The following is an 89946-nucleotide window of genomic DNA, read 5'->3' as shown; positions in this document are numbered from 1 at the left end:
CCTATCCCCACCACGCGAGGAATCGGCCGTTTTCTTCAACAATATTGGGAGGGTACATAGCGGTTCCGAGGCTCCAAGGGAACCCGCCCCAGCATGAATCGCACGTTGTTCACGAATCTGCGCCGACACCTCCAGACCCGGCAAAAGCGGAAATTTCGTGGCAAGCGCGCGACATTTTTGTCAACTAAAAAATTTTATCGAAGTGTAGCAAAAATACAAAAAAGCGGATGACAAAGCACATCCTTTGAGCTAGGTTCAGCTCACAAAAGAGGCAAGGAGTTCAAATTCTTGTCATTTCGCGGTCAAGTCTTGGGAGGATCAGATCTTAGGCGCGCTTGTCGCAGCCCCGGTAACGGTTAAGGATCACGCGAAACTTGAAAACAAGGCTTAACCGCCTTGTTTTTTTTTGCTTTCTCGTCACCCGGAACGAATAAAGCGCGAATGCCTTCGTCGCCGCTTCCTATGCCTGCAAATCATGACAGGGAAATGACGGGCTCCCGACGATCCGCCTTATTTTGCCGCCTACTCGTCCACCTATTCGAAGGTCGGGACGATCACCGGAATGTCGCTGATGCCGACGCCGAAATAAGCGGATGCGACGTAGTAGCCCACATAGAGCAGTGTCGAGATCACCGTCGTCAGCAGCACGACGCGGCCGCCGCGAAACCGGGCGGGAGCGCTTTCCACAGTCCCTATGGTCACCTCACCGTCTTCCTGCTGGGTGCGATAACCAAGCGGAAGGACGATGAAGAGCACGGTCCACCAGATGATGAAATAGATGGCCGCGACCGTCAAAAGAGGCATGATTTCGACTCGATTCCGGTTCGAAGAATTGGCGCCCTTATAGGCTGAAAGGCAGGCAAGCTCAAACCGAGAGACCCCGGCGTGATGTCACAGCTGTGGGAATCATACCTGTTCGAGCTCGATCAAGGTGCCGTTGAAGTCCTTCGGATGCAGGAAAAGCACAGGTTTTCCATGGGCTCCGGTCTTCGGATTGCCGTCTCCGAGCACCCGCGCGCCGGCCGCCTTCAACGTGTCACGCGCAGCGACGATGTCGTCCACCTCGTAGCAGATATGGTGCATGCCGCCGGAGGGATTTTTCTCCAGGAAAGCCGCAATCGGCGAATCGGGCCCGAGCGGTTCGAGCAGTTCCACCTTGGTGTTGGGGAACTCGACGAAGACCACGGTGACGCCATGCTCCGGCAAGGCCTGGGCCTGGGAGACGCGGGCGCCGAGCGTATCGCGATACATCGTGGTCGCGATGCCAAGATCCGGCACGGCGATGGCGATGTGATTGACGCGTCCGAGCATGTCTTGTCCTCCCGAGTGTGGGCGATATGTCCGCATTGGCTGGGCGATCGCTGGTAAGAATGCCCCTCATCCGGCTGCCGCCACCTTCTCCCCGTTCTGACGGGGAGAAGGGATATGCGGCGACCTCTCCGTCCCCTCAGAGACGCGTAACGAACACCGTCACGATCGGTTTCTTGCCCCAGGCCTCGTTGGCGGTGGAGCGGACGGCGCGGCGGATGGCCTCGCGGACCATGTCGAGATCCTTGCGGCGGGCGCGCGGAATGCTTTCGACGGCGCCGAGCACGGCGTCATAAAGCGTATCCTCCATGTCCTCACCCTCGTCGTCGAATTCCGGCAGGCCGAAGGCGATGAGATCGGGATCGGTCACGAAGTCATAACGGGTGTCGAGCAGGACGTTGACGGAGACATGGCCGACGAAGGAGAGCTTGCGGCGGTCGCCGATGCCCATTTCTTCGAAATCGCCGATCAGCTTGCCGTCCTTGAAGATGCGGCCATGCGGTGCATCGCCGATGACCTCGGCCGGGCCGGGCGCAAGGCGCAGGATATTGCCGTTGCGGACCCGCGGAATGGTCTTGATGCCGGCGGATGCGCCGAGCTCGGCCTGGGCCGTCAGATGCGCGGCCTCGCCGTGAACGGGCACGAGGATCTGCGGACGGGTCCATTGGTACATCTGCACCAGTTCGCTGCGGCGCGGGTGGCCGGAGACGTGGACGAGCGCGTCGCTGTCGGTGACGATCTTGATCCCCTGCTCGATCAGGCCGTTCTTGATTTCGATGATCGCCTTCTCGTTGCCGGGAATGGTGCGCGAGGAAAAGACCACCGTATCGCCTGACGTCAGCGCCACATGGCGCATCTCGTCGCGGGCGATCTTGGCAAGGGCCGCGCGCGGTTCGCCCTGGCTGCCGGTCAGGATCACCACGATCTTGTCACGCGGGATATAACCGTATTCGTCCTCGGCGATGAAGGGCTTCAGGCCTTCCATGATGCCGATATCGCGGGCGACGCCGACGACGCGTTTCAGCGAGGAGCCGAGCAAAAGGACTTCGCGGCCGGCTGCGTCTGCGGCCTGGGCGATCGAGCGGATGCGGCCGACATTCGACGAGAAGGTGGTGATCGCTACCCTGCCCTCGGCCGCCTCGATGATCTGGCGCAGGCCTTCGGAGACTTCCTCTTCCGATGGCGAAACGCCCTCACGCATGGAGTTGGTACTGTCGCACATCAGCGCCAGCACGCCTTCGTCACCGATCTTGCGGAAGCGCGCCTCGTCGGTGAACGGTCCGAGCGACGGCGCGTGATCGATCTTCCAGTCGCCGGTATGAACGACATTGCCGAGCGGGGTGCGGATCACCAGCGACATCGGCTCGGGGATCGAATGGTTGACGCCAATGGCCTCGATCTCGAACGGGCCGATATTGATGCGGTCGCCGGCCTTGAAGATCGTCACGGGGATTTCAGCGCGCGAACCTTCGTAGTTGCGTTTCGCCTCCAGCATGCCGGCGGTAAACGGCGAGGCATAGACGGGCACGTTGAGGCCCGGCCACAGATCGTTCATGGCGCCGTAGTGGTCCTCATGCGCATGAGTGATGATCATCGCCTTGAGATGGCTGCGCTGGCTGGCGAGGAAGCGGATATCCGGCAGCACGAGATCGACGCCCGGCAGATCCGGTCCCGGAAATGTCACGCCGCAATCGACCATGATCCACTGGCGCTTCTCCGGCGTTCCATAGCCGTAGAGGGCGAGGTTCATGCCGATCTCGCCGACGCCGCCTAGCGGCAGAAACACCAGTTCTTCTTGGTTTGCCATTTTCTTTGTCTATTCCATTCCTTGAAAAAATACATCACCGGCGGCGATCGACGTCAGCGCGCCCAATCCGGTATCGAGCAGCAAAAAACCTTTGTCATCGATACCTGCGAATGTGCCAACAAGCGAGCGATCCGGCAGGTTCACGGTGATTTTTTCGCCGATGCCGCAGGCGACCTCGCGCCAGCGCCGGCTGATTTCGGGCGTGCCCCGGCCCTCATCCCAAACACCCAGAACCTGCGCCATCTCCCTGAAGAGATGGGCGAAAAGCTCTTCAGGCGAAATGTTGGCGCCGTGATCGGCAAGCCGTGTCACCGCGTAGGCCGCACTGTCGGGCATATGGCGGATGTTGATACCGATGCCGATGACGAGCGCGCGGCGGCCATCCGGCAACCCCTCGCCTTCCAGCAGAATACCACAGGTCTTCTTGCGGTCGATCAGGATATCGTTCGGCCATTTGACATCGAGCGGCTCGCCACCCGGCGGCAGAACCGATCTGACCGCAGCATGGACCGCGACTGCAACCGCGAGCGGCAAAGAGCCGATCCTCTCCGGCGGCGCGGGATCGATCAGTAGCAGCGAGGCATAGAGATTGCCGGGTTCCGACGTCCAGGCCCGGCCACGGCGACCACGGCCGGCGAGCTGGCGCGTCGCCGTCAGCCACAACAAACCGGAATCGCCCGCGCGAGCGCGGGCGAGACATTCGCTATTGGTGGATCCGACTTCGTCGAGCGCCTCGTGGCGGAACGCATCGAGCGAGAAACGGTCCCTTGCTCCCGGCATTCTCAGAAGAAGGACTTCGCGGCGGCACTCGCCGCCGTGCCGATCGGTCCGCCGATCAGCACATAAGCCACGACGAAGAGGCCGGAGAGACCGAAGACCAGGCGCAGCTCGCCGGAGATGCGGGCGAATTCGCCCTTGGCTTCATCGAACCACATCAGCTTGACGATGCGCAGGTAATAATAGGCGCCTACGACCGAGGAGAGCACGCCGATGACCGCCAGGGCATAAAGCTTGGCTTCGATCGCCGCGACGAACACGAAATACTTGGCGAAGAAGCCTGCGAGCGGCGGAATGCCGGCCATCGAGAACATCAGCGCGGTTAGCACCACCGCCATGAACGGCTTGGTGGCCGATAGGCCGGCGAGATCGTCGACATTCTCGACATTGCCGCCTTCCTTGCGGCGCATCGCCATGATGCAGGCGAAGGTGCCCAAGGTCATGACCATGTAGATGGTCATGTAGAGGACGACGCCGGAAACACCCGTCTCGGAGCCGGCGGCAAGGCCGACAAGCGCGTAGCCCATGTGGCCGATCGAGGAATAGGCCATCAGTCGCTTGATGTTGCGCTGGCCGATCGCCGCGAACGAGCCGAGCAGCATCGAAGCGATCGATACGAAAACGATGATCTGGCGCCAGTCGGCGATGATCGGCAGGAAGGCATCCGAAGCGATGCGGACGAGGATCGCCATGGCGGCGACCTTCGGACCGGCGGCGAAGAAGGCAGTGACCGGGGTCGGTGCGCCTTCATAGACATCCGGCGTCCACATGTGGAACGGCACGGCGGAAATCTTGAAGCAGGCGCCGGCGAGCACGAAGACCATGCCGAAGATCAAGCCCAGGCCGCGGGTCTCGGCGGAGAGAACCTTGGCGATGCCTTCGAAGCCGGTATTGCCGGTGAAACCGTAGACCAGCGACATGCCGTAAAGCATCATGCCGGAGGAGAGCGCACCGAGGACGAAATATTTCAGGCCGGCTTCGGTCGAGCGCAGGCTGTCCCGGTTGAAGGCGGCGATGACGTAGAGCGCCAGCGACATCAGTTCGAGGGCGAGATAGAAGGCGATCAGGTCGTTCGCCGAGATCAGCAGCAGCATACCGAGCGTCGACAGAACCAGAAGCACCGGGAACTCGAAGCGGTTGAGCTGATCCGACTTCGCATGGCCGACGGACATGACCATGGCGGTGATCGAGCCGATGAGCGCCAGGACCTTCATGAAGCGGCCGAAGGCATCCAGCTTGAAGGCGCCGCCGTAGGCAACGCCCTCGCCTGGCATGAAGATCAGCCACAGGCCGGCAACCGCCAGCAGCGCCACCGCCAGCCCCGTCACCGTCGGCGCGGACTTGTCGCCGGAGAAGACGCCGATCATCAGAAGAGCGAGCGCGCCCACGGCCAGGATGATCTCCGGCATCGAGAGCTGCAAGCTTAGGGAGAGAATTTCAGCGGTCATGTCCAGTCTTGTCCCGTCTCAGTGCACGTTGAGTGCAAGGTCTTTCGCCGCTGCCAGGGCTGCGGAATAATTGTTCACCAGCATGTCCACCGATGCTGCCGTCGCATCGAAGATCGGCGCCGGATAGAAGCCGTAGAAGATGGTGACGGCGATCAGCGGATAGAGGATGAGCTTTTCGCGGCCAGAAAGGTCGAGCAATGCCTTGAGGCTTTCCTTCTCGAGCGCCCCGAAGATGACCCGGCGATAGAGCCAGAGCGCGTAGGAGGCCGAGAGAATGACGCCGGTCGCCGCGAACAGCGCCACCCAGGTGTTGACCCGGAAGACACCGATGATCGTCAGGAATTCGCCGATGAAGCCGGACGTGCCCGGCAGGCCGACGTTTGCCATCGTGAAAATCATGAAGGCGACGGCATATTTCGGCATGTTGTTGACGAGGCCGCCATAGGCGGAGATCTCGCGGGTGTGGAGCCGGTCATAGACAACGCCGACGCAGAGGAAGAGCGCCCCCGAGACGACGCCGTGCGACAGCATCTGGAAGAGCGCGCCTTGCACGCCCTGAACGTTCGCCGCAAAGATGCCCATGGTTACGTAACCCATGTGGGCGACCGAGGAATAGGCGATCAGCTTCTTGATGTCGTCCTGCATCATCGCCACCAGCGAGGTGTAGATGATGGCGATCACCGACAGCGAGAAGACCAGCGGCGCGAAATGTTCCGACGCGATCGGCAGCATGGCGAGCGAAAAACGGATCATCCCGTAGCCGCCGAGCTTCAGCATGACGCCGGCAAGGATCACCGAGCCCGCAGTCGGAGCCTGGACGTGCGCGTCCGGAAGCCAGGTATGCACCGGCCACATCGGCATCTTGACCGAGAAGGCTGCAAAACAGGCGAGCCAGAGCCAGGTCTGCATGCCGGCCGGGAAACCGTATTTCAAGAGTTCGGTAATGTCGGTGGTGCCGGCCTGCCAGTACATCGCCATGATGGCGAGCATCATCAGGACAGAGCCGAGCAGCGTATAGAGGAAGAACTTGTAGGACGCGTAGACGCGATCCTTGCCACCCCAGACGCCGATGATGACGAACATCGGAATGAGGGTCGCTTCGAAGAAGACATAGAAGAGCACGACGTCGAGCGAAACGAAGACGCCGGTCATGACCACTTCCAGAAGCAGGAAGGCGATCATGTATTCCTTGAGGCGCTTCTCGATCGTATTCCAGCTGGCGAGCACGCAGAACGGCATCAGGAAGGTCGTCAGGATGACAAACAGCATGGAGATGCCGTCGACGCCGAGATGATAGGAGATGCCGGTGCCGAGCCAGTTGTGCTTCTCGACCATCTGAAAGCCGGAATTCGAATTGTCGAAACCGATCCAGACGAACAGCGAGACGATGAAGGTGAAGACCGTCGTGAACAGCGAGACGTTGAGGATATTACGGCGCCCGAAGGGGCCGTCTTCCCGTGTCAGAAGCAGCAACAGTACGCCGACCAGCGGCAGGAAGGTGACCGTCGAGAGAATTGGCCAGTCGGTCATTAGATCGAGCTCCCGAGCATCATCCAGGTGACGAGGGCGGCGATGCCGATCAGCATCGCGAACGCATAATGATAGAGGTAACCGGACTGCAACTTGACCACCCGGTTGGTGACGTCGACCACGCGGGCGGCAACGCCGTTCGGGCCGTAGGTATCGATGACGCCGATGTCACCCTTCTTCCACAGGAACCGGCCGAGCGCCTTGGCGGAACGGACGAAGAGGAAGTCGTAGAGTTCGTCGAAATACCACTTGTTGAGCAGGAACTCGTAGAGAACCTTCTGCGAAGCGGCGAGACGACGGGGGGTCGACGGCGACTTGATGTAGAAATACCAGGCCGTGACGAAGCCGACCGCCATGGCGATGAACGGGCTCCAGGCGACCAGGACCGGCACGTGATGGAACTCTTCGAGGATCTTATTTTCCGGAAGCGTGAACAGCGCGCCCTTCCAGAATTCCAGATATTCGTGGCCGAAGAAATAACCTTCGAACAGCACGCCGGCGACAACCGCACCAGCAGCAAGGATATAGAGCGGCGCCAGCATGACCATCGGCGATTCATGCACATGATGCATGACGTCGGCCGACGCGCGCGGCTTGCCGAAGAAGGTCATGAACGCGAGGCGCCAGGAATAGAAGCTGGTGAACAGCGCGGCGATGACCAGAAGCGTGAAGGCGAAGCCCGCCACCGGCGAATGCGACGAATAGGCGCTTTCGATGATCACGTCCTTGGAGAAGAAGCCGGCGAAACCGAGCATCGTTCCGGGGATACCGACGCCGGTCAGCGCCAACGTGCCGATCGTCATCATCCAGAAGGTGACCGGAATGTGCTTACGAAGGCCGCCCATGTAGCGCATGTCCTGTTCGCCATCGACGGCATGAATGACCGAGCCGGCGCCAAGGAACAGCAGCGCCTTGAAGAAGGCATGCGTGAACAGGTGGAAGATCGCCGCGCCATAAGCGCCGAGGCCGAGCGCCACGAACATGTAGCCGAGCTGCGAGCAGGTCGAATAGGCGATGACGCGCTTGATGTCGTTCTGGACGAGGCCGACGGTCGCCGCGAAGAAAGCGGTGATCGCGCCGATGACGGTGACGACCAGCAGAGCATTGGGTGACAATTCGAAGATCGGCGACATGCGGGCGACGAGGAAGACGCCGGCAGTGACCATGGTCGCAGCATGGATGAGCGCCGAGACCGGGGTCGGGCCTTCCATGGCGTCCGGCAGCCAGGTGTGCAGCAGGAACTGCGCCGACTTGCCCATCGCGCCCATGAACAGCAGCAGGCAGACGATGGTGATCGCACCGCTCTTGGTCACCTCCATGCCGAAGATGTTGGCGATGACCTGAGACGCCTCCGGAGCGCCTGCGGCCGGCAGATAGGTGGCAGCAGCCGCAAAGATCGTCTCGAAGCTGATCGAGCCGAACAACACGAAGACACCGGCAATGCCGAGCACAAAACCGAAGTCGCCGACGCGGTTGACGATGAAGGCCTTCATGGCGGCGACGGATGCCGACGGCTTCTTGAACCAGAAGCCGATGAGCAGGTAGGACGCCAGACCGACACCTTCCCAGCCGAAGAACATCTGGGCGAGGTTGTCGGCCGTAACCAGCATCAGCATCGCGAAGGTGAACAGCGACAGATAGGCGAAGAAGCGCGGGCGATGCGGATCGTGGTGCATGTAGCCGATCGAATAGACATGCACGAGCGTCGAGACGGTGTTGACGACGACGAACATCACCGCCGTCAGCGTATCCACGCGGAAGGCCCATTCGACGTCGATGCCGCCGGACTGGATCCAGCGCATGACCGGAACCTTGATCACTTCGCCTGCTTCGCCATGGGCGAGCGCGACGTTGAAAAAGACGATCCAGGAGAGCACGCCAGCTATGATCATCAGGCCGCTGGTGACGTATTCGGACGCCTTTGCGCCGATCGAGCGGCCGAACAGGCCGGCGATCAGGAAGCCGATCAGGGGAAGAAAGACGATTGCCTTGTAGATCATGACCCGATCAGCCCTTCATCATATTGACGTCTTCGACGGCGATCGAACCGCGATTGCGGTAGAAGACGACGAGAATTGCAAGACCGATGGCCGCTTCGGCGGCCGCCACGGTCAGAATGAACAATGCGAAGACCTGGCCGACGATGTCGTTCAGGAAGGAGGAGAAGGCCACCATGTTCAGGTTGACCGAGAGCAGGATGAGCTCCACCGACATCAGGATGATGATGACGTTCTTGCGGTTCAGGAAGATGCCGAAGACGCCGAGCGTGAAGAGGATGGCGCTGACCGTGAGGTAATGGGAAAGTCCGATTTCCATTTTTCTTGTTCCTTGTTCCCGCCTCAGACGCCCTGGCCCGGCTTGACCTTGACCACTTCGACAGCGGTCGCGGGCGTGCGGGCCACCTGCTGTGATATGTCCTGACGCTTGATGTTGGTGCGGTGTCGCAGGGTCAACACGATCGCGCCGATCATCGCCACCAGAAGCACCAGGCCGGCGATCTGGAAGAAGTAGACGTAATTCGTATAGAGCACGTCGCCGAGCGCCGCCGTGTTGGTGCGGGTCGCCGGGTTCGGGATCGGCATGGTGATCGATTTCGCCGCTTCCGGGGTGAGCACGCTGCCACCGACAACGACCACCAGTTCCGCAGCCACGATAAGGCCGATCAATATGCCGATCGGCGCATATTGCAGCACGCCGGAGCGCAGTTCCGCAAAGTCGATGTCGAGCATCATGACGACGAAGAGGAAGAGGACCGCGACTGCGCCGATATAGACGACCAGCAGGATCATCGCCAGGAATTCGGCGCCCGTCAGCAGGAAGAGACCGGCGGCGTTGAAGAAGACCAGGATGAGGAACAGCACCGAGTGCACCGGGTTCTTGGCCGAAATGACCATGAACGCCGACGCCACCGCGATGAACGCGAAGAGATAGAAGAAGATTGCCTGCAGACCCATCGTGGTGCCTTTTCGTCCCTCACCGGGATCGGGACGAATGCCCCTACCCGTCGAAACCCGGCCTTGTGATATGCGCCGGGTATTTCATCCAGATGTCACCGGCACCGCCCGCTGATTGGGGGCGCCGGACAAATCACCCCGCCTTAACGGTAGGGCGCATCGATTGCCATGTTGCGAGCGATTTCGCGCTCCCAGCGATCGCCGTTTTCCAGGAGACGCGCCTTGTCGAAATAGAGTTCTTCGCGCGTCTCGGTCGAGAATTCGAAGTTCGGACCCTCGACGATCGCATCAACCGGGCAGGCCTCCTGGCAGAAACCGCAATAGATGCACTTCACCATGTCGATATCGTAACGCACCGTGCGGCGGGTGCCGTCGTTGCGGCGCGGGCCGGCCTCGATGGTGATCGCCTGGGCAGGACAGATCGCCTCGCAGAGCTTACAGGCGATGCAGCGTTCCTCGCCGTTCGGATAACGGCGCAGCGCATGTTCGCCGCGGAAGCGCGGGGAGACCGGGCCCTTTTCGAAGGGGTAGTTGATCGTCGCCTTCTGCTTGAAGAAGTAGCGCATCGACAGGAAGAACGCGCCGACGAACTCCTTCAGGAACAGCGAATTCACGGCTTGGCCGAGACTTGCCATCTTTATTCTCCAATGATGCTAAAAGCTTGGGCGGACATGTTCACGATCATGATCATGCCCATCCCGCCAGCTTCAGCACAAATGCGGTAATGACGACCATGGCGAGCGACAGCGGCAGGAAGATCTTCCAGCCAAGGCGCATGAGCTGGTCGTAGCGGTAGCGCGGAACGAAGGCCTTCACCATGGCGAACATGAAGAAGACGAGCATCGACTTCAACATGAACCAGACGATGCCCGGTACCCAGTTGAGGAGCCAGATATCGACCGGCGGCAGCCAGCCCCCGAGGAACAGGATGGTCGTCAGCGCGCACATCAGGCAGACCGCTGCGTATTCGCCGAGCATGAACATCATGTATGGCGAGGAGCCGTACTCGACCATGAAGCCGGCGACCAGCTCCGATTCCGCTTCGGGAAGATCGAAGGGCGGGCGGTTGGTTTCGGCGAGCGCCGAGATGAAGAACACCACGAACATCGGGAACAGCGCCAGCCAGTGCCAATCCAGGAAGGAGGCAGGCAGGCCCATCCTCGTGCCGAGGCCGTCATGCTGGGCATTGACGATATCGGTGAGGTTCAGCGAGCCGACGCAGAGCAGAACGGTGACGATGACGAAGCCGATCGAGACTTCGTAGGAGACCATCTGCGCCGCCGAGCGGAGCGCGCCGAGGAACGGATATTTCGAGTTCGAAGCCCAGCCACCCATGATGATGCCGTAGACTTCGAGCGAGGAGATCGCAAAGATATAGAGGATGCCGACATTGATGTTGGCAATCACCCATCCGTCCGCGAGCGGCACCACCGCCCAGGTCGACAGGGCCAGAAGCACGGCGACCAGCGGTGCGAGCAGGAAGACGGCCTTGTTGGCGCCAGCCGGAATGACCGGCTCCTTGAAGACGAACTTCAAAAGGTCGGCGAAGGACTGGAACAGGCCGAAGGGGCCGACGACGTTCGGGCCGCGGCGCAGCTGGACGGCCGCCCAGATCTTGCGGTCGGCAAGCAGAACATAGGCGATGAAGACGAGCAGGCAGACCAGCAGCAGCAGCGACTGCGCGACCATGACGATGCCCGGCCAGACGTAGATGGAAAAGAACGAGTCCATGTTCAAAATTACTCCGCCGCAGCCTGGAAATTGTTGCGGGCCAATGCCGAGCATTCAGCCATGACGGCCGAAGCGCGAGCGATCGGGTTCGTCAAATAGAAGTCTTTGATCGGCGACGCAAACCCGGACTTGGTCATACCACCGGCTTTTTGGCCAAGTGCGGCAATTTCGTTCACCGAGCCCGCTGCAATCTCGTCGACGGCGGCGAAATGCGGGTAGTCGGCATAGAGTTTTGCACGCAGGGCGCTCAGCGAATCAAACGGCAGTTTGTTTCCGAGCACATCGGAGAGCGCGCGGATGATCGCCCAGTCTTCGCGAGCCTCGCCCGGCGCAAAGCCGGCGCGGTTGCCCATCTGGACGCGGCCTTCGGTATTGACCCAGGTGCCGGACTTTTCCGTATAGGCCGCCCCCGGCAGGATGACGTCGGCATTGTGCGCGCCGGCATCGCCATGGCTACCGATATAGACAGTGAACTTGGCGCCCTTCTTCGAGAAGTCGAGCTCGTCGGCGCCGAGCAGGAAGAGGACGTCCATGCCAGCCAGCTGGGCGCCGGTATTGGCGCCGTTTCCGCCCGGCACGAAGCCGAGGTCGAGGCCACCGACGCGGGCAGCGGCAGTGTGGAGGACGGCAAAGCCGTTCCACTCGTCGGTCAGCGCGCCGACCGAGCCGGCAAGCTGGGCGGCCGAGCTAAGGATCGCCGCGCCGTCGGCACGGGAAAGAGCCCCCTGCCCTATGATGATCATCGGGTTCTTTGCAGCCCGCAGCTTGTCGGCGAAGCTGTTTGCGCCGGACGCGAGGTCGGTGAGCGTTTCAGCGCCTGCACCGAGATAGTCGTAGACGTAACGCAGTTCGCTGACTTCGCCGATCACGCCGATCGGGAAGTTGCCGCGGCGGAAGCGCTTGCGGATGCGGGCGTTGAGGACGGCTGCCTCGAGGCGCGGATTGGCGCCGATCAGGAGCAGTGAGCCCGCCTGTTCGATGCCTTCGATGGTCGGGTTGAAGATATAGCTTGCGCGGCCGAGCGACGGATCAAGCGCCGTCCCGTCCTGGCGACAGTCGAGATTTTCCGATCCGAGCGACCGGATCAGCTCCTTCAGGGCATACATTTCTTCGACCGAAGCCAGATCGCCGGCGATCGCGCCGATCTTTGCAGCGGACGTTGCGGAAACCGCAGCCTTGATGGCGCCGAAGGCTTCGCCCCACGAGGCAGCCTGAAGGCGGCCGTCCTTGCGGACGTAGGGGCGGTCAAGGCGCTGGGTCTTCAGTCCGTCCCAGATGAAGCGGGTCTTGTCGGAGATCCACTCCTCGTTCACCTGCTCGTTGACGCGCGGCATGATGCGCATCACTTCGCGGCCGCGGGTATCGACGCGGATCGCCGAGCCGACGGCGTCCATCACGTCGATCGATTCGGTCTTGTTGAGCTCCCACGGACGGGCGGTGAAGGCGAAGGGACGCGAGGTCAGAGCACCGACCGGGCAAAGGTCGATGACATTGCCCTGCAGTTCCGACGTCATGGCGCTTTCGAGATAGGTGGTGATCTCGGCATCCTCGCCGCGGCCGATCAGGCCGAGCTCGGAAATGCCGCCGACTTCGGTGGTGAAGCGGACGCAGCGCGTGCAGTGGATGCAGCGGTTCATCACGGTCTTCACCAGCGGGCCGATATACTTGTCTTCGACCGCACGCTTGTTTTCCGTGTAGCGCGAGCTGTCGATGCCGAAGGCCATCGCCTGGTCCTGCAGGTCGCACTCGCCGCCCTGGTCGCAGATCGGGCAATCCAGCGGATGGTTGATCAGCAGGAATTCCATCACGCCTTCGCGGGCCTTCTTGACCATCGGCGTATTGGTGAAGATTTCCGGCAGCTCGCCGTTCGGGCCGCCGCGGACATCGCGCACGCCCATGGCGCAGGAGGCTGCCGGCTTCGGCGGTCCGCCCTTCACTTCGATCAAGCACATGCGGCAATTGCCGGCGACCGAAAGACGTTCGTGGAAACAAAAGCGCGGGACCTCGGCGCCGGCTTCCTCGCATGCCTGAAGCAGCGTGAAATGATCCGGAACTTCGACCTCTTTGCCGTCAACCTTCAGCTTAACCATCGTCTCACTTACGTCCTTAGTTCCATCCTTTGGGTCTCCTGGGGGTCAGGCGACTCGGGGACATGTTCTTTTATTTCAACAGAGCTTTCGCCTGGCCGACCCAGTCGTCGCGGCTGATGCGTCCCTCGAAACCCAATTCCTTGTCGAAGCGGGCGATATCGGTCTCGTTCCAGGCAGCAACCTGTGCAAGGCTCGTTACGCCCAGGCCGTTCAACACTTCCGCCAGCTTCGGACCGATGCCCGAAATCTGCTTCAAGTCGCCGCCCGCAGGTGCCTTGGCCATCTTCGCCTTCGCCGGCTTTACCGGGGCCGGCTGCCTGGTCGAAACCTTCGGAGCAGCCTTGGGCGCAGCTTTTGCCGGTGCAGCCTTGGCGGCCGGCTTCTTGACCGGTTCGGCAACGGGTGCCGCCTTGAGAACCGGAGCAGCTGCCTTGCGCGGCGCCTTCGGCTTTTCGGCGAGCGGCACGGGCTTTGCGGCAACGGCAGCAACAACCGGCTCCACGACCAATGGTGTTTCCACAGGCGCCGGAGCTTTGGCGGGTGTCGCGGCGGTCGGTTTTTCCTCGGTCGCCTTCTGGCGGCTACCTGCTTCCATCGCGCCCTGCAACGCGCCGAAGAACACCCCGGCCATCTGCGTGGCAATGCCGAAACCGATCGCGGTTGCGGCAGCCATGTTCGCCATTAGCGGATTGAGCTTCATCGCCTCGGAAAAATCGGGCATGCGTGCTGGATCGAGCGCCGGACGATCCGCCGCCTCCCGTTCATGCTCTTTGCCCGACTTCGTCACGTGACTACTCCGCAGCTTCCAGGACGGCGCCATGCGCCGTCGCGTTTCGGGTATACTGGTCGATACGTGCTTCGATCTCCGGACGGAAATGCCGGATCAAGCCCTGGACAGGCCAGGCCGCCGCATCGCCGAGCGCGCAGATGGTGTGACCTTCGATCTGCTTGGTCACCTGGAACAGCATGTCGATTTCGCGCTTCTGGGCATTGCCCCTGACCATGCGCTCCAGCACCCGCCACATCCAGCCGGTGCCTTCGCGGCACGGCGTGCACTGGCCGCAGCTCTCGTGCTTGAAGAAGGCCGAGATGCGGGCGATCGCCTTGATGACGTCGGTGGACTTGTCCATGACGATGGCGCCAGCGGTGCCGAAGGAGGAGCCGACGGCACGCAGGCCGTCGAAATCCATCTGGCAATCCATGATGTCCTTGGCCGGCACGATCGGGCAGGACGCGCCGCCCGGAATGACCGCCAGCAGATTGTCCCAGCCGCCGCGGATGCCGCCGGCATGCTTGTCGACCAGCTCGCGGAAGGTGATGCCCATTACTTCTTCGACGGTGCACGGCTTGTTGACGTGGCCGGAGAGCATGAACAGCTTGGTGCCGACATTGTTAGGACGGCCCATGGACGAGAACCAGCCGGCGCCGCGGCGCAGGATGGTCGGGGCAACCGCGATCGATTCGACGTTGTTGACCGTCGTCGGGCAGCCGTAGAGGCCCATGTTGGCCGGGAACGGAGGTTTAAGGCGCGGCTGGCCCTTCTTGCCTTCGAGGCTTTCGAGCAGCGCGGTCTCTTCGCCGCAGATATAGGCGCCGGCGCCGTGGTGGACGTAGATGTCGAAATCCCAGCCGAGCTTGTTGTTGCCGCCGAGCAGGCCGAAATCATAACACTCGTCGATCGCCGCCTGCAGCGCTTCGCGCTCGCGCATGTATTCGCCGCGCACGTAGATGTAGGCCGTGTTGGCGCCCATGGCGAAACCGGCGATGACGCAGCCTTCGATCAGCGTATGCGGATCGTGGCGCATGATTTCGCGGTCCTTGCAGGTGCCGGGCTCGGATTCGTCGGCATTGACCACGAGGTAATGCGGACGGCCATCCGATTCCTTCGGCATGAACGACCACTTGAGGCCGGTCGGGAAGCCTGCGCCGCCGCGGCCGCGAAGGCCCGAAGCCTTCATCTCGTTGATGATCCAGTCCCGGCCCTTCTCGATGATCTCCTTGGTGCCATCCCAATGGCCGCGGCTCATCGCGCCCTTCAGGGACTTGTCCTTGAGGCCGTAGATATTGGTAAAGATGCGATCCTGATCTTTCAACATGATCTATTCCACAAGTCCGTCGCGATTAAGCCGGTTGTCAGTCGATATATTGCAGCCTTTTTCAAAGGCCGCACACAAATTCTCAAATGTCACGACTCACCTTCAGTCGTGGTCTTGCGCCGTGTGCGCTTCGGCTTCAAGTCGCCGGAGACTGCACCCGGTTCCGGCGGCGCGCCTTCCGCGGCACTGCCGGGCGTCTTCGGAGCCGGTTTGCTCTTCGCAGTCGCCGAGGGCGGCTGCTTCTCCGCGGCCTTGGCATTCGCTGCGGCAGCCGCCGGGGCGGTGGCAGGGGTCTTCAACTTCGGGTCCGTCTCCGGCGCAGTGTCCTTCGGACGACCGGCATCGGCCGGAGGAACGCTTGCAGCCGCCGCGGCCTCTTCGGCGCTCGGATGCGGGTCGAGATTGGTGCGGACCGGCTTGATCTCGTCGTTCAACGTCTGCGGGCCGCCCTCGGGCGCCGAAAAGATGCGGTCGATCTGCGGGCCTGGCTTGATCTCATCGCCCTTGCCGGCTTCGAAAGCGTCGATGATCTCCTCGAGACGCTGCGGCGTCAGGTCCTCATAGGCATCCTTGAAGATGATGACCATCGGTGCGTTGACGCAGGCGCCCTGACACTCGACCTCTTCCCACGACAGCGTGCCGTCGGCGTTCAGTGCGAACGGATCGTGATGGATCTTGTGCTGACAGACTTTCATCAGGTCTTCCGCGCCGCGCAGCATGCAGGGCGTGGTGCCGCAGACCTGGATATGGGCGCGGGTGCCGACCGGCTTCAGCTGGAACTGGGTGTAGAAAGTCGCGACTTCGAGGACGCGGATATAGGGCATATCGAGCTTGTTGGCGACGAATTCGATCGCCGCGCGGGTCACCCAGCCATCCTGTTCCTGCGCACGCATCAGGAGCGGGATGACAGCCGATTGCTGCCGGCCTGCCGGATATTTCCTGATCGTTGCCTCGGCCCAGACGGCATTTTCGTCATTGAAGGCGAATATTGCCGGCTGCACCTGGTCTTCGGCTAATCGACGAACGGACATTCTTTTCCACGCCTTATCAGTTTATGGATCCACACCGCGATTTCGTGAGCGACACGAACTCGCAGGCATAGGCAGACTTGTCTTTCTGCATGAACACTATGAACTTTGTTCCACTGGGAACGGAGGTCTTGATCTCATATCCTTCGGACAGGAGATCGCGCATCGATTTCGATCCGCCGGCTTGCGTCGAAATCGCGCCATCCGTCTGCGCCTGCTGCGCGAACGCAACCGGGGCGGCAGAGATAACGGCAGCGAAAACGACGGCGCGCAGCATCAGCGGTCCACCTCGCCGAAGACGATGTCGATCGAGCCGAGCACCGCCGAGACGTCGGCCAGCTGGTGACCCCGACAGATGAAATCCATCGCCTGGAGATGGGCATAACCCGGCGCGCGGATCTTGCAGCGATAGGGCTTGTTGGTGCCGTCGGCGACCAGGAAGACGCCGAACTCGCCCTTCGGGGCCTCGACCGCCGCATAAACCTCGCCGGCCGGCACGTGATAACCTTCGGTATAGAGCTTGAAGTGATGGATCAGCGCTTCCATTGACCGCTTCATCTCGCCGCGCTTCGGCGGCACCACCTTGCCGTCCGCAGACGAGAACGGGCCAGTCCTGGCGTCGCCGAGCAGACGGTTGACGCACTGCTTCATGATCTTCACCGACTCGCGCATCTCGATCATGCGGATCAGGTAACGATCGTAGCAGTCGCCGTTCTTGCCGATCGGGATGTCGAATTCGAGGTCGGAATAGCACTCGTAAGGCTGCGAGCGGCGCAAGTCCCAGGCAGCTCCCGAACCGCGGACCATGACGCCGGAAAAGCCCCAGGCCCAGGCGTCTTCGAGCTTGACGACGCCGATATCGACATTGCGCTGCTTGAAGATGCGGTTGCCGGTGAGCAATTCGTCGATGTCGTCCAGCTTTGCCGGGAATTCATCGCACCACTTGCCGATATCCTCGACCAGTTCCGGCGGCAGGTCCTGATGGACGCCGCCCGGACGGAAATAGGCCGCATGCATGCGCGAGCCCGAGGCGCGCTCATAGAACACCATCAGCTTCTCGCGCTCTTCGAAACCCCAGAGCGGCGGCGTCAGCGCGCCGACGTCCATCGCCTGCGTGGTGACGTTGAGAAGATGCGAAAGGATGCGGCCGATTTCCGAATAGAGAACGCGGATCAGCTGGCCGCGGATCGGGATCTGGATATCCAGGAGCTTTTCGACGGCGAGCGCGAAAGCATGTTCCTGGTTCATCGGCGCGACGTAGTCGAGGCGGTCGAAATAAGGGATCGCCTGCAGATAGGTCTTGGTCTCGATCAGCTTTTCGGTGCCGCGGTGAAGCAGGCCGATATGCGGATCGACGCGCTCCACGATTTCGCCGTCGAGCTCCAGCACAAGGCGCAACACGCCATGCGCCGCCGGATGCTGCGGTCCGAAATTGATATTGAAATTGCGGACGTTGTGTTCGGTCATTCTGCTTGCTCCATGCCGGGCGAACAATCGCACCGAGCGGGAAAGAAGTGCGGACGGGCGGCGCGGCTGCGCCGATCCCTAAGCTTTCGCCTTTTCGTCGCCGGGGAGCACGTAGTCGGTGCCTTCCCAGGGGCTCAAGAAATCGAAATTGCGGAACTCCTGGCGCAGTTCGACGGGTTCGTAGACGACGCGCTTGGCGTTGTCGTCATAACGGACCTCGACGAAACCGGTGGTCGGGAAATCCTTGCGCAGCGGGTGGCCTTCGAAACCGTAGTCCGTCAGGATGCGGCGCAGGTCCGGATGGCCGGTGAACAGGATGCCGTACATGTCCCAGGCTTCGCGCTCGAACCAGTCGGCGCCCGGATAGACCGGGCAGGCAGACGGAACCGGCTCGTCCTCGGCGGTCGCGACCTTGACGCGGATACGCTGGTTCTGGCGCGGCGACAGAAGGTGGTAGACGACGTCGAAACGCTTTTCGCGTGCCGGATAGTCCACTCCGCAGATGTCGATGAAGCTGATGAACCCGCATTGCACGTCGTCGCGCAGGAAGGTCAGCAGCGGCAGCAGGTTTTCCGCGGTCGCCGTCAGCGTCAGTTCGCCATAGGCGATCTGCGCGTCCGCCACGAGGGACGCACGCGCTTCGCGAATATAGGTCGAAAGCTCGTTCAGGGCTTCACTCATGATCTTGTCCAATTACCCTTAGCCTTTGGCCCTCAGCGCTCGATCGTGCCGGTCCGCCGGATCTTCTTCTGCAGCAGAAGCACGCCGTAGAGCAGTGCCTCCGCCGTGGGGGGACAGCCCGGAACATAGATGTCGATCGGCACGACGCGATCGCAGCCACGCACCACCGAGTAGGAATAGTGGTAATAGCCGCCGCCATTGGCGCAGGAGCCCATCGAAATGACGTAACGCGGCTCCGGCATCTGGTCGTAGACCTTGCGGAGCGCGGGCGCCATCTTGTTGGTCAGCGTGCCGGCGACGATCATCACGTCCGACTGGCGCGGCGAGGCGCGCGGCGCAAAACCGAAGCGCTCGACGTCATAACGCGGCATCGAAAGCTGCATCATCTCGACTGCGCAGCAGGCGAGGCCGAAGGTCATCCACATCAGCGAGCCCGTGCGGGCCCAGGTGATCAGCTCGTCCGTGGAGGTGACGAGAAAACCCTTGTCGGCGAGCTCATTGTTGATCTCGCCGAAGAACGCGTCGTCACTGCCGATGGGCTTGCCGGTATTCGGATCGATAATGCCCTTGGGTTGCGGCGCGACGAGAGTGCTGCCGTTGTCGACTACTCCCATTCCAGCGCTCCTTTCTTCCATTCATATATAAAGCCGATCGTCAGAACGGCGAGGAATACCATCATCGACCAGAAGCCGAACCAGCCGACCGCGCCGAAAGACACGGCCCAGGGAAACAGGAAGGCCACTTCGAGATCGAAGATGATGAAGAGGATCGAGACCAGGTAGAAACGAATGTCGAACTTCATGCGCGCATCGTCGAAGGCATTGAAGCCGCATTCGTAAGCCGAAAGCTTTTCCGAATCGGGCGCCTTGTAGGCGACGGCGAACGGCGCAACCAGAAGCGCGATGCCGATCACCAGGGAAATGCCGATGAAAATCGCGATCGGGATATAGGAAGTGAGGAGTTCACTCATTGTATTCGATCCCAGCTTGCCTGAAGCGTCGGGAGACGACGCCTGAATATCAATGCACAGGCAAAGCGAACGTGCATTGCAACAAGCCGTGGTTAGCGCAGCCGAAGCCCCGGCGCAAGCTTTTTGAATGTCGCATCCTGCGCCAAAATGGAGCAGTTCAAACGATTATCAGCGGCTGTATCATAGCAACAACCTCAGACCGTGACCATGAGGGACCGGTGGCGGCCGGATCGTATCGGGAAGCATGTTCTTCTGGGTGGCGAATGGCGCGAGTGACGGGGCTCGAACCCGCGACCTCCGGCGTGACAGGCCGGCACTCTAACCGACTGAGCTACACCCGCGCATAATGCCGACCAGCGGCAGCCGCCTTATGCGCAAGACGCGCAATCGGCGGAGAGTTCGAATAAGAGAATGGCGCGAGTGACGGGGCTCGAACCCGCGACCTCCGGCGTGACAGGCCGGCACTCTAACCAACTGAGCTACACCCGCGCATTTCTCTTGAGGCCGAAACCTCGGAGCCGGGCGACCTCAATCGCTCGGTTGAGCGGCTAACTAAGAGGTTCGCGATCGGGTGTCAAGCGCGTTTCAAGACAAAAGGATGACGTCCCGTCGCTTTGCCCTCTCCTGCCCCATATGCGCCCCTGTCCAGTCGGCTCTTCCCCAAAAATTTCAAAAAAACATCATGAAAGCCCTTGCGGTTTTTCCGCGATCCGCATAGATCACGGCCACCGACGCGGCGGGCCTTGTTGCTCCGCAATCGCGAACGGGCGATTAGCTCAGTTGGTAGAGCGCCTCGTTTACACCGAGGATGTCGGCGGTTCGAGTCCGTCATCGCCCACCATTCACTTGAAAACCGAGCCTTCTAGTCTTGAATTTGGTCAGTGAGCCATTCAGGTGAGACATTGGCTTGCGCAATCCCACCTATATTCTGAAGTCACGCAACGGCGTTTTCTATCTGCGCCGGCCCCTCCCCCGTGAAATTCATCCACAGAAACTACCATCCGACATCACGGTATCGCTACCGGCCGCACCCCCATGGGGGAAAACGCTGAGCCAAGGGGGTTTTAAATACCCCTAGTAAGAATTTCTCGTTTTGTTACGAGAACTTTACCCTCAACGGACTACCCATACGAGCACCAGACAACAGCAGTCGACCCATTCGATCAGTACAATCATAGAGCAAGCGCAGTGTCAGAGAACTTTGGTAAGTCCGTCCGCATACACCTCGTTGAAGGCAATCCGCAGGGAATTCTTACGGCGGAGATCATAAACTGGACGGGGCACGTCATCACGGCACCCCGATCCAAGCTTGCATCATTGCTTGCAAGAGACGAGATCGGCAAGGCGGGCGTCTACTTCTTGCTGGGCATTGACCCAGACAATGACGGACAAAACCTAGTATACATCGGGCAAAGCGAAAATATTAGCAGAAGGCTAGCTCAGCACAACAAGGATGAGAAGAAATCATTCTGGGAAAAGACATGCGTCGTAACCAGCAAAGATCACAACCTTACTAGCGGCCACATAAAATACCTAGAAAGCCGACTTATCTCCGTGGCAAAGGCGTCTGGCTTGGTAAGTTTGACAAATGACACTGCACCGGATCCGTCAAATTTACCCGAGGCGGATCGAGCGGATATGGAATATTTTGTGGCTCAGCTTCGCTTGATACTACCACTCCTTGACTTTGCATTTCTACGAGAAGCCGCCACCATCAAACAAAACCCATCAAAGCCGAGTGCAAGTGCGGCGGCACCATCATTGTCCCCCATCTTTGAGCTAACAAGTAAAATGCACAGCTTGACCGCACATGCCCAAGAAATCGATGGGGAATTCACCGTTCAAGAGGGATCACTATGCCGTTCTTCATGGGAGGGAACAGCAACCCATACTTATAGAAGCCTATGGGAGACCCTAGCACACCAAGGAAAGATTGGGCCCGACGACACGGGACGTTGGCTCTTCAAAGAAAATGTGGCGTTTTCCAGTCCCAGCGCAGCAGCAGCCATAATATATGGAAGAGCTGCCAATGGCCGCTCCGCGTGGAGGGTACAGGGCACGACTGAGAGTTACGACCAATGGCAGAACCAGACACTACCTCAAGTTCCCGATGCAGCCGAATAGGGATAAGCGAGTATCAACCGCGCATGGAGCAGTAGAGCATTGCGCGCACCTACGCCATCATTTAGCTTAGCGCACAGGAGGGAGACATCGTGTCTCCCTCGCCGCTGGCTGGGTTCAAGTAATTCAAGGCTTTAAGCGGATGGTGGACGCTCTCTTGCCCGCCATTCCCGCGCTCTTTCCTGCCTCTACTCCGAATTTTCCCGCTTCCGGAAGATCGTTTCGCTACTTCTAGCGCTTCGGTTTTCGGTCGAGCGCTCGCAATCCCACTCGATTCTTTTGGCTGTCGCGGGGAAGAACATCCGCCGTGAGCGCGACAGCTCGCTCCATTCCGGCCGCCCCTATAGTCTCCGATCCGCGAGGCATATCAGGCATTTCACCGTCGAACGCTTCCGGGTGCCAGCAATCATTCAGCGAATCTTTTCCGCCACTTCGTCCCCGCTCCTCAACCCGTTCCTAAAATCGGTTCCGAACTGCCCGTCTGCGGATAGACGCTCGGGCGCACGAGGAGACAGGAATGGGAAAACATCATCTCAGACACGGCATCGACATGGGAGGCGCCGGCGGATGCGCTCGGTGCCGGACGGCGAGCGTTCGCGGCGGGAGGAGATGATGCTGGATCTTGGACTTTCCCTGACCGGTCCCGGCACTTTTTCCATCGGCGGCGGTGAGCCGCCCGAAGGCGACGGGTTCACCCTGATGGATGCCGAAGGCAATGCGCTTGCCGACGCAGAAAACAATCAGCTCACCATCAGCCAACTCACGATCAGCCAATTCATCGGCCTGGAGGACTGACACGATGCCATCTCGTCAAATTCCGAAACTCTACATTCCCTCCGATTCCACCGAAGCGGCGATCCGGGCCGTACATGCGGCAGCGGTCGCAGCGGGCGGCGGAGGCACCATCCTGCTGCCGGATGCGGTGATCACGCTCACGGAGCCGCTCCCGGTCGCTTCCGGCGTCGGTTACCAGGGGGTGCAGCCGGTGCTGAACTATCTGAACGACACACTCCCGGACAGCGGATGGGATTTCGCGGGTGGCACCGTGCTTGCCGGCGACGGGTCGTTTCCCGCTTTTGCCGCCAATGACGCAGACCTTGGCTCACCGTCCGCGACGATCACCGCCGACTGCATTACCGGCTGGCGATGCGAGCATATCGGCTTTACCGGCTTCACGCGCGCCATCAGCATCGGCGCTGTGAACAATATCGGCCTGCAGTTTTCGACCATCCACGATCTCTTCATCCGCGACTGCAGCGACTGGGGCATATTCCTTGCCAATTTCATGCACACGGACGTTTCCCGGGTCTGGACGCATCTTTGCGAAAACGGCCAGTATTATGCGTCATTGCTGTCGGGCTCGACGTTGATGCCTGGAAACAGCCGCTTCGATTCGCTCTTCAACATCATTCCAGCCGATGGACGGGACAATCGGCTCTGCCGGGGTATCGTATTCGAAGCCGGCGGAGACGGCGCTCGTCTGAACGAAATGTATGTCGACCGCATCCAGAACAACGCCTTCAACCGAGCCGAACTTGTGGCCAGCGCGACCTTCTCGAACGGCTCGGCGAATATCGCCGTTGCCGACGGCGGCAAATTCCGGGCGCGCATGCCGGTCGCGTTCACGAGCAGCAATTACGGGGTCACCGCCGGGCGGGTCCATGTCGTCAAATCGGTGAGCGGCAACACGATCCAGATCGGCAACGCCTTTACCTCCCCGGCCATAATCGCGTCCGGCAGCGGCTCGCTCATGCTCTCGTCCTGGGGCATGCCCTGTTTCGAATTAAGCGCCCGCAACGAAGGAGCGTTCGTCTCCAACTCACGTTTCTTCGGCGTGGATGCGGAAGGCGCCTCCGGCGCGGGGATTTATGTAGAGAACGCACAGGGCTGCGACCTCAACATCTCCGAGGTCGCTGGTGACAGAAATGCCGATATTGTCGGGCGGCGCGCGGGCTTCAGCCGCTTCTATAGCAGCAACACCGCGGTGACAGATTTCGACACGGTCTCGGCCACCAGCCAGTTTCACGGCGCGCGTGGAGTTGGTCGTCAAGCAATGTTGTCGGGCCTATGGACAGACCAAACCCGCGGCGGATTGGCGGTCTTCAACATTCGTGGCGATGCCTGGGAGAACCAGGGCGATCTGGAAGTCCGGGGTGGTAACAGCTTCATCTATCCCTGCTTCGGAATGGGAATGAAGTCGACGCTCAAGACCGCGAACACAGTGCTCCATCCACTGGATGCCGGGCTCGTCTCCTTCGACGCCGCCTCAGCGCTCGTCTGCACGCTGCCCGCGATCACCAATTCGTCGGATGCGACCTCGCTGGTGGGGCTGCCTTTTCATATCGTCAACGCCGGATCGGCGGATCTGGCGGTCAATACCAACGGCACACAGCTCTTCAACAAGATCTCGGGCAAGACCAGCTATATCCTGAATGCCGGCGGAAGCTTGCTGGTGGTCGCCGCCGAAGGGGCAGGCTCGACGCTCTTCTGGGCCGCCTTCCCGAGCGTGGGCGTTGCCTGAACCGCTGCGCTTCACGGGGCTGTCGTTTCAGAGCGGCAGCCCCGTCAGTCGCGCCAGCGTCGCGCGCTTTTCCTCAAGCGTTGCCAGCGAACGGATCGACCGGTCGAATTCCATGACTTTTGCACCGACGAGGAAACGGTACCAGTAACCCTGCAGGGCATGGTAGATCAGCCCTTCGCGGCCATCGAGGAAGCCAAGCTGACCGATATAGCGGAACAGGAAATAACCGAGCGCTGCAACAGGGAACGGGAGCCGGTTATAGATCTGCTCTTTGATGCGCCGCTTGATGGTGGCCTGTCGCGAGGACGCTTCTCTCGATAGTCCCAGGTCCTCCGGAAACAGGCCGTAACGCCGGCCCAGCACATCGACAGCTTCAAGGGTTGCGTATCGATTATGCTTGCCCGTGAAGAAGCTGAGATCGTTGAGATTGTGATCGGAGAACGGCGCGTCGAAAAGGATTGTGCGGCCGCCCTTCACGACGATGTGCTCATCCATCCAGCGGTCCTCGACATGTCCCTTCCCCCGCCGCCAGATGCGGGTGAGGATGAGCGGATACCGTCCGCCGTGGCGGATCCAGCGTCCGAGGAAGATGTGCCTTCTCTTGAGGTTCACGCCTGCGACATCGGCAGCGAGAGCGGGAAGCTTGTCGGCGATCTCGACCGCCAGTTCAGGTTCGATCACCTCATCCGCATCGAGCCGCATGATCCAGTCGGCGGTGATCGGGGCATTGTCGAGCCCCCACTGGAATTGCCTCGAATAATTGATCCAGGGGTTACTGAGGACGGTTGCGCCGAGCGACCGGGCAATCTCGACCGTGCCGTCGGTCGAGAAACAATCGATGACGAAGACCTCAGACGCGAAGGGCGCGACGCTTTTCAAGGCGCGGGCGATGTGGCGCTCTTCGTTATAGGTGAGGATGAGGACGGCGAGGCTGGCCATTCGACGACGTGTCCCGATCAGAAGTTCAACCGAACGGGAAAGATGCTCGGCCTGTCCTGTTCGAAGCGCCGCCGCAATTTTAGGGCCGGATTGCCGGCATAGATCGTCCAGGGATCGAGGTTGCGGAAGGCGACGGCGCGGGCGCCGAGCACCGCCCCCTCCCCGACAGTGACACCCGGCCCGACGAACGCTTCCGCCGCGATCCAGGCATTCGCATCGACGACGATGGGTCTCGTCACCAATTGGAAATCGGCATCGTCGACATCATGCGTGCCGGTGCACAGATGGGTGCCCTGGGAGACGATTACGTGGGCGCCGAGCTCGATGCGATCCATGCAGTAACAGTTCACGCCGCTTCCGAGACAGGAATACGCGGCCATGGCGAGGTTCGGCGGATACCAGACCTCGACGCCGGGATAGACCCGCGCCGTCCGGTCAATCCGGGCGCCGAAGCGGCGCAGCAGGAACCGGCGCCATGCAAACAGCGGCACCGGCGTCCAGCGACCGAAAAGGCTCCAGACGAGGTTCCAAGCGAGCCGGAACAACCGATGCTTCAGCGGGAAACTCGGGGCTCCCAGCCGCGGATAGGAGGTCTTCGCGTCAAGCGGCTTCATGAAGGCCTCGTGGAGAGATGGAGTGCAGAACGGTAATGAGATCGCGGGCCGCCGCCTCGATGCGGAAATGCCGTTCGAAGCCCGCGCGGGCATGGGCGCGCATGGCGCTTTTGCCGTCGTCGGAGAGCGAGAGCCATGACCGGAGCAGGCTTTCGATGCCCTCCGATGTGTCAGGCCCGACGAGGCCGCCGCCGCTCATTTGCACTTCACGCCAGATATTGACCTTGTCGGTCAGTAGGACTGGGGTTGCGCAGGCCATGGCTTCCGCGACGACGATGCCGAAATTTTCCTGGTGCGACGGCAGGACAAAGGCCTCGGCAGCGCGGAAGGCGCCCCACTTGGCATCGCCGGCCAGCATGCCCGGCCAATGGACGCGATCGGCGATGTCCGCCTTGGCGGCCTGGGCAATCAGTTTGGATTTCAACCCGGACTGATCCGGCCCCGCCATCACCAGGTCGAGATCGGGATCGGACGCGGCGATCTTCGAAAAGGCTTCGACGAGGAGGTCGCAGCCCTTCTTTGCGTGGAAACGGCCGAGGAACAGCAGGAACCGCCTATTCTTCAATTCCGGCAGAAGCCGGTAGAATGCGGCAAGCTGGCTCTCCACCCCTGCCGGCGGATCGGCCGTGCCGAAGGCGACGATACGCTCCGCGTAACTATAGCCCCGGAAGACGCCGCGCGCCCGGCGGCGCTCTTCTTCGCAGGTGAAGAGGACCGCCGCTGCATCCCGGAGAACCCTGCCCTGCCAGGCAAGCCAGAACGCCTGTTTGGCGACGTGCTTGAGCGGATGGGTTTTACGGAACCACGGATCCATCATGCCGTGGGCGAAGACGACATAAGGCAGGCCTGCCCGCCTCAGGGCCGACCAGCCGCCGACAGAGGCATGATTCCAGAGGCCATGGATGATCGTCGCATCGAAACGATCGGCGTTCGCGGCGATCCAGCGTGCCAGTTCCGGTGTATATCCGTATCTCCGGGTCCATCGCCCGCAGGCATGAACGGGCAAGGGAAACTCTCCCACATAGGGCGCCGATGGCTTGTCCAGCGTCACGACTTCCACCGCATGACCCAGACGCACCATCTGCAGTCCAGTCAGCCGCAGCGCCTCGATCGGGCCTCCGGTTTCGGGATCGGCGCTGGCGATGATGTTGAGGATTCTCATGGCAGCTCCGCGATAATTTTTTCGAGATTTCCCTTGACGTGCTCCATGAGATAGCGCGAGCGGACCTTGCCGGCCCCAGCCTCTCCCATCGCCGCTGCCATGTCCGGATGGTCGAGAAGCATCGCGATTTTCGCGGCCAGCGTTTCAGTATCCGATGGGTTCACGGCAAACCCGTCGACACCATCGGCAATGATCTCCGCCGCTGCATCCTCAGTGCCGCAGATCACCGGCAGGCCATGCAGCCAGGCTTCCAGGAAAACGATGCCGAACCCCTCCTTGGAGGAGGGCATCGCGAAAAGGCAGGCCTGGGCATAGGCCTCGGCCAGTCTCGCATCGGATACGCGGCCCATGAATTCGACCCTGTCCTCGACTGCAAGCTCTCGGGCCAACGACGCCAGTTCCGGTTTGAGCGGTCCCTCGCCGACGACCTGGAGGACGCATTCCACGTTCCGGCGCTTGAGCAAGGCCATCGCCTTGATCAATGCGTCGATATTCTTGCCGCGGTCATGCCGATCCAGCCGGGCGACCGTCAGGATGTTCCGGCTGCTCTTTTTTGGCTGCCGGTCGATGTCGTCGACGGCGTTCGGAAACAGCCTAAACGTCTCGGCGGGAAGGTTGAACGCCTTCTGCATCCGGCTTGCAGTGAAGGTGCTGACGGAGGCGATCCGGCTGAGGGCTCTCGCCATAAGCGGTTCGTAAAACCGCATGCGGCGATAGGCCGGATCGTTCCAGACCTCGTCGCCATGGACGAAGAGCACGAGCTTGATTCTTGGAGACAGCAGCTTGCACAACAGTCCCACCGGCAGAAGGTTGATATGCCCGAGGAACAGGATTTTGCAGTTGAGGGCAGTGACAGCCGAGTGAACGATGAAATCCAGCCGCCGAGGGCCGAAGGCTCGGATTGCGGCCGATGTGGCTTCGGGAATGTCGGCCTTTCCGTCGCGCATGACGTGGACGGCCGGCGGCTTCCAGCCGTTGTCACCAGAGATCTCGGCCAGGGCAGCGATAACCCGTTGGTTGAAGCGCTGGATACCGCCGAACCGGCCGTAGGTGTCCAGGGCCAGAAACAGAATGCCGAGATCGTGCGCCTCCGTCTTTCTCATCGGACGCCGCCTCGCGTTATCTCAGCGACTTGGTCGACGATCCGCCGGGCCAGGACCTCGTTATAGGTCCCGTTCGCGAACGTGCGCCGGTGGCCGGCATCGGCGATCGTTTGGCGTCTCCTGTCATCCGCCAGCAGGCGTTTGCAAGTCTGCGCGCAGTCATCCGCTCCGTCGAAAAAGACCGCTTCCTCACCCTCCTTGTAGAGTTGTTGGTGATGCGGAGTGCGGGGCGCACACATGGCGGTGCCGATGGCGGGAATTTCGGCGGAGCGCGTCGTATGCAGGTCGGCATTCTGGCCGTTCAGCAGAACCAGAGCGATTTTCGCGCCGGCGATCACTTGTGTGTAGTCCGCGCCTTCAAGGTGATCGGAGCGGATGAACGGGCGGAGCAGCCGGTATTCCGGCGCTCTTTTCCATCGGGACCCGTGGATCGCGAGCGGCACGCCCCTTTCGATCAGCCGCGCCATGAAGGCGCCGCGGCCGGGCATCCATGTGCCGACGAAAGCGACCTCGGACGACCATCGGCTTTTTTCCTCCAGCGTCGGCGACAAAAGGCGATGCACGACCTCGTCCGCACACTGCCAGGTCGTCTCGATCCGTCTTGCACCTCTCCTCGCCATCATCTCCTCGATGCCGTTACGGCGCACCGCGACGACCAGATCGTAGTGCGGGAGGGTGCGGTGAAAAATGCTCCAGCGGAGGCGTTCCGGAGACGGGTCCAGATAGGGATTGTCGGCGTTGTAGTTGACGACGATCGACGCTGCCGCGCGGATGACGTTCAGGGCGGCTGGTCCGACCACGTCGCCGCAATCCACCAGGGCAAGATCGAAGCGCTGCTCGCCGATCCGCCGGCCGAGCCCGTTTGCCACGAGGCGATCGATGCCGGGGCCGCCGGCCCTGTTCAGCCACGGCGCCCAATGAGGCGGCAGGAGGGTGTAGGGAGACAGGTGCAGAACATCGAAACCGATACGCCCGAATGCCGCCGCCCGCTGCAGGCTGGTCCCCGAATCTGCGCCGATATGGAGGAGCCTCATCTCAGCTTCACGCCCCTCGTCAGCCAGAACATCAGCGCATAGAGCAGCACCGTCTGCGGCAGCGCCCGGACAAAGTTGCCGGCCTGGACCGCGACGGATTCGTCCATGAGGCCGTTCATGAAGAAGCGGACGATGCAGATGCAGGCCAGAGCCGAAAGCAGCACATGTCCGTTCTGCGTCTGGATCGTCAGCGCATCGCCGATCATGAAATTCGCCAGGGCGAAGGTGGCGAACACCACCACGTAAAATGCGCCGAGAACGACAAAGCCGTCGGCGATCGACGAGCCGGTGCGATACCCTCCCAGCTCATCGCCTGTAACGAGAAAGTTGTAATAATCGCCGGACGAAAAGGCGCTGCTGGATTTATCGAGTTCGGGTGCGAAAAGATTCAGAACCGGCGTCGGAAGCAGCAATAGCAGCTGGTTGACGGTGTTTTCGCGTGCCAGACCTTCACCGGTCGCCGACAGCGAAAGGCCAAGGGCGATGTTATGGTCGATGTATTTGGTGGCGACGAAGCGCGCCAGCAGCGGGTTGTCGACATAGATCTCGTTATAGCTGCCTTCGGCCAATATCCGGTCGGCCTCCTGCCGGGACTGCAGCGCCTCTCCATCGAAATACGTGCCGATGGTCGAGAAGACGAGGTCCTGCGACGAGATGTCGGAGCGGTCGTCGCGGGCAATGACCATGGCGGTCGCCAGATCCGAGAGGATGCCCGCCGGAACGGGGCTGAGCAGGATGGCGACCGCGAGCCAGATCACCCGTCGCCTCGTCAGGATGAAACGTCCTATCACAACTGCGATGGCGAAGCAGATCAGCACGGTCAGGACGTTGACCGCGAACACGCCGCGGCTGTTGCGCGCCAGCGCGATATAGAGCGTCAGGGCGCAGTAGGCGGTCAGCGCGAGCCAGTTGACCGAGCGCTTTTGGTCCGGCGGATCGATGAGGTAGCTGGCGATCGGAATCAGGAAGGGGGCGACGGACAATTGCGACAGGCCGGCGAGCAGTTTGAAGGCGATATCGCCGAAATTGTCCTCGCCCCAGCGGTCGGCATTCGTGTACCAGGAGGCGAACGACCCCAGCAGCCCCATCCACCACAATTGCCCCTTTGTCGGCGAGTGATAGAGGCCGAGCGGCGCAAACATCCTTTGGCGGATCGCCGTCGTCGCGATCCGCATCACCCGCGACTGCGCGTAGAACCAGTGCAGCGCCACCGCCCATATCTGCAGAAGTGCCAAAAAGAAAAAAGTGGCTACCGGCGCCTCGAGGTTGAAGGTGATCGGTTTCCAGGCAAATGTCTGGACGATCAGAGCGGCCAGGCTCGAATGGACCTGAAAGCCGAGCACCATCAGCGTCGAGATCGTAAACCGTTCGGTCCGTCTCGGGTCGGTGCAGTAGGTGAATGCCCAGGTGCCGATCAATCCGGCCGTCCCTGCACAGAACATGTTGGTCATATCCGGCGATATGGCGAGCTGGAGCATCGTGCAAAGCAGGATCAGAAAGGCGGTGCCCCAGCGGGCTTTGGCGACGAAGCGGGAATTGCCGCGGCGCTGCTGTGGCATCGTACGCATGCCCAATATCGTATTGCCGTCCGCCAAACTCCCGCTCCCCGTCATGGCCGATCACCTGTCAGAACCACCCGCTTGCGGGAGAGGTTTGGAAAATGCCTTTGAAGGATCGCCCGCATATTGGCTGGCAGGGACCGATAGGCCATCCACGCCGCCAGCAGCGAGCCTATTGCGGCGAGAACGGATGACAAGCCGACCGACTGCGGCCAGATCGCCATGGCGAATAGTCCGGCGATGGCCGAGATGCAGCCGCAAGCGGATATGGCAAAGGCATGGATTGGGAAGGTCAACCGCAGCTTTCGGAGCACGGCGCAGGCGGCTCCGGCATAGATCAGGAAACTGGCGCTCTCGGCCGCCAGGAGCGAAAAGCCGGCGCCCGGCAGACCCCACGAAGATAGCGTCAGATAACAACCGATCGCCGTGATCAGCAGAGACACGCCGTTTGCGACGATCTGCGGCAGCAGAATATTGTTTCCCCGGACGATCGAAACCATCGGCTGGGCGAAACCGTAGACGATGATGCAGGCGCAGAGCGAACCGAATAGCAGTGGGTCGAGGTGAAAATTGCCACGGGTCCACCACAGGAAAAGGCCGGGCGATATCCACTGGAGCAGAATGCACCCCGGACCGATGACGCCCAGCACGAAAATCCAGCTGAGGGTGACCGCAGCTTCCGCCGGCTCGCTCTTCCCTTCCCTCAGATAGCGCAGGAGCTCCGGCTCGACCGGACCCGCCAATGCATTGATGCCCTGCGTCGCGATGTTGGATAGCGTCCGGGTCGCGGTGAACGCGCCCAGGAAGCTGACGCCGGTAAGCGGCGCGATCAGCAGCCGGATGCCCTGCTGGTTTCCGATGGCGAGCAGCTCGCGGATCGATAGGAACAGGCTCCTCGTGAGGTTGGACCAGCTCCTGCGCAGATCCGGCACGGTGCAGCCAATTTCTTCGCGCCGCCAGAGACGAAAACAATCGAGATGAATGGCGATATTGACGACCACATTGGCAGCCGACGAGGCGATGACGGTGTCGAGGACGTTACCGCCGGAAAGGACTGCCGCGAGGACCGTTAGGTTGATGCCGACCAGCAGCGCAAACCGCCACCACGCCATTCTCGCATAATAGCCGAAAGGGACGAGCGCCCGCCCGAGGATGCCGCCGACGGAGCTGGTGACGAGCCAGGTGAGCGCGTAGACGATCATCGAGCCTGAAAGGTCGTCCATCAGCCCCGCAGGAACGAAATCTCCGAACAGCGCGTCCGCCCACCCGAAGGCCGGGACAGCCGTCCAGAAGCACAGGAGTATCGTTCCCAGCAGAATGGCGGCCGGGATGGACGAGGCGAAGTCCCGTCTTACAGCATCCCTGGTGCCGAGCCGTTGGAACTCGTAACCGAGGTAGTTCTGATGGCCGAGGTCGAAGACGACGGAGAGGGAATAAAGCGTCTGCAGCAGGACCCAGAGCCCGAATTGCTGCGCCGACCACCAGCCGAGCATGATCGGCACGCTGATCGTCTGGATCAGGATATTGGCGGCAAGCAACGCCCCATTGGCGATCGAGCCCGAGATTAGCCGTACTGACACACTCATCGAAAACGCGACCTACGGCTACACGGTTGACCTTCTCAATAATTTTCGCGCGACGATGCGAACGTCCGTCGCATGGTCGGCAAGCATGTTTTCCAGGAAATCGATGAAACCAAGCCGCGCGGTTTCCTGGTCCGGGTTCATGAAATGGGAGGCGAAGGCGGGTTGCCTGCCGGGAAAGCGGATCGCCTTTGGCCAGAACAGCGGCGTGACCGGATGGAGGTATGAATGGGCGGGTGTCCATCCGAGCCATTTCAGGCGGAACCATTTTTGCGCGTTCACCTGATGCGCATGTCCCCAGCTGGTGATCTTTTCCCACATCTCGGCATCGCTCATGACGTAGCCGTAGTGGTAGCAGGGCGCATCGATGACGATGGTGGCAGCAGGGGTGGTCTTTCGCGCCGTATCGAAGCGAACGCCGCTTCTGCAGCGGATCGCGAACCCCGCGTTGACATCCCTGATCGAGCCATCGCCGCTGGTCAGCACCAGCTCGGGCGTTTTCCAGAAATTGTGCCATGGCGTCAGGATGCGGTCATGCCCGTAGTCCGCCGCCATGAATTTGAGCAGCGTTTCCCAGCCGCTATCCAGATAGAACTCGTCGGCGTCCTGGATGACCAGCCAGTCGTAACCTTCGCGGATCGCTCGGTCGAGGCAGTCGTTGCGGGTGTCTTCCTCGGTCTCGAAGTCGCTACAGATCACCTCGATCTCGCAGCTCACGCCTTTTGCGCGGGCGGCGGCGATTGCCTCGTCCACCTTTTCCCTGGTCGTGGGGTTTGTCCTCGTGGCGCGGGAGCCGGGCAGATAGGCCCAGGGACGTTCGGGCCGGACGATGAAGACCTTGTCGACGAAACGGCCGCAGTTCTCGACAACGTGCGGCAGAAAACGATCGACGTTGTAGGCGAGGACGTGGCCGGCGATCTTCATGGACTGCCGCCGTCGATCAACTGCTTGATGGCGAGGATGGCCGGCCGTTTCGAGAGGTTTTGGACCAGAACCGTCTGGACCTGCGGCTGCCATGCTTCCCGTTCCGACATCGCGCGAAAAATACAGGCGGCAAGGTTTTCCGCGTCGTTCGGCGGCGTCAGATAGACGGCGCTCCCGACGAATTGCGCCAGTTCCGTGCCCTCGTCGGCGGTGACGAGGACAGGCTTTCCCGAGGCAAGCATGCCGCCGAGTTTCGACGGCAGCGTCAGGTCGGCGGCGCTTCTGTCCTGCGGCAGCACGTGCAGATCCGGCATGTTGAGGAACGCGTTCAGCCGGGAATAGGGCTGGAAGGCCAGGAAACGGAGATTCTCAAGATGGCCGTAACGGGCTTCGAGTTCCGCCTTCTGCGGTCCCTCGCCGGAGATCACGAAATGAATGCGCCGCTCGTCCTTCAGACGCTCGGCCGCATCGAGCAGTACGTTCAGGCCCTGTTTGGCGCCGATACTGCCTGAATAGAGAACGACGAAATCCTCGTGGCCGAAACCGAGTTCAGCCCGGTAGGGGCTGACATCTTCCATCGGGTGGAATTGCGAAAGATCCACCCAGTTGCGGACGACGGACAGTTTTGCGGCCGAGACGCCTTTCAGGGAAAGGCCTTCGGCCATGCGGTTGGAAATGGTGATCAGCCGGTCGAACCTGCCAAGCACGCCGCGCTCGAAGGCATGGCCGAGCCTCTTCAACCAGGTCCGGGAACTCAGATGTCCGACGGCGAATGCGGCATCCACTTCCATGTCGTGGACGTGCAGCACGGTGCGAGCACCGACGAGCCTGGCGGCAAGCTGGGCGACGGGCGCGGCAAACAGCGTCGGCTCGACGCAGAAAACGGTTATCGGGCGATGCCGCAGGATCTGCCAGAAGACCACCGGTGCCGATGTCAGCGCGAAGGAAAGCGGCGCCAGCAGCCGCCAGATGCCCCTCATTTTCCGCCGCAGCAGCAAGGGCGACCGCAATACCGAGATGCGGCCTTCAATCCTTGAAGAATAGTGGTTCCGATATCCGGGCTGGACCGCCCAGCCAGGATAATGCGGCGGGGTCGTCACCACCGTGACGTCCATGCCCTCGGCCGCCAGGTATTCGGCGATTTCGCCGGTATATTTGCCAACGCCCGCGGTTTCGGGCGCGTAATTCATCGCATAGACGACCACGCTTTTGCGCGGCGATGTCGCGGCTGCCGTGGCCAGCCCCGGTGCGGCGTCGAACGTTCGTTCGCATTCGTCGCTGAGGGGCTGGACGGCTGCTGTCATCAGGCAGCATCTCCGCGTTTGCGCTCGAGATACTCGCCCTTGAGGAAGGCCCGGTAGGCATCGGCGATGCCCTCCTCCAGCCCGATCCTCGGCGACCAGCCCAGCGCCCGCAGCTTAGCCGCGCTCATCAGCTTGCGCGGCGTGCCGTCGGGCTTGGTCAGGTCGTGGACGATCCTGCCCTCGAAACCGACGACCTTGGAGACCAGTTCGGTGAGCTCCAGGATGGTCACGTCCTCGCCGGACCCGACATTGACATGGGTCTCTGCCGAATAGGTCTTCATCAGGTGAACGCAGGCGTCGGCGCAATCGTCGACATGCAGGAATTCGCGGCGCGGCGTGCCGGTGCCCCACACGGTGATGTCCGGAAGGCGGCCGGTCTTCGCCTCATGCGCCTTGCGGATCAGCGCCGGCATGACATGGCTGGATTTCAGGTCGAAATTATCGCCGGGGCCGTAAAGGTTGGTGGGCATGGCCGAGATGAAGTCGCTGCCGTGCTGCTTGCGATAGGCCTGGCAGAGCTTGATGCCGGCGATCTTGGCGATCGCGTACCATTCGTTGGTCGGCTCCAGCGAGCCGGTCAAAAGCGACTCCTCGACGATCGGCTGGTCGGCGAATTTCGGATAGATGCAGGACGAGCCGAGGAACATCAGCTTTTCGACGCCGACCTTGTGGGCGGCCTCAATGATGTTCGCCTCGAGGATGAGGTTGTCGTAGAGGAAATCGGCCGGATAGGTGTCGTTGGCCAGGATGCCGCCGACCTTGGCGGCAGCCAGGAACACCGCGTCCGGACGGTTCTTGTCCATCCAGGCTTCGACTTCTGCCTGCCGCGTCAGGTCGGCATCGCCGCGCGACGCCGTCAGGATCTCGCAGCCCTCCGAGGCCAGACGGCGAACGATCGCCGAGCCGACCATGCCGCGATGTCCCGCGACATAGACCTTCTTCCCCGCAAGGCTGTAGATCGTCTCAGGCATGGGAGAGACCCTTGTTGCCACCCGCGGTCGGCACGTTGCGCGCCATCACCTTCAGGTCTTCGCGGACCATTTCGGCGATCAGCTGGTCGAGGTTGGTCTCGTGCTTCCAGCCGAGCTTCCGGTGGGCCTTGGTGGGGTCGCCGATCAGAAGGTCGACTTCGGTCGGGCGGAAATAGCGGGGATCGATAGCCACGACGCATTCGCCGGATGTCGTGTCGTAACCCTTCTCCTCGACGCCCTCGCCGCGCCACTCGATCGGCATGCCGACCTTGGCGAAGGATTTCTCGACGAAGGACCGCACCGTGTGGGTCTCGCCCGTCGCCAGAACGTAGTCGTCCGGTTCATCCTGCTGCGTCATCAGCCACATGCCGCGCACGTATTCACGGGCATGACCCCAGTCGCGCTTGGCGTCGAGATTGCCGAGAAAGAGGCGTTCCTGAAGGCCGAGATGGATGGCGGCCGCCGCACGGGTGATCTTGCGGGTGACGAAGGTCTCGCCGCGGATCGGGCTTTCATGGTTGAACAGGATGCCGTTCGAGGCATGCAGGCCGTAGGCCTCGCGATAGTTGACGACGATCCAATAGGCGTAGAGCTTGGCAACCGCGTAGGGCGAGCGCGGATAAAAAGGCGTCGTCTCGCTCTGCGGTACTTCCTGCACCTTGCCATAGAGCTCGGAGGTCGAGGCCTGGTAGAAGCGGGTCTTCTTGGAGAGGCCAAGGAGACGGATCGCTTCGAGCAGGCGCAGCGTGCCGGTGCCGTCGGCATTGGCAGTATATTCCGGCGTCTCGAAGGAGACCTGCACGTGGCTTTGGGCGGCCAGATTGTAGATTTCGTCCGGCTGGGCTTCCTGCACGACGCGGATGAGGTTGGTCGAATCCGTCATGTCGCCGAAATGCAGGATGAAGCGCGGGTCGGCCACATGCGGATCTTCGTAGAGATGCTCGATGCGGTTGGTGTTGAACGAGGAAGAGCGCCGCTTGATGCCGTGCACCGTATAGCCCTTGGACAGCAGCAGTTCCGCAAGGTAAGCGCCGTCCTGGCCCGTTACCCCGGTGATCAATGCTACCTTGCCGTTGCTCTTCACATTTCCAGTCATCATATCCCCCTAACGGAACCCGTCAGTCTTTAAGTGAAACGTGCGCGTCGATGCGCTCAATGTGCCAGTCGCAAGCACTGGGAACACCATTGTGATGTCCCCCGGAATGCGGCGAATCCGAGACATACAGTGATTCGTAGCATCCCGGGCTTATGCCAAACATTGCAGTGAAACGCTTCAGAAAAGATCATCGGCTGCTGTCAGGCTTCTCCCTTGCTGTTTTGACCCTGGTTGCGGTGCCGATGGAAACCGGCGTCGGATCAGGATGCGTTTCATGGTAATAGTGCGTGTAACGCGATGCATAATAATCCGACGAACCGTATCGCTCATAAAGCTTCATCCTGGCGGCATCGACCTTGTTGAGGATCACGCCGAGGCAACGGCCGGCGATCTGAGGCTCGGCATCCAAGGTTTCCTTGACGGCTTTTCGCGATGTCTCGCCCCATTCGACGACCATGATGAAGCCGTCGACACGCGGGGCGATGGCCCTCGCATCGACGACTGGACCGAGCGGCGGCAGGTCGAGAACGATATAGTCGAACTCTCCGGCGACCTGTGCCAGCAGCCTGGTCATCGCCGCCGACGCCAGCAGCTCGGATGAATGCGGTGTCCGCCGCCGGACAACCGCCGGGAGAAATCTGAGGCCGGTGGCCGGGTCGGCCAACATCGCGGAGGCCGGCGCATGGCCTTCCAGCAGCACTTCGAGCAGCCCCTCTTCCGCATGCGGGCCCAGCGCCCTGGTGGCGCCCGGATTGCGAATATCCGCATCGATCAGCAGAACCCTCGCGCTCCCGGCTAGCGCCTGGGCGAAATTCATGGCGATCGTCGATTTACCCTCGCCCGGCAGCATCGAAACGATGCCGATGATCTTCTGGGGCCTGTCGATATGGACGTCTGCCGCGATCCGGGCGCTGCGCAACGTTTCGGCAAAGGCAGAGGACGGATGCTCGGTCGCGAAACCGGACAGCTCGTTTTTCCTGTAGGTTTCTCCCTTCACCGGCTCGGTCGACGGTCTCGAGCCGGTCTGCGGCAACACCAGCGGTACCGAGCCCAGATATTCGAGGCCGAGAATATCCCTCACCTGTTCACCGGTGCGGAAGAACCGATCCCGGAACTCACGGAATGCCCCGAGAACTCCGCCGACGCCAAAGCCGAGCGCCAGACAGAGCGCCAGCACCAGCGATAACCGCGGCTCGCTGGCGGTTGTCGGCGGCACGGCTCGGGAAATGATCCGCGCTTCCGTGACGGGGAATGACTGCTGCTGCACGGCCTCCTGATAACGCTGTAAAAACGTCTGGTAGAGGTTCCGGTAGGCGTCGGCGGCCCGTTCGAGCTCCCGTAATTGCACCTGCGTTTCGCCGGCGGTGACGCTGATATCGGTGGCATTGCTAACGCCGAGGGTGATCTGGCGTTCGCGCGACTGCGCAACGTCCAGTTCGCTCTGATAGCTCCCGGCGATCCGCCTGAGCTCATCGAACATCAGCCGGTCATATTCCGTCATCTCCTGGCGAAGGCGGACGGCCTGGGCATGGCCCTGCCCCAGCCGCCTCGATATCTCAGCTTCCCGCTTGGACGACTCCAGGTATTTTTCGCGCAGAGAGCTGATCACCGAACTGTCCAGCGCGTCGGTGACGATGGCGCCCGTCTCGCCGCTCGCAATGATCGCCTCGATGCGGTCTGAGCGCGCCTGCGCTCTGGCCGTATCGGCACGCGCGACGATCAGCGCGCTGTTCAGCTCGGTGAGCTGCTGGTCGGAGACGAGCTTCTCATTGGCGGTGACGAGGCCGTTTGCGGCGCGAAACCGCTGGACTGCGAGATCGGATTCCAGCGAGCGCTGCCGCAGTTCCTCGATGCGCTGCTGCAGCCAGTTGCCCGCCCGCCGTGTGGCATCGTATTTGGCATCCAACTTGTCGGTCAGATAGGCATCCGCAATCGCGCCGGCGACCGCTGCGGCAAGGCGCGGCGATGTGGCCGTGAACGTGATTTCGAGGACATAGGAACGCCCGACGCGCGAAACCTTCATATTGCCGAGGAGGTTGGCGAGCGCCCAGCGGCGTTGCGCCTCGATCTGATCGGGCCGAACCTCGCCACCGCGCAGCCATCGCCGGATATCCAGCATCGACCGTATATCGGAGACTGCCGCGAGCAGCGGGTTTTGGCGGCCGGTCATAAATTCCGGATCATCCGCCAGTTTCAGCTTGTCGACAGCCGACAAGCCTATCGTCTCGGAGCGCAGCAGTTCGACCTGGCTGAGGACCGACGCCTCATCATCAAGAACCCCGCCGATCGTCGACAATTGCTCGACGACCTGCCGGTTGCCGCGGTCGATCAGCACGCTCGTCCTGGCGGTATATCGGGGTTCGGCTGTGAGGAGGTATCCGATGCCGAGTGCCAGGAACACGGCGACGCAGAGACCGGCCACTCGCCATTGCCGCCGGACGATGGCGATCAGACCATCCATGTCCAGTTCCGGGACCTCTTCCTCGCGGGGCTCCTGCCGGGGTCGAGTGAGAAAAACGGGCCGCTGGTTCATTGCATCACCCGATCGATGTGCGCAGGCCACCAAACCGACCCGGAGCGGCCGCAAGCGGCCTGAATGTCAGTCGCGCCAGGCATCATGGCTGCTCGCAATATCCCGGGTCGAAGCGGTGACCGAATTGAGGATGCTGAGGAATTTGACCAGCTCGACCGCATCGGCAGTTGACACGTAGAGGACGTCCTTGTCCTGCATGGGAAATTGCTGGACGGCGAAGAACGCGGCCGGATCGCGCAGATTGGCGCGGAAGATCACCGGCACGTCCCGCACACTGAACCGGCTGACGTCGACGCCGATATTGCGCAGGAGATCACGCCTCACAAGGCGGTAGAGCAGGACCGATTGCGGTTCGGCCTTGTCGTCAAGCAACCCGCCGGCCTTCGCCAAAGCCTCGCCGAGAGAGAGATTGGAATCGTCGAAATCAAAGCGTCCGCTTTCGCCCGTCAGCCCGAAGGCCAGGAAGGTCCGGCGATTGCGATCGACGAAGATCGTATCGCCTGGCTGCACATAGATATTCTCCTGCGGACGCTCGCTCAGCATCCGATAGGCAACGGTCATGCTGCGGCCTCGACGCTGGAGCGTCACCGTCGCCTCCTCCTTCGGGACACTCAAACCGCCTGCCTCGGAAATCACGTCGATGATGCGTTCGCCCGCCGGGCTAAGCTCGATCTTCCTCGCCTGCTTGACGTCGCCCAGGACCGACGCGCCCATCGATCGGCTCGTCACCGTCGAGATGACCACTTGCGGCTCGATTGCGCGATTGGCGAGCTGGTCTGCGATATCGAGCTGCACGGCATCGACCGGACGGCCGGCGGCCCTCACCCTGTTCGCGTATGGGACGCTCAACGTGCCGTCACGACCGATCGTCTGGTTCGGCAGGGTGATGTAATTGCCCGGACGGGCGCCGGCATCGGCCGGAATGAACAGGCCGCCGCTCTGCGCCTCGAAGACAGAGACCTGGACGACATCGCCAACACCGAGGGTGAGCGGCGGCGGTCCGCTACTCACGCCAAAACCGGCGCTCAGGTCAGAGCCTGCCGGTTTGGGTAGGCGGACGAGAACGGACTGATTGATATCGACGAGCGCATAGTCAATGCCGACCCTGTTGCCGGTGGCGGAGAAAGCCTTCACGGTTGCATTGGCTTCAACGGCGGACGGATCCGGACCGGACCTCGGGAGCCCCGTGCAGCCGGACAGAAACGCAACAGTAGCAAGCGTTAAAACAGCACCCAAGGAACTAAACATACGCACCGCCATACAACCCAAAGTATGGTATCGGTTTAGCCGATGAGCGAACCCGGTGATTCTAAGGGGTAAGCAGGCGGCGAATCAAAAATCCGCGTACTGTGGCGAATCAACCACATGGTTGGTTAATCGTCGGTTATCCACAAAATACACTCCCTTGCCGTGAACGCTGTCGACCGGCCTTGTCAGGTTCGGAATTGTCTCGCAGATGACGGCGACATTGCCGATACCCGCATCCAGAGGTTTGGGCTTCGGACATTGTTAACACTCCTTCGGGCATCCACTTCTCATTGTCGGCAGGATCTTCCATATCGGGCGGATGGCAGTAAGCATGCTAAAATTGACGGATTGGTTTTCAAGACGCCGGCCAGCCAGATCGATCAGGCCCCGCCGCCGCCGGATCGATCTCGGTATCAACCCGCCCTCCTATCCGATCTATGCGATCGGCGACGTGCATGGCTGTATCGACGAACTTCGGGACGCCGAGGCCCGCATTGCCCATGACATGTCGGAGAACCGCCGTCCCGGAATGGTCATTCTGCTCGGCGACTATGTCGACCGGGGACCCGCGTCGAGCCACGTCCTCGAACACCTGATCAGGCCCAGCGAACACGGCCTGAGGCGGATTGCGCTCTGCGGCAACCATGACGATATCTTCATGAGGTTCGTGGACGATCCGGAACGTTATTCCGAATGGCTGGGAATGGGTGGCGAACAGACGCTGCTATCCTACGGTTTGGACCCATACCAGTTCGGCGCGCGCGGCAAGAAGCGCGGCACCAGGTTCGGCGACCTGCTGATGGAAGCCGTGCCGGTGCCGCACAGGAAGTTCCTCGCCAATCTCCCGGTCAGCCTGACGATCGGCAAACTCGTCTTTGTCCATGCAGGCCTGAGGCCTGGGATACCGCTCAAACAGCAGACCGAGGAAGACATGCTCTGGATCCGGGACGCCTTTCTTGCGACCGGACCGCAGCTGCCGCTTCTCGTCATCCACGGACATACGCCGCAGCCGGAACCGGATTTCGGACCCGGCCGGATCGGCATCGATACGGGCGCCTATTATTCCGGCAGGCTGACGGTCCTCAAGATCGACGGCGGCCGCTTCTCGTTCCTCTAAAATCTGGATATCGGGCGAGCCGACACCTCCAAACAGCAGAGGCTTGATCATCGAGCCAGAGAAGCGTGTTATGTCGGCGGCGGGGGCCGAATGCCGGGCCATCCCCGATCGGAAGCGGAGCCATGCCGGAGGAGGGTAAGGCAGACAGACTGACACCGGCCGATCGGCGCCGCGGGCAGCGTTCGGCTGTTCTGGTTTTCGGCTTCTTCCTTGCGGTCGTGCTGGCCGCCTTGGTGACGACCGTGCTCGCGGTCAACAACGGCCGAAACTACAAGCGGCTCGTCCGGCAATTCGCGCTGGAGCAATACCTTCTTCCCGCGTCACCGGCGCCGCCCTTGCGGATCGACAGGCATAGATCGCTGCCACCGGCGAAACATTATCCACCCTGGCTCCTCAAGGCGGGCCTCGAGCGGATGGCGGTGTTCGAGAAGACCGAGGTGCTTTCCGCCGACGAACGCTGCGATCTGCTACGAGACGACAGGGGCACGGCACCCACCTTCACCCGTTCGGGTCACGATTGGGAATGCCTGTTCTTCGAGGAATTCGGGAATGCGCCTGAACCGGCCGCGATGTTCATCCAGGTCCGCGGTACGGAGCCCGACATGGTCAGCAGCTTTCGCATCAAGGTTAGCCTGACGGACCTGACCATGGAGCTTGCGGTGCTCAGTGAAGCCATTCGTGCCACCGAGCGGTTCGGCCTGCCGATGACGCCCGAAACCCGAAGTTATCTGATCGAGAAACTTGCGGGACGCACCGAGTTCAGCTCGATCGTCGAAAACTACCGGATGACGTTCAGCCGGGAGATCACCGATGCACGGCGCTATAATCTGCTGATCCTGCCGCGCCGACAGACGGCCGGCTGTGGCGAACGCCCGTCGGCCCCGCCGGACAGATGGGCCACGCCGACCTATCGCATGCCGGTCGGCTGCCTGGCGTTGCGCAGCCTGTCTCAGCCGCAATCCGCCTCCTAGGTGTTTAGGCTCGCTCCAGCTGGACGAGGTCCAGCCCGTCCCCCAGTTCGCGCCGCGCCGCCTCTACCAGGCTCATCTGGTGAGTAAAGAGCACCGTCTGGAATTTTTCGCCGGCCGCCGCGAGCGTCCGGATGCCCGCTGCGGTCCGCTCGTCGTCAAAGGTCTGGAAGATGTCGTCGAGGATCAGCGGCGCCGGCTCGTTGCGGCTGCAATAGTCCTCCAGGAAGGCGAGCCGCAACGCCAGATAGAGCTGATCGCCAGTACCTTCGCTCAGGCCGGGAAGCCTCACCTGCTCGCCGGTACTGCGTTCGACCGCGAGCTGCAGCTCGTCGCGCTCGTCATAGACTTGGACAAGGCGCGAAAAACGGCCGCCGGTGAGATCGGCGAAGACCCGCCCTGCCCGCTGCATGACCGGATCGGCCTGGCGTTCGCGATAGGCGTCCATCGAGCTCGCCAGAAGGCCGGCGGCAAGCTTCAGCACCACCCAGCGCCGCGCCAACTCCTTGGCTTCCGCTTCGGCCGCAAGCTTCTGGAAGACGGCGCGCTCGGCACCGATGCCAGTTTCCAGCTCCCGGCGGCGGCGCTCGCTATCGGCCTGGGCAATGCCGAGCACCTTCATCCGCTCGACCTGGCGGGCATCCTCGGCATCTAGGCGCTCGATTTCCAGGCCGGCGGCGATCTTGTCGAAACCGACGAGTGCCGCACGAGCCTCGTCTTCGCTTGCACCATCCGCCTGTTCGGCAAAGCGTGTGCGGCATTGCGCGAGGCTCGCTTCCAAGCGGTTGCGTTCGTGAAGGTCACGGAGAAGGCCTTCGGCCTCCTCGATATCCTTGGATGCGGCGGTGGCAAGCCCGCGCAGGTCCGCTACCAGTCTTTCCGCGTCGGCCGCGTGCCGGGCAACGGCAAGCTCCGCGCGCTCCAACGCCGTGGAGAGCGTGGCCTGCTGGTTGGCGGCGGTCCGGGCGCCCATGGCGCGGTCGTTGAGCATGCCGGCGGCGACATCGGCGGGAAGCAAGGCAAGATCCGGCGATACCTCGGCGGCGATCCTGTGCACCTCCGTTTCGAAATCCTCCATGTCCCGGGCCATGCCGCGCACCCGGCGGTCGCGGTTTTCCCGCTCTGAAAGCAGATCCGGTATGGTGCGCCAGACATCCAGCGCCGCAAGCGCCATGTCGACCGTCGCATCGTCCGGAAGGCCCGCCAGGACTGCGGCATTGGAGAACGCAGAGCGCCAGCGTTCGATATCGCGGCGCAAACCGGTCTCGCGCTCTGCCAGCTTTTCCAAAGCCTCTTCGGCGGAATGGCGCTTGCCTTCCAGCGATCGGCTTTCGGTCCAGCGCTCGTTGAGCTCACCAATCCGGCGTTCAAGCCCGCGGGCGAGAGCGGGAGGAGGAAGTGCCGCTGCGGCCAGACCGATCGCGTCGGCCAGCCCCAGCAGTGCCGGCTTGAGTTTTTCCTCCCTGAGACGCAGCGTCTCCAGCTCGTCGCGCGCATCGTTCAGCGCACCCGACAGGAGTGAAAGGCCGTCGACGGCACGGCGCCATTCGATCATCCGCTCCGGCGTCGACGATGCGACGGGTGCTGCATGGAAAAGGTCTTCGAATTCGGTGACCGCGTCGGCGGCGGCAATGCCGCTTTCCCTGGCCGCGGTCTCGGCAGCGCCGATCGCCTGTTGCAGTTCCCGCTGCCGCAGGGTGAGCTGGGCGTGGAGCGACACACGCTCGGCATCGGCAAGCGCCGCGTCGGCGAGCCGGTCTGCGTCCTCCACTGCGATCTTCAGTTCGCTCAGTTTTTCGACAGATGGTTTTGCCCCGAGCGCCTCGATCTTTTCGTCGCGGCCGGCTCTTGCCGCCGCGATATCCGCGCGGGAGACGATCCGCCCCTGTCCTTCCAGGGCCGCGAGCTGGCCAGCGATCGCCCTGGCTTCGTCGCCGAGGCCGGCGAGCTTCTGGGCAGCCTGAGCGCTCTCCGCCTTGGCCGCCTCGATCAGCCGGCGGTGATGGGTGAGCGTCGCGATATCCGGCAGCGGCACCGAGAGAAGACGGGCGATGTCCTTGACCGGCGGATCGAGGCGCGCGGCCGCGGCGGCAAGATCGCTTTCGGCACGGGCGACGCGCACCTGCAGCGTTTCGACGCTGGAGAGTTCGCTGACGTCGGGACGCAGCGCTGCGAGCTGTTCCGCCCACGGTTTCGGGTCGATCAACCGGCCGTCCGGTCCGTGGTCTCCGAGCCGCCGCAGGACATCCTGCGCGTCCTCGATCTGCTGGCGCAGCTGTTTCAGGCTGCGGTCGAGCTCATTACCCTCCTCGACAAGCTTGCGGAGGCGCACGAGATCGGCATCGGCCGGCTGGGCGCGCTGAAGCTCTTCGAATTTGCCGAAGCCGAGCCGGCGGGCCGACTGGACGATACGCTGGTCGAAATCGTCGACCTCGCCGCGCACCCGGGCGATATCTTCCCGCGCCTTGATATAGGCGCCCTTATCCGCATGGGCGGCCAGGATCTTGGGCGCCGCGGTGATCAGTGCCTCATCGACATGCACGGCGCTGATCTCGTCGCGCAGACGCGATACCTCGGCCTCCGCAGCCTTGAGCGCTTCGGCGTTCTTGTGCTCCGTCTCCAAAGCCGCGGCCAGGCGTTCCTCGAAGCCCGCCGGCAGCGCAGCCAGCGCTTCATATTGCGTGAGCAGTTCCCGCTCGCGGTCAATCTCCCGCAGCACCGGTTCCAGCCGCAGCAGTGTCCGCAAGCGATCGAGGGCGCGCTTGGTTTCCTGCCGCTCGGCCTGCACGGCGGCAAGATCGGCCTCGATCTCGGCCTGTTCGGCGAGCAGCTTCTTCCAGTCGCCGGATTTCAGCTCGTTGTCGCGTTCGGCCTTGCGCGCCTCGTCATGGCTGTCGAGGACCTGATAGAACGCGCGATCCTTGGAGCGACGCGGCGCATAGATGCCGTCGGCTTCCGCATCGAACGACTTGCGCAGGTCCGAAAGTCCGGTCAGGCCGGAGGCCGCGGAAAACAGCAGGCTGCCGATCTCGCCGCCGCTTTTCAGCATCGTCTCGCCCCCGGCTCGCAGCGATGCGGAATCCAGCCCGAAAGCGCGTTCGAAGACATCGCGGGAGAGCGTGCCGAGGAACGGCGCCAATGCATCCTCGGCCAAGGCCTCTTCCGTCTCGTTGGCGGCTAGCAGCGTGTTCTTGCGGCCTCGGCGGCGGCGGAATTCGAGTACCTGCCCATCGCGCGCGGTGATCGCGGCCCCGACGCGAAGCGCGGTGGCATCATGCAAAAAACTGTATTCAGCGGTCGTCGGGAAACCGAACAGCAGGTCGGAGATCGCCGACAGCGCCGAGGATTTTCCGGCCTCGTTCGGTCCGTAGATCACATGCAATCTGGCATCTGGGCGGAAGGTCAGCGTCCGGTCGGTCAGTGCGCCGTAGCGCAAAATGTCGAGGCGATTAAAACGCATGGATCAGCCAGCCCTCGCCGCACGCGAGAGCAGGAGATCGCGGGCCTCGGCCAGCAGCACTTCGGCGTCGTCGCCGAGCGCCAGATCGCCGGCGCCGATGCCGCCCGGCAGGCGGGCGGTGATCTCGGCGATCTTGGCGTTGGCATCGGCGAGCAGTTCCGGGGCGAAGCCGCCCATCGGAATGAGGCCTTGAAGGCCGAGCATGTCGGTCGCGACGCGCGCCCCGTTGGTTTCCGGTTCCAGCCGCACTTCCAGCTTTTCGAGCCAGATATCCTGGTGGGAGCGATGGCAGGCGGCCTGCACCTCATCGCGAAAATCCTGGGCGCGGGCCATGATTTCGTTGCGGAAGCGGCTTTTGCCCGTCAGGCGGATGCGCAGCGCCAAGGGCCGGCCTTCCATCCGCTCGACGACATCTTCCAGCGCATTCTCGATGCGGCGCAGAATCGCCGGGATGTTGTCGTCCGGTTCGACCGCGACCACGAGTTCGGCAAAGCGGGCGCTGTCGGTGATGATCCGCTCATGGGTGATACGACCGTCCTCGACGGTCACCAATACCGCGCCCTTCGCCCCCTGCTCGCGGATCGAACGACCCTGGAGATTGCCGGGGAAGACAACCAGCGGGTCTTCGGCGACGATCTCGAAATCATGAACATGGCCGAGCGCCCAGTAGTCGTAACCGCGCGAGCGCAGATCCTCGACCGAACACGGCGCATAGGGCGCGTGCGGCTCGCGGCCGGTGAGCGAGGTATGCAGCACGCCGATATTGAACCAGCCCGCTTCCGGCTTCGGATAGGCGAGCGACAGGTTATCGACCGCCGAGCGCTCGGCAAAACCCTGGCCGTGCAGCGCAACCTTCAAATGATCGAGCTTGAAGCTGCCCGGCTTGTTGACCGGGAACTCGCTGACATTCTTCGGCAGGGTAATCGTCTTGGTGATGACGCTTTCGGCGTCGTGATTGCCCTTCAGCAGGAAGACCGGAATGTCGGCGCGTTCCAGCCGCGCCACTTCGCGGTTGAAGAACAGGCCGATCTTGTTGTCCTTCCAGTCACCGTCATAGACGTCGCCGGCGACGATGAAGAAATCCACCCGGCGCTCCACCGCCTGGTCGACCAGGCCTGAAAACGCCCTGCGGCTCGCCTCGATGAACAATTCTGCGATCGCGGCATCCTTCAGCGCCAGCCCCTGGAAGGGACTGCCGAGATGCAGGTCGGCGGCGTGAATGAATCGGAAGGAGGTCATCGAATCGCTTGTTTTGATTGCCGGAGCTGATCAGGTGTTTTAGGCAAATGCCGGGCACGAAGGAAGCTCAGGGTTCCGCAGCCTGTGGATAGCCCAATCTTATTCGGAGGACATCATGAGAAACCACGCGTTCGGACGCACATCCTTCACCGTCAGCGAGATCGGTTTCGGCGCCTGGCAGATCGGCGGCTCCTGGGGCGACGTCAGCGAAACGGACGGGGCCAAGGCGCTGGAAGCGGCGCTCGATGCCGGCGTCACCTTCGTCGACACCGCCGACGTTTATGGCGATGGCCGTTCGGAAAAAATCATTGCCGGCGTCCTGAAATCGCGCGGCGGCAATCGGCCGATGGTCGCCACCAAGGCCGGCCGTCGTCTCAGCCCGCATGTGGCCAACGGCTATACCAAGGCCAATCTCGAAGGCTTCATCGACCGCAGCCTCAAGAATCTCGAAATCGACAGCCTCGACCTCGTGCAGCTCCACTGCCCACCGACCGAAGTCCTCTATCGCCCGGAGGTTTTTGGCGCGCTCGACGATCTGCGCCGTGCCGGCAAGATCAGGAATTACGGCGTCAGCGTCGAGAAGGTCGAGGAAGCGCTGAAGGCGATCGAATATCCGGACGTCACCAGCATCCAGATCATCTACAACATCTTTCGCCAGCGCCCGGCCGACCTGTTCTTCAGGGAGGCCAAGCAGAAGAACGTCGCGGTGATCGTCCGCGTGCCGCTCGCAAGCGGGCTGCTGTCGGGCAAGATCACCCGCGATACGGCGTTCGCCAAGGACGACCATCGCAATTTCAACCGGCATGGCGACGCCTTCGATGTCGGCGAGACTTTTGCCGGCGTACCGTTCGAAGTTGGTCTCCAGGCGGTCGAGGACGTCCGCAAGCTGGTGCCACAGGGAGCGTCGATGGCGGCTTTCGCGCTGAAATGGATCCTGATGAACGAGGCGGTCACCGTCATCATTCCCGGCGCCCGCAACGAGGCGCAGGCCAGGGGCAATGCTGCGGCGGCAGAGCTTGCCGCACTTTCGGCCGACGTGATGACCGCGACCAAGGAAATCTACGCGCGGCTGGTTGCTCCGCACGTGCATCAGCGCTGGTAGGGACGCCGAGCTTGCCGTCACGCAGCATGCAGCCCCGTGACAACGGATGACAGTTTTCACATCCAGCGTTGTGATTGGCAGCGATTTGCGACTCGTAAAAAAGGCCCGGGAAAAACCCGGGCCTTTTCAAAATATGAGACTGTAACAGGATGCCTCGAAGGCAGCGCGTTAGCTGTTGACTGCGTCCTTCAGGCCCTTACCGGCCGAGAACTTCGGCACGTTACGTGCCGGGATGTCGACTTCGGCGCCGGTCGACGGATTACGACCCTTGGACGCTTCGCGACGGGAAACGGAGAAGCTGCCGAAACCGGCAAGACGGATATCGCCGCCCTTCTTCAGTTCAGCCTGTACGGTCTCAAAAACGGCGTCTACAGCGGATGCGGCATCAGCCTTAGAGAGGCCGGCCTTCTCGGCCACTGCGGATACCAACTCATTCTTATTCATGTTTCCACCCCTTTCAAACGGTTTTGGAACGACTCATGTAATCGGGGCAGACAATAGTCAGGCGCCCGCCCGTGGCAACCCAAAAGCTCCGCAATCGCCTGAAAAACAAGGGGTGCGCGTTATTTTTCACAAAAAAAGCCGGCGTTGTGCCGGCTTTTTTCATTGCTGGTGCCAATTTGGCATAACCAAAAGACTATCGATCAGTGCGCTATGGTTACGCCTGCGTCGTCCACACCTTCGACCGTGGTGATCAGCGGCGTTTCCACCGTGCCATCCCATTCGATCGCTTCCGGCTGACGGACGAGCGCGTGACGGATCACCTCGCCCATGCGGGAAACCGGAATGATCTCCATGTTGTTCTTCACGTTGTCCGGAATCTCGGCCAGATCCTTGGCGTTTTCTTCCGGGATCAGAACGGTCTTGATGTTGCCGCGAAGGGCGGCAAGCAGCTTTTCCTTGAGGCCGCCGATCGGCAGCACACGGCCGCGAAGGGTGATCTCACCCGTCATCGCCACGTCCTTGCGGACCGGGATGCCGGTCATGATCGAGACGATTGCGGTCGCCATGCCGACGCCGGCCGACGGTCCGTCCTTCGGGGTTGCCCCTTCCGGCACGTGAACGTGGATGTCCGACTTGTCGAAGCGCGGCGGTTCGATGCCGAAATCGATCGCACGCGAACGGACATAAGAAGCCGCCGCCGAGATCGATTCTTTCATCACTTCCTTGAGGTTGCCGGTGACCGTCATGCGGCCCTTGCCCGGCATCATCACGCCTTCGATCGTCAGCAGCTCGCCGCCAACTTCCGTCCAGGCGAGACCGGTGACCACGCCGACCTGATCCTCGCCCTCGGCTTCGCCGTGGCGGAACCGCGGAACGCCGAGGTAGTCGGAGATGTTGGCCGCGGTGACCGCAACCGACTTGGTCTTGCCCTTGATAATCTCGGTGACCGCCTTGCGGGCGAGCTTCATCAGTTCACGCTCATAGCTACGAACGCCGGCTTCGCGGGTGTACTGCTGGCTGATCGCCATCAGGGCATCGTCGGTGATCGAGAATTCGTTCGGCTGCAGGGCATGTTCCTTGATCGCCTTCGGCAGAAGGTGACGCTTGGCGATCTCGCGCTTTTCATCCTCGGTGTAACCGGCGATCCGGATGATTTCCATACGGTCCATCAGCGGTGCCGGGATGTTCAGCGTGTTCGCCGTGGTGATGAACATCACGTCGGACAGGTCGTATTCGACTTCCAGGTAATGGTCCATGAAGGTCGAGTTCTGCGCCGGATCCAGCACTTCGAGCAGGGCCGAAGACGGGTCGCCGCGGAAATCCATGCCCATCTTGTCGATTTCGTCGAGCAGGAAGAGCGGGTTGGACTTCTTTGCCTTCTTCATCGACTGGATGACCTTGCCGGGCATCGAGCCGATATAGGTGCGGCGGTGACCGCGGATTTCGGCTTCGTCACGGACGCCGCCGAGAGCCATGCGCACGTATTCGCGGCCGGTCGCCTTGGCGATCGACTGGGCGAGCGAGGTCTTGCCGACGCCCGGAGGCCCGACGAGGCACAGGATCGGACCCTTGAGCTTGGTGGCGCGGGCCTGCACGGCGAGATATTCGATGATGCGTTCCTTGACCTTGTCGAGGCCGAAGTGATCGGCTTCGAGGATCTTCTCGGCATTGTTGAGGTCGACCTTGACCTTCGATTTCTTGGCCCACGGAATGCCGAGCAGCCAGTCGAGATAGTTGCGCACGACGGTGGCTTCCGCCGACATCGGGCTCATCTGCTTGAGCTTCTTCAGCTCGGCATCGGCCTTTTCCTTGGCTTCCTTGGACAGCTTGGTCTTGGCGATGCGCTCTTCCAGTTCGGCCATCTCGTCGCGGCCTTCTTCGCCGTCGCCGAGCTCCTTCTGGATCGCCTTCATCTGTTCATTGAGGTAGTATTCGCGCTGGGTCTTCTCCATCTGGCGTTTTACACGCGAGCGGATGCGCTTTTCCACCTGCAGGACGGAGATCTCGCCTTCCATGAAGCCGAGCGCCTTTTCGAGGCGCAGCTTGACGGAAACCGTTTCCAGCATTTCCTGCTTTTCGGTGATCTTGATCGACAGATGCGAGGCAACCGTATCGGCCAGCTTCGAATAGTCTTCGATCTGGCTTGCGGCACCCACCACTTCCGGCGAGATCTTCTTGTTGAGCTTCACGTAGTTTTCGAACTCGGAAACCACGGAGCGCGACAGGGCTTCGACCTCGACCGCATCCTCGTCGGGTTCGGCAAGAACGCTCGCCGTCGCTTCGTAGAATTCTTCACGGTCGGTATAGCCGTCGATCTTGGCGCGCGAACGGCCTTCGACCAGAACCTTGACGGTGCCGTCGGGCAGCTTCAGGAGCTGCAGCACGTTGGCGACGGTGCCGACCTTGTAGATTGCCGAGGGTTCGGGATCGTCGTCGCCGGCGTTGATCTGGGTGACCAGCATGATCTGCTTGTCGGAACCCATCACCTCTTCGAGCGCGCGAATAGACTTCTCCCGTCCGACGAACAAAGGCACGATCATATGCGGAAAGACCACAATGTCGCGCAGCGGCAGCACCGGATAGGTTTCGCTACCAGTCGCAGACGTTGAATTCGTCATTTCATTTCCTTTCCATCGTCCCGTTTCCGGGATACGTCCCGGGGCAAATCACCCGGGCATTTCACTCTCGCCCAAAGTGGAGTTTTAGAAATTTGATTTCAAGCCTTGCAGGCCGCCGTCGCTTAACGAATGTGACAGGGGCATTACAAAGCGTGTACACATAAACGCCACGCGGAACGCCAAAGGACACGGGACGCGACCACCGGACCTGCCAACCTGAGATCACACCCAAACGAAGCAACCGGAGCGTCGATGATCTTCCCGCACAGTCTCTAATGCAAGGCGAATATGGTGCAATTCTTCGCGAGGCAAAAATGGTGGAAAAATCAAAAAAAGCAAGGCTGTTCGCCGACATAAAAAAGAGGCCCCGATAGGGCCTCTTCAAGCTCAGGAACGGAACGGCCCACTTCAAGCCGAAACGTTCGCCTTTTCATCCTGCCGGTCGGCATAGATGTAGAGCGGCCGGGCGTTTCCACGCACGACGTCGTCCGAGATGACCACTTCGCGCACGCCTTCGAGCGTCGGCAGTTCGAACATGGTGTCGAGAAGGATCTTCTCCATGATCGAGCGCAGGCCGCGGGCGCCGGTCTTGCGGGTGATCGCCCGCTTGGCAATCTCGCGCAGCGCATCCTCGTGGAAGGTCAGGTCGACGTCTTCCATCTCGAACAGGCGCTGGTACTGCTTGATCAGCGCGTTCTTCGGTTCCGACAGGATCTGGATCAGCGCATCCTCGTCGAGGTCTTCGAGCGTTGCCAGAACCGGCAGACGGCCGATGAATTCCGGAATGAGGCCGAACTTCACCAGATCTTCCGGCTCCAGTTCGCGCAGCACTTCGCCGACGCGACGGTCATCCGCCGACTTGACGGAGGCACCGAAGCCGATCGAGGTCTTTTCGCCGCGAGCCGAGATGATCTTGTCGAGACCCGCGAAGGCGCCGCCGCAGATGAACAGGATGTTCGTCGTGTCGACCTGCAGGAATTCCTGCTGCGGGTGCTTGCGGCCGCCCTGCGGCGGTACCGAGGCAACCGTGCCTTCCATGATCTTCAGAAGCGCCTGCTGCACGCCCTCGCCCGACACATCGCGGGTGATCGACGGGTTGTCGGACTTGCGGGAGATCTTGTCGACTTCGTCGATATAGACGATGCCGCGCTGGGCGCGTTCGACATTGTAGTCCGCAGACTGCAGGAGCTTCAGGATGATGTTTTCGACGTCCTCGCCGACATAGCCGGCTTCGGTCAGCGTCGTGGCGTCCGCCATCGTGAAGGGAACGTCGATGATGCGGGCGAGGGTCTGGGCAAGATAGGTCTTGCCGCAGCCGGTCGGGCCGACCAGCATGATGTTCGACTTCGCAAGCTCGACATCGCCGCCCTTGGAGGCATGCGCGAGGCGCTTGTAATGGTTATGCACCGCGACCGACAGGATACGCTTGGCCTGCTTCTGGCCGATGACATATTCGTCGAGGACCTTGATGATGTCCTGAGGCGTGGGCACGCCGTCGCGGGACTTGACCATCGAGGTCTTGTTCTCTTCGCGGATGATGTCCATGCACAGTTCGACGCATTCATCGCAGATGAATACGGTCGGTCCGGCGATCAGCTTCCGGACTTCGTGCTGGCTCTTTCCGCAGAAAGAGCAATATAGGGTATTCTTGGAGTCGCCGCCGTTGCTGCCGCTGACTTTGCTCATATCACTTTCCTTCCAGCACTCCGCACTCACGTCAAAACGGGCGCGGTCCACTCTACCGCTTGCCGGCGCGCGCCCGACGGGCCTTGCGCGCCTGCCTTGCCTTAAGGGTACTCTACCGATCCTGCGCACATCATGCCGGATCAGCGGCAACGAAACCCCTAAGAAACGAATGCTATGTCATAAAAGTTCAACACAGCATTAATAAGTACTAATAGCGCTTTCCGTGCGACTTGAAACCCCTTTTTGCTCACATCGGGGTGAGGTGCACGGGTCGCGCCATCAGACTCAGTCTCCGGAGCCACCTTCCATTTCCTGACGCGATGTCAGGATCTTGTCGATGACGCCCCAATCCTGGGCTTCGTCGGCCGTCATGAAATGGTCGCGGTCGAGGGTCTTTTCGACTTCCTCCAACGTGCGGCCCGTATGCTTCACGTAGACCTCGTTAAGACGTCTTTTCATCTTCAATATGTCACGGGCATGGCGCTCGATATCGGACGCCTGGCCCTGGAAGCCGCCGGAGGGCTGGTGCACCATGATGCGCGAGTTCGGGGTTGCAAAGCGCATCCCCTTCTCGCCGGCGCAGAGGAGCAGCGAGCCCATGGAGGCGGCCTGGCCGATGCAGAGCGTCGAAACCGCCGGCTTGATGAACTGCATCGTGTCGTAGATCGCCATGCCGGCGGTCACGACGCCGCCGGGCGAATTGATGTAGATGGCGATTTCCTTCTTCGGGTTTTCCGCTTCGAGGAAGAGAAGCTGGGCGCAGATCAGCGACGCCATATAATCTTCGACGGGGCCTGTCAGGAAGATGATGCGCTCTTTCAGAAGACGCGAATAGATGTCGTAGGAGCGCTCACCGCGATTGGTCTGTTCGACGACCATCGGCACCAAGGCCATTGCGGTATCAACTGGATTTCTCATGTCCGTCCTTTGTCAAGCTTCTCTTGATCCCTGGCCGAAGGCAGAAAGGCGCTCCGGAATCAAATGGAATGGGTCATCCCTACATAGAGTGTCAACGCCCGGTACTTCAAGACGGAGCATCCGATATCCTTAACTGCCCGGGGATGCGCGAGGCTGACCGCTATTACGATTCTTACAGGGCGACAGCCGGCGGACGCTCCATTTCGCCCGATGGCACAGGTTTTTGCGCGATCAGGGTAAAGCAGGCGTGAATTTCGTCTCGAAATCTCACCGCAGCCCGGTCCGAGCCCGGGCTTTTCCAGAATCCGTGCAACCTCGTCTTAAAGACTGCGTGTCATGTTGGGCGCGCTCGACATCGAGCGTTGGAGTTTGGGGTGGACATTTTAACGGGCCTGATGATCTGGGCGGCGGAGGCGCTGACGCTTGCAGCCCTCCTGTGCTCACGCTGGTATTACGAGCGGGACCGCTTCTACCTGAGCTGGGGTGGCGGCTTTGCGCTGCACGGGATCGGCGTCATCCTAGTCGCGTTGCGCGGCGACATCCCCGATTTCATCTCCATCCAGATCGCCAATACGCTGGTGCTTTCCGGCATCGGCCTGTGGATTGCCGGCTTCCTGCAGTTCGACCGAAAGCCCGTGGGAGCCTATATCGCCATCCCGGCGCTTCTGTGGGTGGCTGGAATGTTCCTCTATCCGGTGCGCGAGAACTTCGCTAACCGGGTGGCTCTCCACAACGTCGCGACCATGGTCGGTCATGCGATCATGATCTATATCCTGCTCAGGAACAACGGCGCGTCGAAGATGACGCGGCGGGTGCTTGCGGCCTTCCTTGCCGTACAACTTTGCGCGAACGGCGTGGTAGCGGTTCTGGTGATCGCCGGTGAGGCGAAATCCATTGGCATGTCGCCGCACTCCGCCTGGCTGCTCTTCCCGGCGGCAGTCTGTTTAATTGCCATCATCATGACCGGCACGAAACTGCTGACCGAGCGCTCGGAAGAGAAACTCAAGACGCTTGCCGTCACCGACCCGTTGACCGGGGTTCTCAACCGGCGCGGCCTGATCGACCAGTTCCATGCCCTTAGAAAACTCGAGAACGAGGAGAAGCCGCTGATCGCGCTGCTGCATTTCGACCTCGACAACTTCAAGCAGATCAACGACCGCTGCGGCCATCAGGCGGGCGATTCGGTGCTGGTCGCCTTTTCACAAGTCGGCCAGACTTCGATGCGCAGCCGCGGTTTCTTCGGCCGCATGGGCGGCGAGGAATTCGCCTCCATCCTGCGCGTCGGCGACATGATCGAGGCCGCCAGCATCGCCGAGGCGATCCGCCTGACGCTCAAACGCCAAACCATCGTCGCCGGCGAGCACAATATTACTGTCACCGTCAGCGCCGGCATCGCGCTTGCGGGCGCCGGAACCGCCGACCTCGATCTTCTGCTCAGCGCCGCGGACCGGGCGCTCTACACCGCCAAGGACAGCGGTCGCGATCGCACCGCGATCGATACCGGCACCGAAGCCTCGATCGTTCCGGCCGTCGACCGGCAGGGCGAGGACGAGGCCCCGACGGATGTGCGCGCCAGCCGGCAAGTCGCAGCCCTGAAACGCCTCGCTTCGCTCGGCAAGCGCTGACATCCTCTTGCCCTCGCCATCCTGAAACCCACATTGGTCCGCAGGGATAAACGCGGAGGGTGCGTCATGCGGGCTGGATTTTTCAAGACAAGACTTTTCACTGGCGTCGTTGTTTCTTCGGCTCTTTCGGCCTTGATGCTTTCGGCCGACATAACGTTTGCACAGCAGGCGTCCGATACGGTTGCGCCGGAGCGGGCGACGGGGTTCACCTCCGCCAAGCGCGTCGAGACGAAAAATTTCATGGTCGCCGCCGCCAATCCGCTGGCGGCGGAGGCTGGGCGCGACGTGATCGCCAAGGGTGGCAATGCGATCGACGCCCTGATCGCGGTCCAAACCGTGCTCGGCCTTGTCGAGCCGCAGAGTTCCGGCCTCGGCGGCGGCTCGTTCCTCGTCTATTACGATGCGGCCTCCAACAAGCTCACCACCTTCGACGGTCGTGAGACGGCACCGATGGAGGCTACGCCAAAACTCTTCCTCGACCCGCAGGGCCAGCCGCTGAAATTCATGGACGCAGTGGTCGGCGGCCGATCGGTCGGCACGCCCGGCACGGTGCGCCTGCTTTCCGAAGTCCATAAGCGCTACGGCAAGAGCGACTGGGCGAGCCTGTTCGAACGGGCGGAGAAGCTCGCTGCGGACGGTTTCCAGGTCTCGCCCCGCATGGCTTCGCTGATCGCCGCCGAGGGCGACCGGCTGAAGAAATACGACGGTCCCCGCGGCTACTTCTACGACGCGTCAGGCGCGCCGCTGAAGGCCGGCACGGTGCTCAAGAACCCAGCCTATGCCGAGACGCTGAAGGCGATCGCGACCGGCGGCGCGGATGCCTTCTACAAAGGGCCGATCGCCGCGGCGATCGTCAAGACGGTGCGCGAAGCCCCGGGCAATCCCGGCGTCCTGTCGCTCGCCGATCTCGCCAATTACCGTGTCAAGGAACGCGAGCCGGTCTGCGCCACCTACCGGGCGCTCGACATCTGCGGCATGGGACCCCCCTCCTCCGGTGCGGTCGCCATCGGGCAGATGCTCGGGCTGATCGAAAATTTCGACATCAAGGCACTCGGGGCCCAGAACGCCGAAAGCTGGCGGATCATCGGCGATGCGCAGCGCCTCGCCTTTGCCGACCGCGAACGGTATCTGGCCGATCCGGATTTCCAGCCCTTGCCGATCAAGGGCCTGCTGAAGAAGGACTATCTCGGCAAGCGCGCCTCGCTGCTTGACGGCACCAAGGCTCTTAGCGCGGACCAGGTGAAGGCCGGCGAGCCGGAATGGGACCATGCGCTGCTGTTCGGCCGCGATGCCGCGATCGAGCTGCCCTCCACCAGCCATCTCGTCATCGTCGACAGAGAGGGCAACGTCGTCTCGATGACCACGACGATCGAAAGCGGTTTCGGCTCGCGGCTGATGACAAACGGCTTCCTGCTCAACAACGAGCTCACCGACTTCTCCTTCAAGACCCATGACGGCAGCCTGCCGGTCGCCAACCGCGTCGAGCCGGGCAAGCGGCCGCGTTCCTCGATGGCGCCGACGATTGTGATGAAGGACGGCAAGCCGCTGCTGGCGATCGGTTCGCCGGGCGGCAGCCAGATCATCGGTTACGTCGCCCAGGCGCTGATCGCCTATATCGACTGGGGCATGCCGGTGGAGCAGATCGTCGCCCAGCCGCATTTCATCAATCGGTTCGGGACTTACGAGATCGAGGCCGGCACCGGGGCCGAAAAGCTTGCCGAACCGCTGAAGGCGCTGGGTTACGAGGTGAAGCCGGGCGAGATGAATTCCGGACTGCATGCGATCGAGATCACCGCCAGCGGTCTCGTGGGCAGCGCGGACCCGCGCCGCGAGGGCGTGGCTGTTGGAGAATGATCAATCGGCGCCGTAAACAAGCGCCGTCTTCGTCCTTCCTTTCGGATCGACGAACGGCGAACCGCTAAGCACGGCCATCGCCGCCCAGGCGTTGCGGACGACCCTGGCATCCGCCTCGCCGTCATCGAGAGGGAAACGAAAGCTGAATTCGGCGGCAATCGGCTCCAGCGTCTTGTCTTCCTTCCACCACAAGATCAACGCGCACTCGGCTTCAACCTTTTTCGAGAGGTTCAGCCAACCACCCTCGAAAACGTGCTCGATCACGTTCAGGCCCGAAACGGTCTGAACCTTTTCCTTCAGCGGCGGCAGCGACGCGCTGTCGAGCTTCTCGAAAGGGGCGAGGCAGTCGCCAACGGTCAGGAGCTTCTTCCGGCGGCCGAACCCGGCTTCGACGGAGCGGCTGAAAAGCGCCCAGAAGCCCGGCATTCCGGATCGCGAAATCGCCTTGACGTCCTCTTCGAACTTGCCCCGGCCGCGCCCTTCCCGCAACCGGAACGCCTGCGCCCCGGCGAGCAGACGGTCCCCATGGCGGAATTTCAGCGTTGCATCCCAGTCACCCTTGGCGGCGAGCGGCCGTCGCATCCGGAAAATGAGATCCGACCGTTCGTAGAGGGTCTTCTCCGGCGTATCGAGGAAGAACACGTTTCGCTGCTTGTCGGGCTCCAACAGATTGAGCTTGCCGCTTGCGCCGATCCCGGCTTCGCCGAGCCGATTGACCGTGTCCGTCCAGAAATCCGCGGCCTTCGAACCGCAGGCAGCTTCGTCGCCGGCAAACTCCCCCGCGCGCAGCGTCAGCTTGTATTCGCGAGACGATAGTTTCAATTTATCTCTCCCCAAGGCCCGAACTTACCGTGCATGGCGAACATGCGCGCAAGCTATAATTGCGTCAATTCAGCCCGCTTTCCCCATCAGCTGAAATTCGTTAGGTCTTCAGACATGACCATTCTGCCCGATTTTCTCCGCATCGATCCTCAAACGCGCCGCGTCTCGCTGGACGGCCGCAACCCAGCCTTTTACGGCGACCCGAACCGCGTCTACGCCCTCCTCCACGAACATTGTCCGACCTTCTACTGGGAAGAACAGCGGCAATGGTTCTTCACCGGCTACGACCAGGTGAACGGGCTGTTGCGCGACCGGCGGTTCGGGCGGCAGATTCTGCATATCGCCAGTCGCGAAGAACTCGGCCTGCCCGAACCCTTGCCGCATCTCGAAAACTTCGATCTCACCGAGCGGTATTCGCTTCTGGAGCTCGAGCCGCCCGAGCACACCCGGCTTCGCACGCTCGTCAACCGCGCCTTCGTGTCGCGGCATATCGAAAGGCTTCGGCCGGAGATCGCGGAACTGGCCGAAAGGCTGATCGACGGGTTCGAGGGCCAAGGGGAGACGGAGCTGCTCTCCGCCTTCGCCGACATCATCCCGGTCACGATGATCGCAAGGATGATCGGCATCCCGGACGCGATGGGACCGCAGCTTCTCAAATGGTCACACGCCTATGTCGGCATGTACATGTTCAAGCGGAGCGCGGACGACGAACATGCTGCCGACCGCGCGACCAAGGAATTTTCCGACTACGTCAAAGGCCTGATCTCTGAGCGCCGCCGGGAGCCGCGCGAAGATCTCCTCACCCACATGATCCACACGGAGCACAAGGGCCAGTATCTCACCGACGACGAACTTGTCTCGACCACCATCGTGCTGCTCAATGCCGGCCACGAGGCGACGGTGCACCAGATCGGCAATTCGGTGCGGGTGATCCTGGAGAGCGGCCTGTCGCCGGCAGACCTTTTCCGCGACGAGGCGGCAACCGAGCGAACGGTCGAGGAAACGCTGCGCATTTGCGCACCCGTGCACATCTTCCAGCGCTGGGCGCTCGAGGATGTCGAAATCGACGGACTATCCTTCAAGCGCGGCGACAAGGTGAGCCTCATCCTCGCCGCCGCCAATCTCGATCCGAAGAAGTTCTCCTATCCGCTGGTTTTCAAGTCCGACCGGCAGGAAGCCGCAAACCTCTCCTTCGGAGCCGGCATCCATTTCTGCATCGGCGCGCCGCTTGCAAGGCTGGAACTCAATACCGTGCTGCCGATCCTCTTTCGGCGACTGCCCGGCATGCGGATCACGAGGACGCCGGTGGTCAAGGACGTCTATCATTTCCACGGGCTTGAGCGGCTGGACCTGGCCTGGTGAGTGGGAGTTTTCGACGTCGCAAATAACGCGTATATTGGCTGCTCAAAATTGACTCTGAGGACCCCGGTTTTGGACAATGAATCTAAGGAAAATCACCCCGGTACGTTGTCGCTCTTCGAGCTTTCCAATTTTCCTAGCAAGGAACAAATGGAAAAACTGGTAAGCGCTCTTGAAGCTGGGGACGTAGACGCGGCTCTCACAACATTGTTTGAAACGCGAGAAAAAACGTCTCACAGATCCGTATCGGCTAAAAGAAAGCCAGGGCGCTTGAAAGGCAAGCTCGTGGTAGGCCCCGAGTTCTTTGAACCTTTGAGCGAGGCTGAAATCAGAGAACTGACTGGCGAATGAGATATCTGCTCGACACGCATGCGTTCCTTTGGTGGCTCAACGATCATCCTGATCTTTCATCCGCAGCCCGCGAACTGATCATAGATGAAAAGAACGATATCTATGTTAGCGTAGCGTCCGCCTGGGAAATAGCCACAAAACATAAGAAGGGCAAACTGCCTACGGCAATCAGCGTCTTGCCCAACTTCTCCGAAGTTGTTCAGGAGAACGGCTTTGCCGACCTTCCCATTACAAGCGCTCATATGGTGAGGAGCGTTCTGCTACCAGGGATACATCAGGATCCGTTTGATCGGATTCTTGCGGCCCAAGCCATCATTGAAGACATGGCCTTGATCTCAATTGATGAAAAGATGGCGCCACTCGGTGTGATAACCCGCTGGTGAAACGCCAAAAAATGGACCGCGGGAGGCGTTTCTGCCCCCGGCGGTGGCGATAGAGTTGCTGGCTCCGTGAGCGAGATGGCGATCGTGGTGTATCCAAGCGCGAAGGTGCCTTCGATGAGCAACTGCAGACACCTGCTGCGGCTGCCCGTCGATTGTTCTGATCAAGCCTGGGCGGCAACCCCATACCGGGTTGCCGGCTTGTTGAGCGACAGATAGGGGCGCAACCCGCCGCGGGCGGTCGTGTAGGCCTCATAAAGCTGCGTATCGGCAAGCGACGGCATGGTGACGAGTTCGCCGCGGTCGAGACCCACAAGCGCCGCATCGACAAGGTCGCCTACTTCCATGACCGAATTCGGATCGAGACTATCCATCGAGCCGCCGACGCGATCGAAGATTTCGGTGCGGGTATAACCGGGCAGAACGGCCTGGATCTTGACGCCGGTGTCCTTCAGCTCTGCCGCGAGGGCTTCCGTCAGGGCCAGAACGAAGGCCTTGCTGGCGGCATAAGTGCCGCTGAAGAACTCCGCGGCGAGCGCCACGGCGGAGGCGATATTGACGATGGCGCCCTCACCCCGGGCAACGAAAGCCTGCGCGGCTGCGATTGCGAGGCGATTGGCGGCGGTGACGTTGAGGTCGACCATCTGGTCAAGGTATTCCGAATCGGCCTTCAGCAGCGGCCCCTTCGGGCCGATGCCGGCATTGTTGACGAAGAGCGTGATCGAGCCGTCCTCGCGCAGGCGCTTGTCGACGGCGAGCACATCGGTACGCTGGCTGAGGTCGGCGCGCAGTACGTCCGCCTTGATGCCATGTTCGCTCGTCAACCGGCCGGCAAGCGCCTTCAGGCGATCCGCGTCGCGGGCGACGAGGACGAGATCATAGCCGCGCTTGGCGAGCTTTTCCGCATAGGTCGCGCCGATGCCCGACGATGCGCCGGTCACGAGTGCGGTTCCGAGTTTTGAATTGTTGGTCATGGTCGATTTCCTTCAGAGGTTTTTCGGGCAGAGGTTTTTCGAGTGGTGTCGCGGCCGGCGTTTCGGCATCTGGAATTTACAGGCATATGCCACTATATATGAAAAGGAGGAATAGAGCCCGCAAGGGGCGGCCGTAAATTTTTATCGGAGTGGAAGGGCCAGCCAAAAGCGGGCATTGTCCCGCGGCAGGATCGGAACGAGACATGACGGACAAAGGCAAACACGACAGCCAAGCGCAGAACGAAGACGGCGTCTGGCTTCATTGCAGCAATACCGCAGTGCGCCGCGCCTCACGGCATCTTGGCCAGCTCTATGAGGATGCGATGGGCGATACAGGCCTCAAGGGAACGCAGTTCTCCCTGATATCCCAGATCGCCGGATCCAACCAGCCGACCTTGAAAAATCTCGCGGAGGCGATGGTCATGGACCTCTCGGCGCTCGGCCACACGTTGAAGCCGCTGATCCGCGATGGCCTAGTGGAACTGGTGCCTGATCCCCAAGACCGCCGCGCCAAACGCGTCCGCCTGACGGAGACAGGCGCAGCCACTCAGCGCGACTTCACCGCCCGCTGGCAGATTGCCCAGGACCGTTTCGACAAGGCATTCGGCAAGGAAAAGTCGGAGGAATTGCGGCGGGCGCTGGCGTTCATTTCGTCGGGCGAATTCGCGAAGGCCTTTAAGCGGGGTGAAGAAGCCTGATCAAACCCTGATCACGTAATCCTTGCGAGTCGTTTCAACGACTTCCCAGGTTCCCTTGAACCCGGGTCTGAGGATCATGCTGTCGCCGGCCTTCAATTGGACCGCCGCGCCGCCCTCCTCGGTGACGATCGAGTGGCCGGAGAGGATGTGGAAATATTCCCACTCCTCATAAACGATCCGCCATTTGCCGGGAGTCGCCTCCCAGACGCCGGCATAAAGCCCGCCCTCCGCTTCCTCGAAATTCCAGGTCCGGAATGTCGGGGTGCCGCAGATTAGCCGGTCCGATGCCGGGGCGCCCTCTTCCGGCGCGATGGACGAGAGGTCGAATTTGATCCAGGCGCTCATTGTCCGATTTCCTTCAGATGATGGGAAAGCTGGTTGGAGGCGATTGCGGCCAGTGCGCGCAGGCGGTCCGTAGCCATGCCGTTGCGGGCACTCGCCGAGAGGCCGGACATCGCCATCATGATGTAATCGGTGATGAGTTCGGCACGCTGCGGTTCACGGCCTGCGATTGCGGCGTGGATGACCTTGCGGCTCATGTCCAGCATGCGCCGGGCCTCGCCGGAGGCCTGCGGATCAACCGTGCCTCTTGCTCCCTCGATCACCATGCAGCCGGGTGCGTCTCCGCTGCCGTAGTTGTCGGCAGCCTGCCTCAGCAGTCCGGCCACGCCTTCGTCGAGCGGTCTGTCCGCTGCCAGGGCGCCTGGAACATCCAGACCTTCCCTCTCTTCGTAACGCTTCAAGGCGGCTGAGTAGAGCTCCGCCTTGCTGCCGAAAGCGGCATAAAAGCTCGGCGGATTGATCCCGATCGCCTCGGTGAGATCGGCGACGCTCAAGGCATCGTATCCCTTCGCATGGAAAAGCGCCTGGGCCTTTGCCAGTGCCTCCTCCTTGTCGAAAGCGCGGGGCCGACCGCGCGACGAGATCTTTTTTGTAGTACTCATTACAAAATCCTTGACTGCACTGACCGCTCGATTTATGTAGCGTTCATTACATTAAATCTCAAGCCTCTTTGAAGGAGACACGACAATGACTGACTTCCATGGAAAGAAAGCGCTGGTTCTGGGCGGCAGCCGCGGCATCGGGGCAGCAATCGTCCGCCGCTTTGCCGGTGACGGCGCCGACGTGACATTCACCTATGCCGGTTCGAAGGATGCCGCGGACGCTCTTGCCGTCGAGACCGGCGCCAAGGCCGTCCGGTCGGATGCGGCAGACCGCGCGGCCGTGATCGGCACGGTGCGCGAGGCCGGCCCGCTGGACATTCTGGTCATCAGCGCCGGCACGCTGGCGCTCGGCAATCCGCTGGAGATCGACGCCGACTCGGTCGACCGGATGATCGACGTGAATGTCCGCGCCCCCTACCATGCGGCCGTGGAAGCCGCCCGAAGCATGCCGGACGGCAGCCGGATCATCGTCATCGGTTCGGTCAATGGCGACCGCATGCCGTTTGCCGGCGGAGCCGCTTATGCGCTCACCAAGTCGGCCATGCAGGGCATGGCGCGCGGTCTCGCCCGCGATTTCGGCGACCGCAACATCACCGTCAACGTCATCCAGCCCGGCCCGACCTCCACCGACATGAACCCGGAAGACGGCCCGATGAGCGACTTCATGCACGGTTTCATGGCCATCAAGCGCCACGGCCGTGCGGAAGAGATCGCCGGTCTTGCTGCTTATCTCGCCGGTCCGGAAGCCGGCTTCATCACCGGCTCCCTGCAGACGATCGACGGCGGTTTTGGCGCCTGACGCCAAGACCTTCCCTCAGATCTTCGACAAGGCCTGGTCGAGGTCCGCAATGATGTCGGCGGCATCCTCGATGCCGATCGACAGGCGCACCACGTCAGGCCCGGCACCGGCGGCGATCAGCTGCTCTTCGCTCAGTTGCCGGTGGGTCGTCGAGGCCGGGTGAATGACCAGCGAACGGGTGTCGCCGATATTGGCGAGGTGGGAGAACAGCTGCAGGCCTTCGACCAGCGTCTTGCCCGCCTCGTAGCCGCCGGTGACGCCGAAGGTGAACACCGAGCCGGCGCCCTTCGGCGAATACCGCCTCTGCAGGGCGTGGTTCGGATCTTCCTCGAGGCCGGAATAACTGACCCAGGCGACCTTCGGATGCGCCTTCAGCCATCTGGCGACGGCAACGGCGTTGTCGCAGTGTTTCTGCATCCTGAGCGGCAGCGTTTCGATGCCGGTCAGGATCATGAACGCGTTGAAGGGCGAGATCGCCGGTCCCATATCGCGCAGGCCCAGCACGCGGCAGGCGATGGCAAAGCCGATATTGCCGAAAGCCTGGTACAGGACGATGCCGCCATATTCGGCACGGGGCTCCGAGAGCATCGGATAATTGCCCGATTTCGACCAGTTGAAAGTGCCTCCGTCAACGATGACGCCGCCCATGGAATTGCCATGGCCGCCCATGAACTTGGTTAGCGAGTGGATGACGATGTCGGCGCCGTGCTCGAGCGGCCGGACGAGGTAGGGGGTCGCCATGGTGTTGTCGACGATCAGCGGAATGCCCCGCCGATGCGCCACCTCGGCGATCGCCGCGATATCCACGAACGTGCCGGCGGGATTGGCAAGGCTCTCGATGAAGATCGCGCGCGTACGCTCGTCGATGCCGGCCTCGAAGCTTGCCGGATTGTCGGTATCGGCCCAGCGCACCTGCCAGTCGAAACTCTTGAACGCATTGCCGAACTGGTTGATCGAGCCGCCGTAGAGTTTTCGCGCCGCGATGAAATTGTCGCCCGGCTGCATGATCGTGTGGAAGGTCAGCATCTGCGCCGCATGGCCGGAGGCGACGGCGAGCGCCGCGGTGCCGCCCTCGAGTGCCGCCACCCGCTCCTCCAGCACCGCCTGGGTCGGGTTCATGATGCGGGTGTAGATATTGCCGAACTGCTGCAGGCCGAACAGGGCGGCGGCGTGGTCCGCGTCGTTGAAGACGAAAGCGGTCGTCTGGTAGATCGGCGTCACCCGCGCCCCGGTCGTCGGGTCGGGTTGCGCCCCCGCATGCACGGCCAGCGTCGAGAATCCCGGATTGAGTGTCGGCATGTTAGTCCCTCCCCTTGAAATGGCGCCTGATCGTTAGCGCTCCAACAGACCCCGGCGGTTGATCACGATCAAGGTATATCGTTCTCCGGAACCTATCCTCCGGGGAAATAGAGAGGAGTTTGCAATGGACAACACAATTCCCACCCTTGACCCCGCTCCGGAAAATCTCACCGACAGGCTGAAGCGCTGGTGTTCCGCCACGTGGGCTGCGATCAACGAAGCCAAGCTTCTCGCCAGCCTCGACGACGAAACCGTCAAGCTGCTGGCGCAGGACAACGCCTTGTCGGAACAGGAACTGCGCGAACTGATCGCCAAAGGCCCGCATGCAGCCGACGAAATGCTGGCGCTGATGAAGCTGCTCAACATTGATCCGGAAGAAGCCAGGCTGGAGGAGCCGGTGGAATTCCGCGAAATGCACGTGACCTGTGTCCACTGCGGCGAGAAGACCCGCTGCCGGCGCGAACTGGCCGACGGCAGCGCCGCCGCGGACTTCGCAAACTATTGCGGCAATGCCGAACTGCTTGACGACATGCGCAACCGGTCGGAACTGCTCGCCAAGTAGCCGGACGCCCAGCGGCGAACCCAGGCGGTCGTCTCAGGCAACCAGGCGGGGATACTCGATCGCCGGGCAGCGATCCATGACGACCTTGATGCCGGCCGCTTCCGCCTTTTCGGCGGCCCTGTCGTCACGCACGCTCAGCTGGCTCCAGATCACCTTCGGCCTGGTTTCGAGCCCGACCGCCTCGTCGACCACGCCGTCCAGATATTCGGCGGCCCGGAAGACATCGACCATATCGACCGGCTGCGGCACGTCCGAAAGCGTCCTGTAGACCGTCTGGCCGAGGATCTGCTTGCCGGCCTGGCCAGGATTGACCGGAAATACCGTATAGCCCTTGGAGAGCAGAAAACCCATGACCCGATTGCTCGGCCTGTTGGGATTAGGGGACGCGCCGAGGAGCGCAATGGTCCTGGTGTTCTTCAGGATATCGGCGATATAGGCATTGTCGTAATGATCATGGTTCATGACAGCGGCTCCCGCAATAACGCGCCTCTGGCGGCGCGGTGCTTCTGCGCTATGTAAGTCCGCATCTCGTCAAAAGGGATGAGGATCATGAAAAAAATTCTCGGCTGCCTTGCGGTCATTGCCGCCGGCGTCTGCCTCTCGGCTGCACCTGCTGCCGCGATCTCGCGCTACAATTCCACCGGCATGTCCTGTGCCGCCGTGCAGCGGGCGATCGGCCGGGAGGGCGCGGTGATCCTGCGTTACCCGTCCCGCAACAAGGCGCGGATGACGCTCTACGACCGCTATGTCATCGACAGCGGCTACTGCGACTCCCATGAATTTGCCGACCGGGCGACGGTGCCGACGACCGACACACCGAGCTGTCCCGTTCGTGCCTGCAAAAGAAGACCCGACCCAGAAGATTGTTTTCCTCTACAGGCAGGCTGCCTGAGATTTTAGTCGGCTTCCTGACTCAAAAAATCGAGAATGCTTAGCACGCGATGTTCTGCACAGGTTCGCGGAATACCCCTTTTTTGTACTTGTACATATTAGCACCATCTTATGGTTGAATTAGAAAGTGCTACTAGATTTTGCTAGGCAAATTTATTTTTCTGAACATTTGTCAGTTTTCTTTTTCCGCAGCGGATCCCCTTAAAACATGAGTGATTGACAGCTATTCATGTGTGAAATCCGTCGTAAAACCTTCAAGAGAGCGTCTATTCTGCCATTTGTGCCCGCTCGCCATCTTTCGTTCAAGCACAATTCCAGGGTGTAGACCAGACAAGCGATACGCGGGAAAAATGGCGCAGATCGCTTTCATGTCAGCGGGTCTTTGCGAGCTTCCGACAGGGCGGCTCCTGGATGGAACTCCCGGCATGAGGATGGGTTTTCTTTCCCATCGGCACATAAGGCCAATAGCCCCCCTTCCGGACAGCAATCGCTCCCCGCTCGACGGCTACGATGAGGAGGACCAGTATTCCGGCATCAACCGCGACCGATTTTCACTCAGAAAACTGTGGTATCATATAACCACATCGATAAGTCATTGATTTTGCTTATTCTATTTTTCGGCAGCGCAAAACCATCACCTTGACGCTTTCGGCCGCCCTCGGTATAAGCCGCCCAGATCGCGGACCGTTTCGGCCCGCTTTCTTTTTTGCCGGCGTCACCCATGGCAATCCAAGCAACAAGAAACGCCCTGCATTCGAAGGTTTCGGATGTCATGGGTCCTAGAAGAAAGAGTTAAAAACATGTCAACCTTCGTTCAGAAGCCTGCAGAGGTGGTGAAGAAGTGGGTGATCATCGATGCCGAAGGCCTCGTTGTCGGTCGCCTCGCCACCATCGTCGCCAACCGGCTCCGCGGCAAGCACAAGGCCACCTTCACTCCGCACGTCGATGATGGCGACAACGTCATCATCATCAATGCGGAAAAGTGCGTCCTCACCGGCAAGAAATATTCCGACAAGACCTACTACTGGCACACCGGTTACCCGGGTGGCATCAAGGAGCGCACCGCGCGCCAGATCATCGAAGGCCGCTTTCCGGAGCGCGTTATCGAGAAGGCTGTTGAGCGCATGGTTCCCCGCGGTCCGCTCGGCCGTCGCCAGATGAAGAACCTGCGCGTCTACGCCGGTTCCAACCATCCCCATGAAGCACAGCAGCCGGTCGCCCTCGACGTGGCATCGCTGAACAGCAAGAACGTAAGGAGCGCCTGATAATGGCCGATCTTTCCTCCCTGAAGGACCTCGCGCCGGCTTCCGAAGCTGCCGCTCCGGTCTATGTCCGCAAAGTCGACAGCCTCGGCCGCTCCTACGCGACCGGCAAGCGCAAGAACGCCGTCGCCCGCGTCTGGGTCAAGGCCGGCACCGGCAAGATCACGGTCAACGGCCGTGACTTCTCGACCTACTTCGCCCGTCCCGTCCTGCAGATGATCCTGCAGCAGCCGGTTATCGCCGCTGCCCGCACCGGCCAGTTCGACATCGTCGCGACCGTCACCGGTGGCGGTCTCTCTGGCCAGGCCGGCGCTGTTCGTCACGGCGTCTCCAAGGCACTCACCTATTTCGAGCCGGGCCTTCGCGGCGTGCTCAAGAAGGGTGGCTTCCTGACCCGCGACAGCCGCGTGGTCGAGCGTAAGAAGTACGGTAAGGCAAAGGCCCGCCGCTCCTTCCAGTTCTCCAAGCGTTAATCGCTTCTGGACTTGGACTTTCAAAGGGCGGGGCTTCGGTTCCGCCTTTTTCGTTTATAGGCTTTCCTATATGGGCAGTTCGGTCGTCGATTTCAGTTCGCGCAGGACAAAGCTGGAGACCACGTTGCGCACATGCGGGTTGCGCATCAGGTGGCGGGTCATGAAAGCCTCATAGGCTTCGACGTCGCGCGCCCGGATCTTCAGCATGTAGTCGAAGGTTCCAGACAGCGCATAACACTCCATGATCTCCGGCCGGTCGCGCACGACCGTGGCAAAGGCTTCGATTGCCTCCTCGTGATGGTCCTCCAGCGTCACATGGGCGACGATGCAGAGCTTGAGGTCGAGCTTTGCCGGATCGAGAAGCGCCACCCGCTTTCGAATGACGCCCTCGGCCTCCAGTTCCTGGATCTTGCGCCATGCGGTGCTTTGCGACATGCCGGCCTTCTCCGCCAGTTCGGCAAGCGACGAACCATCGCCCGTCTGCACGAGTTGCAGAAGCTTGCGGGCCGCCTGCAGGTTTTCTTTCATGATGTCCTCTCCTCCCGAAATATCCTCCCATTATTTACGCTCAATTCGGCAAAGCTGAAATGATTACCCGCATTTTCGGAGATATAGTGGTGATCTGACGGCCGGCGGCTGGAGCACCTGGCCATTCCATCACGCAACGGGAGGCGCTGATGACCAAGCAAAGCACCTACACGGCAAACCTGCCGGATGCAGACGGCATCTACCACTACACACACGAAGAAGACCGGATCTGGAGCGAACTGTACGAACGCCAGATGAGGCTGTTGGCTGACAAGGCCTGCCGGGAATATCTGGACGGCGTTCAGGCACTCGGGTTGAAGGCGGACAAGGTTCCGCAGCTTGGCGATGTCGACCGGCGCCTCAACGAGACCACCGGCTTCGGCGTGGAGGGCGTACCCGCCCTTATTCCGCCATCGCGGTTCTACGAATTGCTGTCGCAGGGCAAGTTTCCGCTGGCGACCTTCATCCGCCGCCGCGAGCACATCGACTACATCGAGGAACCGGATATCTTCCACGAAGTCTTCGGCCACTGCCCGCTCCTGACCAACCGGAGTTACGCCAATTTCGTTCGCCGCTTCGGCGAAAAAGCCGTCGGACTTGGCAAGGAATATTCCTGGCACCTGTTCCGGATATTCTGGTTCACCGTCGAGTTCGGCCTGATCGACACGCCGCAGGGACGCCGCTGCTTCGGCGCCGGCATCGTCTCCTCCCCCAACGAGACGCGGGCCGCTATGGAAGGCCGTGAGGCTGAATTCCGGCCCTTCGATCTGATGACGGTGCTCCGGACCCCCTACCGCATCGATATCGTCCAGCCGATCTACTATGTCATCGACAGTTTCGCGCAGCTGGAATCGATCATCGAGGAGGATATCGGAGCAAGGATCAGGGAGGCCAAGGCGCTGGGCGATTTCCCACCCGTTTTCGAAGCCAAGGCTTCCTGAACGGCGGAAAATCTGTTGCGTCCAGGCTTGCCTTGGCTGGCCTTATTGTCCAACGTCCCGCCACCCAAAGATGGAGGGACACCATGGCCAACAAGTCGATCGACCATGCCTTCACGGCAAAGAACCTGACTTCGGCCGCATCCGACCCGACCTTTGCCGGCGCGCTGTCGTTCATGCGCCGCCGCTTCAGCAAGGATCTGGCGGGTGCCGATACCGTCGTCTGGGGCATTCCCTTCGATGCCGCGACCTCCAATCGGCCGGGCGCGCGGTTCGGGCCGCAGGCGATCCGGCGGGCGTCGGCGATCTTCGACAACGATCCGCAATATCCGTTCCAGCGCGACCTTTTCGCCGAGATGGCCGTCGTCGATTACGGCGACTGCCTGCTCGACTACGGCAACCATCAGAAGACCCCGGCTGCGATCGAGGCCCAGGCGAATGTCATCCTCGACAGCGGTGCCTTCCTGCTGACGCTCGGCGGCGACCATTATGTCACCTGGCCGCTGCTCAAGGCGCATGCCGCCAAACACGGACCGATGGCGCTGGTGCAGTTCGACGCGCACCAGGATACATGGCTCGACGACGAAGGTCGTATCGATCACGGCTCCTTCGTGGCGCGGGCGGTGCGGGCCGGCATTATCGACCCTGCCCGGTCAATCCAGGTCGGCATCCGCACCCACGCGCCGGAAGATTTCGGGATCCGCCTCCTCTATGGCCATGAGGTCGAGGAGATGACGGCAGCGGAGATCGCCAGGGTTATCCTCGATCACGTCGGGCAAACGCCGACCTACCTCACCTTCGACATCGACTGCCTCGATCCGGCTTTCGCGCCGGGCACGGGCACGCCGGTCGCCGGTGGGCCTTCGAGCGCCAAGATACTCTCGGTGCTGCGCCAGCTTGGAGGCCTCGATATCCGCGGCGCCGATGTCGTCGAGGTGGCACCGGCCTACGACCATGCGGACATCACCGCCATTGCGGGGGCGACGGTTGCGATGTATATGCTCGGGCTTCGTGCGGAACGCCGCGCGAGCGCGTTAAATTTCTGAATCAACTTGCTGGTAAACTGAATCCGGCATCCAATCCAAGGCACTGATCTAACAGGATAAGACCATGACAGCGAAAATCTTCATCGATGGCGAACACGGCACCACGGGACTGCAGATCCGCACCCGCATGGCCGGCCGCCGCGACGTCGAACTGCTGTCGATCCCGGAAGCGGAGCGGCGCAACGCCGCCATGCGCGAGGATCTCCTGAACAGTGCCGATGTCGCCATCCTCTGCCTGCCGGACGATGCCTCGCGGGAAGCCGTGACCATGCTTGCCGGCAACAACAAGGTGCGGGTGATCGACACCTCGACCGCCTTCCGCGTCGATCCCTCCTGGGCCTATGGCTTTGCGGAGATGGACAAGACGCAGGCAGACAAGATCAAGGCCTCCCGGCATGTCGCCAATCCGGGTTGCTACCCGACCGGCGCGATCGCCCTCATCCGGCCGTTGCGCGCCGCTGGCATCCTGCCCGACGGTTATCCGGTCACGGTCAATGCGGTCTCCGGTTATACCGGCGGCGGTAAGCAGATGATCGCGCAGATGGAAGACCAAGCCAGGGAAGACGCCATCTCGGCCAACAACTTCCTCTACGGCCTGAACCTCAAGCACAAGCACGTGCCGGAGATGAAGATCCACGGCCAACTCGACCGTGCGCCGATCTTCTCGCCGTCGGTCGGCCGCTTCGCGCAGGGCATGATCGTCCAGGTGCCGCTCTTCCTCGAAGACCTCAAGGACGGCGCGACGATGGAGAGCATCCACAAGGTGCTGGTCGAGCATTATGCAGGCCAGGACATCGTCACCGTCGTGCCGCTCGACGAGAGCACGGCGCTTGCCCGCGTCGATGCGGAAGAGCTGGTCAATACCGACACGATGAAGCTTTTCGTGTTCGGCACGCCGGGCGGTGCGCATGTCAATCTCGTGGCCTTGCTCGACAATCTCGGCAAGGGTGCCTCGGGTGCGGCCGTCCAGAACATGGACCTGATGCTTTCGGCCTGATGACCGAAGGCATTCCCTTCCCTTTTTCCTTTCCTGTCGAATGGCGGATCGAAACCGCCAGACAGATAGCCGATACCGTCGTCGGCACCGTCCTTGAAGTGACGCGCGCCGGCGGCGAGATCGATATTGTCAAGATCCTGAAACCCAAAGTGTTGGAAGACAGTCTTCGCGGGGCCGATTTCATGGCCTGGCGGGATGGCGTCGGCTGCGTTCGGCTGATCGGGCGTTCGGACGATCTCCTGCTGATGGAACACGCAGGCAAGGTAACGCTGCGCGACCATCTGGAAACCCATGGCGACGCGGAAGCCACCCGGATCGCCGCCGACGTCCTCATGGAGTATCACCGGCCGTCCGACATCGCTCCGCCCGCAAGCCTGATGCCGCTTTCCCGCTATTTCAAAAGCCTGTTCGAGAAGGCCGAAACGGACCGCCGGGACGGCATTACCGGCCCCTTTATCGAGGCGGCGGAAATGGCGGAGACGCTGATCGCCGATCAACGGGACATCAAGCCGCTGCATGGCGACCTGCATCACGAAAACATCATGCTTGGCCCGCGTGGCTGGCTGATCATTGATCCCGCCGGATTGATCGGCGATGCCGCGCTGGACGTCGCCAACATGTTTTCCAATCCGCTCGACCGCTTCGACCTCACCCGGAATGAAGAACGCATTGCCTCTATGGCTACCGTCTTCGCTGAGACGCTCAGCCGCGATGTTCGCACTATTCTGCGTTATGCCTTCGCCTATGGCTGTCTCTCGGCCGCATGGCATGAAGAAGACGGCAATGCGAAAGACCGCGACGCCGAGCTTGCCGTCGCCGCCGCGGTCCGCGGTGTGCTGCAACAGGCTTAAGCGAGCGTCCGCTTCAAACCCAGATGGACGGCGAGCTTCTCGCCCGGGCCATGCACGGCGGCAAACAGCAGGCCGGCCAGGAAGGTGAAGTGATCGACGAAAAAACCGAACTCCGCCTGGTTGGCTTGCCAATGGCTGGGGCCATGGAAAGCGAAGGCCAGGAAGATGACGTAGGCGCCGGCAAGCAGCGCCGCTTCGGAGAAGAAGGCGCCGGTCAGGAATGCGAGAGCCAGCCCCACCTCAAAGATCGCCGCGATCCAGGCGAGGAGCAGCGGGAACGGAAACCCGGCGCCCGAAATGAACCCTGCGGTCGCCTGCATATCGAGAAACTTGAACGTCGTCGCCATAACGAACACGCTGCCGAAGATCAGCCTTGCGACGAGAATTGCGATTGTCTTTGCCATAACCCTACCCTCTCCTTGGCCGAAGCCGATTGAACTATGCTCCAAGGACGGGCCGACGGCAGCCATTCCGACAATCGGCGGCATTTTTTTTCGAGAGGCCGACGGGCCGGGCGGCAGGGAGCGTCCGGCCCGTCGTTCAAACACATCATGCAGCCTGAAGGATATGGATGCCGTGGGTGACGGTGAGCGCCATGATGCGCTCGATCGCTTCCGGCGTCGGCGGGCCTGCCGGCGGCTCGTCGCTGGCGGCGGCCTCGAAGAATTCCATCATCCGGTCGTCGACGATCGACATCATCAAGGCCGGTGCCGAGGAGGCGTTGCGGTAGGCATGCGGGGCATGCGCCGGAATGGTCACCACGTCTCCGGGCATGGCTTCGATTTCGGCAGGCTGGCCGTCGATCAGGCTCCAGATCGTCATCGTGCCCTGCAGGATGCGGAAGATTTCCGGCGAGGCATGGCTATGCGGCGGCGTGCCGCTGCCGGGCGGCACCATGACATCGATGACGTTGAAACCGGTGCCTTCCAGCTTGCCGCGTTTCATTATCTCGTCACCCATGACCCAGAATTTGCCGGCGCTGGCGGCCGGATGCACTTTTGCGGAATGATTGTCATTCATCACTTTCGTCCTTCGATACGCGCCCTTCCCCTCTCGCCGCATCGAGCAGAGCGCCGATCGCCCATGCGGCCGCTTCCCCCGCCTCGCCRCCGGTCAGACCCCAGTAGTCCTTCATGGTCTGCCAGGCGGTGGCGCTGAAAAGCAGCTGGACCGTCGCTTCGAGCTGTTTTGCCCGTTCCGGATCCAGATTACCCGATACATCCGAGAGACTTTTGCGAAAAGCCGTCTGCCGTTCGGCATTCGCCTGCAGGCGCATCTGCCGGCCGGCACCGCTCGCATGCGAGGCGCGCACGATGCCTTCGATCCCGTCCAGCGAGGCGAAGAGCTCCGGCGGCAGCGCGACCAGATCCCGCTCGCTTTCCGGCCAGAAGCGGACGCCGAGCGAGGCGTTGGTGCTCTGCCAGAAGGCGGACAGCAGGTCTTCCTTGGTCGGGAAATGACGGAAGATGGTGCGGCGGTTGACGCCACTCACCTCCGCCAGTTCGTCGAACCCGAGCGCATTGTCGGGATCGCCTTCCAGAATGGTCCGCACGCCCGCGAGGATCCGCTCGCGGGTCGCCTGCGCCTGCTCCGCCCGCAACGGGCTTTCATATTTTGTCACTCGTGATGTATTCATATCATCTTTAGTGACATTAATTTTGCCCTGCGTCAAGCCAAAAGAAAAGGCGAGCGGATATCAGTCCGCTCACCTCTCGCAAGTGTCAGCAATGTGGGGAGATCAGGTCCGCGCGACGATGGCGGTCTCTGGGGGATATTCGCCGGCGAAACCGCGCCAATGGGCGACGGCAAAGCCGAGTACGATCAGGGCGACGGCCTGGTGCGTCAGCGCCAGATCGAGCGGCACCTGCATGACGAGCGTCGAAATGCCGATGACGGCTTGTAGCGTCACCAGCCCGAACAGCAGAACGGAACGACGGGCATGGGTCGAGCCGGGAGCCAGGCGAAGCGAGATCACCATGTGCACGAGGGTGGCAGCCCACAAAAGGTAGGCGCCGCAACGGTGCGCGAACTGTACCGTCTTCGGGTTCTCGAACAGATTGATCCACCAGGGCTGTTGGACAAAGAGATCGCTCGGGATCAGTGCACCATCCATCAGTGGCCAGGTATTGTAGGAAAGGCCGGCATCGAGCCCCGCCACCAGCGCGCCAAGATAGATCTGGAAGAGGACCAGGAAGGCGATGCCGCCGGCTGCCCATTTGGACCTTGCCGTCGGCGGAAGATCACGGCTATGCGGCGAAAGCCCGCGCATGATCCAGATACAGGCGGCGAAGATCAGACAGGCGATGACGAGGTGCGTCGCGAGCCGGTATTGCGAGACGCTGACCAGTTTGGTGAGGCCGGAAGACACCATCCACCAGCCGATGAACCCCTGGAAACCGCCGAGCGCCAGAAGGCCGACCAGCGGGCCGCGCAGGCGCTTTTCGATACGGCCGGTAAGCCAGAAGAAGATCAGCGGCAGGGCGAAGACCATGCCGATCGAGCGGGCGAGGAATCGGTGCGCCCATTCCCACCAGAAGATCGACTTGAACTCGTCGACCGTCATGTCCCGGTTGATCTCCTGATATTGCGGAATGCGCTGGTAGAGGCGGAATTCCTCGTCCCACTCCGCAGCCGACAGCGGCGGGATGACGCCGTGGATCGGCTTCCATTCAGTAATCGACAGTCCGGAATCGGTGAGCCGTGTCGCGCCGCCCACCAGAACCAGACAGAACAGCGTGAAGACGACGACGCCAAGCCAGATGCGCACGGCCTTGCGGTCACGCTCGCGACGCTTGGTGTGGTTCAGGACATCGATGATCACAGCATCGGTTGCCGACATGGGTATGCTCCTGTCGCTCAAGCCAAAAGGACGCGGGTGCGAGGCAAGCATCCATCAAGCATTTCGCGTTGCTTTGCCCCATCAACCCATGCAAAACAAGCCCCGGCGCTTTGCGGCATGCGGTCGCGGATAGGAGAAGACGTCTTGGTCCCGCGTTTGAGAAGTTTCATCGGCACGATCCTGATCATCATCCTGGTGATCTTTTATGCGCTTGCCGCCACGACTTTCGCCATGCTGCTGCTTGCCACTTCACCCTGGTGGGTGCATTTCCTCTACTTCCTGATCAGCGGCCTCCTCTGGATCCTGCCCGCCATGCTGATCATCAAATGGATGGCCGGGCCGAAGCCCAAGGAATAGGCGGCTTTACCCCCGGTTAACCAGCGGCAGCGGTTTCCCGGGGATTTCGCTTATCGGTAAACTGATTCTTGGCGCCCTCCCCCTATGTTGCCGGCAAAACGGCATCAGCGGGCGAGGCCATGCAGCAGCGGAAGATCCAACACGAAGAGCAGATCAAGGATGCGGGTCCTCTCGGAACCGATAACCGGACGATACGGTTGTCCGAACTCACCCTCGTCTCGACCAACGATCTCCGGTCCGTTGAAGCTGAGTGGCGGCGCCTCGAACGGCTTTCCAAGAACTCCCTGCATCAAAGTTTCGACTGGTGTCTTGCCTGGGTCCAGGCGCATCATAGCGAACTTGCGATCATCCAGGGCATTGTCGATGGCCGCACGCTTTTCATCCTGCCGCTCGAAGTCATACCGGAACGCCGCGCCCGGATCGCCCGTCTGCTCGGCCACCGGTTCAACAACGTCAATACCGGCCTCTTCGATGCCGAACTCACCGCACCCGATGCGGAAGAACTGCAGAACTTCGCCTATGGCATAAGGCTCGCACTCTCCGACAAGGCGGACCTGGTCGTTCTCGATAATATCCCGCTTGTCTGGCGGGGCATACAGCATCCGCTGTCCGCGCTTGCTTCGATCGAAAACCAGAACCATTCCTTCCAGTTGCCGCTCTTTCAGAATTTCGAGGCGACGCTGGCGCAACTCAATGCGAAAAGCCGCCGCAAGAAATTCCGCTCGCAGAGCCGCAAGATCGAGGCGATCGGCGGTTATGATCACATCGTCCCGACCGATCCGGCCGAAAAGCATGTTCTGCTCGATATCTTCTTTCGCCAGAAAGGCGAGCGGCTGCGACTGTTCGGCCTGCCGGACGTCTTTCAATTTCCCGGTATCCAGGACTTCTTCCACCACCTGATGGACGTTCCGGTCAAGGGGACAGATACGCCGCTCATGCTGCATGCCATTCGGCTGCGCGGCGAGCACGAAGGGCACATCGCGGCGATTGCCGGCCTGTCGCGCAAGGGCGACCATGTCATCTGCCAGTTCAGCTCGATCGACGAGACGATCTGCCCGGAGGCGAGCCCCGGCGAATTGCTGTTCTGGCTGATGATCGAGCAGTCCTGCCGCGAGGGCGCTTCGGTGTTCGATTTCGGCGTCGGCGACCAGCCCTACAAGCGCAACTGGTGTACCCAGGAAACGGTGCAGTACGACATCCTGCTGCCGCTCACCTGGAAGGGTTCGCTGATGCGGCCGCTTTTGATCGGAGTGACCAAGGCGAAGGCTGCGATCAAGCGCAATTCGCATCTCTATGCGTTGGTGCAGCGGTGGCGGTCCCGCCGGTGCCCGAACGTGCCGGAAGCTCCCGCCTCCGACACGGAACCAGCAGCCGAATAATCAGGCGGCGCGGCGTTTTCCGGGACGTGGCGAATGCCGATCGGCGGTCTGCGCCATGACCAGTAGATTGCCATAGCCGGCCGCTTCGAAATCCGTCACCAGTTCGGCGACTTCCTCATCCTTGAAGCCCGGAACCGACAGGACGATCTCGGCCATCGCATTGCGGGTCAGACGCGAGATGCCGGCAATCTCGGCGGGACCGCATTCGATCAGCACTAGGTCGTAGGCATCCGCCAGCGCATCTATGATCATCGACAGGCGATCGACGCCGCGCATGGCACGCGCCGGATCCGAAGCGCCGTGCGGGATGATATGGGCATCGGAAAGCCGGTCCGGATGGATCGCGTCGCCGAAGGCGGTTTCGCCGCACAGAAGGTCGGTAATGCCGGGCAGTTTCGGATTTTCCACCATCATCTGCGTCGGGGCGGCGGAACCGGTCATGTCGACCAGCACGACAGTGCGGCCGCGCTCGGCGAGTTCGCGGGCGAGCATGACGGTCGCAGTCGAGCCCTCGTCGCCACCCGGTGAAATGCCGATCGCCACAGGCACATCGTGGCGCTGCAGGTAATGCGCGACGGAGCCGATCGTGAAGCCGCGATCGTCGACTTCCGCTACGGCATCCTCTGCCTCGCTCTCCTTCTCGGAGAGCGATTGTTCGGCGATCTTGGCATAGGCGAGCGCTGCCGCATTTCTCGCGTTTTCCTGGGCCGGTTCCGGCCGGTCGAAGCGTGCCGCCTCTGCCTGCATCTGGTGGACCGGCAGCGGAGCGGCAGCAGCAGGGGCGGATGCGGCGGGTTCCAGCATGATGTCATTGTCGGCGTTACGAACGCCGGAGGGGCGCAATGCGCGGCCGGAGAAGAGCTCGGTGACGATGACGATCAGGCAGCCGAAGATCAAGGTGGCGAGCGAGACGACGATGACGATCGGGATGATCTTCGGGAAATAGGGTTCCGACGGTTCGACGGCTTTCGAGACGACACGGGCATCGGCCGGGCTCGAATTGCCCTCGAGGCGGGAACTCGCTTCGCGGTAACGGGCAAGATAGGTTTCGAGAAGCTGGCGCTGGGCGGCGGCCTCGCGTTCCAGCGCGCGCAGGCCCACTTCCTCTTCGCCCGCCTTGGCGGAGTCCGCCTTCAAGCCGTTGAGCTGGCCCATCAACTGGCGTTCGCGGATGCGCGACATTTCGGCTTCGTTGTCGAGGCTCGCGAGAATCTTCTTTGTCTCGCTCTCGATCTGCTGGCGGATGCCGGAAAGCTGGCCGCGCAGTCCCTTCAGCCGCGGATGGCCTTCGAGTAGCGAGGTCGAGGAGTCGGCAATCTGCGCCTGCAGGTTGGCTTCCGCTTCCTTCAGCCGCTGGATGACCTGCGAACCGACGACATCGCTCAGAGTATCGGAAGCGCGGCCGGCTTTCAGGGCCGTTCGGACGTTTTCGGCGCGCGCCTCGGCATTCGCCCGCTCGCCGCGGATACGAGCAAGCTCGGTCGAAATGTCGTTGAGCTGCTGGGTCGAGAAGCTGTTGGTTTCGGTGGTCTGGAACAAGCCGTTGGAAGAGCGGTAGTTGGCAACCTTCTTCTCCGCCTCCTTGACCTTGCTGGTCAGGCTGGCGATTTCCGGCTCCAGCCATTTGGCGGTCTCGGAATGGGTATCGAGCTTGGCACCGCTCTGGATCTGAAGGTAGGCCTGCGCCATCCGGTTCGGGATCTCGGCTGCGAGCTTCGGATCGCGTGAGGAAAACTCGATGGCAATGACGCGCGAATTCTCGACGGCATAGACATTCAGCTTATCGCGGAATTCCTTGATCACCCTGTCTTCCGGGTCGAGCTTCATCGGATCCTGCTTCAGGCCGATCAGGACCAGCGGGTCGGGAAGGAAGGACTGGGCGGCCGGATCGAATTCCTTGAGCTTGGCGAGGTTGAGGTCGCGGGCGACCCGCTTGATGAGATCGGTCGACTGCAGAAGCTGCGCCTGGCTGGTGATGTTGAGCGAGTCGAGCAGCGGGTCGTTGGCCTGCGCCGCGGCATCCCCTCCCGAAAGGTTGGGCGAGCGGGATTCGATCAGCATTCGCGTCTCACTCTTGTAGCTGGGCTTCATCAGGCTGGTGCCGACCAGTGCGACCGCCGCCGCAACGATCGTTGCGGCCAATATCCTGGCCTTGCGTTCCCAGACCGCCGAGATGACCCGCCCGAGGTCGATATCCACGTCCTGATTGCCACCGTTTACGCCTGACATGATACGCTCCAACTGATCGGTTTCGGCGAAGAGTAAAGGATCATGGTAACGCGAGGGTTAATGGCCAAGTACAGCGTCGGAGCTCCAAGAAAATCCCCAAATTACCGGCCTCTTTACCGGGCATTAACCCTAACGGATCGATAACGGGGGCAGATGGTATGAACAGCCGGAGCCTCGAACGCGGAAATGTCCTTCGCCCCCTTCAATCGCGTGATGGCCAAACATGTGCTGGCGTTAGCGCTCGCTGCGACGGCGCTTGCCGGCTGCACGAGCTACGCGCCCGCCCCGAAAAGTTTCCAGCAGGCGGCCGTCCAGCCGTACAGGCTGGATAGCGGCGACCGACTGCGCGTCAGCGTCTTCGAGCAGCCGGGCCTCACCAATACCTATACGGTCGACCAGGCCGGTTACATCGCCTTCCCGCTGATCGGCCAGGTGGTTGCCCGCGGCCAGACGCTGCCGGCGCTGGAAGGCTCGATTGCTTCCCGTCTCAAGCAGGGTTACCTGCGCGATCCGGATGTCACAGCCGAGATCGATCGTTATCGTCCCGTCTTCGTCATGGGCGAAGTCGGCCGGCCGGGGCAATATTCCTACGTGCCGGGGATGACTGCCCAGAACGCAATCGCGATCGCCGGCGGTTTCACCTCGCGCGGCAACCAGCGCGACGTCGACGTCACCCGCAAGATCAACGGCCAGGTGATCACCGGCCGCACCGTCATCTCTTCCACGGTGCTTGCCGGCGACACGATCTACGTCCGCGAGCGGCTGTTCTGACCGGTCCATGGCGGAAAGCGCTCCCTTGCGGATACTCCACTGCTTCAGGTCGCCCGTCGGTGGGATCTTCCGCCATGTGCGCGATCTGGTCGAGGAGCACCGGGCGGCCGGCCACGAGGTCGGCATCCTGTGCGACAGCTCGACCGGTGGAGCGCATGAGGACCGCCTCTTCGACAGTATCAGGCCCCATCTTTCGCTCGGCCTCACCCGCATTCCTATGCGCCGCGCGATCGCGCCTTCCGATTTCGTGGCGATCTACAAGAGTTACAGACATATCAAGAGTTTGCAGCCGGACATTTTGCACGGGCACGGCGCCAAGGGTGGCGCCATTGCCCGGCTGATCGGCTCAGCCCTGCGGGTCAACAGGTATCGCGTAGCCCGCCTCTATTCGCCGCATGGCGGCAGCCTGCATTTCAGCCGGTCCAGCCTTTCCGGCCAAGTCGTGCTGCGGCTGGAACGTTTTCAGGAGCATTTCGGGGACGCGCTGGTGTTCGTCTGCGACTACGAACGGCGCACCTACGAGGCCAAGGTCGGCACGCCGCGAAAAGTCTCCCGGGTGATCTACAACGGCATCAAGGACGCCGAGTTCGAAACCATCGGCACCGACCACGGGGCACCGCATTTCCTCTATATCGGCATGCTGCGCGACCTCAAGGGGCCGGATGTGTTCATCGACGCCTTCGCCCGCACCGAAAGGGCGGTCGGTCATCCGCTTTCGGCGCTGATGGTCGGCGACGGCCCGGATCGCGACCGTTATGAGGCGATGATGGCCGAGCGCGGGCTTGGCCGGCGCATCCAGATGAAACCGGCCATGCCGGCGCGCGACGCGTTCTCCATGGCGAAGATCGTCGTCGTGCCCTCCCGCGCCGAAGCGATGCCTTACATCGTGCTCGAGGCGCTGGCGGCCGGCAAGCCAGTGATCGCCTCCAGGGTCGGCGGCATCCCGGAAGTGCTCGGCGAGGCGAGTGCTGCCCTTGCCATCCCCGGCGATGCCGAGGATCTCGCCCGCGTCATGACGCAAGCGGTCACGACGCCCGGCTGGCAGGATGCGGTGATGCCGAAACCGGAGGCCTTCAAGGCGGTCTTTTCCGCCTCGGTCATGGCCCGCGAAATGCTCGGCCTGTATCAAGATCTGACAGGTTCGAGACCGGATCCTGGGCGCGGCTAAAGGCTTCCTTCACCTCTTTTTGGTATGCGTTTCCCATTGCTTCCAGCGTCACCGGGGCTTCCAGCGCCGCCGGACCCGGAAGGCCAAAGGGATCGGTCCATGAACCAGCCGAACAAGTCCGAGCAGTTCGATGTCGAAAGCCTTCGCAAGAAGGTTTCGGAACTCCGAGCTGCCGACGAAAAGCATGATCCGGTGAACGCCACGGTGCTCAATCCGTTTGCGCGCCAGATCGCAGAGCAGTTCCGCAACGACAGCTATTCGCCGACGATGCTGATCGGCCAGTTCCGGTTGTTCGAGCTGCTGGCCATGCTCGGGATCGGCCTTGGCGTCGGGGCGCTTTTCGCACCGATCGATCTCACCGGCTTTTTCGCCCGTTTCGCTCTCGTCGCCTGGGGTTCGACGCTCACCGTCCTGCTTCTGCAAGTGGCCGATACCTACCAGATCCCCTCGCTACGTGGTGCCTCGCGCACCGCCAAACGTGTTTTCGTCTGCTGGACGATCGGTTTTCTGCTGACGGCGTCCACCCTTTACCTTGTCGAACGCGAGCCCTATCCGCTTGCCGGCTTTATCGCCTGGTTCGTTACCAGCGCCGCGTTCCTCTTCCTCGAACGGCAGCTCACCGCCTTTGCCATCCGTCACTGGGGGCGCAATGGCGTGATGGAGCGCCGCGCCATCATCGTCGGCGGCGGCGAACCGGCCAAGCAGCTCGTCCGCCAGCTCGAACAGCAGCCCGACAACGACATCCGCATCTGCGGCATTTTCGACGATCGCAACAGCGAACGCTCGCCGACCGTCGTCGCCGGCTATCCGAAGCTCGGGACCTTCGCCGAGCTTATCGAATTCGCCCGCCTTGCCCGCATCGACATGCTGATCATCGCGCTGCCTGCAACGGCCGAGGCCCGCATCCTGCAGCTGCTGCGCAAGCTCTGGGTATTGCCGGTCGATATCCGCCTTGCCGCCCATGCCAATCGCCTGCGTTTCCGCCCCCGCTCCTATTCGCATGTGGGCGCGGTACCGATGTTCGACATTTTCGACAAGCCGATCCGCGACTGGGACTCGGTCGCCAAGCGCGTCTTCGACATCGTCTTTTCGGTGGTCGGCCTCCTCCTTGCCTGGCCGATCATGCTGGGCGCGGCAATTGCGGTGAAGGCGACCTCGAAGGGGCCGATCCTGTTCCGCCAGAAGCGCCACGGCTTCAACAACGAGATCATCGACGTCCTGAAGTTCCGTTCGATGTACACCGACCTCAGCGACCAGACGGCGGTCAAGGCCGTCACCAAGGGCGACCCGCGCGTCACCCCGGTCGGTCGCTTCCTGCGCAAATCCTCGATCGACGAACTGCCGCAGCTGTTCAACGTGCTGCGCGGCCAGCTTTCACTCGTCGGACCGCGCCCGCATGCGGTGCTTGCCCAGACGGGGACGCGCAAATATGTCGACGTAGTCGAGAGCTATTTCGCCCGCCACCGCGTCAAGCCGGGTGTCACCGGCTGGGCGCAGATCAACGGCTTGCGTGGCGAACTCGACAGCGACGAGAAGATCCGTGCCCGCACGGCCTACGACCTCGACTATATCGAAAACTGGTCGCTGCTCTTCGACCTCAAGATCCTGTTCCTGACGCCGATCCGGCTGCTCAACACGGACAACGCCTATTGAGCACGCTCGACTATAACCGCGCAGGCGGCCACCCGGTGGGTTTCGACAGCCGGCTGGCGGCCGTAAAGCTGGCCGGTTCCGGCCTGATCGCTTTTGGCGTCTTCCTTTCCGGCTTCGTCATTTCCGAGCCTGCGCCTTACGAGCTGATCATGGTAATCCAGATCGGCATCTGGTTCCTGCTCGGCCTGAAGATATCGCGTACCGTCGCACCGCTTCTGGTAATGATGCTGACGTTCAACATGAGCGGCCTGTTCTCCATGTTCGTCATGAAGGACATGAGCGAGGCGCCGATGTATTTCGCCGTCTCCACCTTCCTGGCGCTGAGTTCGGTCTTTTATGCGGCGATCATCGAGAACGACCACCGGCGCCTGAACCTGATCTTCAAGGCCTGGGTCATCGCTGCAATCATCACCTCGCTGCTCGGCGTTCTCGGCTATTTCAACGCCTTTCCGGGCTCGCATGTGTTCACCCGCTACAATCGCGCCATGGGTGCCTTCCAGGACCCGAACGTCTTCGGCCCCTATCTCGTCGCCCCCCTCCTCTACCTCCTCTACCGGTTGCTGACCGGACCGCTGATAAAGGCGCCGCTGCTGATCGCCGGCATCCTCATCCTGGCGCTCGGCATCTTCCTGTCCTTCTCGCGCGCGGCCTGGGGCCTCTTGGTGTTCGCCGGTATCGCTCTGGTGATCGTCATGCTCCTCAAGGAGCGCACCACCGCCTTCCGGTTCAAGATCCTGGCGATCGCCGGGGGTGCTGCGATCTTCCTCGTCCTGGCGCTGGCGATCGCGCTGCAGTTCCCGCAGGTTTCCGACCTGTTCACGAACCGCGCCAAGCTGGTGCAGGACTATGACGGCGCCCGCCTTGGCCGTTTCGAGCGCCACAAGATCGGCTTCCTGATGGCCATGGAACGGCCGCTCGGGCTGGGGCCGATGGCCTTCGGCAAGATCTTCGGCGAGGACGAACACAATATCTGGCTGAAGACGCTGACCACCTATGGCTGGCTCGGCGCGATCACCTATCAGATCATGATCTGGTCGACGCTGTGGTTCGGCTTCCGCTACATGCTGCGCGAACGCCCGTGGCAGGCCTATCTGATGATCGCCTGGGTGATGATATTGGGCCATGCGATCATCGGCAACGTCATCGACACCGACCACTGGCGGCATTTCTACCTCCTGCTCGGCATCGTCTGGGGCTGCGTGGCGCTGGAACATCGTTTCATCCGATCGCAGCGACGATCCCGCTCTGCGGCCGACAACGCCGCTTGACTTCGGCGCCCAGCGCTCCAGATTCCCTATCATGCTGACGGTTTCTCAACTCCGCGCCGCACGCGCGATGACAGGAATGACGGTGGAGGAGTTGGCCGCCGCGTCAGGGCTTTCCAAATCTGCGATCGAAGAAGCCGAGGCCTCGCAAGTCTTCGCAAACGCCGGCGTCACCGATCGGTTGCGTTCAATCTTCGAGTCGAAGGGCGTGCTTTTCCTCGGCGCGGGTGAGGACGATGCGGGCGCCGGGCCGGGGCTCAGGCTGCGCCAGCAGTTTCACGACGAGGGAATCCGCCCCCAGAACCTCAACGCCGCAAACGACGACTGAAATCGCTGCAGCGCGGGAACTCTTTGAGATCTCACGCGTTTCCCCGCCGCCAGACAACGTGCAGGGGGTACGCATGACACGCATCAATAACCTTTATCTCATTATCGGCGCCTTGCTTGTCGCCGTCGTCGGCCTCGGTTTTTACGTCTATCGCGAAGAAACCAAGCCCAGAGGCGTCGAGCTCAGCATCGGCCAGAATGGTATTAAAGTCCAAGAAAAGTGAGGGTTCGTTAGAGGATACATTATTAACGATAGAAGCTCAGAGTTGTCCGGAACAAAATTTGCCACGCGAGTTTAGGTTCGAACAAGCAAGAAAAGGGGATACTTATGTCGACGCATATGAATCTCGACGATATCGATAGTAAAGGCTTGAAGAAAGTCTGGAGCGTTGCGGAGTTCGCAAAGCGCTATCGTATCGATCAAGAGGAAGAAATCCGCCTTCTGAAACTTCTCGGACCTTTTGCGTCTCAGCAAGAACTCTTGATGAATGCAAGCCGGGCGCCGCGTTTTCGTTAAGCATTACATAGATACCGCAGCTAATCTTTTAGCCCGCCTTCATGCCGAAGTTTCCAGCATGCGCAACTTCGTTTTATATCTAAGATTATCTTCCGCAGAAATCTCTGCAATCCCCTTATAGTTGGTCTTCCGAGCGGTTAACCGCGGCTGCAGCCTCGGTGAAGCCCGTGCCGCTGCCCGCGACGAAGGCTTTCGCGATGCCCGAGTTCGGACCCGGCTTTTATGTTCATCGGCGCGTTCTTGTGCCAACCATCCTCTTTTTCTTCCAATCAAGGGATTTTGAGCTTGCGCCGGCAAAGCGGAGCGACTAGGGAAAACATGCTCATTGAGCAGGTCGGGGCGTAGCGCAGCCCGGTAGCGCACTTGACTGGGGGTCAAGGGGTCGTCGGTTCAAATCCGGCCGCCCCGACCAATTAAATCCCCTTGAAATCTCAGTCAGATCAAAAACCTTTTCCGAGAACCGGGACTTCCTCACGTGATTTACCCGCCCCACCGGATTGGCAGGGCAGGCTGACGTTGTTATCCGGTTCAACGGATGTCAGTAGGGCGAATAGCACTGCTGGCGCGGGCCGTAATAGGGCTGGAACGTGTTATCGTAGGCCCTGTAGGACCGGTAGCGGGCATAGCACCAGTTTACATGTGCATTGCCACCGACATAACGCCGGGGGGCGTAGTAGCGCGGTCGGTAGTAACGCGGAGCGTATCTCGGTGCATAACGCGGCTGGGCCAGCGCGCCGCCGATGATCGCGCCAAGGGCAAGCCCTCCGATGATCGCACCGGCATCCGGGCCACGGCGATGGCGGCGGTAATAGCGGTCGCCATCGTAGCGGTCGCGGTAGTAGCGGCGGCCTTCCCAGCCGTCACGATCGCGCCAGTACTGCACCTGCTGGATATCCTGGGACGCTTCGATCCTCGGGGCGGCGATCGACGGGAAAGCCTGGGCCGGAACGACACCGCTAAAGGCCGTAATCAGGGATAAAACGGCGACGGCGAGCTTTTTCTTCATAATTCACCTCCTCTGATTCTCCTTGTGAAGAAATGATCCTTCATTTCTCCTGAACCAGAGGTGAATGGTAAATTTTTCTTAACTTTGCCGCGAGTTGGATTAGCGAACCTGATCCAGGAGGCGTTTGCATTCCAGAAGATCGAACAGCGCCTCCTGCAACAGGGCGCGGTCTTCCTTGCCGATGCTGGACTTGCCGATCGACACTTCCACGTCGTCCTCGTGGGTGCCGCCGAAGCCGAAAAAGCGGCCGCTCGGCTTCACCTTGGGGCGGCCGACGATCTGATCCTCTTCGGCGGTGCTGATCTTCGGCTCGACCTGCTTTTCGCTGTTTGCCGCCATGATCGCTTCCATCGTGGCGAGATCGCCGGACGCGATCGCCGAGACGAACTTGTTGCCGTTCATCTTCAGAAGCTTCTGCACGCCTTTTATGGTGTAACCGTGATCGTAGAGCAGGTGACGGATACCCTTCAGGAGATCGACGTCCTCGGGACGATAATAACGCCGCCCGCCGCCGCGCTTCATCGGCCGGATCTGCGGGAAACGCGTTTCCCAGAAGCGCAGCACATGCTGCGGCAGGTCGAGGTCGTCGGCGACCTCGCTGATCGTACGAAAGGCGTCCGGGCTCTTCTCCAAAGGTCACACTCCAAACGGCAGGCTGCCCATGCCCCAAGGGCAGACTCATAGCCTCCAATTCATGCGCGGATTATGCGCCGAATCGGACATATCTCAACGGCTTAAGCCGGGAGATTCAAGCATGTTCACAGGATTGCGGAAAGGGCGCCGGGGTTCAGGCGACAGGGCTTGCCGGCTTCAGTTTCGCCTTGCGCGCCGTGTGCGCCTTGAGGATACGGCTCTTCAGTACATTGGAGGCCTTGAACGTCATCACCCGACGCGGAGAAATCGGCACTTCCTCGCCGGTCTTCGGATTGCGGCCGATCCGCTCGTTCTTGGAACGCACCTGGAAGGTCGCGAAGGAGGAAAGCTTGACCACCTCGCCCCGCACGATCGCGTTACAGATTTCGTCTATGACCGTCTCGACGAGCTCGGCCGATTCCGTCCGCGAAAGTCCGACCTTGCGGAAAACCGATTCCGCCAGATCCGCGCGTGTTACTGTCTTGCCGGCCATGATCCCCGCCCAATTTTCGAAATTGATCTTATCAAAGCCGATAGAGAGTATTTTGCTTGAGCGCGAGGGTCAAGCACCTGTGCTCAATCGCTTATTTACGTTTCGGCCAATCATTGCAGCCCTACCAGCGGACCAGCAATGCGCCCCACGTAAAACCGCCGCCCATGGCTTCGAGCATCACCAGATCGCCCTTCTTGATGCGCCCGTCGGAGGCGGCAACCGAAAGTGCCAAAGGAATCGATGCAGCCGAGGTATTACCATGCAGATCGACGGTCACGACGACCTTTTCCAAAGGAATGCCGAGTTTCTTCGCCGAGCCGTCGATGATGCGGCGGTTGGCCTGGTGCGGCACCAGCCAGTCGAGATCGTCTGCCGTCGTGCCGGTCGCGGCGAACGCGCTGTCGATCACGTCGGTGATCATGCCGACCGCATGCTTGAAGACCTCGCGGCCCTCCATGCGCAGATGCCCGACCGTGCCCGTCGAGGACGGGCCGCCGTCGACGTAGAGCTTGTCCTTGTGCGAGCCGTCGGAGCGCAGATGTGCGGTCAGCACGCCTCGGTCGGCAATCGTCCCCTCGCCTTCCGCCGCCTCCAGCACCAGCGCACCGGCGCCATCGCCGAAAAGCACGCAGGTGGTGCGGTCCTTCCAGTCGAGAATGCGGGAAAAGGTCTCGGCGCCGATCACCAGCACACGCTTTGCCATTCCACCGCGGATATGCAGATCGGCGGTCGCCATCGCGTAGACGAAGCCGGTGCAGACCGCCTGCAGATCGAAGGCGTAGCCGTGGGTCATGCCCAGCCGATTCTGGATATTGACGGCGGTCGCCGGAAAGGTGTTGTCGGGCGTCGAGGTCGCGACCAGCACGAGATCGATGTCATCTGGCATCAAACCGGCGTTTTCGAGCGCCGCACGCGCTGCCTGCTCGCCGAGAGAGGCGGTCGTTTCACCCTCGCCGGCGAGATAACGCTGACGAATGCCCGTGCGCTGCACGATCCATTCGTCGGAGGTCTCGACGATGTCTTCCAACTCGCGATTGGTCACTACCCGCTTCGGGAGCGCTGCCCCATAACCGCGAACCACTGAACGGATCATTCTTAACTCACATCCTGTCGTCATGCCGCTTCGGGGCCAGCCGGGGGCTGGCGACGGGCATGGTAAATTGCAAGATCCTGCCGGATCTTCGCGTTGAGATCGTTGCGTGCCATGTCATAGCCGACATCGATCGCGGCAGCAAAGCCGTCGGCATTGGCACTGCCGTGGCTCTTGATGACGATGCCGTTCAAGCCGAGGAACACGCCACCATTGACCTTGTTCGGATCCATCTTCTCGCGCAGCCTGTCGAAGGCGGGCTTGGCCAGAAGATAGCCGATCCTGGCCAGCAGCGTGCGCGACATCGATTCGCGCAGAAGCGTGGCGATCTGCCGGGCCGTGCCCTCCGCCGCCTTCAGCGCGATATTGCCGGTAAAACCTTCGGTCACCACCACATCGACGGTGCCCTTGCCGATGTCGTCACCTTCGACGAAACCGTGATAGGCGATCGTCGGCAGATTGGCCTCGCGGATCAGCCGCCCGGCCTCCTTGACCTCTTCCTGGCCCTTCACCTCTTCGACACCGACGTTCAGAAGCCCGACGGTCGGTCGGTCCACTTCGAAGAGGGAGCGTGCCATGGCCCCGCCCATGATCGCAAAATCGAAAAGTTGCTGAGCGTCGGCACCGATCGTCGCGCCGATATCGAGGACGATGCTCTCGCCCTTGAGGGTCGGCCATATGCCGGCGATCGCCGGGCGTTCGATATTGGCCATGGTGCGCAGACAGAACTTCGCCATCGCCATCAGGGCACCGGTATTGCCGGCCGAGACCACGACTTCCGCTTCGCCGAGCTTTACCGCCTCGATCGACCGCCACATGGTCGAGATGTAACGGCCGCGGCGCAGGGCCGCACTCGGCTTCTCCTCCATGCTGACGGCGAGTTCGCATTCATGAAAGACGGACCTATCCCGCAGCTTTGGATATTTCGCCAAAACCGGCTCGCATTGAGCCTTGAGCCCATAGATGAGGAAGGTCACATCCGGGTGGCGTTCCAGTGCCTTGGCAGCACCGGCAATGACGACCTCGGGACCAAAATCGCCGCCCATGGCATCGATAGAAATTCTGATCACGCGTCCCTGATCCTTATCTTCGCCGAACGCACGCCCCGAGCGGGGACCATGCGCCAGTTCTCACGTCTCCAGCGGTCCTTCGCTCCTCATGCGGGGCCGTGTCGGCGAATTCGTGGCCAAAATATAGTTTTTGCTGTCGCTTACAACCCGTCCTCAATCCTTTTTCCAGTCCTTAAGGACGGCAAAGGGATTGGGGCGTCCTGAATTTTCATCCGGATCGCCATCCAGGTGATCGGCGAACAAGACGCCGGGTTCGCGGGGATAGGGATCGATCGCAAGAGCTGCGACTTCAGCAACCACTGCGCCGAAAACTCTCGTGTCGCCGACAAACAATTCCGGAAGATC

General features: G+C 61.5%; 87 protein-coding genes, 4 tRNA genes and 1 pseudogene. 32 read left to right on the top strand and 60 right to left on the bottom strand.

All coding sequences use genetic code 11. The annotated features are described in order from the left end of the window. Positions 1–534: 534 nt before the first annotated feature. From AC1D3C_RS26135 to AC1D3C_RS26030, 22 genes are all read right to left on the bottom strand, one after another. Complete coding sequence (locus AC1D3C_RS26135; RefSeq protein WP_038542008.1) at positions 535–804, bottom strand: DUF1467 family protein; 270 nt, start codon at positions 802–804, stop codon at positions 535–537. Positions 805–906: 102 nt separating this feature from the next. Next, positions 907–1311 (bottom strand): methylmalonyl-CoA epimerase, encoded by a 405-nt coding sequence (gene mce / locus AC1D3C_RS26130; RefSeq protein WP_477484922.1) that lies wholly within the window; start codon positions 1309–1311, stop codon positions 907–909. 136 nt (positions 1312–1447) lie between these two features. Then, on the bottom strand, positions 1448–3115 hold the full coding sequence (locus AC1D3C_RS26125; RefSeq protein ID WP_477484921.1) for a ribonuclease J: 1668 nt from the start codon (positions 3113–3115) through the stop codon (positions 1448–1450). 9 nt (positions 3116–3124) lie between these two features. Further along, entirely contained in the window at positions 3125–3895 is a 771-nt protein-coding gene (locus tag AC1D3C_RS26120) for a biotin--[acetyl-CoA-carboxylase] ligase (protein WP_477484920.1), read from the bottom strand. 2 nt (positions 3896–3897) lie between these two features. Continuing rightward, positions 3898–5340, bottom strand: a complete 1443-nt coding sequence (gene nuoN / locus AC1D3C_RS26115) for an NADH-quinone oxidoreductase subunit NuoN (protein WP_477484919.1) — start codon at positions 5338–5340, stop codon at positions 3898–3900. A gap of 18 nt (positions 5341–5358) precedes the next feature. Beyond that, positions 5359–6870: an NADH-quinone oxidoreductase subunit M gene (locus AC1D3C_RS26110; protein ID WP_247035256.1), complete on the bottom strand. Its 1512-nt coding sequence runs from the start codon at positions 6868–6870 to the stop codon at positions 5359–5361. Continuing rightward, entirely contained in the window at positions 6870–8870 is a 2001-nt protein-coding gene (nuoL, locus tag AC1D3C_RS26105) for an NADH-quinone oxidoreductase subunit L (RefSeq protein WP_477484918.1), read from the bottom strand. The genes AC1D3C_RS26110 and nuoL overlap by 1 nt, the downstream gene beginning before the upstream one ends. A gap of 7 nt (positions 8871–8877) precedes the next feature. Then, positions 8878–9186 (bottom strand): NADH-quinone oxidoreductase subunit NuoK, encoded by a 309-nt coding sequence (nuoK, locus tag AC1D3C_RS26100; RefSeq protein WP_007772674.1) that lies wholly within the window; start codon positions 9184–9186, stop codon positions 8878–8880. A gap of 23 nt (positions 9187–9209) precedes the next feature. Then, complete coding sequence (locus AC1D3C_RS26095) at positions 9210–9824, bottom strand: NADH-quinone oxidoreductase subunit J (protein WP_038541992.1); 615 nt, start codon at positions 9822–9824, stop codon at positions 9210–9212. Positions 9825–9967: 143 nt separating this feature from the next. Then, positions 9968–10459 (bottom strand): NADH-quinone oxidoreductase subunit NuoI, encoded by a 492-nt coding sequence (gene nuoI, locus AC1D3C_RS26090; RefSeq protein ID WP_037080524.1) that lies wholly within the window; start codon positions 10457–10459, stop codon positions 9968–9970. Positions 10460–10511: 52 nt separating this feature from the next. Then, entirely contained in the window at positions 10512–11555 is a 1044-nt protein-coding gene (nuoH, locus tag AC1D3C_RS26085) for an NADH-quinone oxidoreductase subunit NuoH (protein WP_038593139.1), read from the bottom strand. Positions 11556–11563: 8 nt separating this feature from the next. Continuing rightward, the gene (nuoG, locus tag AC1D3C_RS26080; RefSeq protein WP_477484917.1) at positions 11564–13645 is read right to left on the bottom strand and encodes an NADH-quinone oxidoreductase subunit NuoG; all 2082 of its coding nucleotides are present in this window, start codon (positions 13643–13645) and stop codon (positions 11564–11566) included. A gap of 70 nt (positions 13646–13715) precedes the next feature. Next, positions 13716–14432, bottom strand: coding sequence for a 5' DNA nuclease (locus tag AC1D3C_RS26075; RefSeq protein ID WP_477484916.1), 717 nt, complete (start codon positions 14430–14432; stop codon positions 13716–13718). Positions 14433–14436: 4 nt separating this feature from the next. Beyond that, positions 14437–15741 carry an NADH-quinone oxidoreductase subunit NuoF gene (nuoF, locus tag AC1D3C_RS26070; RefSeq protein ID WP_247039792.1) on the bottom strand — a complete coding sequence of 435 codons (1305 nt, stop codon included), beginning with the start codon at positions 15739–15741 and terminating at the stop codon, positions 14437–14439. Between the two features lie 89 nt (positions 15742–15830). After that, positions 15831–16772 carry an NADH-quinone oxidoreductase subunit NuoE gene (gene nuoE, locus AC1D3C_RS26065; RefSeq protein WP_477484915.1) on the bottom strand — a complete coding sequence of 314 codons (942 nt, stop codon included), beginning with the start codon at positions 16770–16772 and terminating at the stop codon, positions 15831–15833. A gap of 16 nt (positions 16773–16788) precedes the next feature. Continuing rightward, positions 16789–17046, bottom strand: a complete 258-nt coding sequence (locus tag AC1D3C_RS26060) for a hypothetical protein (protein ID WP_038541984.1) — start codon at positions 17044–17046, stop codon at positions 16789–16791. After that, positions 17046–18236, bottom strand: a complete 1191-nt coding sequence (locus AC1D3C_RS26055; RefSeq protein ID WP_038541982.1) for an NADH-quinone oxidoreductase subunit D — start codon at positions 18234–18236, stop codon at positions 17046–17048. Before AC1D3C_RS26055 ends, AC1D3C_RS26060 begins: the two co-directional genes overlap by 1 nt. Positions 18237–18314: 78 nt before the next feature. Continuing rightward, the gene (locus tag AC1D3C_RS26050) at positions 18315–18917 is read right to left on the bottom strand and encodes an NADH-quinone oxidoreductase subunit C (protein WP_038549024.1); all 603 of its coding nucleotides are present in this window, start codon (positions 18915–18917) and stop codon (positions 18315–18317) included. A 32-nt stretch (positions 18918–18949) separates the two neighbouring features. Continuing rightward, positions 18950–19531 (bottom strand): NuoB/complex I 20 kDa subunit family protein, encoded by a 582-nt coding sequence (locus AC1D3C_RS26045; protein ID WP_007754646.1) that lies wholly within the window; start codon positions 19529–19531, stop codon positions 18950–18952. Further along, the gene (locus AC1D3C_RS26040; RefSeq protein WP_007754643.1) at positions 19522–19887 is read right to left on the bottom strand and encodes an NADH-quinone oxidoreductase subunit A; all 366 of its coding nucleotides are present in this window, start codon (positions 19885–19887) and stop codon (positions 19522–19524) included. Before AC1D3C_RS26040 ends, AC1D3C_RS26045 begins: the two co-directional genes overlap by 10 nt. 264 nt (positions 19888–20151) lie before the next feature. Beyond that, positions 20152–20228 (bottom strand) — tRNA-Asp (locus AC1D3C_RS26035). Between the two features lie 71 nt (positions 20229–20299). Next, a tRNA-Asp gene (locus AC1D3C_RS26030) sits at positions 20300–20376 on the bottom strand. 276 nt (positions 20377–20652) lie between these two features. Here AC1D3C_RS26030 and AC1D3C_RS26025 point away from each other — a divergent pair. From AC1D3C_RS26025 to AC1D3C_RS26010, 4 genes are all read left to right on the top strand, one after another. Further along, positions 20653–20728 (top strand) — tRNA-Val (locus AC1D3C_RS26025). 347 nt (positions 20729–21075) lie between these two features. Beyond that, positions 21076–22011: a GIY-YIG nuclease family protein gene (locus tag AC1D3C_RS26020; protein WP_477484914.1), complete on the top strand. Its 936-nt coding sequence runs from the start codon at positions 21076–21078 to the stop codon at positions 22009–22011. Between the two features lie 564 nt (positions 22012–22575). Then, complete coding sequence (locus AC1D3C_RS26015) at positions 22576–22803, top strand: hypothetical protein (protein ID WP_477484913.1); 228 nt, start codon at positions 22576–22578, stop codon at positions 22801–22803. Positions 22804–22807: 4 nt separating this feature from the next. Next, positions 22808–24529 (top strand): hypothetical protein, encoded by a 1722-nt coding sequence (locus tag AC1D3C_RS26010; RefSeq protein WP_477484912.1) that lies wholly within the window; start codon positions 22808–22810, stop codon positions 24527–24529. Positions 24530–24556: 27 nt separating this feature from the next. On the opposite strand, the gene AC1D3C_RS26005 is transcribed toward AC1D3C_RS26010, so the two are convergent. The 13 genes from AC1D3C_RS26005 to AC1D3C_RS25945 all read right to left on the bottom strand — a co-directional run bounded on the left by AC1D3C_RS26005 (position 24557) and on the right by AC1D3C_RS25945 (position 40485). Then, positions 24557–25468 (bottom strand): glycosyltransferase family 2 protein, encoded by a 912-nt coding sequence (locus tag AC1D3C_RS26005; RefSeq protein WP_477484911.1) that lies wholly within the window; start codon positions 25466–25468, stop codon positions 24557–24559. A 17-nt stretch (positions 25469–25485) separates the two neighbouring features. Continuing rightward, a complete protein-coding gene (locus tag AC1D3C_RS26000) occupies positions 25486–26082 on the bottom strand; it encodes an LbetaH domain-containing protein (protein WP_477484910.1) in 597 nt (198 codons plus the stop codon). Further along, positions 26069–27244, bottom strand: a complete 1176-nt coding sequence (locus tag AC1D3C_RS25995; protein ID WP_477484909.1) for a glycosyltransferase — start codon at positions 27242–27244, stop codon at positions 26069–26071. The genes AC1D3C_RS26000 and AC1D3C_RS25995 overlap by 14 nt, the downstream gene beginning before the upstream one ends. After that, entirely contained in the window at positions 27241–28347 is a 1107-nt protein-coding gene (locus AC1D3C_RS25990) for a glycosyltransferase family 4 protein (RefSeq protein WP_477484908.1), read from the bottom strand. The genes AC1D3C_RS25995 and AC1D3C_RS25990 overlap by 4 nt, the downstream gene beginning before the upstream one ends. Beyond that, positions 28344–29381: a CgeB family protein gene (locus AC1D3C_RS25985; RefSeq protein ID WP_477484907.1), complete on the bottom strand. Its 1038-nt coding sequence runs from the start codon at positions 29379–29381 to the stop codon at positions 28344–28346. The genes AC1D3C_RS25990 and AC1D3C_RS25985 overlap by 4 nt, the downstream gene beginning before the upstream one ends. Then, on the bottom strand, positions 29378–30949 hold the full coding sequence (locus tag AC1D3C_RS25980) for a hypothetical protein (protein WP_477484906.1): 1572 nt from the start codon (positions 30947–30949) through the stop codon (positions 29378–29380). Before AC1D3C_RS25980 ends, AC1D3C_RS25985 begins: the two co-directional genes overlap by 4 nt. Before the next feature lie 41 nt (positions 30950–30990). Further along, a complete protein-coding gene (locus AC1D3C_RS25975) occupies positions 30991–32526 on the bottom strand; it encodes a lipopolysaccharide biosynthesis protein (RefSeq protein WP_477484905.1) in 1536 nt (511 codons plus the stop codon). A gap of 18 nt (positions 32527–32544) precedes the next feature. After that, positions 32545–33447 carry a hypothetical protein gene (locus tag AC1D3C_RS25970; RefSeq protein WP_477484904.1) on the bottom strand — a complete coding sequence of 301 codons (903 nt, stop codon included), beginning with the start codon at positions 33445–33447 and terminating at the stop codon, positions 32545–32547. After that, positions 33444–34751, bottom strand: a complete 1308-nt coding sequence (locus AC1D3C_RS25965) for a WcaI family glycosyltransferase (protein ID WP_477484903.1) — start codon at positions 34749–34751, stop codon at positions 33444–33446. The genes AC1D3C_RS25970 and AC1D3C_RS25965 overlap by 4 nt, the downstream gene beginning before the upstream one ends. Beyond that, entirely contained in the window at positions 34751–35722 is a 972-nt protein-coding gene (gene fcl / locus AC1D3C_RS25960) for a GDP-L-fucose synthase (RefSeq protein WP_477484902.1), read from the bottom strand. The genes AC1D3C_RS25965 and fcl overlap by 1 nt, the downstream gene beginning before the upstream one ends. Then, entirely contained in the window at positions 35715–36821 is a 1107-nt protein-coding gene (gene gmd / locus AC1D3C_RS25955; RefSeq protein ID WP_371412543.1) for a GDP-mannose 4,6-dehydratase, read from the bottom strand. The genes fcl and gmd overlap by 8 nt, the downstream gene beginning before the upstream one ends. A 184-nt stretch (positions 36822–37005) precedes the next feature. Further along, positions 37006–39279 (bottom strand): polysaccharide biosynthesis tyrosine autokinase, encoded by a 2274-nt coding sequence (locus tag AC1D3C_RS25950; RefSeq protein ID WP_477484901.1) that lies wholly within the window; start codon positions 39277–39279, stop codon positions 37006–37008. A 138-nt stretch (positions 39280–39417) separates the two neighbouring features. Continuing rightward, on the bottom strand, positions 39418–40485 hold the full coding sequence (locus AC1D3C_RS25945) for a polysaccharide biosynthesis/export family protein (protein WP_477484900.1): 1068 nt from the start codon (positions 40483–40485) through the stop codon (positions 39418–39420). A gap of 445 nt (positions 40486–40930) precedes the next feature. Between AC1D3C_RS25945 and AC1D3C_RS25940 the strand changes: the two genes are divergently transcribed. Beyond that, a complete protein-coding gene (locus AC1D3C_RS25940) occupies positions 40931–41716 on the top strand; it encodes a metallophosphoesterase (RefSeq protein WP_477484899.1) in 786 nt (261 codons plus the stop codon). Positions 41717–41838: 122 nt separating this feature from the next. After that, positions 41839–42687, top strand: coding sequence for a DUF6030 family protein (locus AC1D3C_RS25935; protein WP_477484898.1), 849 nt, complete (start codon positions 41839–41841; stop codon positions 42685–42687). A 4-nt stretch (positions 42688–42691) separates the two neighbouring features. Here the strand turns inward: AC1D3C_RS25935 and AC1D3C_RS25930 are convergent, their stop codons facing one another. Both AC1D3C_RS25930 and AC1D3C_RS25925 read right to left on the bottom strand, forming a co-directional pair. Continuing rightward, on the bottom strand, positions 42692–46144 hold the full coding sequence (locus AC1D3C_RS25930; RefSeq protein ID WP_477484897.1) for an ATP-binding protein: 3453 nt from the start codon (positions 46142–46144) through the stop codon (positions 42692–42694). Positions 46145–46147: 3 nt separating this feature from the next. Then, a complete protein-coding gene (locus tag AC1D3C_RS25925; protein ID WP_477484896.1) occupies positions 46148–47383 on the bottom strand; it encodes a metallophosphoesterase family protein in 1236 nt (411 codons plus the stop codon). Positions 47384–47498: 115 nt separating this feature from the next. Between AC1D3C_RS25925 and AC1D3C_RS25920 the strand changes: the two genes are divergently transcribed. Continuing rightward, the gene (locus AC1D3C_RS25920; RefSeq protein ID WP_477484895.1) at positions 47499–48485 is read left to right on the top strand and encodes an aldo/keto reductase; all 987 of its coding nucleotides are present in this window, start codon (positions 47499–47501) and stop codon (positions 48483–48485) included. Positions 48486–48653: 168 nt separating this feature from the next. Here the strand turns inward: AC1D3C_RS25920 and hupB are convergent, their stop codons facing one another. The 4 genes from hupB to clpP form a co-directional block, all read right to left on the bottom strand. Continuing rightward, positions 48654–48929 carry a DNA-binding protein HupB gene (gene hupB, locus AC1D3C_RS25915; protein ID WP_007753405.1) on the bottom strand — a complete coding sequence of 92 codons (276 nt, stop codon included), beginning with the start codon at positions 48927–48929 and terminating at the stop codon, positions 48654–48656. Between the two features lie 200 nt (positions 48930–49129). Beyond that, positions 49130–51547 carry an endopeptidase La gene (gene lon, locus AC1D3C_RS25910; RefSeq protein ID WP_477484894.1) on the bottom strand — a complete coding sequence of 806 codons (2418 nt, stop codon included), beginning with the start codon at positions 51545–51547 and terminating at the stop codon, positions 49130–49132. A gap of 408 nt (positions 51548–51955) precedes the next feature. Beyond that, positions 51956–53233, bottom strand: a complete 1278-nt coding sequence (clpX, locus tag AC1D3C_RS25905; protein WP_038541942.1) for an ATP-dependent Clp protease ATP-binding subunit ClpX — start codon at positions 53231–53233, stop codon at positions 51956–51958. Positions 53234–53518: 285 nt separating this feature from the next. Then, entirely contained in the window at positions 53519–54151 is a 633-nt protein-coding gene (clpP, locus tag AC1D3C_RS25900; protein WP_477484893.1) for an ATP-dependent Clp endopeptidase proteolytic subunit ClpP, read from the bottom strand. A gap of 374 nt (positions 54152–54525) precedes the next feature. On the opposite strand from clpP, the gene AC1D3C_RS25895 reads away from it, so the two are divergent. Both AC1D3C_RS25895 and ggt read left to right on the top strand, forming a co-directional pair. Then, on the top strand, positions 54526–55776 hold the full coding sequence (locus AC1D3C_RS25895; protein ID WP_477484892.1) for a GGDEF domain-containing protein: 1251 nt from the start codon (positions 54526–54528) through the stop codon (positions 55774–55776). Between the two features lie 66 nt (positions 55777–55842). Further along, positions 55843–57630 (top strand): gamma-glutamyltransferase, encoded by a 1788-nt coding sequence (ggt, locus tag AC1D3C_RS25890; protein WP_477484891.1) that lies wholly within the window; start codon positions 55843–55845, stop codon positions 57628–57630. Here the strand turns inward: ggt and AC1D3C_RS25885 are convergent, their stop codons facing one another. Beyond that, positions 57631–58452, bottom strand: coding sequence for a hypothetical protein (locus tag AC1D3C_RS25885; protein ID WP_477484890.1), 822 nt, complete (start codon positions 58450–58452; stop codon positions 57631–57633). Positions 58453–58566: 114 nt separating this feature from the next. Between AC1D3C_RS25885 and AC1D3C_RS25880 the strand changes: the two genes are divergently transcribed. From AC1D3C_RS25880 to AC1D3C_RS25870, 3 genes are all read left to right on the top strand, one after another. Further along, positions 58567–59814 carry a cytochrome P450 gene (locus AC1D3C_RS25880; protein WP_477484889.1) on the top strand — a complete coding sequence of 416 codons (1248 nt, stop codon included), beginning with the start codon at positions 58567–58569 and terminating at the stop codon, positions 59812–59814. Positions 59815–59883: 69 nt separating this feature from the next. Further along, the gene (locus AC1D3C_RS25875) at positions 59884–60162 is read left to right on the top strand and encodes a hypothetical protein (RefSeq protein ID WP_038541929.1); all 279 of its coding nucleotides are present in this window, start codon (positions 59884–59886) and stop codon (positions 60160–60162) included. Further along, the gene (locus AC1D3C_RS25870; RefSeq protein ID WP_477484888.1) at positions 60159–60545 is read left to right on the top strand and encodes a type II toxin-antitoxin system VapC family toxin; all 387 of its coding nucleotides are present in this window, start codon (positions 60159–60161) and stop codon (positions 60543–60545) included. The genes AC1D3C_RS25875 and AC1D3C_RS25870 overlap by 4 nt, the downstream gene beginning before the upstream one ends. Before the next feature lie 161 nt (positions 60546–60706). Here the strand turns inward: AC1D3C_RS25870 and AC1D3C_RS25865 are convergent, their stop codons facing one another. Then, a complete protein-coding gene (locus AC1D3C_RS25865) occupies positions 60707–61516 on the bottom strand; it encodes an SDR family NAD(P)-dependent oxidoreductase (protein WP_247038753.1) in 810 nt (269 codons plus the stop codon). Positions 61517–61719: 203 nt separating this feature from the next. On the opposite strand from AC1D3C_RS25865, the gene AC1D3C_RS25860 reads away from it, so the two are divergent. Continuing rightward, positions 61720–62214 (top strand): MarR family winged helix-turn-helix transcriptional regulator, encoded by a 495-nt coding sequence (locus AC1D3C_RS25860; RefSeq protein WP_247038751.1) that lies wholly within the window; start codon positions 61720–61722, stop codon positions 62212–62214. Here the strand turns inward: AC1D3C_RS25860 and AC1D3C_RS25855 are convergent, their stop codons facing one another. Continuing rightward, on the bottom strand, positions 62215–62559 hold the full coding sequence (locus tag AC1D3C_RS25855; protein WP_247038749.1) for a cupin domain-containing protein: 345 nt from the start codon (positions 62557–62559) through the stop codon (positions 62215–62217). Then, positions 62556–63158, bottom strand: coding sequence for a TetR/AcrR family transcriptional regulator (locus tag AC1D3C_RS25850; RefSeq protein ID WP_247038747.1), 603 nt, complete (start codon positions 63156–63158; stop codon positions 62556–62558). Before AC1D3C_RS25850 ends, AC1D3C_RS25855 begins: the two co-directional genes overlap by 4 nt. 85 nt (positions 63159–63243) lie before the next feature. Between AC1D3C_RS25850 and bdcA the strand changes: the two genes are divergently transcribed. Then, positions 63244–63957: an SDR family oxidoreductase gene (bdcA, locus tag AC1D3C_RS25845; RefSeq protein ID WP_477484887.1), complete on the top strand. Its 714-nt coding sequence runs from the start codon at positions 63244–63246 to the stop codon at positions 63955–63957. Positions 63958–63972: 15 nt separating this feature from the next. Here the strand turns inward: bdcA and AC1D3C_RS25840 are convergent, their stop codons facing one another. Continuing rightward, the gene (locus AC1D3C_RS25840; protein WP_477484886.1) at positions 63973–65256 is read right to left on the bottom strand and encodes an O-acetylhomoserine aminocarboxypropyltransferase; all 1284 of its coding nucleotides are present in this window, start codon (positions 65254–65256) and stop codon (positions 63973–63975) included. Positions 65257–65380: 124 nt separating this feature from the next. Here AC1D3C_RS25840 and AC1D3C_RS25835 point away from each other — a divergent pair, with 124 nt between their 5' ends. Beyond that, positions 65381–65818: a DUF6455 family protein gene (locus tag AC1D3C_RS25835; RefSeq protein WP_477484885.1), complete on the top strand. Its 438-nt coding sequence runs from the start codon at positions 65381–65383 to the stop codon at positions 65816–65818. 33 nt (positions 65819–65851) lie between these two features. On the opposite strand, the gene AC1D3C_RS25830 is transcribed toward AC1D3C_RS25835, so the two are convergent. Next, complete coding sequence (locus AC1D3C_RS25830) at positions 65852–66280, bottom strand: CoA-binding protein (RefSeq protein ID WP_477484884.1); 429 nt, start codon at positions 66278–66280, stop codon at positions 65852–65854. Between the two features lie 87 nt (positions 66281–66367). Here AC1D3C_RS25830 and AC1D3C_RS25825 point away from each other — a divergent pair, with 87 nt between their 5' ends. Beyond that, complete coding sequence (locus tag AC1D3C_RS25825; protein ID WP_477484883.1) at positions 66368–66718, top strand: hypothetical protein; 351 nt, start codon at positions 66368–66370, stop codon at positions 66716–66718. A gap of 546 nt (positions 66719–67264) precedes the next feature. On the opposite strand, the gene AC1D3C_RS25820 is transcribed toward AC1D3C_RS25825, so the two are convergent. Beyond that, positions 67265–67483, bottom strand: coding sequence for a hypothetical protein (locus AC1D3C_RS25820; RefSeq protein ID WP_477484882.1), 219 nt, complete (start codon positions 67481–67483; stop codon positions 67265–67267). A gap of 26 nt (positions 67484–67509) precedes the next feature. On the opposite strand from AC1D3C_RS25820, the gene rplM reads away from it, so the two are divergent. After that, positions 67510–67974: a 50S ribosomal protein L13 gene (gene rplM / locus AC1D3C_RS25815; RefSeq protein WP_037080613.1), complete on the top strand. Its 465-nt coding sequence runs from the start codon at positions 67510–67512 to the stop codon at positions 67972–67974. 2 nt (positions 67975–67976) lie between these two features. Then, positions 67977–68444 carry a 30S ribosomal protein S9 gene (gene rpsI, locus AC1D3C_RS25810; protein ID WP_037080614.1) on the top strand — a complete coding sequence of 156 codons (468 nt, stop codon included), beginning with the start codon at positions 67977–67979 and terminating at the stop codon, positions 68442–68444. A gap of 66 nt (positions 68445–68510) precedes the next feature. On the opposite strand, the gene AC1D3C_RS25805 is transcribed toward rpsI, so the two are convergent. Next, positions 68511–68972, bottom strand: a complete 462-nt coding sequence (locus AC1D3C_RS25805; RefSeq protein WP_038541909.1) for an Lrp/AsnC family transcriptional regulator — start codon at positions 68970–68972, stop codon at positions 68511–68513. A 149-nt stretch (positions 68973–69121) separates the two neighbouring features. Between AC1D3C_RS25805 and AC1D3C_RS25800 the strand changes: the two genes are divergently transcribed. The 4 genes from AC1D3C_RS25800 (at position 69122) to AC1D3C_RS25785 (ending at position 72804) form a co-directional block, all read left to right on the top strand. Continuing rightward, a complete protein-coding gene (locus AC1D3C_RS25800; RefSeq protein ID WP_477484881.1) occupies positions 69122–69913 on the top strand; it encodes a phenylalanine 4-monooxygenase in 792 nt (263 codons plus the stop codon). An 83-nt stretch (positions 69914–69996) separates the two neighbouring features. Beyond that, complete coding sequence (speB, locus tag AC1D3C_RS25795; RefSeq protein WP_477484880.1) at positions 69997–70956, top strand: agmatinase; 960 nt, start codon at positions 69997–69999, stop codon at positions 70954–70956. A 64-nt stretch (positions 70957–71020) separates the two neighbouring features. Continuing rightward, entirely contained in the window at positions 71021–71953 is a 933-nt protein-coding gene (gene argC / locus AC1D3C_RS25790) for an N-acetyl-gamma-glutamyl-phosphate reductase (protein ID WP_477484879.1), read from the top strand. Continuing rightward, positions 71953–72804: an aminoglycoside phosphotransferase family protein gene (locus AC1D3C_RS25785; protein ID WP_477484878.1), complete on the top strand. Its 852-nt coding sequence runs from the start codon at positions 71953–71955 to the stop codon at positions 72802–72804. The genes argC and AC1D3C_RS25785 overlap by 1 nt, the downstream gene beginning before the upstream one ends. On the opposite strand, the gene AC1D3C_RS25780 is transcribed toward AC1D3C_RS25785, so the two are convergent. From AC1D3C_RS25780 to AC1D3C_RS25765, 4 genes are all read right to left on the bottom strand, one after another. Continuing rightward, entirely contained in the window at positions 72801–73208 is a 408-nt protein-coding gene (locus AC1D3C_RS25780) for a DoxX family protein (RefSeq protein WP_477484877.1), read from the bottom strand. The two genes, AC1D3C_RS25785 and AC1D3C_RS25780, sit on opposite strands and share 4 nt — an antisense overlap. Before the next feature lie 145 nt (positions 73209–73353). Beyond that, the gene (locus AC1D3C_RS25775; RefSeq protein WP_477484876.1) at positions 73354–73824 is read right to left on the bottom strand and encodes a cupin domain-containing protein; all 471 of its coding nucleotides are present in this window, start codon (positions 73822–73824) and stop codon (positions 73354–73356) included. Next, the gene (locus tag AC1D3C_RS25770; RefSeq protein WP_477484875.1) at positions 73817–74425 is read right to left on the bottom strand and encodes a TetR/AcrR family transcriptional regulator; all 609 of its coding nucleotides are present in this window, start codon (positions 74423–74425) and stop codon (positions 73817–73819) included. Before AC1D3C_RS25770 ends, AC1D3C_RS25775 begins: the two co-directional genes overlap by 8 nt. A 117-nt stretch (positions 74426–74542) precedes the next feature. After that, the gene (locus AC1D3C_RS25765; RefSeq protein WP_477484874.1) at positions 74543–75643 is read right to left on the bottom strand and encodes a COX15/CtaA family protein; all 1101 of its coding nucleotides are present in this window, start codon (positions 75641–75643) and stop codon (positions 74543–74545) included. A 144-nt stretch (positions 75644–75787) separates the two neighbouring features. Here AC1D3C_RS25765 and AC1D3C_RS25760 point away from each other — a divergent pair, with 144 nt between their 5' ends. Together AC1D3C_RS25760 and AC1D3C_RS25755 are read left to right on the top strand one after the other, a co-directional pair. After that, positions 75788–76000, top strand: a complete 213-nt coding sequence (locus AC1D3C_RS25760) for a DUF2842 domain-containing protein (protein WP_477484873.1) — start codon at positions 75788–75790, stop codon at positions 75998–76000. Positions 76001–76119: 119 nt separating this feature from the next. Next, on the top strand, positions 76120–77379 hold the full coding sequence (locus tag AC1D3C_RS25755) for a GNAT family N-acetyltransferase (RefSeq protein ID WP_477484872.1): 1260 nt from the start codon (positions 76120–76122) through the stop codon (positions 77377–77379). On the opposite strand, the gene AC1D3C_RS25750 is transcribed toward AC1D3C_RS25755, so the two are convergent. After that, complete coding sequence (locus AC1D3C_RS25750; RefSeq protein WP_477484871.1) at positions 77380–79608, bottom strand: GumC family protein; 2229 nt, start codon at positions 79606–79608, stop codon at positions 77380–77382. 186 nt (positions 79609–79794) lie between these two features. On the opposite strand from AC1D3C_RS25750, the gene AC1D3C_RS25745 reads away from it, so the two are divergent. The 8 genes from AC1D3C_RS25745 to AC1D3C_RS25710 all read left to right on the top strand — a co-directional run bounded on the left by AC1D3C_RS25745 (position 79795) and on the right by AC1D3C_RS25710 (position 85721). After that, entirely contained in the window at positions 79795–80379 is a 585-nt protein-coding gene (locus tag AC1D3C_RS25745) for a polysaccharide biosynthesis/export family protein (RefSeq protein WP_477484870.1), read from the top strand. A gap of 7 nt (positions 80380–80386) precedes the next feature. Further along, positions 80387–81547 carry a glycosyltransferase family 4 protein gene (locus AC1D3C_RS25740; protein ID WP_477484869.1) on the top strand — a complete coding sequence of 387 codons (1161 nt, stop codon included), beginning with the start codon at positions 80387–80389 and terminating at the stop codon, positions 81545–81547. Between the two features lie 99 nt (positions 81548–81646). Beyond that, positions 81647–83200 carry an undecaprenyl-phosphate glucose phosphotransferase gene (locus tag AC1D3C_RS25735; RefSeq protein WP_477484868.1) on the top strand — a complete coding sequence of 518 codons (1554 nt, stop codon included), beginning with the start codon at positions 81647–81649 and terminating at the stop codon, positions 83198–83200. Then, on the top strand, positions 83197–84468 hold the full coding sequence (locus tag AC1D3C_RS25730; protein WP_038541881.1) for an O-antigen ligase family protein: 1272 nt from the start codon (positions 83197–83199) through the stop codon (positions 84466–84468). The genes AC1D3C_RS25735 and AC1D3C_RS25730 overlap by 4 nt, the downstream gene beginning before the upstream one ends. A 31-nt stretch (positions 84469–84499) precedes the next feature. Further along, the gene (locus tag AC1D3C_RS25725) at positions 84500–84793 is read left to right on the top strand and encodes a helix-turn-helix domain-containing protein (protein ID WP_038541878.1); all 294 of its coding nucleotides are present in this window, start codon (positions 84500–84502) and stop codon (positions 84791–84793) included. A 73-nt stretch (positions 84794–84866) separates the two neighbouring features. Beyond that, entirely contained in the window at positions 84867–85016 is a 150-nt protein-coding gene (locus tag AC1D3C_RS25720) for a hypothetical protein (protein WP_038541876.1), read from the top strand. A gap of 104 nt (positions 85017–85120) precedes the next feature. Then, the gene (locus AC1D3C_RS25715; RefSeq protein ID WP_038541874.1) at positions 85121–85309 is read left to right on the top strand and encodes a hypothetical protein; all 189 of its coding nucleotides are present in this window, start codon (positions 85121–85123) and stop codon (positions 85307–85309) included. A 335-nt stretch (positions 85310–85644) separates the two neighbouring features. After that, positions 85645–85721 (top strand) — tRNA-Pro (locus AC1D3C_RS25710). 126 nt (positions 85722–85847) lie between these two features. Here the strand turns inward: AC1D3C_RS25710 and AC1D3C_RS25705 are convergent. The 6 genes and pseudogenes from AC1D3C_RS25705 to AC1D3C_RS25680 all read right to left on the bottom strand — a co-directional run. Next, positions 85848–86315: a BA14K family protein gene (locus AC1D3C_RS25705; protein ID WP_038541872.1), complete on the bottom strand. Its 468-nt coding sequence runs from the start codon at positions 86313–86315 to the stop codon at positions 85848–85850. A gap of 99 nt (positions 86316–86414) precedes the next feature. Next, on the bottom strand, positions 86415–86948 hold the full coding sequence (locus tag AC1D3C_RS25700) for a MerR family transcriptional regulator (protein WP_038541870.1): 534 nt from the start codon (positions 86946–86948) through the stop codon (positions 86415–86417). 154 nt (positions 86949–87102) lie between these two features. Then, the gene (locus AC1D3C_RS25695; RefSeq protein WP_007770264.1) at positions 87103–87441 is read right to left on the bottom strand and encodes an integration host factor subunit alpha; all 339 of its coding nucleotides are present in this window, start codon (positions 87439–87441) and stop codon (positions 87103–87105) included. Between the two features lie 121 nt (positions 87442–87562). Continuing rightward, on the bottom strand, positions 87563–88534 hold the full coding sequence (locus AC1D3C_RS25690; protein ID WP_477484867.1) for a beta-ketoacyl-ACP synthase III: 972 nt from the start codon (positions 88532–88534) through the stop codon (positions 87563–87565). Between the two features lie 20 nt (positions 88535–88554). Then, positions 88555–89601: a phosphate acyltransferase PlsX gene (plsX, locus tag AC1D3C_RS25685; protein ID WP_477484866.1), complete on the bottom strand. Its 1047-nt coding sequence runs from the start codon at positions 89599–89601 to the stop codon at positions 88555–88557. A 153-nt stretch (positions 89602–89754) separates the two neighbouring features. Beyond that, positions 89755–89946, bottom strand: a pseudogene (locus AC1D3C_RS25680) (YceD family protein); the annotation flags it as partial.

It is taken from the genome of Neorhizobium sp. P1_A6 (assembly GCF_056406795.1).
This window is presented reverse-complemented; position numbering and strand designations above follow the sequence as displayed.

What these genes read in the sequence shown, in the direction of transcription:
- AC1D3C_RS26135 (WP_038542008.1), bottom strand. Translation starts at nt 804, where the DNA reads ATGCCTCTTTTGACGGTCGCGGCCATCTATTTCATCATCTGGTGGACC.
- mce (WP_477484922.1), bottom strand. Translation starts at nt 1,311, where the DNA reads ATGCTCGGACGCGTCAATCACATCGCCATCGCCGTGCCGGATCTTGGC.
- AC1D3C_RS26125 (WP_477484921.1), bottom strand. Translation starts at nt 3,115, where the DNA reads ATGGCAAACCAAGAAGAACTGGTGTTTCTGCCGCTAGGCGGCGTCGGC.
- AC1D3C_RS26120 (WP_477484920.1), bottom strand. Translation starts at nt 3,895, where the DNA reads ATGCCGGGAGCAAGGGACCGTTTCTCGCTCGATGCGTTCCGCCACGAG.
- nuoN (WP_477484919.1), bottom strand. Translation starts at nt 5,340, where the DNA reads ATGACCGCTGAAATTCTCTCCCTAAGCTTGCAGCTCTCGATGCCGGAG.
- AC1D3C_RS26110 (WP_247035256.1), bottom strand. Translation starts at nt 6,870, where the DNA reads ATGACCGACTGGCCAATTCTCTCGACGGTCACCTTCCTGCCGCTGGTC.
- nuoL (WP_477484918.1), bottom strand. Translation starts at nt 8,870, where the DNA reads ATGATCTACAAGGCAATCGTCTTTCTTCCCCTGATCGGCTTCCTGATC.
- nuoK (WP_007772674.1), bottom strand. Translation starts at nt 9,186, where the DNA reads ATGGAAATCGGACTTTCCCATTACCTCACGGTCAGCGCCATCCTCTTC.
- AC1D3C_RS26095 (WP_038541992.1), bottom strand. Translation starts at nt 9,824, where the DNA reads ATGGGTCTGCAGGCAATCTTCTTCTATCTCTTCGCGTTCATCGCGGTG.
- nuoI (WP_037080524.1), bottom strand. Translation starts at nt 10,459, where the DNA reads ATGGCAAGTCTCGGCCAAGCCGTGAATTCGCTGTTCCTGAAGGAGTTC.
- nuoH (WP_038593139.1), bottom strand. Translation starts at nt 11,555, where the DNA reads ATGGACTCGTTCTTTTCCATCTACGTCTGGCCGGGCATCGTCATGGTC.
- nuoG (WP_477484917.1), bottom strand. Translation starts at nt 13,645, where the DNA reads ATGGTTAAGCTGAAGGTTGACGGCAAAGAGGTCGAAGTTCCGGATCAT.
- nuoF (WP_247039792.1), bottom strand. Translation starts at nt 15,741, where the DNA reads ATGTTGAAAGATCAGGATCGCATCTTTACCAATATCTACGGCCTCAAG.
- nuoE (WP_477484915.1), bottom strand. Translation starts at nt 16,772, where the DNA reads ATGTCCGTTCGTCGATTAGCCGAAGACCAGGTGCAGCCGGCAATATTC.
- AC1D3C_RS26060 (WP_038541984.1), bottom strand. Translation starts at nt 17,046, where the DNA reads ATGCTGCGCGCCGTCGTTTTCGCTGCCGTTATCTCTGCCGCCCCGGTT.
- AC1D3C_RS26055 (WP_038541982.1), bottom strand. Translation starts at nt 18,236, where the DNA reads ATGACCGAACACAACGTCCGCAATTTCAATATCAATTTCGGACCGCAG.
- AC1D3C_RS26050 (WP_038549024.1), bottom strand. Translation starts at nt 18,917, where the DNA reads ATGAGTGAAGCCCTGAACGAGCTTTCGACCTATATTCGCGAAGCGCGT.
- AC1D3C_RS26045 (WP_007754646.1), bottom strand. Translation starts at nt 19,531, where the DNA reads ATGGGAGTAGTCGACAACGGCAGCACTCTCGTCGCGCCGCAACCCAAG.
- AC1D3C_RS26040 (WP_007754643.1), bottom strand. Translation starts at nt 19,887, where the DNA reads ATGAGTGAACTCCTCACTTCCTATATCCCGATCGCGATTTTCATCGGC.
- AC1D3C_RS26015 (WP_477484913.1), top strand. Translation starts at nt 22,576, where the DNA reads ATGCGCTCGGTGCCGGACGGCGAGCGTTCGCGGCGGGAGGAGATGATG.
- AC1D3C_RS26010 (WP_477484912.1), top strand. Translation starts at nt 22,808, where the DNA reads ATGCCATCTCGTCAAATTCCGAAACTCTACATTCCCTCCGATTCCACC.
- AC1D3C_RS26005 (WP_477484911.1), bottom strand. Translation starts at nt 25,468, where the DNA reads ATGGCCAGCCTCGCCGTCCTCATCCTCACCTATAACGAAGAGCGCCAC.
- AC1D3C_RS26000 (WP_477484910.1), bottom strand. Translation starts at nt 26,082, where the DNA reads ATGAAGCCGCTTGACGCGAAGACCTCCTATCCGCGGCTGGGAGCCCCG.
- AC1D3C_RS25995 (WP_477484909.1), bottom strand. Translation starts at nt 27,244, where the DNA reads ATGAGAATCCTCAACATCATCGCCAGCGCCGATCCCGAAACCGGAGGC.
- AC1D3C_RS25990 (WP_477484908.1), bottom strand. Translation starts at nt 28,347, where the DNA reads ATGAGAAAGACGGAGGCGCACGATCTCGGCATTCTGTTTCTGGCCCTG.
- AC1D3C_RS25985 (WP_477484907.1), bottom strand. Translation starts at nt 29,381, where the DNA reads ATGAGGCTCCTCCATATCGGCGCAGATTCGGGGACCAGCCTGCAGCGG.
- AC1D3C_RS25980 (WP_477484906.1), bottom strand. Translation starts at nt 30,949, where the DNA reads ATGCGTACGATGCCACAGCAGCGCCGCGGCAATTCCCGCTTCGTCGCC.
- AC1D3C_RS25975 (WP_477484905.1), bottom strand. Translation starts at nt 32,526, where the DNA reads ATGAGTGTGTCAGTACGGCTAATCTCGGGCTCGATCGCCAATGGGGCG.
- AC1D3C_RS25970 (WP_477484904.1), bottom strand. Translation starts at nt 33,447, where the DNA reads ATGAAGATCGCCGGCCACGTCCTCGCCTACAACGTCGATCGTTTTCTG.
- AC1D3C_RS25965 (WP_477484903.1), bottom strand. Translation starts at nt 34,751, where the DNA reads ATGACAGCAGCCGTCCAGCCCCTCAGCGACGAATGCGAACGAACGTTC.
- fcl (WP_477484902.1), bottom strand. Translation starts at nt 35,722, where the DNA reads ATGCCTGAGACGATCTACAGCCTTGCGGGGAAGAAGGTCTATGTCGCG.
- gmd (WP_371412543.1), bottom strand. Translation starts at nt 36,821, where the DNA reads ATGATGACTGGAAATGTGAAGAGCAACGGCAAGGTAGCATTGATCACC.
- AC1D3C_RS25950 (WP_477484901.1), bottom strand. Translation starts at nt 39,279, where the DNA reads ATGGATGGTCTGATCGCCATCGTCCGGCGGCAATGGCGAGTGGCCGGT.
- AC1D3C_RS25940 (WP_477484899.1), top strand. Translation starts at nt 40,931, where the DNA reads ATGCTAAAATTGACGGATTGGTTTTCAAGACGCCGGCCAGCCAGATCG.
- AC1D3C_RS25935 (WP_477484898.1), top strand. Translation starts at nt 41,839, where the DNA reads ATGCCGGAGGAGGGTAAGGCAGACAGACTGACACCGGCCGATCGGCGC.
- AC1D3C_RS25930 (WP_477484897.1), bottom strand. Translation starts at nt 46,144, where the DNA reads ATGCGTTTTAATCGCCTCGACATTTTGCGCTACGGCGCACTGACCGAC.
- AC1D3C_RS25925 (WP_477484896.1), bottom strand. Translation starts at nt 47,383, where the DNA reads ATGACCTCCTTCCGATTCATTCACGCCGCCGACCTGCATCTCGGCAGT.
- AC1D3C_RS25920 (WP_477484895.1), top strand. Translation starts at nt 47,499, where the DNA reads ATGAGAAACCACGCGTTCGGACGCACATCCTTCACCGTCAGCGAGATC.
- hupB (WP_007753405.1), bottom strand. Translation starts at nt 48,929, where the DNA reads ATGAATAAGAATGAGTTGGTATCCGCAGTGGCCGAGAAGGCCGGCCTC.
- lon (WP_477484894.1), bottom strand. Translation starts at nt 51,547, where the DNA reads ATGACGAATTCAACGTCTGCGACTGGTAGCGAAACCTATCCGGTGCTG.
- clpX (WP_038541942.1), bottom strand. Translation starts at nt 53,233, where the DNA reads ATGAGCAAAGTCAGCGGCAGCAACGGCGGCGACTCCAAGAATACCCTA.
- clpP (WP_477484893.1), bottom strand. Translation starts at nt 54,151, where the DNA reads ATGAGAAATCCAGTTGATACCGCAATGGCCTTGGTGCCGATGGTCGTC.
- ggt (WP_477484891.1), top strand. Translation starts at nt 55,843, where the DNA reads ATGCGGGCTGGATTTTTCAAGACAAGACTTTTCACTGGCGTCGTTGTT.
- AC1D3C_RS25880 (WP_477484889.1), top strand. Translation starts at nt 58,567, where the DNA reads ATGACCATTCTGCCCGATTTTCTCCGCATCGATCCTCAAACGCGCCGC.
- AC1D3C_RS25870 (WP_477484888.1), top strand. Translation starts at nt 60,159, where the DNA reads ATGAGATATCTGCTCGACACGCATGCGTTCCTTTGGTGGCTCAACGAT.
- AC1D3C_RS25865 (WP_247038753.1), bottom strand. Translation starts at nt 61,516, where the DNA reads ATGACCAACAATTCAAAACTCGGAACCGCACTCGTGACCGGCGCATCG.
- AC1D3C_RS25860 (WP_247038751.1), top strand. Translation starts at nt 61,720, where the DNA reads ATGACGGACAAAGGCAAACACGACAGCCAAGCGCAGAACGAAGACGGC.
- AC1D3C_RS25855 (WP_247038749.1), bottom strand. Translation starts at nt 62,559, where the DNA reads ATGAGCGCCTGGATCAAATTCGACCTCTCGTCCATCGCGCCGGAAGAG.
- AC1D3C_RS25850 (WP_247038747.1), bottom strand. Translation starts at nt 63,158, where the DNA reads ATGAGTACTACAAAAAAGATCTCGTCGCGCGGTCGGCCCCGCGCTTTC.
- bdcA (WP_477484887.1), top strand. Translation starts at nt 63,244, where the DNA reads ATGACTGACTTCCATGGAAAGAAAGCGCTGGTTCTGGGCGGCAGCCGC.
- AC1D3C_RS25840 (WP_477484886.1), bottom strand. Translation starts at nt 65,256, where the DNA reads ATGCCGACACTCAATCCGGGATTCTCGACGCTGGCCGTGCATGCGGGG.
- AC1D3C_RS25835 (WP_477484885.1), top strand. Translation starts at nt 65,381, where the DNA reads ATGGACAACACAATTCCCACCCTTGACCCCGCTCCGGAAAATCTCACC.
- AC1D3C_RS25830 (WP_477484884.1), bottom strand. Translation starts at nt 66,280, where the DNA reads ATGAACCATGATCATTACGACAATGCCTATATCGCCGATATCCTGAAG.
- AC1D3C_RS25825 (WP_477484883.1), top strand. Translation starts at nt 66,368, where the DNA reads ATGAAAAAAATTCTCGGCTGCCTTGCGGTCATTGCCGCCGGCGTCTGC.
- AC1D3C_RS25820 (WP_477484882.1), bottom strand. Translation starts at nt 67,483, where the DNA reads ATGACATCCGAAACCTTCGAATGCAGGGCGTTTCTTGTTGCTTGGATT.
- rplM (WP_037080613.1), top strand. Translation starts at nt 67,510, where the DNA reads ATGTCAACCTTCGTTCAGAAGCCTGCAGAGGTGGTGAAGAAGTGGGTG.
- rpsI (WP_037080614.1), top strand. Translation starts at nt 67,977, where the DNA reads ATGGCCGATCTTTCCTCCCTGAAGGACCTCGCGCCGGCTTCCGAAGCT.
- AC1D3C_RS25805 (WP_038541909.1), bottom strand. Translation starts at nt 68,972, where the DNA reads ATGAAAGAAAACCTGCAGGCGGCCCGCAAGCTTCTGCAACTCGTGCAG.
- AC1D3C_RS25800 (WP_477484881.1), top strand. Translation starts at nt 69,122, where the DNA reads ATGACCAAGCAAAGCACCTACACGGCAAACCTGCCGGATGCAGACGGC.
- speB (WP_477484880.1), top strand. Translation starts at nt 69,997, where the DNA reads ATGGCCAACAAGTCGATCGACCATGCCTTCACGGCAAAGAACCTGACT.
- argC (WP_477484879.1), top strand. Translation starts at nt 71,021, where the DNA reads ATGACAGCGAAAATCTTCATCGATGGCGAACACGGCACCACGGGACTG.
- AC1D3C_RS25785 (WP_477484878.1), top strand. Translation starts at nt 71,953, where the DNA reads ATGACCGAAGGCATTCCCTTCCCTTTTTCCTTTCCTGTCGAATGGCGG.
- AC1D3C_RS25780 (WP_477484877.1), bottom strand. Translation starts at nt 73,208, where the DNA reads ATGGCAAAGACAATCGCAATTCTCGTCGCAAGGCTGATCTTCGGCAGC.
- AC1D3C_RS25775 (WP_477484876.1), bottom strand. Translation starts at nt 73,824, where the DNA reads ATGAATGACAATCATTCCGCAAAAGTGCATCCGGCCGCCAGCGCCGGC.
- AC1D3C_RS25765 (WP_477484874.1), bottom strand. Translation starts at nt 75,643, where the DNA reads ATGTCGGCAACCGATGCTGTGATCATCGATGTCCTGAACCACACCAAG.
- AC1D3C_RS25755 (WP_477484872.1), top strand. Translation starts at nt 76,120, where the DNA reads ATGCAGCAGCGGAAGATCCAACACGAAGAGCAGATCAAGGATGCGGGT.
- AC1D3C_RS25750 (WP_477484871.1), bottom strand. Translation starts at nt 79,608, where the DNA reads ATGTCAGGCGTAAACGGTGGCAATCAGGACGTGGATATCGACCTCGGG.
- AC1D3C_RS25745 (WP_477484870.1), top strand. Translation starts at nt 79,795, where the DNA reads ATGTCCTTCGCCCCCTTCAATCGCGTGATGGCCAAACATGTGCTGGCG.
- AC1D3C_RS25740 (WP_477484869.1), top strand. Translation starts at nt 80,387, where the DNA reads ATGGCGGAAAGCGCTCCCTTGCGGATACTCCACTGCTTCAGGTCGCCC.
- AC1D3C_RS25735 (WP_477484868.1), top strand. Translation starts at nt 81,647, where the DNA reads ATGAACCAGCCGAACAAGTCCGAGCAGTTCGATGTCGAAAGCCTTCGC.
- AC1D3C_RS25725 (WP_038541878.1), top strand. Translation starts at nt 84,500, where the DNA reads ATGCTGACGGTTTCTCAACTCCGCGCCGCACGCGCGATGACAGGAATG.
- AC1D3C_RS25720 (WP_038541876.1), top strand. Translation starts at nt 84,867, where the DNA reads ATGACACGCATCAATAACCTTTATCTCATTATCGGCGCCTTGCTTGTC.
- AC1D3C_RS25715 (WP_038541874.1), top strand. Translation starts at nt 85,121, where the DNA reads ATGTCGACGCATATGAATCTCGACGATATCGATAGTAAAGGCTTGAAG.
- AC1D3C_RS25705 (WP_038541872.1), bottom strand. Translation starts at nt 86,315, where the DNA reads ATGAAGAAAAAGCTCGCCGTCGCCGTTTTATCCCTGATTACGGCCTTT.
- AC1D3C_RS25695 (WP_007770264.1), bottom strand. Translation starts at nt 87,441, where the DNA reads ATGGCCGGCAAGACAGTAACACGCGCGGATCTGGCGGAATCGGTTTTC.
- AC1D3C_RS25690 (WP_477484867.1), bottom strand. Translation starts at nt 88,534, where the DNA reads ATGATCCGTTCAGTGGTTCGCGGTTATGGGGCAGCGCTCCCGAAGCGG.